The 113,455-nt window shown below is 64.7% G+C and carries 97 protein-coding genes and 4 pseudogenes (2 of these 101 cut by a window edge); 62 read left to right on the plus strand and 39 right to left on the minus strand.

Features of this window, described 5'->3' with window-relative positions:
• The 4 genes from leuA to xseA all read right to left on the minus strand — a co-directional run.
• Nucleotides 1-1,549, minus strand: the 5' portion of a protein-coding gene (gene leuA / locus ACUTAF_RS02355) for a 2-isopropylmalate synthase (protein WP_445578460.1). 122 nt of this gene lie to the left of the window's left edge; 1,549 of the gene's 1,671 nt are visible here — the first part of the coding sequence; it begins with the start codon at nt 1,547-1,549; its stop codon lies beyond the left edge, outside the window.
• A gap of 505 nt (nt 1,550-2,054) precedes the next feature.
• Nucleotides 2,055-3,314 carry a mechanosensitive ion channel family protein gene (locus ACUTAF_RS02360; RefSeq protein WP_445578461.1) on the minus strand — a complete coding sequence of 420 codons (1,260 nt, stop codon included), beginning with the start codon at nt 3,312-3,314 and terminating at the stop codon, nt 2,055-2,057.
• A gap of 92 nt (nt 3,315-3,406) precedes the next feature.
• On the minus strand, nt 3,407-4,228 hold the full coding sequence (locus tag ACUTAF_RS02365; RefSeq protein WP_445578462.1) for a peptidoglycan DD-metalloendopeptidase family protein: 822 nt from the start codon (nt 4,226-4,228) through the stop codon (nt 3,407-3,409).
• Nucleotides 4,229-4,281: 53 nt separating this feature from the next.
• Nucleotides 4,282-5,661 (minus strand): exodeoxyribonuclease VII large subunit, encoded by a 1,380-nt coding sequence (xseA, locus tag ACUTAF_RS02370; protein WP_445578463.1) that lies wholly within the window; start codon nt 5,659-5,661, stop codon nt 4,282-4,284.
• Nucleotides 5,662-5,756: 95 nt separating this feature from the next.
• Between xseA and ACUTAF_RS02375 the strand changes: the two genes are divergently transcribed.
• Nucleotides 5,757-6,314, plus strand: coding sequence for a sugar ABC transporter ATPase (locus ACUTAF_RS02375; RefSeq protein WP_445578464.1), 558 nt, complete (start codon nt 5,757-5,759; stop codon nt 6,312-6,314).
• 11 nt (nt 6,315-6,325) lie between these two features.
• Here ACUTAF_RS02375 and ACUTAF_RS02380 read toward each other — a convergent pair whose 3' ends face one another.
• Complete coding sequence (locus tag ACUTAF_RS02380; RefSeq protein WP_445578465.1) at nt 6,326-8,443, minus strand: TonB-dependent siderophore receptor; 2,118 nt, start codon at nt 8,441-8,443, stop codon at nt 6,326-6,328.
• Nucleotides 8,444-8,610: 167 nt separating this feature from the next.
• Between ACUTAF_RS02380 and guaB the strand changes: the two genes are divergently transcribed.
• The 5 genes from guaB (at nt 8,611) to ACUTAF_RS02405 (ending at nt 14,156) form a co-directional block, all read left to right on the plus strand.
• Nucleotides 8,611-10,080, plus strand: coding sequence for an IMP dehydrogenase (gene guaB, locus ACUTAF_RS02385; RefSeq protein WP_445578466.1), 1,470 nt, complete (start codon nt 8,611-8,613; stop codon nt 10,078-10,080).
• Nucleotides 10,081-10,155: 75 nt separating this feature from the next.
• The gene (gene guaA, locus ACUTAF_RS02390; RefSeq protein ID WP_445578467.1) at nt 10,156-11,733 is read left to right on the plus strand and encodes a glutamine-hydrolyzing GMP synthase; all 1,578 of its coding nucleotides are present in this window, start codon (nt 10,156-10,158) and stop codon (nt 11,731-11,733) included.
• 301 nt (nt 11,734-12,034) lie between these two features.
• The gene (locus ACUTAF_RS02395) at nt 12,035-13,291 is read left to right on the plus strand and encodes a tyrosine-type recombinase/integrase (RefSeq protein ID WP_445578468.1); all 1,257 of its coding nucleotides are present in this window, start codon (nt 12,035-12,037) and stop codon (nt 13,289-13,291) included.
• A 60-nt stretch (nt 13,292-13,351) separates the two neighbouring features.
• Nucleotides 13,352-13,627, plus strand: coding sequence for a hypothetical protein (locus ACUTAF_RS02400; RefSeq protein WP_445578469.1), 276 nt, complete (start codon nt 13,352-13,354; stop codon nt 13,625-13,627).
• A 4-nt stretch (nt 13,628-13,631) separates the two neighbouring features.
• The gene (locus ACUTAF_RS02405; RefSeq protein ID WP_445578470.1) at nt 13,632-14,156 is read left to right on the plus strand and encodes a helix-turn-helix transcriptional regulator; all 525 of its coding nucleotides are present in this window, start codon (nt 13,632-13,634) and stop codon (nt 14,154-14,156) included.
• Nucleotides 14,157-14,170: 14 nt separating this feature from the next.
• Here the strand turns inward: ACUTAF_RS02405 and ACUTAF_RS02410 are convergent, their stop codons facing one another.
• From ACUTAF_RS02410 to parA, 9 genes and pseudogenes are all read right to left on the minus strand, one after another.
• Entirely contained in the window at nt 14,171-14,554 is a 384-nt protein-coding gene (locus ACUTAF_RS02410) for a helix-turn-helix transcriptional regulator (protein ID WP_445578471.1), read from the minus strand.
• Between the two features lie 83 nt (nt 14,555-14,637).
• Nucleotides 14,638-14,769 (minus strand): hypothetical protein, encoded by a 132-nt coding sequence (locus ACUTAF_RS02415; protein ID WP_445578472.1) that lies wholly within the window; start codon nt 14,767-14,769, stop codon nt 14,638-14,640.
• Nucleotides 14,762-15,967 (minus strand): DUF6708 domain-containing protein, encoded by a 1,206-nt coding sequence (locus ACUTAF_RS02420; protein ID WP_445578473.1) that lies wholly within the window; start codon nt 15,965-15,967, stop codon nt 14,762-14,764. Before ACUTAF_RS02420 ends, ACUTAF_RS02415 begins: the two co-directional genes overlap by 8 nt.
• Complete coding sequence (locus ACUTAF_RS02425) at nt 15,960-19,391, minus strand: toxin VasX (RefSeq protein ID WP_445578474.1); 3,432 nt, start codon at nt 19,389-19,391, stop codon at nt 15,960-15,962. Before ACUTAF_RS02425 ends, ACUTAF_RS02420 begins: the two co-directional genes overlap by 8 nt.
• A complete protein-coding gene (locus ACUTAF_RS02430) occupies nt 19,391-20,278 on the minus strand; it encodes a DUF4123 domain-containing protein (protein ID WP_445578475.1) in 888 nt (295 codons plus the stop codon). The genes ACUTAF_RS02425 and ACUTAF_RS02430 overlap by 1 nt, the downstream gene beginning before the upstream one ends.
• On the minus strand, nt 20,265-22,310 hold the full coding sequence (locus tag ACUTAF_RS02435; protein ID WP_445578476.1) for a type VI secretion system Vgr family protein: 2,046 nt from the start codon (nt 22,308-22,310) through the stop codon (nt 20,265-20,267). The genes ACUTAF_RS02430 and ACUTAF_RS02435 overlap by 14 nt, the downstream gene beginning before the upstream one ends.
• Before the next feature lie 188 nt (nt 22,311-22,498).
• On the minus strand, nt 22,499-23,017 hold the full coding sequence (locus tag ACUTAF_RS02440; RefSeq protein ID WP_003241180.1) for an Hcp family type VI secretion system effector: 519 nt from the start codon (nt 23,015-23,017) through the stop codon (nt 22,499-22,501).
• A 1,176-nt stretch (nt 23,018-24,193) separates the two neighbouring features.
• Nucleotides 24,194-24,400 carry a hypothetical protein gene (locus tag ACUTAF_RS02445; protein WP_445582388.1) on the minus strand — a complete coding sequence of 69 codons (207 nt, stop codon included), beginning with the start codon at nt 24,398-24,400 and terminating at the stop codon, nt 24,194-24,196.
• Nucleotides 24,397-25,034: pseudogene (gene parA / locus ACUTAF_RS02450) on the minus strand (ParA family partition ATPase). The gene ACUTAF_RS02445 and the pseudogene parA overlap by 4 nt, the downstream one beginning before the upstream one ends.
• A 161-nt stretch (nt 25,035-25,195) precedes the next feature.
• Here parA and ACUTAF_RS02455 point away from each other — a divergent pair.
• The gene (locus ACUTAF_RS02455; RefSeq protein WP_445578477.1) at nt 25,196-26,755 is read left to right on the plus strand and encodes an IS1182 family transposase; all 1,560 of its coding nucleotides are present in this window, start codon (nt 25,196-25,198) and stop codon (nt 26,753-26,755) included.
• 1,316 nt (nt 26,756-28,071) lie between these two features.
• The gene (locus tag ACUTAF_RS02460) at nt 28,072-30,546 is read left to right on the plus strand and encodes a TIR domain-containing protein (protein WP_445578478.1); all 2,475 of its coding nucleotides are present in this window, start codon (nt 28,072-28,074) and stop codon (nt 30,544-30,546) included.
• Between the two features lie 471 nt (nt 30,547-31,017).
• On the opposite strand, the gene ACUTAF_RS02465 is transcribed toward ACUTAF_RS02460, so the two are convergent.
• Both ACUTAF_RS02465 and ACUTAF_RS02470 read right to left on the minus strand, forming a co-directional pair.
• On the minus strand, nt 31,018-31,314 hold the full coding sequence (locus tag ACUTAF_RS02465) for a LasR-specific antiactivator QslA (protein ID WP_445578479.1): 297 nt from the start codon (nt 31,312-31,314) through the stop codon (nt 31,018-31,020).
• A complete protein-coding gene (locus ACUTAF_RS02470; protein ID WP_279916156.1) occupies nt 31,311-31,580 on the minus strand; it encodes a hypothetical protein in 270 nt (89 codons plus the stop codon). Before ACUTAF_RS02470 ends, ACUTAF_RS02465 begins: the two co-directional genes overlap by 4 nt.
• 897 nt (nt 31,581-32,477) lie before the next feature.
• Between ACUTAF_RS02470 and ACUTAF_RS02475 the strand changes: the two genes are divergently transcribed.
• Complete coding sequence (locus tag ACUTAF_RS02475; RefSeq protein WP_445578480.1) at nt 32,478-33,074, plus strand: hypothetical protein; 597 nt, start codon at nt 32,478-32,480, stop codon at nt 33,072-33,074.
• 132 nt (nt 33,075-33,206) lie between these two features.
• Here ACUTAF_RS02475 and ACUTAF_RS02480 read toward each other — a convergent pair whose 3' ends face one another.
• Nucleotides 33,207-33,977 carry a 3-hydroxybutyrate dehydrogenase gene (locus ACUTAF_RS02480; RefSeq protein ID WP_445578481.1) on the minus strand — a complete coding sequence of 257 codons (771 nt, stop codon included), beginning with the start codon at nt 33,975-33,977 and terminating at the stop codon, nt 33,207-33,209.
• 224 nt (nt 33,978-34,201) lie between these two features.
• Nucleotides 34,202-34,777 (minus strand): annotated as a pseudogene (locus ACUTAF_RS02485) (OprD family outer membrane porin); the annotation flags it as partial.
• Between the two features lie 101 nt (nt 34,778-34,878).
• Between ACUTAF_RS02485 and tnpA the strand changes: the two are divergent.
• The 3 genes from tnpA (at nt 34,879) to tnpC (ending at nt 37,137) form a co-directional block, all read left to right on the plus strand.
• Nucleotides 34,879-35,196: an IS66-like element accessory protein TnpA gene (tnpA, locus tag ACUTAF_RS02490; RefSeq protein WP_003284819.1), complete on the plus strand. Its 318-nt coding sequence runs from the start codon at nt 34,879-34,881 to the stop codon at nt 35,194-35,196.
• On the plus strand, nt 35,193-35,528 hold the full coding sequence (tnpB, locus tag ACUTAF_RS02495) for an IS66 family insertion sequence element accessory protein TnpB (RefSeq protein WP_010562499.1): 336 nt from the start codon (nt 35,193-35,195) through the stop codon (nt 35,526-35,528). Before tnpA ends, tnpB begins: the two co-directional genes overlap by 4 nt.
• Nucleotides 35,529-35,589: 61 nt before the next feature.
• Complete coding sequence (gene tnpC, locus ACUTAF_RS02500) at nt 35,590-37,137, plus strand: IS66 family transposase (protein ID WP_445578482.1); 1,548 nt, start codon at nt 35,590-35,592, stop codon at nt 37,135-37,137.
• Between the two features lie 29 nt (nt 37,138-37,166).
• Here tnpC and ACUTAF_RS02505 read toward each other — a convergent pair.
• From ACUTAF_RS02505 to ACUTAF_RS02530, 6 genes and pseudogenes are all read right to left on the minus strand, one after another.
• Nucleotides 37,167-37,865 (minus strand): annotated as a pseudogene (locus ACUTAF_RS02505) (OprD family outer membrane porin); the annotation flags it as partial.
• A gap of 246 nt (nt 37,866-38,111) precedes the next feature.
• Nucleotides 38,112-38,735, minus strand: a pseudogene (locus ACUTAF_RS02510) (tannase/feruloyl esterase family alpha/beta hydrolase); the annotation flags it as partial.
• A 64-nt stretch (nt 38,736-38,799) separates the two neighbouring features.
• The gene (locus ACUTAF_RS02515) at nt 38,800-40,281 is read right to left on the minus strand and encodes a sigma-54 interaction domain-containing protein (protein ID WP_445578483.1); all 1,482 of its coding nucleotides are present in this window, start codon (nt 40,279-40,281) and stop codon (nt 38,800-38,802) included.
• Between the two features lie 85 nt (nt 40,282-40,366).
• Nucleotides 40,367-41,737 (minus strand): TRAP transporter large permease, encoded by a 1,371-nt coding sequence (locus tag ACUTAF_RS02520; RefSeq protein ID WP_445578484.1) that lies wholly within the window; start codon nt 41,735-41,737, stop codon nt 40,367-40,369.
• A gap of 16 nt (nt 41,738-41,753) precedes the next feature.
• Complete coding sequence (locus tag ACUTAF_RS02525) at nt 41,754-42,353, minus strand: TRAP transporter small permease subunit (RefSeq protein ID WP_445578485.1); 600 nt, start codon at nt 42,351-42,353, stop codon at nt 41,754-41,756.
• Nucleotides 42,354-42,433: 80 nt separating this feature from the next.
• Complete coding sequence (locus ACUTAF_RS02530) at nt 42,434-43,504, minus strand: TRAP transporter substrate-binding protein (protein WP_445578486.1); 1,071 nt, start codon at nt 43,502-43,504, stop codon at nt 42,434-42,436.
• 483 nt (nt 43,505-43,987) lie between these two features.
• Here ACUTAF_RS02530 and ACUTAF_RS02535 point away from each other — a divergent pair, with 483 nt between their 5' ends.
• The 5 genes from ACUTAF_RS02535 (at nt 43,988) to ACUTAF_RS02555 (ending at nt 47,887) form a co-directional block, all read left to right on the plus strand.
• On the plus strand, nt 43,988-44,626 hold the full coding sequence (locus tag ACUTAF_RS02535; RefSeq protein ID WP_445578487.1) for a DUF1326 domain-containing protein: 639 nt from the start codon (nt 43,988-43,990) through the stop codon (nt 44,624-44,626).
• The gene (locus ACUTAF_RS02540) at nt 44,607-45,365 is read left to right on the plus strand and encodes a DUF2182 domain-containing protein (RefSeq protein ID WP_445578488.1); all 759 of its coding nucleotides are present in this window, start codon (nt 44,607-44,609) and stop codon (nt 45,363-45,365) included. The genes ACUTAF_RS02535 and ACUTAF_RS02540 overlap by 20 nt, the downstream gene beginning before the upstream one ends.
• A 126-nt stretch (nt 45,366-45,491) precedes the next feature.
• On the plus strand, nt 45,492-46,862 hold the full coding sequence (locus tag ACUTAF_RS02545; RefSeq protein WP_445578489.1) for a multicopper oxidase family protein: 1,371 nt from the start codon (nt 45,492-45,494) through the stop codon (nt 46,860-46,862).
• A 57-nt stretch (nt 46,863-46,919) separates the two neighbouring features.
• Complete coding sequence (gene tadA / locus ACUTAF_RS02550) at nt 46,920-47,396, plus strand: tRNA adenosine(34) deaminase TadA (protein WP_445578490.1); 477 nt, start codon at nt 46,920-46,922, stop codon at nt 47,394-47,396.
• A gap of 32 nt (nt 47,397-47,428) precedes the next feature.
• On the plus strand, nt 47,429-47,887 hold the full coding sequence (locus ACUTAF_RS02555; RefSeq protein WP_445582389.1) for a hypothetical protein: 459 nt from the start codon (nt 47,429-47,431) through the stop codon (nt 47,885-47,887).
• Here ACUTAF_RS02555 and mltF read toward each other — a convergent pair whose 3' ends face one another.
• On the minus strand, nt 47,888-49,354 hold the full coding sequence (mltF, locus tag ACUTAF_RS02560; protein ID WP_445578491.1) for a membrane-bound lytic murein transglycosylase MltF: 1,467 nt from the start codon (nt 49,352-49,354) through the stop codon (nt 47,888-47,890). It abuts the gene before it with no gap.
• 168 nt (nt 49,355-49,522) lie between these two features.
• On the opposite strand from mltF, the gene purL reads away from it, so the two are divergent.
• From purL to ACUTAF_RS02575, 3 genes are all read left to right on the plus strand, one after another.
• Nucleotides 49,523-53,419, plus strand: coding sequence for a phosphoribosylformylglycinamidine synthase (gene purL / locus ACUTAF_RS02565; RefSeq protein ID WP_445578492.1), 3,897 nt, complete (start codon nt 49,523-49,525; stop codon nt 53,417-53,419).
• Between the two features lie 218 nt (nt 53,420-53,637).
• A complete protein-coding gene (locus tag ACUTAF_RS02570; protein ID WP_445578493.1) occupies nt 53,638-53,907 on the plus strand; it encodes a CDGSH iron-sulfur domain-containing protein in 270 nt (89 codons plus the stop codon).
• A 152-nt stretch (nt 53,908-54,059) separates the two neighbouring features.
• On the plus strand, nt 54,060-54,377 hold the full coding sequence (locus ACUTAF_RS02575) for a YqfO family protein (protein ID WP_445578494.1): 318 nt from the start codon (nt 54,060-54,062) through the stop codon (nt 54,375-54,377).
• Nucleotides 54,378-54,428: 51 nt separating this feature from the next.
• Here the strand turns inward: ACUTAF_RS02575 and ACUTAF_RS02580 are convergent, their stop codons facing one another.
• Entirely contained in the window at nt 54,429-54,932 is a 504-nt protein-coding gene (locus ACUTAF_RS02580) for a L,D-transpeptidase family protein (RefSeq protein WP_445578495.1), read from the minus strand.
• Between the two features lie 21 nt (nt 54,933-54,953).
• Nucleotides 54,954-55,508, minus strand: a complete 555-nt coding sequence (locus ACUTAF_RS02585) for an NUDIX hydrolase (RefSeq protein ID WP_445578496.1) — start codon at nt 55,506-55,508, stop codon at nt 54,954-54,956.
• A 136-nt stretch (nt 55,509-55,644) separates the two neighbouring features.
• Between ACUTAF_RS02585 and ACUTAF_RS02590 the strand changes: the two genes are divergently transcribed.
• The 5 genes from ACUTAF_RS02590 to ACUTAF_RS02610 are packed head-to-tail and all read left to right on the plus strand — an operon-like array spanning nt 55,645 to nt 58,912.
• On the plus strand, nt 55,645-56,250 hold the full coding sequence (locus ACUTAF_RS02590; RefSeq protein ID WP_445578497.1) for a CoA pyrophosphatase: 606 nt from the start codon (nt 55,645-55,647) through the stop codon (nt 56,248-56,250).
• 10 nt (nt 56,251-56,260) lie between these two features.
• A complete protein-coding gene (locus ACUTAF_RS02595; protein ID WP_445578498.1) occupies nt 56,261-56,785 on the plus strand; it encodes a gamma carbonic anhydrase family protein in 525 nt (174 codons plus the stop codon).
• Nucleotides 56,778-56,978, plus strand: coding sequence for a DUF1289 domain-containing protein (locus ACUTAF_RS02600; RefSeq protein ID WP_445578499.1), 201 nt, complete (start codon nt 56,778-56,780; stop codon nt 56,976-56,978). The genes ACUTAF_RS02595 and ACUTAF_RS02600 overlap by 8 nt, the downstream gene beginning before the upstream one ends.
• Before the next feature lie 21 nt (nt 56,979-56,999).
• Nucleotides 57,000-58,181: a formate-dependent phosphoribosylglycinamide formyltransferase gene (gene purT, locus ACUTAF_RS02605; RefSeq protein WP_445578500.1), complete on the plus strand. Its 1,182-nt coding sequence runs from the start codon at nt 57,000-57,002 to the stop codon at nt 58,179-58,181.
• Nucleotides 58,178-58,912, plus strand: coding sequence for an SGNH/GDSL hydrolase family protein (locus ACUTAF_RS02610; RefSeq protein WP_445578501.1), 735 nt, complete (start codon nt 58,178-58,180; stop codon nt 58,910-58,912). Before purT ends, ACUTAF_RS02610 begins: the two co-directional genes overlap by 4 nt.
• Here the strand turns inward: ACUTAF_RS02610 and ACUTAF_RS02615 are convergent.
• Nucleotides 58,884-60,170 carry an HlyC/CorC family transporter gene (locus tag ACUTAF_RS02615; RefSeq protein ID WP_445578502.1) on the minus strand — a complete coding sequence of 429 codons (1,287 nt, stop codon included), beginning with the start codon at nt 60,168-60,170 and terminating at the stop codon, nt 58,884-58,886. The genes ACUTAF_RS02610 and ACUTAF_RS02615 overlap by 29 nt on opposite strands.
• Before the next feature lie 10 nt (nt 60,171-60,180).
• Complete coding sequence (locus ACUTAF_RS02620) at nt 60,181-60,981, minus strand: cytochrome C assembly family protein (RefSeq protein ID WP_445578503.1); 801 nt, start codon at nt 60,979-60,981, stop codon at nt 60,181-60,183.
• 155 nt (nt 60,982-61,136) lie between these two features.
• Between ACUTAF_RS02620 and ffh the strand changes: the two genes are divergently transcribed.
• The 5 genes from ffh to rplS all read left to right on the plus strand — a co-directional run bounded on the left by ffh (nt 61,137) and on the right by rplS (nt 64,595).
• Nucleotides 61,137-62,513 carry a signal recognition particle protein gene (gene ffh / locus ACUTAF_RS02625; RefSeq protein ID WP_445578504.1) on the plus strand — a complete coding sequence of 459 codons (1,377 nt, stop codon included), beginning with the start codon at nt 61,137-61,139 and terminating at the stop codon, nt 62,511-62,513.
• 143 nt (nt 62,514-62,656) lie between these two features.
• A complete protein-coding gene (gene rpsP / locus ACUTAF_RS02630; protein WP_003246162.1) occupies nt 62,657-62,908 on the plus strand; it encodes a 30S ribosomal protein S16 in 252 nt (83 codons plus the stop codon).
• An 8-nt stretch (nt 62,909-62,916) separates the two neighbouring features.
• Nucleotides 62,917-63,453 carry a ribosome maturation factor RimM gene (gene rimM, locus ACUTAF_RS02635; protein ID WP_445578505.1) on the plus strand — a complete coding sequence of 179 codons (537 nt, stop codon included), beginning with the start codon at nt 62,917-62,919 and terminating at the stop codon, nt 63,451-63,453.
• Between the two features lie 5 nt (nt 63,454-63,458).
• Nucleotides 63,459-64,202 carry a tRNA (guanosine(37)-N1)-methyltransferase TrmD gene (gene trmD, locus ACUTAF_RS02640; RefSeq protein ID WP_445578506.1) on the plus strand — a complete coding sequence of 248 codons (744 nt, stop codon included), beginning with the start codon at nt 63,459-63,461 and terminating at the stop codon, nt 64,200-64,202.
• 42 nt (nt 64,203-64,244) lie between these two features.
• Nucleotides 64,245-64,595 (plus strand): 50S ribosomal protein L19, encoded by a 351-nt coding sequence (gene rplS / locus ACUTAF_RS02645; protein WP_045734872.1) that lies wholly within the window; start codon nt 64,245-64,247, stop codon nt 64,593-64,595.
• Nucleotides 64,596-64,795: 200 nt separating this feature from the next.
• Here the strand turns inward: rplS and ACUTAF_RS02650 are convergent, their stop codons facing one another.
• On the minus strand, nt 64,796-65,479 hold the full coding sequence (locus ACUTAF_RS02650) for a hypothetical protein (protein WP_445578507.1): 684 nt from the start codon (nt 65,477-65,479) through the stop codon (nt 64,796-64,798).
• A 229-nt stretch (nt 65,480-65,708) separates the two neighbouring features.
• Between ACUTAF_RS02650 and xerD the strand changes: the two genes are divergently transcribed.
• The 4 genes from xerD to thrC all read left to right on the plus strand — a co-directional run bounded on the left by xerD (nt 65,709) and on the right by thrC (nt 70,296).
• On the plus strand, nt 65,709-66,605 hold the full coding sequence (gene xerD / locus ACUTAF_RS02655) for a site-specific tyrosine recombinase XerD (protein ID WP_445578508.1): 897 nt from the start codon (nt 65,709-65,711) through the stop codon (nt 66,603-66,605).
• 91 nt (nt 66,606-66,696) lie between these two features.
• A complete protein-coding gene (dsbC, locus tag ACUTAF_RS02660) occupies nt 66,697-67,422 on the plus strand; it encodes a bifunctional protein-disulfide isomerase/oxidoreductase DsbC (protein ID WP_445578509.1) in 726 nt (241 codons plus the stop codon).
• Nucleotides 67,423-67,523: 101 nt separating this feature from the next.
• Entirely contained in the window at nt 67,524-68,828 is a 1,305-nt protein-coding gene (locus ACUTAF_RS02665; RefSeq protein ID WP_445578510.1) for a homoserine dehydrogenase, read from the plus strand.
• A 58-nt stretch (nt 68,829-68,886) separates the two neighbouring features.
• Nucleotides 68,887-70,296, plus strand: coding sequence for a threonine synthase (gene thrC, locus ACUTAF_RS02670; protein ID WP_445578511.1), 1,410 nt, complete (start codon nt 68,887-68,889; stop codon nt 70,294-70,296).
• A 50-nt stretch (nt 70,297-70,346) separates the two neighbouring features.
• Here thrC and ACUTAF_RS02675 read toward each other — a convergent pair whose 3' ends face one another.
• Nucleotides 70,347-70,598, minus strand: coding sequence for a hypothetical protein (locus ACUTAF_RS02675; RefSeq protein WP_445578512.1), 252 nt, complete (start codon nt 70,596-70,598; stop codon nt 70,347-70,349).
• Nucleotides 70,599-70,601: 3 nt separating this feature from the next.
• A complete protein-coding gene (locus ACUTAF_RS02680; RefSeq protein ID WP_445578513.1) occupies nt 70,602-71,801 on the minus strand; it encodes a CaiB/BaiF CoA transferase family protein in 1,200 nt (399 codons plus the stop codon).
• Nucleotides 71,802-72,133: 332 nt separating this feature from the next.
• Here ACUTAF_RS02680 and bacA point away from each other — a divergent pair, with 332 nt between their 5' ends.
• The 10 genes from bacA (at nt 72,134) to ACUTAF_RS02730 (ending at nt 86,307) form a co-directional block, all read left to right on the plus strand.
• Nucleotides 72,134-72,754, plus strand: coding sequence for a biofilm formation regulator BacA (gene bacA / locus ACUTAF_RS02685; RefSeq protein WP_445578514.1), 621 nt, complete (start codon nt 72,134-72,136; stop codon nt 72,752-72,754).
• A gap of 14 nt (nt 72,755-72,768) precedes the next feature.
• Nucleotides 72,769-73,464 (plus strand): PspA/IM30 family protein, encoded by a 696-nt coding sequence (locus ACUTAF_RS02690; protein ID WP_445578515.1) that lies wholly within the window; start codon nt 72,769-72,771, stop codon nt 73,462-73,464.
• 50 nt (nt 73,465-73,514) lie between these two features.
• Nucleotides 73,515-74,153, plus strand: coding sequence for a hypothetical protein (locus tag ACUTAF_RS02695; protein ID WP_445578516.1), 639 nt, complete (start codon nt 73,515-73,517; stop codon nt 74,151-74,153).
• A gap of 84 nt (nt 74,154-74,237) precedes the next feature.
• Nucleotides 74,238-76,283 (plus strand): hypothetical protein, encoded by a 2,046-nt coding sequence (locus tag ACUTAF_RS02700; protein ID WP_445578517.1) that lies wholly within the window; start codon nt 74,238-74,240, stop codon nt 76,281-76,283.
• 199 nt (nt 76,284-76,482) lie between these two features.
• Nucleotides 76,483-81,714, plus strand: a complete 5,232-nt coding sequence (locus ACUTAF_RS02705; RefSeq protein WP_445578518.1) for a DNA repair ATPase — start codon at nt 76,483-76,485, stop codon at nt 81,712-81,714.
• Nucleotides 81,711-82,259 (plus strand): rhomboid family intramembrane serine protease, encoded by a 549-nt coding sequence (locus tag ACUTAF_RS02710; protein ID WP_445578519.1) that lies wholly within the window; start codon nt 81,711-81,713, stop codon nt 82,257-82,259. The genes ACUTAF_RS02705 and ACUTAF_RS02710 overlap by 4 nt, the downstream gene beginning before the upstream one ends.
• Before the next feature lie 18 nt (nt 82,260-82,277).
• Nucleotides 82,278-82,967 carry a phospholipase D-like domain-containing protein gene (locus ACUTAF_RS02715; protein WP_445578520.1) on the plus strand — a complete coding sequence of 230 codons (690 nt, stop codon included), beginning with the start codon at nt 82,278-82,280 and terminating at the stop codon, nt 82,965-82,967.
• Nucleotides 82,968-83,067: 100 nt separating this feature from the next.
• Entirely contained in the window at nt 83,068-83,607 is a 540-nt protein-coding gene (locus ACUTAF_RS02720; RefSeq protein WP_445578521.1) for a YaeQ family protein, read from the plus strand.
• Nucleotides 83,608-83,680: 73 nt separating this feature from the next.
• Complete coding sequence (gene recJ, locus ACUTAF_RS02725) at nt 83,681-85,390, plus strand: single-stranded-DNA-specific exonuclease RecJ (RefSeq protein ID WP_445578522.1); 1,710 nt, start codon at nt 83,681-83,683, stop codon at nt 85,388-85,390.
• Between the two features lie 164 nt (nt 85,391-85,554).
• Nucleotides 85,555-86,307, plus strand: coding sequence for a tellurite resistance TerB family protein (locus tag ACUTAF_RS02730; protein WP_445578523.1), 753 nt, complete (start codon nt 85,555-85,557; stop codon nt 86,305-86,307).
• Here ACUTAF_RS02730 and ACUTAF_RS02735 read toward each other — a convergent pair.
• Nucleotides 86,278-88,053, minus strand: a complete 1,776-nt coding sequence (locus tag ACUTAF_RS02735) for a SulP family inorganic anion transporter (RefSeq protein WP_445578524.1) — start codon at nt 88,051-88,053, stop codon at nt 86,278-86,280. The two genes, ACUTAF_RS02730 and ACUTAF_RS02735, sit on opposite strands and share 30 nt — an antisense overlap.
• A 183-nt stretch (nt 88,054-88,236) precedes the next feature.
• Here ACUTAF_RS02735 and prfB point away from each other — a divergent pair.
• From prfB to ACUTAF_RS02775, 8 genes are all read left to right on the plus strand, one after another.
• A protein-coding gene (prfB, locus tag ACUTAF_RS02740) for a peptide chain release factor 2 (protein WP_445578525.1) occupies nt 88,237-89,332 on the plus strand; the annotation gives its coding sequence in 2 pieces (ribosomal slippage) (nt 88,237-88,308 and nt 88,310-89,332; 1,095 coding nt in all).
• 108 nt (nt 89,333-89,440) lie between these two features.
• Complete coding sequence (gene lysS / locus ACUTAF_RS02745) at nt 89,441-90,958, plus strand: lysine--tRNA ligase (RefSeq protein WP_445578526.1); 1,518 nt, start codon at nt 89,441-89,443, stop codon at nt 90,956-90,958.
• A 163-nt stretch (nt 90,959-91,121) separates the two neighbouring features.
• Nucleotides 91,122-91,835 carry a TetR/AcrR family transcriptional regulator gene (locus ACUTAF_RS02750; RefSeq protein ID WP_445578527.1) on the plus strand — a complete coding sequence of 238 codons (714 nt, stop codon included), beginning with the start codon at nt 91,122-91,124 and terminating at the stop codon, nt 91,833-91,835.
• A 41-nt stretch (nt 91,836-91,876) separates the two neighbouring features.
• Nucleotides 91,877-92,428 (plus strand): hypothetical protein, encoded by a 552-nt coding sequence (locus ACUTAF_RS02755; protein WP_445578528.1) that lies wholly within the window; start codon nt 91,877-91,879, stop codon nt 92,426-92,428.
• A gap of 132 nt (nt 92,429-92,560) precedes the next feature.
• Nucleotides 92,561-93,850 (plus strand): flavohemoglobin expression-modulating QEGLA motif protein, encoded by a 1,290-nt coding sequence (locus ACUTAF_RS02760; protein ID WP_445578529.1) that lies wholly within the window; start codon nt 92,561-92,563, stop codon nt 93,848-93,850.
• Nucleotides 93,851-93,968: 118 nt separating this feature from the next.
• Entirely contained in the window at nt 93,969-94,715 is a 747-nt protein-coding gene (locus ACUTAF_RS02765) for a TIGR00266 family protein (protein ID WP_445578530.1), read from the plus strand.
• Nucleotides 94,705-95,580, plus strand: a complete 876-nt coding sequence (locus tag ACUTAF_RS02770) for an alpha/beta hydrolase (RefSeq protein ID WP_445578531.1) — start codon at nt 94,705-94,707, stop codon at nt 95,578-95,580. Before ACUTAF_RS02765 ends, ACUTAF_RS02770 begins: the two co-directional genes overlap by 11 nt.
• Complete coding sequence (locus ACUTAF_RS02775; protein WP_445578532.1) at nt 95,580-95,903, plus strand: hypothetical protein; 324 nt, start codon at nt 95,580-95,582, stop codon at nt 95,901-95,903. The genes ACUTAF_RS02770 and ACUTAF_RS02775 overlap by 1 nt, the downstream gene beginning before the upstream one ends.
• A 136-nt stretch (nt 95,904-96,039) precedes the next feature.
• Here the strand turns inward: ACUTAF_RS02775 and ACUTAF_RS02780 are convergent, their stop codons facing one another.
• The 3 genes from ACUTAF_RS02780 to ACUTAF_RS02790 form a co-directional block, all read right to left on the minus strand.
• The gene (locus tag ACUTAF_RS02780) at nt 96,040-96,813 is read right to left on the minus strand and encodes an OmpA family protein (RefSeq protein WP_445578533.1); all 774 of its coding nucleotides are present in this window, start codon (nt 96,811-96,813) and stop codon (nt 96,040-96,042) included.
• Between the two features lie 50 nt (nt 96,814-96,863).
• Nucleotides 96,864-97,277, minus strand: a complete 414-nt coding sequence (locus ACUTAF_RS02785; protein WP_445578534.1) for a DUF4398 domain-containing protein — start codon at nt 97,275-97,277, stop codon at nt 96,864-96,866.
• A 320-nt stretch (nt 97,278-97,597) separates the two neighbouring features.
• On the minus strand, nt 97,598-97,942 hold the full coding sequence (locus ACUTAF_RS02790) for a pilin assembly protein (RefSeq protein ID WP_445578535.1): 345 nt from the start codon (nt 97,940-97,942) through the stop codon (nt 97,598-97,600).
• A 179-nt stretch (nt 97,943-98,121) separates the two neighbouring features.
• On the opposite strand from ACUTAF_RS02790, the gene ppc reads away from it, so the two are divergent.
• The 8 genes from ppc to ACUTAF_RS02830 all read left to right on the plus strand — a co-directional run bounded on the left by ppc (nt 98,122) and on the right by ACUTAF_RS02830 (nt 106,463).
• On the plus strand, nt 98,122-100,758 hold the full coding sequence (gene ppc / locus ACUTAF_RS02795) for a phosphoenolpyruvate carboxylase (protein WP_445578536.1): 2,637 nt from the start codon (nt 98,122-98,124) through the stop codon (nt 100,756-100,758).
• A gap of 367 nt (nt 100,759-101,125) precedes the next feature.
• Entirely contained in the window at nt 101,126-101,773 is a 648-nt protein-coding gene (gene adk, locus ACUTAF_RS02800; protein WP_445578537.1) for an adenylate kinase, read from the plus strand.
• Nucleotides 101,774-101,965: 192 nt separating this feature from the next.
• On the plus strand, nt 101,966-102,751 hold the full coding sequence (locus ACUTAF_RS02805) for a 5'-nucleotidase, lipoprotein e(P4) family (protein ID WP_445578538.1): 786 nt from the start codon (nt 101,966-101,968) through the stop codon (nt 102,749-102,751).
• 108 nt (nt 102,752-102,859) lie between these two features.
• The gene (gene tsaB, locus ACUTAF_RS02810) at nt 102,860-103,543 is read left to right on the plus strand and encodes a tRNA (adenosine(37)-N6)-threonylcarbamoyltransferase complex dimerization subunit type 1 TsaB (protein ID WP_445578539.1); all 684 of its coding nucleotides are present in this window, start codon (nt 102,860-102,862) and stop codon (nt 103,541-103,543) included.
• Nucleotides 103,544-103,656: 113 nt separating this feature from the next.
• The gene (locus ACUTAF_RS02815) at nt 103,657-104,001 is read left to right on the plus strand and encodes a hypothetical protein (RefSeq protein ID WP_445578540.1); all 345 of its coding nucleotides are present in this window, start codon (nt 103,657-103,659) and stop codon (nt 103,999-104,001) included.
• On the plus strand, nt 104,001-104,861 hold the full coding sequence (locus ACUTAF_RS02820) for a DUF72 domain-containing protein (protein ID WP_445578541.1): 861 nt from the start codon (nt 104,001-104,003) through the stop codon (nt 104,859-104,861). The genes ACUTAF_RS02815 and ACUTAF_RS02820 overlap by 1 nt, the downstream gene beginning before the upstream one ends.
• A 12-nt stretch (nt 104,862-104,873) precedes the next feature.
• Nucleotides 104,874-105,563 (plus strand): extensin-like domain-containing protein, encoded by a 690-nt coding sequence (locus ACUTAF_RS02825; protein ID WP_445578542.1) that lies wholly within the window; start codon nt 104,874-104,876, stop codon nt 105,561-105,563.
• A 120-nt stretch (nt 105,564-105,683) separates the two neighbouring features.
• Nucleotides 105,684-106,463: a class I SAM-dependent methyltransferase gene (locus ACUTAF_RS02830; protein WP_445578543.1), complete on the plus strand. Its 780-nt coding sequence runs from the start codon at nt 105,684-105,686 to the stop codon at nt 106,461-106,463.
• 24 nt (nt 106,464-106,487) lie between these two features.
• On the opposite strand, the gene ACUTAF_RS02835 is transcribed toward ACUTAF_RS02830, so the two are convergent.
• Nucleotides 106,488-107,123, minus strand: a complete 636-nt coding sequence (locus ACUTAF_RS02835) for a TetR/AcrR family transcriptional regulator (RefSeq protein ID WP_445578544.1) — start codon at nt 107,121-107,123, stop codon at nt 106,488-106,490.
• A 95-nt stretch (nt 107,124-107,218) separates the two neighbouring features.
• On the opposite strand from ACUTAF_RS02835, the gene ACUTAF_RS02840 reads away from it, so the two are divergent.
• Together ACUTAF_RS02840 and ACUTAF_RS02845 are read left to right on the plus strand one after the other, a co-directional pair.
• Nucleotides 107,219-108,322 (plus strand): efflux RND transporter periplasmic adaptor subunit, encoded by a 1,104-nt coding sequence (locus ACUTAF_RS02840; RefSeq protein ID WP_445578545.1) that lies wholly within the window; start codon nt 107,219-107,221, stop codon nt 108,320-108,322.
• Nucleotides 108,323-108,328: 6 nt separating this feature from the next.
• Nucleotides 108,329-111,400, plus strand: a complete 3,072-nt coding sequence (locus ACUTAF_RS02845) for an efflux RND transporter permease subunit (RefSeq protein WP_445578546.1) — start codon at nt 108,329-108,331, stop codon at nt 111,398-111,400.
• A gap of 118 nt (nt 111,401-111,518) precedes the next feature.
• Here ACUTAF_RS02845 and bfr read toward each other — a convergent pair whose 3' ends face one another.
• Both bfr and glpD read right to left on the minus strand, forming a co-directional pair.
• On the minus strand, nt 111,519-111,989 hold the full coding sequence (gene bfr, locus ACUTAF_RS02850; RefSeq protein ID WP_445578547.1) for a bacterioferritin: 471 nt from the start codon (nt 111,987-111,989) through the stop codon (nt 111,519-111,521).
• A 271-nt stretch (nt 111,990-112,260) separates the two neighbouring features.
• Nucleotides 112,261-113,455: the 3' portion of a glycerol-3-phosphate dehydrogenase gene (gene glpD / locus ACUTAF_RS02855; RefSeq protein WP_445578548.1), read on the minus strand. 326 nt of this gene lie beyond the right edge of the window; the window shows 1,195 of its 1,521 coding nt (coding positions 327-1,521); the start codon falls outside the window, past its right edge; the stop codon is at nt 112,261-112,263.

The following is a 113,455-nucleotide window of genomic DNA, read 5'->3' on the forward strand; positions in this document are numbered from 1 at the left end:
CGCGCAGCTCGATATAGGCCGCCGCCTTGGCATTGGTGCCGGCACCGATGGCGTGTTCGCTGTAGTCCATGACTTCCACGGCCACCGGCAGGCCGGCCACCAGGGCTTCCAGCGGGCCCTTGCCGATGCCGCGCCAGTGCCGGCTTTCCCCGGCCTCGATGACTTCCACGTCCACCGCGCTGGTGCCGTTCTCTTCCTGCAGGCGATGGCCCTTCAGGGCGTAGGGCGCGCTGGCCTGCAGATACTCACTTTCCAGCAACTGATAGATCTGCGCGGCGGTCATTTCCAGGCCCAGGCGGTCGGTCTCGCGCTGTACCACCTGGCTGAACTCGATCTGCATGCGCCGCGGCAGGCTGATGCCGTACTCCTGCTCGAGCAGGAAGGCGATGCCGCCCTTGCCGGACTGGCTGTTGACGCGGATCACCGCCTCGTAGTCGCGGCCGATGTCGGCCGGGTCGATCGGCAGGTAGGGCACCTCCCAGACGGCATCGGCCTGCTGCTGGGCGAAGCCCTTGCGGATCGCGTCCTGGTGCGAGCCGGAGAAGGCGGTATGGACCAGATCGCCGGCATAGGGATGGCGTGGGTGCACCGGAATCTGGTTGCAGTCCTCGACCACCTTGCGCACCGCGTCGATGTCGGAGAAATCCAGCTGCGGATCGACGCCCTGGGTGTAGAGGTTCAGCGCCAGGGTCACCAGGCAGACGTTGCCGGTGCGCTCGCCGTTGCCGAACAGGCAGCCCTCGACGCGATCGGCGCCGGCCATCACCGCCAGCTCCGAGGCAGCCACCCCGGTGCCGCGATCATTGTGGGTATGCACGCTGATCAGCACGCTGTCGCGGCGGTCGATATGGCGACCGAACCATTCGATCTGGTCGGCGTAGTTGTTCGGCGTGGCGCACTCGACGGTGGCCGGCAGGTTGAGGATCAGCTTGCTGGCCGGGGTCGGCTGGAACACCGCGATCACCGCGTTGCACACCTCGACGGCGAAATCGGTCTCGGTCGAGCTGAACACCTCGGGCGAATACTCGAAGCCCCACTGGGTGTCCGGCTGCGCGGCGGCCAGGCGCTTGATGGTCTGGCCGGCGGCCACGGCGATGGCCTTGACCCCGGCCTGGTCCTGGTTGAAAACGATCTTGCGGAAGCTCGGTGCGCAGGCGTTGTAGTAGTGGACGATGGCGCGCTTGGCGCCCTTGAGCGACTCGAAGGTGCGCTCGATCAGGTCGTCACGGGCCTGGGTCAGCACCTGGATGGTCACGTCATCGGGAATATGGCCGCCCTCAATGAGTTCCCGCACGAAGTCGAAGTCGGTCTGCGAGGCGGATGGGAAGCCCACTTCGATTTCCTTCAGGCCCACGGCCACCAGGCACTTGAAGAAGCGCATCTTCTTCTCGGCGTCCATCGGCTCGATCAGCGACTGGTTGCCGTCGCGCAGGTCGGTGGACAGCCAGATCGGCGCCTTGTCGATGATCCGGTCCGGCCAGGTGCGGTCGGGCAGGGCGATAGGGGTGAAAGGGCGATATTTCTGCGATGGGTCTTTGAGCATGGTCATCGAACAAATCCTTGGGTTCGGCGGCGGGCCGGGACAACTGCTTCGGGGCGAGGAGAGGGTTCAGCCACGCAGTCGCGGGCTGACCAGGCGCTGGCAGGCATGTTGTCGAAGGAGGATGAGGGTGTGGGGGCTATTCATGCCGACAACCCTAATGGCGCTAGGTAAATATGGCAACGGTTCTCGGAAAAACGCCGATTAGTAGCGGATTGAGCTTTAGGTTGGAAATAAATTGCGCTCATATGCGGATGTTTTGAGCCAAATTGCGCAGTGCAGGGGACAGCGGGCTGTGTACCGCCAGCGGTCGCTGGTTGGCCTGCTCCAGTGCGCATTGGACGGCCTGCCGGAGGCTCTCGATGCTCGCCTGCAGACTGCTCTGTAGCGCGCCCCTATGGGCGCGCTGGCGCTCGACATAGGCCAGGTGGACATCGAACACCTGAGACCACTCGGCGCTTTCGCCGGGCGGTACCTCGGAGTCACCCGCTGCAGCGGCGCGACGTCCGGCTACTCAAGGCAGTTCCGGCTCGAGGCGGCGAACGCTTGTCGCGTGCTCTCTCAGCGCGCGGAAGTCCGCCCCGCTGGGGTTCTGGAACACGCGCAGGTCGAAGGCCGGCAGGATGGCCAGCAGGTGATCGAAGATGTCGGCCTGGATGCCCTCGTAAACCAGCCAGGTGGTGGTATTGGTGAAGCAGTAGATCTCCAGCGGCAGGCCTGCGGCGGTCGGTTGCAACTGGCGCGTCATCAGGGTCATCTGCTGGTGGATGCCGGGATGCTGGCGCAGGTAGCGCTCGACGTAGGCGCGAAAGGTGCCGAGGTTGGTCAGCCGGCGTGTGTTGCGCGGATCGTTGCGGCCGCTGTTGCTGGCCAGCAGTTCGGCCTGTTTCTGCTCCAGGTAGTCGCTCAGCAGATCGAAACCGCGCAGTTCGTCCTGCTGTTCGGCGTTGAGGAAGTGCACGCTGTTCTGGTCCAGGTAGAGACAGCGCTTGATCCGTCGGCCGCCGCTTTCCTCCATGCCGCGCCAGTTCTTGAAGGCATCGGTGATGAAGCGCTTGGTCGGGATGGTACTGATGGTCTTGTCCCAGTTCTGCACCTTGACCGTGTGCAGGGCGATATCGATGACGTCGCCGTCGGCATTGAGCTGCGGCATCTCCACCCAGTCGCCGACGCGGATGATGTCGTTGGAACTGATCTGCACGCTGGCCACCAGCGACAGCAGGGTGTCCTGGAAGATCAGCAGGAGGACGGCGGCCATGGCGCCCAGCCCGGACAGCAGGATCAGCGGCGAGCGGTCGATCAGGCTGGCGACGATGAGGATGGTGGCGATGGCGAAAACGGCGATCTTCACCACCTGCAGATAGCCCTTGATCGGCCGCATATGGGCATCGCGGCGCAGCTGGTAAAGGGTGTTGATGATGTCCAGCAGCGCGCTCAGGGCCAGCGCCAGGGTCAGCACGATGAAGGCCGAGGCGACATTGACCACCACGACGACCACGGATGGCGGCAGGTTCGGCAGCAGGTGCACGCCGCTGATCAGGATCAATGCCGGCACCACATGGGACAGGCGCTTGATCAAGCCACTGTCATGGATATTGCTGGTGCGCCCCAGTTGGGTGGCGCCCATGGCCCTGTTCAGGCCGCGTACCAGGATACGCTTGACCAGCCAGTTGGCCGTCCAGGCAACGAGCAACAGCAGGCAGAGCGCGAGGACGGTGTGCAGTTGCGGATGGCGACTCAGCCAGTCCAGGGCTTGTTGCAGTTGGGCGGGCATGACGGGGCCTCATGATGCTGCGGATCAAGCTGCAGGACCTTAGCAAAGCCCGCGCTTGAGCCCAACCTGCAACTGTAAGCCCGGTTGTCCGCTCAGGGCTTGAAGGCGCCGATGAAGATCGCCGGATCGACCCGCGCGTCGTTGAGGCTGACGTTCCAGTGCAGGTGTGGCCCGGTGGCGCGGCCGGTGGCGCCGACCTTGCCGATAGGGCCGCCGCGAGGAATCTCCTCGCCGAGCTTCACGTCGATCGCCGACAAATGGCAGAACATGCTGATCAGGCCCTGGCCGTGGTCGAGGAACACCGTCTTGCCGTTGAAGAAGTAGTCGCCGATCAGGATTACCTCACCGGCGGCCGGCGCCTTGATCGGCGTGCCGCGGTTGGCGGCGAAGTCCAGGCCCGAGTGCGGGTTGCGTTCCTCGCCGTTGAAGAAGCGGCGCAGGCCGAAGGGGCTGGACAGCGGGCCGGCCACCGGTCGGTCGAACAGCAGGTTGCTCGGCTGGCGTGCGCTGAAGCGCTGGTAGGCGCGGGTCTGCTCGGCCAGTTCGCGCTCGATGCGCTTGAGGTTCTCGGCGTTGGGCGTGACCTGCTGCTGGTCCTTGATGCGAATGCGCTGCTCGGTGTAGTGCTTGGCGCCGACCTGGAAGCTGCGCTGCTGGCCGTCGACCTGCAACTGCTGGCTGCCGGGCTTCACCGTCAGCGGAATGCCGACGATGGCGATCCAGCGCCGGCCGTCCTCGCGGATGGTCAGCACCGGTTTGTCCTGATAGCGCACCTTGGGCACCTGCGTCGGATTGCCTAGGTCGAGCACGGCGACGCCACCGGGTACCGGCTTGTTCAGCAGGCGGGTGATAAAGCCTTCGGCCTGGGCGGGTAGGGCGAGGGCGGTCAACAACAGGAGGGCGATCAGGCGCATGCGGCTGTTCCTGGGGTGGATCGGCGCGCGTCGCTTATCCACCTGGCAAAAGGTCAATCGAGCAGCGACAGCGTCGCCGGTTGTATGTGGTTGTCTTCGACCCGCACATCCAGTTCGCCTTCGCCCAGGCGCGCCTTGAGCCGCTGGCCGGGCCGGGTCTGGGCGGCGCTGCGCACGGCCTGGCCGCGTTCGTCGAGGAGGATGCTGTAGCCGCGGCCGAGGGTGGCCAGCGGGCTGACGATCTGCAGTTGCGCGGCCAACGCGCCCAGTTGCTGGCGCTGGCTGCGCAGCTGGCCGTGCATGGCGCGCGGCAGGCGCGCGGCCAGGTCGTCCAGGCGCTGGCGCAGCAGCGCCAGGTTGCGCCCCGGATGCTGGGCGGCGAGCCGGGCATCGAGGCGCGCCAGGCGTTCACGCTGGTTGATGAGCTGTTGATTGAAGGCACGGCGCAGGCGCATATCCAGATCGTCCAGGCGCTGTGCCTGCTGGCGCAGGCGTTCGCCCGGGTGGCGCAGGCGCCGGCTCACGCCTTCCAGGCGCAGCCGCTCGCGGGCCAGGCGCCCCTGCATGTGCAGCACCAGGCGCCGTTGCAGGTTGCGCAGGCGCTGCACCAGCTCGCTGCTGTCCGGCGCCAGCAGCTCGGCGGCGGCCGACGGCGTCGGTGCGCGGACGTCGGCGACGAAGTCGGCGATGGAAACGTCCGTCTCATGGCCCACCGCACTGACGATGGGCGTCACGCAGGCGGCCACGGCGCGGGCCACGGCTTCCTCGTTGAAGCACCACAGGTCTTCCAGCGAGCCGCCGCCGCGGGCCAGGATCAGCGCGTCGAAGCCGCGGGCATCGGCCAGCTGCAGGGCGCGGACGATCTGCGTCGTCGCCTCGCGCCCCTGCACCGCGGTGGGAATCAGGGTCAGCTGCACCTGCGGCGCGCGGCGGCGGAACACGCTGATGATGTCGCGAATCACCGCACCGGTCGGCGAGGTGACGATGCCGATACGCTTGGGATGGGCGGGCAGGGCGAGCTTGCGTTCGGTGGAGAACAGTCCCTCGGCGCCGAGTTTCTCCTTCAGCGCTTCGAAGGCCAGGCGCAGGGCGCCGTCGCCGGCCGGCTCGACGGCATCGAGAATCAGCTGGTAGTCGCCGCGGCCCTCGAACAGCGAGACCTTGCCGCGCACCTTCACCGCCAGGCCGTCGCGCAGCGCCTGGCGTACCCGTGCGGCGTTCTGCCGGAACAGCGCGCAGCGCACCTGGGCCTGGCTATCCTTGAGGGTGAAGTAGATGTGCCCGGACGCCGGCCGCGCCAGGTTAGAGATTTCCCCCTCGACCCAGATGCTGGCGAACACGTCCTCCAGCAGCAGGCGGGCGCGATTGTTCAGTTGGCTGACGCTGAGCACCTCGCGGTCGAGGTTCAGGCGGGCAAAGGGATCGTTGATCATGGGGCGGCATGATAAAGGCTTTGCCGCGCCGGCCATAGTTGACCCGTGCGTTGCCGCCGCTAAGCTGCGCGACTTTTCTTCGTATGGAGCACGCCATGGGCGAGAACCAGGCCATCATCGTGCCGCAGATCTCCAGCCTGCCGGGCAACGAGGCGCAGGCGGCGCGTCTGCTGCGCTGGCTGGCGCAGCGCGAGATCGTCCAGGCGTACGTCAGCACCTGCGGACGCAGCGGCAATCGCATGGCCTTCGCCATCGCCGCGGGGGCGCGACGGGTGGTCGAGCGCCCGGAGCTGCTGCCGTTCGGCCGGCCGATCAACGGCCTGGAGTTGGTCACCAAACGCTGCATCTATACCCCGACCCAGGGTTTTCGCGAAGAAACCGGCTGCCCCGAGTGCCGCCAGGAGATCGGCCCGCCGTTGTTCGACAGCCTGGAGCGCTGGTGGCCGGGCGAGACCGACAATTTCGTCTGCCCCGAATGCGGCTTCGAGGACGACATCAACGGCTTCCTGTTCCTGCAGCCCTGCGGCTTCTCCGACCTGGGCCTGGTGTTCAACAACTGGGCGCAGGCCGGCTTTCGCCAGACTTTCCTCGACGAGCTGGCCGAGCGCATCGGCTTCGCCGTGCGCCTGGTGGTCGTCGAGGACCCGGCCTGAGCCCGTGCCCCTCAGAACTCGACGCTGGCCGACAGCCGTGCGCTGCGCGGCGCACCGACGCTGACATTGAGCGGGCTGCCGGTGGTCGAAGGGTAGTAGTGCTTGTCGAACAGGTTGTCGACATTCAGCTGCAGCGAGGTCTTGCGCCCCAGTAGCGGGTAGTCCCAGCGCACGAAGGCGTCGGCCACCGTATAACCGCTCAGGCGGAAGCTGTCGGCGTTATCGGCGGTGCGCTCGCCGACGTGGCGGGCGCCGCCGCCGATGCGCCAGGTGCCCAGTTCGCTAGGCGCCGCCAGCTCATGGGTCAGGTACAGGCTGCCGCTGTGGCGCGGCGCCTGGGCCAGGCGATTGCCCTCGTTGGCCGGGTCGTCGAGGATTTCCGTGTCGGTGTAGGCGTAGGTGGCGATCAGCTCCCAGCGCTCGGCGATCCGTCCGCTCAGGTCCAGCTCCACTCCGCGCGAGCCGACCTTGCCGGCGGCTTCCATGTCGTCGCCGGAACCGACCACCACGTTTCCCTTGACGATGTCGAACAGCGCCAGGTTGAGATTCAGGCCGGGGGCGAGGTCGTACTTGGCGCCCAGCTCGTAGCTGCGGCCCTCTTCCGGATCGAAGGTCTGTCCGGCATCGCTGACGCTGGTGTTGGGCACGAACGAGCGGCTGTAGTTGCCGTACAGCGACAGAGGGTCGCTGACCTTGTACACCAGGCCGGCGAAGGGGATCAGGGTCTGGTCGTTGCGGTCGTACAGCGTCTTGCGGCTCGCCCCCAGGCCCTGGGCGATGTACTGGTCATAGTGCTGGTAGCGGCCACCGAGCACCAGGATCCAGCGCTCGTCCAGGTGCCAGTTGTCCTTGAAATAGACCGAGGTCGAGGTCAGTTCGTTGCGCCGGTTGCTCTGCGTGGCGCTGATCACGCTCGGCTCGGCCAGCCCGCCGTAGACCGGGTGGTAGATGTCGATATCGCCGCGCATGCCGGCGGTGTTGCGGTAGGTCTTGCCGCGATACTGGTCGTTGAGTTCGTGATCGACGCCGAGCAGCAGTTCGTGGCGCTGGCCGAACAACATCTGCTGGCCGAGCAGATCCAGGCTGGAGTAACGCGTTTCGTCGTCGTAGTGGGCGCCGTTGCCCACTCGGCGAAAGGCGCCGGTGCTCGCATCCAGCGAAACCGGCTGGGCGATGGAGAGGCCGTAGGTGTCATTGTTCCAGCCATGGGTCAGGCGGCTCTTCCAGTCATCGTTCAGCTGGTACTCGAATACCGCGCGGGCGCTTTCAGCGATGCCGCGGGTCTCCGCCCAGTGCTCGTCCAGGCGCCTGGCGTAATCGACGCTGGCCGGATGGCCGCCGATGAATACCGTGCCGCGGTCGAAGGGCGCGGCGTAGTCGTTGTACTCGTAAGCCAGGGTCAGGCTGGCGCGCTCGCCGGTCCAGCTCAGCGACGGCGCGAGCAGCACCTGCTCGCTGCTGCCGTAGTTGCGCCAGTAGTCCTCGTGCTGGCGCTCGGCGATCAGCCGGTAGGCCAGGCCGCTGTCGGCCAGCGGGCCGGTCGCGTCGAGGCTCAGCGTACCGCCGCCTTCGCTGTAGGCCGAGCCGCTCACGACCGTGCGCTGCCGGTATTGCGGCAGCTTGCTGATGACATTGATCAGTCCGCCAGGCTCCATCGCGCCGTAAAGCAGGGCGGCCGGGCCCTTGAGCACCTCGACCCGCTCGCTGCTGGCGGTGAAGTTACGAGACAGGTTCGAGCGGATGCCGTCGCGCAGGATCGAGCCATCGGAGTTGGTGCCGAAGCCGCGCTTGATGAAGGCGTCCTTGGTGCCGCCGAGGCTGTTGCTCTGGCTGACGCCGCTGACGAACCTCATGGCGTCGTCCAGCGACTGGACCTGGTAATCCTCGAGGGTCTGCGGGGTCACCACCTGCAGCGACTGCGCCTCGTCCTTGATGTCCACCGACGACTTGCTCGCCGTGCTGGCGCGTTTGGCCCGGTAGCCATCTGCTTCGGCAGCGCTGGCGCCTACGACCTCCTGGCTGGGCAGTTGCAGTTCGTTGGCCAGGCCGTGGCTGGCGGGGATCAGGGTGAGGGCGAGCAGGCCGGCGCGCCAGTGCGGCGGGGCGGAAGCGGGGCGGTAGAAGGGCATTTGGCACTCGCGTGCGGATGTTTATGAGAATCGTTATTGTATGCGCGCCCTGTACCTGCCGACCAGTCGGTCGTTTTGCCGCAGCACCTGTCACACTTTGCATTGAGCGGGCGGGGGTGGCTGGGTATAATGCCGCGCTTCTTATTTTTCCCGCCCGGGAGCCCGCCATGCTGCGCATCAGCCAAGAAGCACTGACCTTCGACGACGTTCTGCTCATCCCCGGTTATTCCGAGGTGCTGCCCAAGGACGTCAGCCTCAAGACCCGCCTGACCCGCGGCATCGAACTGAATATCCCGCTGCTGTCCGCCGCCATGGACACCGTCACCGAGGCACGCCTGGCCATCGCCATGGCCCAGGAAGGCGGCATCGGCATCATCCACAAGAACATGACCATCGAGCAGCAGGCTGCCGAGGTGCGCAAGGTCAAGAAGTTCGAGGCCGGCGTGGTCAAGGACCCGATCACCATCGAGGCCGAGGCCACCGTGCGCGATCTGTTCGAGCTGACCCGGCAGAACAACATCTCCGGTGTGCCGGTGCTGAGCAATGGCGATCTGGTGGGCATCGTCACCTCCCGCGACGTGCGCTTCGAGAATCGCCTGGACGCCCTGGTGCGTGACGTGATGACGCCGAAGGAGCGCCTGGTCACCGTCAAGGAAGGCGCCGACAAGGAAACCGTGCGCGAGCTGCTGCACAAGCACCGCATCGAGAAGGTGCTGATCGTCGACGACGCCTTCACCCTCAAGGGCATGATGACCGTCAAGGACATCGAGAAGGCCAAGGCCTACCCGCTGGCCAGCAAGGACGACCAGGGCCGCCTGCGCGTCGGCGCCGCCGTCGGCACTGGTGCCGATACCGGCGACCGCGTCGCCGCGCTGGCCAATGCCGGCGTCGACGTGATCATCGTCGACACCGCCCACGGCCACTCCAGGGGCGTGATCGACCGCGTGCGCTGGGTGAAGGAGAACTTCCCCGAGGTGCAGGTGATCGGCGGCAATATCGCCACCGGCGACGCCGCCAAGGCGCTGGTCGAAGCCGGCGCCGACGGCGTCAAGGTCGGCATCGGTCCGGGCTCGATCTGCACCACCCGTATCGTCGCCGGCGTCGGCGTGCCGCAGATCAGCGCCGTGGCCAACGTCGCCGCGGCCCTGGCCGGCAGCGGCGTGCCGCTGATCGCCGACGGCGGCATCCGCTTCTCCGGCGACCTGTCCAAGGCCATCGTCGCCGGTGCCTCCGCGGTGATGATCGGCTCCATGCTGGCCGGTACCGAAGAGGCGCCGGGCGAGGTCGAGCTGTTCCAGGGGCGTTCCTACAAGGCCTACCGCGGCATGGGCTCGCTGGGCGCGATGGCCCAGGCGCAGGGCTCCTCCGACCGCTACTTCCAGGATTCGTCGGCCGGCGCCGAGAAGCTGGTGCCGGAAGGCATCGAAGGCCGCGTGCCATACAAGGGCGCGATGGCCGCCATCGTCCACCAGCTGATGGGCGGCCTGCGTGCCTCCATGGGCTATACCGGCTGCGCCACCATCGAAGAGATGCGCACCAAGCCGGAGTTCGTGCGCATCACCGGCGCCGGCATGGCCGAGTCGCACGTGCACGACGTGCAGATCACCAAGGAAGCCCCGAACTATCGCGTGGGCTGAGGTCCATTGCATTGACTGGATACGGGGCTGGCTTAACAGCCCCGTGTCATTTGTGAATACCTACGAGAGACGGCCATGGCCCACGACATTCACGCCCACCGCATCCTGATTCTGGACTTCGGTTCCCAGTACACCCAACTGATCGCCCGCCGCGTGCGCGAGATCGGCGTCTATTGCGAGCTGCACCCCTGGGACATGAGCGACGAGGACATCCGCGCCTTCGCCCCGCGCGGCATCATCCTCGCCGGCGGCCCGGAGTCGGTGCACGAGGCCGATAGCCCGCGCGCGCGCCAGGCCGTGTTCGACCTCGGCGTACCGCTGCTGGGCATCTGCTACGGCATGCAGACCATGGCCGAGCAGCTCGGCGGCAAGGTGCAGGGCTCGGATCTGCGCGAATTCGGCTACGCCCGCGTCGACGTGGTCGGCAAGAGCCGCCTGCTCGACGGCATCGAGGATCATGTGGACGCCGACGGCGTGTTCGGCCTCGACGTGTGGATGAGCCATGGCGACAAGGTCACCGAGATCCCCGCCGGCTTCCATATCCTGGCCAGCACCCCGAGCTGCCCGATCGCCGCGATGGCCGACGACGGCCGCGGCTACTACGGCGTGCAGTTTCACCCCGAGGTGACCCACACCAAGCAGGGCGGGCGCATCCTGTCGCGCTTCATCCTCGAGATCTGCGGCTGCGAGGCGCTGTGGACGCCGTCGAACATCGTCGAGGACGCCATCGCCCAGGTGCGCGCCCAGGTCGGCGACGCCAACGTGCTGCTGGGGCTGTCCGGCGGCGTGGATTCCTCGGTGGTCGCGGCCCTGCTGCACAAGGCCATCGGCGATCAGCTGACCTGCGTGTTCGTCGACAACGGCCTGCTGCGCCTGCACGAGGGCGACCAGGTGATGGCCATGTTCGCCGAGAACATGGGCGTCAAGGTGATCCGCGCCAACGCCGAGGAGCAGTTCCTCTCCAACCTGGCCGGCGAGGCCGACCCGGAGAAGAAGCGCAAGATCATCGGCCGCACCTTCATCGACGTGTTCGATGCCGAGGCCAGCAAGCTGGACAACATCCAGTTCCTCGCCCAGGGTACCATCTACCCTGACGTGATCGAGTCGGCCGGTGCCAAGACCGGCAAGGCCCACGTGATCAAGAGCCACCACAACGTCGGCGGCCTGCCGGAGGAGATGAACCTCAAGCTGGTCGAGCCGCTGCGCGAGCTGTTCAAGGACGAGGTGCGCAAGATCGGCCTGGAGCTGGGCCTGCCCTACGACATGGTCTACCGCCACCCCTTCCCGGGCCCGGGCCTGGGTGTGCGCATCCTCGGCGAAGTAAAGAAGGAATACGCCGACCTGTTGCGCCGTGCCGACCATATCTTCATCGAGGAGCTGCGCAACTTCGACTGGTACCACAAGACCAGCCAGGCGTTCGTAGTGTTCCAGCCGGTGAAATCGGTCGGCGTGGTCGGCGACGGCCGTCGCTACGCCTGGGTCGTCGCCCTGCGCGCGGTGGAAACCATCGACTTCATGACCGCGCGCTGGGCTCATCTCCCGTATGAGCTGCTGGAGAAGGTCTCCAACCGCATCATCAACGAGATCGAAGGCATCTCCCGGGTCACCTACGACGTGTCGAGCAAGCCGCCGGCGACCATCGAGTGGGAGTGAAGTCGGGTCCTTCCGGGCTCATTGAGATGTATCGATAGCCAATTGTAACGTGTTGATTTAAAAGAAAATTAGTTGCAATGGTTATCGAGGCCTATCGTCGATTAGCAGAACGAATTGGCGGTAGCGGTGACGGTAGTAAACAGCGGTCGGATTGAGACCGTTCTGTTTACTATCCGGTCAAAACCGGTCTTTGACGGTAAATCGCTCCTTGGGAAAGCTTGCCCCGTGCGGCTTTCCCGGCATCAACAGGTCTCCTGACCCTTGACGGTAAAAGCCGTCATGAACAGGAGTAAAAACCTCGATGCTTACTGATACCAAACTGCGCAATCTCAAGCCCAAGTCCAAGCTGTACAAGGCTTCCGACCGCGATGGTATGTACGTGACGGTATCGCCTACCGGTACCGTCACCTTTCGCTACGACTACCGTCTCAATGGACGCAGAGAAACGCTGACCATCGGACGCTATGGTCCGACTGGCATATCCCTGGCCATGGCTCGCGAGAAGCTGCTCGATGCCAAGCGCATGGTCGCCCTGGGCAAGTCTCCCTCCCTGGAAAAGCAGCGCGCGAAGCGGCGCCTGAACGCAGCCAAGAATTTCGGTGAAACGCTGACTAAGTGGTTGGCCGGTGCGCGCATGGCCGACAGCACGCGTGCGATGCGCAAAAGCATCATCGACCGCGACATCCTGCCGGTCTTCGACAATCGGTTGCTGACCGAAATCACCCCTGACGATCTGCGAGCTCTGTGTGCCAAGGTGAAGGCTCGAGGGGCACCGGCAACTGCGGTCCATATTCGCGACATCGTGAAACAGGTCTATGCGTTCGCGATCCTGCATGGCGAGAAGGTCGAGAATCCGGCTGACGACGTTAAATCGTCTTCCATCGCCACTTTCGTGCCGAAGGACCGGGCGCTGAGCCCGACCGAAATTCGGCTGGCCTTCCATCAACTGGAGACTATCGCCGCGTATCCCACGATCAAGCTGGCTTTGCGGCTGGTGCTGCTGACCTTGGTACGCAAGAGCGAGCTGATCGAGGCGACCTGGGATGAGGTGGACTTCGAGAACGCCACCTGGACGATCTCCAAGGAGCGGATGAAGGGGCGTAACCCGCACGTTGTCTACCTGTCGCGCCAGGCCTTGGACATCTTCGTGGCCCTGCACACCTGTGCGGCCGGTTCCCGGTATGTGTTGCCCTCGCGCTATGACATCTACCGCTGCATGTCGCACGCCACCCTGAATCGCATCACCCAGCTCATCGCCGCCCGTGCGAAGGAAGCAGGTCTGCCGTTGGAGCCGTTCACCGTCCACGACCTACGCAGGACCGGTTCCACGCTGCTCAACGAGGTGGGCTTCAACGGCGACTGGATCGAGAAATGCCTGGCGCACGAGGATGGTCGCTCCTCGCGCTCGGTCTACAACAAGGCCGAGTACGCGGAGCAGCGCCGGCACATGCTGCAGGAGTGGGCGGACATGATCGACGCTTGGATCGATGGCCGCGCTCATGTTCCCCAACTGCTGCCGGACAGCGTCGTAGTGCCGGTTTTGAGTGCCACGGTTTAAGGAAAGTGAAAAGTTGTCAGTTGACAACCTTGCCGGTCATGCGAATACTGGAGATCACTGATGACCCGTCCTTCTCACTCGAAGAAAGAGGTCGAAGAAGCACTCAGGCATGCCGAAGAGCAGGGCTGGCGCATAGAGCTGGGTGGTAGCCACGCTTGGGGACGAATCTACTGTCCCTACAACGATGAAGAATGTCGCTGCGGCGAATTCTGCATCACCAGCGTGTGGAGCACACCGAAGAACCCTGGCAACCATGCGCGTGCCCTTCGGCGTGTCGTCGACAACTGCACCACGCACCGTAAGCAGCGGCAGACCACCGAGGGTGCAGAGGAGTAGCGCTATGGAATACATCTTCACACTGAAATACCAACTGGCCGACGATGACCGTGACCCGGAAGCGTTGGTCGAGCGCCTCGGCGAGGCCGGCTGCGACGATGCCTTGATCGGCATTGGCCAGCCAGGTCGTCTGGCGCTGGAGTTCACCCGTGAAGCGGAGAGCGCTGAGGCGGCTGTGCGCAGTGCCCTTGCCGACGTGCGCAGTGCCGTACCGTCGGCCAGGCTGATCGAGGTGGCACCGGATCTGGTCGGTCTCACCGATGTGGCGGAGATCGTCGGCGTGTCGCGCCAGAACATGCGCAAACTGATGTTGGCTTATCCGAGCAGCTTCCCTACGCCGGTGCATGAGGGCAGTGCATCGATCTGGCACCTAGCGGACGTGCTGACCTGGCTGCAGGCCAAAGGCAGCTATCTGCTGCCTGGCGGTGTCTTGGACGTGGCTCAGGTGGCCCTGCAGGTCAATCTAGCCAAGGAAGAACGACGGCTAACGCGTCCCGCCTCCAAGGAGCTGCAGGCCCTTGTCGGATGATGACGGCGCCGACATCATGCTTGGTTTGAGCCCGCCCGGACAGGGCGGGTTTTCCTCAGGTAGACATCCGGCTTGCTGATATTGACCCGAGGCGCCTGCTTGCGCTCCTCGATCCAGGCTTCTACCTCGGCCAGGTCCCAGACCACGCAACGTGGTGTCAGGTTGAAGCGCCTGGGGAACTCGCCACGACGCTCCATTTCGTAGATCGTTGATTCAGCCAGGGGGACGATCTGTCTCAGCTCATGCTTGCGAATTGTTCGCCGGAAGGGCAGAGGATTGCCCTTGGGGAACTGCGGAAGCGACTCGTAGGCTTCCGTACCCGGTAAGGGAAGGGACTGGTCAGAGTCTGTATCGAGAACCTCGGTAGTACGCGAAGAAGTATCCATCTCTATCTCCATGATTACGCTCCATGGGGAGATGGTGGAGGCGGGCATTTATCGCAGCAACATGCTGTGGCGTACTCCAGGGCATGCGTATGTTTTTACTTAATGGGATCGCTGCTGGGTGCCAGATACAGGGTTTCAAAGCCCAGTTGCTGTTCGCTGCCGCCTGCTCTGGGCAGGCGTTCGTACTTGTCCTCAGCCATCATGTAGACGCTCGGCACTTTAGTCATTTGGAAAACTAGAATCCGACAGCGATATCAGTGGGTCGGTAGAGGGCTCATCGTTGCCGTTCTGGTCACGTTTGTTCGGGGAGAGCTGTTGACGCTTTGCCCTGGCCTCGGCAGCCGCACGGCTGCGGGCTCTCTTGCCCTTGCCTTTGGTTTTTACTGGTGCGGCATCTGCCGGGCTCTGGAACGCCGCCAACGGACTCTTGAAATACTCGGGGAAGCTCAAGCCTGTGGCTAACGCCGCTTCGATCTCGGTGCTTTGGGTCAGCAGTTCGGCACTGGGCTTGGCCCATTGTTCGGGCGGTAATGGTTTGGACCATTCACGCACGGTTTGGGGAAAGCCGGCCTTGGGCAGGCGCTCGAACCATTCGCCGATATGGCAGGGAAGGGTCCAGCCGGTGAAGAGCTGCAACAGCCACCAGCCGCTGTAGCTGATAAAGCCATGGCACTCCTTGTAGGTGTCGCGCGCGAAGTAGAAGTATTCCAGCGTGCCTTCTTCATGTTCCCGTGGTGGTGCTGGAGGCAATGCGGCAGGGCCTTGCTCCATATAAACGCGCAGTGCTTCCCACTCGCTGACGGCGAGCATCAGGCTGGCATGAGCGTGTGTGACCCAGTGCATCTGCTCGTTGGTCGTGTCATGGAAACCCAGGCGCAAACTGAACTGTTGGGTGGCCGAATACTGGGTAATGACCTGCTCGACGGCCACGCAGGCAATCACTTCTTCCCAGGGGATGAAGACTGGCTTGCCCTTGGCGGGCGCATAGCAGACTTCGCGGCGTTGGCGGTTGAAGCGGATGGGGGGAGTGCGCGTTTCTTTATAGGCCGCGTAGGCGATGATGCTGCCAAACATGGCAAAAAAAAACGATAGGGTTAGTAACGAGTAAGCCAGATACTGCCCTGCATAGTTCCAGAAGCGCGAGCTTACTCCAACTTGCAACCATGCTCCGAATAGGGCGCTGAATATGAGAATTAACGAGAACAGGATCAATGTTCCGATTGTTACCCTGGCAGCAAATTCTCTGGTTCCGCCGCCCATTGCAAAGTCCAGATAGCAGTCATTGACCTCACGGTGCATCTGCTGGGCGCTAAAAGGCGCCTGGCCAGTTGGTAAAGGCTTGGGCGCCAGATACAGGGTTTCAAAACCCAGTTGCTGTTCGCTGTCGCCTGCTCTGGGCAGGCGTTCGTACTTGTCCTCAGCCATGTAGATACTCCGGGGTAATGGGCGTCCAGCTCAATCGGGTAGCGCTGGGCGCCGGGCTGGGATGCGTGGCGGTGATGGGTTTGCTGCGCATGGCGATGTCCAGCGGGACGCGGTAATGCAGGTAGCCGGTGGCTGCATCGAGCGGTTGACTGGCCATTTCCGGCTGATAGGCCAGGCGCAGTCGCACCAGGCTTTGCCCATCCAGCCAGTCTTCCGGCAGGCGCAGGTCCAGTGCCAGCGGCTCGGTTGCCGCCAGGCGGATACCGTCTCGCAGTTGCACGCCAGCATCCTCGGCGGGGGCATTGCCTTGTTGCAGTTCGACTGCCCAATGCAGCGGGTGGTTCTGCAAGCTGGCCAGACGACTGCCTGGCAAGCTCAGGCGCAGGGTACGCCAGCTATCGCCCGTGCTGGCATCCTTGATCATGCCCAGGTCTTGTATCACTGGTTGCAACGTGGCTTCGGCCAGTAACTGGTAATGGCGCTCAAGGTCCCACTGCGGGCTCTCCTTCACTCCCCAGCAACAGTGCAACATCCAGCGTTGCAGGGCGTCGAGGTGGTGATAGTTGTAGACCGTCTCACCTACGATCTGTAAAGCAGTAGCCGCTAACCCCCAGGGGCTCAAGCGTGCCATGTACGTCATGAAGCGCGGGCCGCGCGTGGCCCAGGCCGCAGCGCGGGCGGCTTTGTAGGTCATGCCTGGCGTTTGCCGCATGATGCCCGTGGCTTCCTGGCGCAGCAGCCAGAGGTCTTTCAGGCCGCGTGCGGTCTGCAGGCCACTGGTGGTCGTCACGCCGATGTCGCCGTAGAACGCCATCACCGCTCCTGTACGCTCCCCGGCAGTGCCCGTGCGAAATGCCTCGTTCCATTTGCCCCAGTTATTCAGGGTGGTGCCCAGTGCGCCCAGTGCCGTAAGACCAACGATGGGCGTACCTAACGCCAGGCCGAGCTTGCCCAAACGGACGGCAAACAAGGCTCCCGAACGGGTCTGGCTACCGGTATTGAGCCCCTTGAGTACCTCGTTGATCATGACGATATGGGCGCTCTGGTAAATAGATAGACCGGCAGACATTGCTCCAGATATTGCACCCGACAGAACTAACCATTCTTTTAAAGAGGCCGGGCCAGAGATTTCCTTAAATGTCTCGACTGCCGCCATCGCATTCCTAACCTGCATATACAGCAACAAGCTTGGCAGCCAGGCACTTTTGAACGCCGCCTTGTAGGTGCCCTGAGTGGCATAGCCGCCGAGCTGGCCACTGCGCATAAGGCGGATTTCATTCTCCAGCAATTGCTGCTGGCTGGTGTCCAGCCCGCGAATGCGCGGGCCAGTACGGCCGCTTTGCAGCGTGCTGGTTGGACTAATACCTTGTTCCAGCTGCGCCAACAGCGCGTTACGCTCAGCAGCTAGCGCTTGAAGCTGTTGATTGTATAGCCGCTTTTGCGCCTTGGAACGTTCGCGCTCAGCAGCGGTGCGCGTACGTTTTCGGCTATCGCGTTGCGCCTGGTCGCGCTGCCTGACCAGCTCGTCTTCGCTATCGAGCAAGGCAATGAAACGCTGCATATCACCTTTGTAGCGCTGGAACTGCTCGTCGGTGGGATCGTCCAGCCAGGCGCCTTGCTGCCTTAGCGCCAGCAAATGGCCGAGGCGCTGACCCCTGTTGCTGCGGTTGTCCAACTCGTCGAGCAGATCCTGCATTTGCCCATGCTGCTGCTTGGCGTTCTGTAGCCATTTGTCACTGCGAGAAGACAGCGCGGGAATGTAGGTGGTGCTTACCAGCAAGCTGAGTTGTTGCGCCTGCGGAGCCAGATTCAGGCTTTTCGTCCAATGCACGCCCAGAATTTCATCGATATCGTCCTGGCGCTGCAAGGCATTGGCCAGGCTCTTCTGGTAGCCCTTGACCTTCTCCAGCCATTTGATCAGCTTCTGGGCCTGCTTTGCCAGAAAAGCACTGGTCAACTGCGTCTGGAATGCCGGCAGTACGTAATAGGGGTAGGTATGGAAATACTCACCCACCGCGACCAGGCTTTCCTCGGTACGGCAGATGTCGCGCGTGCAGTTCTGCTCCACCGCCAAGGCTTCGCGCAGCTGATCGGGCTGATCGAAATCGTAGTACCAGGCACTCAGGTGGAATTCCTGACTGGTGAACAGCTTGACGCGATCTTCGGTGATCAGGTCCAGGCGGGCCAGCCAGCGCTTCATATGGCTGCGCTCTTCGGCCAGGTATTGTTTCATTTCTTCATGGCGAACCAGATCGTGCAGCCCACGGGCCCCCAGCCCCTGACCTTCCAAGGTGGCATGGCTCTGGCCTTCGAGGTTCTCGATATCGTCTGCGAGTTCTTCGTACAGTTCTTCGCCTAGCGCGTCGATCATGACGCGTTTCTTGGTCGCAACGTTATTGCGCGCGGCCAATACGTTGGGTGTGTATCCGCGGCCGGGATAGTGGGCCTTCTCTGGATTTTTGCGCAGCTCCCAGGTCAGCTCGTTACGTGCATTGACGTAGTCGTAGACTTTCTCGCGTTGATCCGGGGTGGTTTTATCGAAGAATTGGCTGCTGACTCCCGCCTGCTTGGCAGTGCTCTCACTTACCACCATCAGGGTTTCGATGTAGCTGCCGATGACGTACTTGAGCTCCTGGCGCTGCTGGCCGCTCCACTCTTCGAGCCAGTTGACGACCGTGTCCTGCTCTTCAGCCAGGTCGCGCATGACGCCTATGCTGTCTTTGAACACCAGAAAAAAATGGTCATTTTCGTACGCCGGGCTTAGCGATTTCTTCAACGCCCCCAGCTGCGCGGCTTGGAAGAGCGGGGCGTACTCCCAGCAATAGTCTTGGGTTTCCTGCGGATTAGCGCCGGCTGGGACTGCTGTACTGCCTGGAGGCTCGGCAATTTCAGCAAGCCACTTTTCGGTCTGGGTATCCGTCAGCAGATGAGCACCGCCGTTGGCACAGTCTGCACTTGCGAGATCGATTCGCTGCATGAACAGGTCCCGATCTTCACGACTTTTGATCATTTGCGAGCATTTGAACGCTGACCACTGCGCTTCTGAAAAACTGACATGCAGTGTGCTGTTACGCGGGAAAACCAAATAAGGCTCAGCGATCGTGCCGCTGCGTTGACCCTGAGCCGCTTCCTTGCCCTTCCAGACGAATTTGCTCACGACGCCTTTTTCGACACGGTACTCGTGCAGGTAGCCGGTTTCGTTGTCGATCACGTACAACCAGCCATCACGAATCAGCCGAATACCCAGCGGTCGCGATTTGAGTCGATATGGCAGGCTCAGGGCCGCCGACGGGTCGAGACGCTCGACCAGGCCATAACGCAGGGGCAATAGCTGCACCTTGTTCTTCATCAACGGGCAGGCGCCGATGGGGCTTTTGGCGTCGCTCTTGGCCTTGTCGGCCTGGTTGGGGTTCTTTGCAGTCATCAGGAAGTCCTTTCCGCTGACGAGGCGCGGGCATAGGCCAGGTCCGCTGCCTGTTCGATACGTTGGGTGGGTGTGAGTGATGAAGGGTGGTTCACCAGTGTGGCGATGTCCGGGTGCCTATCCAGGGCGTCGGCGCCGAGCAGGCCGAAGATATTGGCGTAGAGGGTGATGTCGTATTCACTGCTGAACCCCAGGCTATAGGCACGTTCCGCCAGGGCGCGCACATGCTGCCAACGCTGGCTTGGGTTCAGTGTGGATTGGTAATGGGGGAAATAGTCGCGCATGTGCGCGTCGAGACTGATCAGAATGCTGCGAAAAGCCACGTCACCTAGGCTGTCCAATTGCTTATCGGACAGTTGATAGGGGCGATCCTGTTGGGTGATGAACGTTGAACTGGGGCGTTGATGCCGATGCCAGGCGTTTTCGATGCGATCGGCGGCGGCGATCTGCTCGATCGGGCCAAACAATGTTGCGTCGTCATCTTGCGTGGCTTGCTTCAGTAGCGCATGCATGACGGCTGGATCGGCCAAGCGCAGCAGCACCTTTTCCCCCGACGGATGACTGACGCAGACCAACCAGCGCAGGTGCTTGAGTAGAGCCTCCCGACTGGCATGGCTGAACAACAGGTAGCCCCATTCGTCGTGGGAGTTTTGTACAAAGGCTGCCAGCGCTGTGTCGTGCTGCCCATCAATGCGCACCAGGCAGGGCGACACATCACTCAACTCAGCCCAAGGCGTTTCCAGATAGAGCACGTCGAAGTCCGGCGATTCGGCCCATTCGTAAAGCCGCTTGGGCAGTGTTTCTACGCTGATGCCATCCAGCAGCAGATATGCCGGTATGTCCCAAGGCAAGTCCTGGGGCAGATGATGTAGATCAGGAGTCGGCACGGGCGGCCTCCTGCTTGGCTGCTTCGCAGATCGCGCAGAGTGGTTGCTTACGCATTAGTGCTTGTTTTTGCGCCTGAATCAGCAACTCACCCGCCTTGTCGGCATCTGCCGGCTTCGCCGCGCCCGGCAACACTGGCGCCGCCCCCGAACCACTGCCCGGCGCGCCGCCGGAGTTGATCTTGATCACCGGCCCCACCAGGGTCACGCCGCCGCCATCGAGTTTGATGAAGCTGCCGCCGCCCTTGAGGGTCAGTTCGCTGCCGGCTTCGAGCACGACCTTGAGGCCGCTGGATAGATGAATCTCGCTGCCGGCCTGGATAAATTGGCCGTTGCCGAGCTTGATGTGCTGGCTGTCGCCAACGGTGAGGTGGTCGTTGGCCTTGATCTCGGTCTTGCGGTCGGCGTGGGTGGTGCGGTGTTCTTCGGCCTTGAAGTGGCTGTAGGCATTGGCCTCGACCGTGTCGTGGCGTTCATTGCCGACGCGGATCTTCTGGTCGTGCTCGATGTTTTCGTCCCAGTCGCGCTGGGCGTGGACGTAGATTTGCTCGGCGCCCTTACGATCCTCGATGCGCAGTTCGTTGTAGCCGCCACCGCCGGGGCTGCTCAGGGTCTTGAAGACGCTGCGAGTCTTGTTCGCCGGCAGGTCGTAGGGCACGACGTGTTCGGCGTGATAGAGGCAGCCGGTCAGCAGTGGCTGGTCGGGGTCGCCTTCGAGGAAGGTGATCAACACTTCCATGCCGATGCGCGGGATGGTGATGGCGCCGTAGCGATCACCGGCCCAGCTGGAGCTGACGCGTAGCCAGCAGCTGGTTTTCTCGTCAGCCTGACCTTCGCGATCCCAGAAGAATTGCACCTTCACCCGGCCATATTCGTCGCAGTGGATTTCCTCGCCGGCCGGGCCGGTGACCACGGCGCTCTGGCTGCCGAGGATGCGCGGTTTGGGGTGCTTTAGTGGCGGGCGATAAGGCACGTCCCACGGCGTGGCGGTAAAGCGGTTGCGGTAGCCCTGAGTAAAACCGTCGGCAGGCTGGGTGTCGCTGGTGACGGACTCTTCCAGCACCTGCGGCTGTTTGCCTTCGTGCTGCACTTCAGTAAGCAGCCAGAGCTGGTTCCACTCGCTGCGCGGGTGCTCGGTCAGGTCGAGGAAGTGGCCGCTGACCAGAGTCGGCGAGTCGCCGTCGCCCTCGGCCAGTTCGAAGTCGTGGCGGTGGCGTTCCAGCGCGCGTTTGGCCAGGTGCTTGCCACGCTCGCGGTCGGTGTAGCGGCCGGGGTAGTCGTAGTCTTCCAGCTTGGGCTGAGCATCGCCTTCGGCTTTGGCTTCCAGTTGCAGGCGCGGCTTCTCGAAGTCGTAGTCGCGGCGGGTGACCTGGCTGGTGCGGGTTTCCAGGCGGGCGCCGAAGTGCTTGATCACCGGGTCGTCGGCGACCAGGCCGGTATCCTGCTGGTAGGCCAGTGGCGCCAGGCGTGGGAACGGGGTCTGGTCGTCGCCGAAGGTGAGGATGTGGCCATCGGCGCTGTGCTGGAAGTGGTAGTGGATGCCTTCCTCTTCACACAGACGCTGGACGAAGTGCAGATCAGTCTCGTCGTACTGCACGCAATACTCGCGCTCGGGGTAGATCGAGCCGAGTTGGAATTGGTAGGCGTCGGCTTGGATGCCATGCTCTTCGAGCACCTGGCTGATGATCTTCTCCACCGTCAGGTGCTGGAAGATGCGCTGGTTGGTGCGGTGCGCCAGGTAGGCCAGTTCTGGCACCAGGGTCAGGCGGTAGCGGGTGATGCGCTGGCCGGATTCGCCCTGGGCGATACGGTGGATGATGCCGTGGATACCGGCGCCGTTCTGGTCGAAGGCGAGGAAGGCGCGCTGATGCAGCAGGCTTTCCAGGTCGAGGTCAGGCCGTTCGCTGATCAGTTCCACCGCGAAGGCGTAAGGCTGACTGATCGCCTCACGTCCGCTGAATTCGAGCACCTGCAGGTCGTGTTCGACGCCTTCGATGCTCAAGCTGAAATGGGTCTGGTTGGCCTGGGCGAACATTCGTTGTTCCTCTCGATCATTCCATGATGGGCGCGGGGCGCGCTCCAGGTTGTAACCGAATCGGCCGCGCCGTGCTGGCAACGGTCGAGGTTTTCGGCAACTGGCCGGCGCAAGCCATGCGCGGTTTGCCGAAACGCAACGGCCAGGACGATGCCTGGCCGCTGTGGTGACGCGGAGGCGATCCCGGCTTACGCGGAGATCGGGGTACGCCAGTCGTCGGAGCCGGAAGTACCGGAGACTTCGTGGGTCCAGACGATTTTGCGGTAGGTGAAGTAGACGTCTTCCAGGTGAGTGAAGTGCGCCATGTTCGGATCCTGGCAGTTCGGCATGCGCGACTGAACGTCGACGATCACGGCGTCTTCCAGCTCGATGGTGAAGTAGTGCTCCTGGGTACCGGTAGAGGAGGTGCGGTACCACTCCAGACGGCACTTGTTCAGACGCTCACCGGAGGTCAGGGCGTTGAAGATCAGCGGCGAGGACTTGTCGAAGACCTTGGTGATCATCAGCGGCTTGTGCACGCGCTGGCCGGTCGGTTGGCCGGACTGCGGGTCGCGCGGGATGATGACCTGGTGGTTGTAGGCTTGAACCAGAATCTGGTCTTCATGACCTTCCTGGAAAATGTTGCCGACCGAGTCCTCGGTGAAGGTGCCAGCGGTGATCAGACCTTGTTTGGTGCCTTCGAGGGACAGATACGCGGGTGTTGGCATGAGTGCTCTCCTTGCCTGGGTCATGGATCGTGATCGATCCGGGGGCCAGGCTTATAGCGAGCGGCGTGCCAGGTATTTAAATTACAATAGAATCAGTAGCTTGTCGTGACCAGGAAAGCGTGTATGGTCATATTGAGCGGCGTCGCACAGATTGTTGCGCAACAAATTGCGCACTGCTGTGCAAGTTTTTGCGCAAAGACCTATAGCCTAGAAAAGACGCCGCTTACAGGGATTTAAGTCGCTGAAAGTCACCGTACTGGTGAGCAAAAAGCTGCGCAGCTGGGGCAGCACATCCTGCTCGCAGCGCTATTGCTCAAGCAGCTCTCTAAGTGGATCGTAGTGCAGCGCATTAGGCACGCTACAGCGCCAGCGATGACGCTGCTATGGGGCATATACGGCACGCTGATGCGATCAATGGGTGCCGTCTCCAACCCCCGTGCAGACTGCTTTCCGGGCCAACGAAGTGCCGCCCCCTTTTATCTTGCCCTCCGCTTTTTCCGTGCCTTTGTACGCCTGAGCAGGCTAATCAGGTTGGGGGATACTAAGGACCTCGACGTCGCTGGGCGGCAGCCGAGGGCAGACGTATCTGCAGCTCCGCGCTGCTTGAATGCGCAGGCTGAGCATACGCTATCGACATCATGATCGACGCGATAATGGACAGCTCATCGACATGAGCCCGGTCAGAAGAGCTGCACCCGAACGATCATCCCTTCGACAGACACTGTGCCGAAGTAGCGACTGTTGAATCACTTCGGGTTTGTGCTGCTGAGCAGGAGCCGTTCCTCTCCAACTAGGCGCCGGCAGGAGTGCCAGGCTGGCAACGCGCGACCCTGTCGATCTCTGCGCAAGAGCCTGGCAACAAGGACGCCATTGATGCGTATCACCTCTGACGACCTTGTATGCACACGTGCTGCGGCACCATCGCCGCCACGGCCTTCAAAAGCGGTGTGTTCGCCAGCAGGTAGCCGTGCTGCGCAGCCATTGGTAGGTGAACCAGCATCAGATTGCCAAGCGCCAGTTAGTTGGCCGGCGAAGTGCGATACCAGCCGACGGGCACGCTGTCGGACGCGTTGTAGACCAACTGCGGTGGCGACGTTGTGAGCGCCGCCCAACCCAGGGCAAATATGCTGCCTGAGGTCAGTGTCAGCGGTCGCCATGCCTGATGAGTCCCCGGCGTCATGACGTGGCCTGCTGCTTCAGCACCTCGCGCAGCATCTCCGCCATTGTCACGCCGCGCTCGAAGGCCGCCAGCTTGACATGCGTATGCAGCGACGATGTCACGTTCAGCGTCAGCCGAGCGCTGTCGAGGGCGGCGCCCTGGTGTATCCAGGATTCGGCTTGTGGATCGGTCAGCGGACGTGCGCCGATGCGCTTGCCGCTTATGGCGACCACCTCAGCAACTCGTCGACCAGGCTGCTGACCTCGCGCGCAGCGGCGCTGTCCGGTGCCAGTTCGCGGGCCAGGCGACCGGCCGCCACACTCTCGGCGAAGACGATGCGCTGGCGTACTTCCGTCTGCAGTGCCGGCAGCGGTTGGTCGGCCAAGGCGCCGCGCGCTTCGTGGTCAATCACCTTGGTGCTGACGCGACGATTGATAGCGAACGCCGCGCGCAGTGTGGGCCTGAACACCTGCGCCTCGCGGATCAGGTTGACCATCTCCGCGCTGGCCCACAGGTGGTAGGGGCTTGGCTGCACCGGGATCAACACGCGATCTGCCGCCAGCAACGCTGAGCGGGCGAGGGCGGCGATGCGCGGTGGCCCGTCGATGATCACGTGATCGGCACGACGAGCCAGCTCCGGGGCTTCCTGGTGCAGTGTCTCACGCGTCAGGCCGACGGCGCTGAACAGCCTGGATAAGCCCTGCTGGCTGCGCAGTTGCGTCCAGTCTAGTGCCGAGCCCTGCGGGTCGGCATCGAGCAGGATGACGTTCTGTCCGCTCAGGGCCAGTTCGCCAGCGATATGGGTGGCCAGGGTGGTCTTGCTCACCCGCCATTCTGGTTGAGCAGAGCGACGATCATGGCCAGATTTCCCCGGCCAAACCGCCCAAATCAGCAGTTGTCCACAAACGGGCGCTGCCCCAATAACAAGTTAGAGCTTTTAAGTTGAGGCTGTAAAAAAACGTCGTCCACGGCCGTTCTCCAACGGTAAATTCAACAGGTCGATGCAACCGGGATTGCCCATGCCGCGCTACAAACCCCAAGAACGCAATGGCCTGTTTCTGCCGGTGGTGCTGTCCGAGCAGATCGTGCCAGGCAGCTTCGTTTTCGCCCTGGACTACCTGGTCGATCACGAATTGGATCTGAGTGAGTTGGATGCGCGGTTTCGCAATGGCGAAGTCGGCGCGAGTGCCTACGATCCGCGAGTGATGCTCAAGATTGTGCTGTTCGCCTACAGTCAGGGGCTGCTGTCCAGCCGCGCCATTGAACGTGCCTGCCTGCACAATGTGCAGTTCATCGCCTTGAGCGGATACAGCCAACCTAGCCATGCGCACATCGCCAAGTTCGTCAGCCAGTTGGGAGAACAGGTCAAGGCGCTGTTCGCCCAGGTACTGGTTACCTGCGATGCACAAGGCCTGATTGGTGGCGAGTTGTTTGCCATCGACGGCGTAAAGCTGCCGAGCAACGCCAGCAAGGAGTGCAGTGGCACGCACGAGGAGCTGCGCCAGCGCGCCATGCGGCTGGAGCGCGCTGCCGAACGGATCGTGTCGATGCACCAAGGGCAAGATCGTACCGGCGGTGACGGCAGCAACCTCGACGAACGTCGCCAGAAGCGCGTGGAGGCACTGCGGCGCGAGGTGGTCCGCACGCGCGAGTTTCTGAGCAAGGCACCAAAGCGCCTCAACAACCAGGGCCAGGAAATCAAGACCAATGTGACCGACCCGGACAGCGGCAAGATGGCCACCGGCAAGGGCGTGATCCAAGGCTACGCCGCACAGGCCGCCGTCGATGGCCAGCACCAGATTATTGTGGCCGCCGATGTTGTGGGTTCGGTGGCAGAGCACGGCATGCTGCTGCCGATGGTGGAGCAGGCCGAGGCTTATCGGCAAGATCACACGCTGATACTCGCCGATGCGGGCTACCACACCAAGGACAACGTCGAGCAATTGGAGGCGCGTGGCATTCCTGCGCTGATTGCCGACAAGCAGATGCGTAAGCGCGACGAGCGTTTGGTCAATCAGGATCGCTTCAAGCCCAAGGGCGACGTGCTCCACGACAAGACACCGAAGGCACGCAAGCCTACTGGCAAAGAGCGCTTCCGACCGCGTGATTTCGAGTTTCTCGATGATGGTACCTGTCTCTGCCCGGCGGGTAAGACCCTGGTGAGCAACGGCAGTACTTACTTGGTGGACAAGGGGTTGCACCGCCGGGACTACAAGGCGAGCCCCGATGACTGTGGGCCTTGTGAGCTGCGCGCCAAATGCTTGCGCTATCCGGATCGGACGTCTGCGCGCAGCGTCTACCTGTTCGGTGGGCGCAGTCCCGACTGGGTTGAGCCCAAGGAGGTCGTCGAACGTGACGATGCGATCACGCGCATGCGTACAGCCATCGACTCGCCAGAGGGTCGTAGGCGCTATGGATGTCGCATCGGCACGGTTGAGCCGGTGTTCGGCAATCTGCGGCACAACAAGCGGCTGGCACGCTTCAATCTGCGTGGACGTAGCAAGGTCAACACGCAGTGGCACCTGTACTGCATGGTGCACAACATCGAGAAGTTGGCAGGCAGCGGATGGCGTGCATGAGGGGCTGCAGCAGCTCCATTGCATACGCATCGTGCCCAAGTTGGGGCCGGTGTTCGCGACGGCAGCCAATTGAGACTCAAGTGGTGCGTTCGTAGCACGTGCGCTGTGAATCCACAGGAATGGCGCCTTTAAAGTTAGTTTTTTTACAACCTCGTTAGTTAAGTTAAGGGAGGCCGGAAGCCACGCCAGCCGTGGCCTGTAGAGAAGTTTGTGCGCCTGATAGCACGAGAGTGATGCGCCTGATAGCACGTGCCGTCGTGCGCCTGATAGCACGACTGCATTCACAGCTTTTCCCGAAGTTATCCCCGTGCCGTCTACGGCACGCGCCGGAGATCCGTTCGCCTGGAGGGCAAGCGCTGAGATGTTTCAGCGGTTTTCTAGGCATGGGCTGGCGCCGATCCCGGAGCAGGGTGCGGGCAGGCTCGAGATAACTGCGCTCAGGATAGGTGTCACGATCTGCTGTGCATCGTCCTTGTGCTGGCGTTAGCGCCGATGGCTGCCCTCCGGGCCTGTGCGCGTTTGCCGGAAACGGTCTAGGAGCGCGTTGAAACGCTTCAGATGTCTTGGGAATGGGTCAGGATGGGGTAATGCGGTTGGAGCGTTCTAAGGGGCTCTGGCGGCGTTTCTGGCCGCTGTCGTTGAGCATTGGCTCAAGGGTGAACAGACGGGCCTAACTGGTAGACCCTGGCCTGTTCGTGTGCGAGCTCGCGTCTCGCAGCTTCGCCCAACGGGCGGCATATGGCGTGTGCGGCTGCAGTCTCCGAAGGTGCGGTTCTACGGCTTTCTGCAAAACCGGACAACCGCATCGGTGGACTTCCGTAAATACGTAAAAGCGTAAATCCGTTTCCCCACCAATCCGTAAATCCGTGAATACGGATCGACGGATTTGGGCAAAACCGTAAGACCGCAACGGTCTCAATCAACTGATAGCACAACGCGGTTGCTCCAGGCTGATATGCGCTTGCGCTACGCATGAACCCCTGCCGACTACGGCGACTAAGGCGGTCGTGAAAAAATCAGGAAAAATCGCGGAGGCTCCACCCAGCGCAGCGGCCGGGTGGAAACCGTCTATTTTTCTTGAGTTTGAGGGGGCAAGAACCCCTGCTCTTGGATAGGGGAGAGTGTCACCAGCGGTGGCAACCTAGCGTTTCGTCTGTCGGTAACTGGCCGGAGTCGGCCAAGAGCCGCTAGTCGTGGGGGACGGAGCGATCTGAGCAGGTCTTCGGCTTTCACCGCCAAATGCCAGTACTCTTCGAATGGGGTAGACTCGTTTTTGCTACCTCCCCGCGAACAGCAATAATTCTCGAGGTCACCGAATGAGTAAAGCTTTCTTATCCCATAATAGCTTTGATAAGGACTTCGTGGGCGAGGTTTTTGACAAACTTGGCGCGCTGCGCGCAGTTTACGACAAAGAGACATTTCGTCGTAATTGTGATCTAACAGAGCAAATAAGAAGCGGGCTTAATGATTGTCAGGTCTATGTGCTTTTCCTTTCTAAAGCGGCGCTAGAGTCAGGCTGGGTCAGCAATGAACTCGATATTGCTCACGAGCTTAAGACAAGGTGGAGTATTAATAAATTTCTGATATTTCAGCTTGATGAAGCTAATTGGGCAAGCCTCCCTGCTTGGGCGTCGCGTTATGTAACATCTTGCCCGCCATCGCCAGAACAGGTAGCACTAAGAATCAGGGATGAGCTAGAAAAAGATATGGCTCCCCCACAGACCCCCTATGGTAGAGATGAGGATATCCGGGCGCTCAACGAGGCCGTTCTGGAATTGGAGAATCCTCCAAAGTTTATATTTCTTTCTGGACCAACAGGAATTGGACGCCGCACTATTGTGCAGGCGCTATACAACACCTTTTATCGTGAGATTGGATCGCACAAGATAACTGTTGCACTGGGCGCGCATGACGATATAACTGCGCTGTACAGAAATCTGCTTGGTTTCAGTGCCAACTGGCGGGCGCGCGAGCTATTTCTGGAGACTGAAAGATTCACTGGGCTCTCTGAGCCTGAGAGGATAGTTGAACTTTCAAAGCTAATTCACCTGATTACAGTTAGTTTTCAGCAGGTTCTGGTTCTCGATGTAGGCGGGTTCGCATTTGGTATTGATCAAAAGCCTCTTGGCTGGCTGACGGCACTGCTTGAAACGCTTGACGATAGTCCTTATCCATATCTTGTCGTATTGTCTAGTCGATATATCGACACCAGTATAGATGGTGGTATCTTCTATCATGTCAGACCCATAAATGAAGAGAATTCTAGATATCTATTCAAAATACTCGCCAATCAATATGGAGTAAGATTTCCGAATAAACAAGAAAAGGACATCATTGAGGGAAGTGTAATTGGGCATCCTGGATTAATTTGCTCCGTTGTCAATTACTTGAGGCACAATCCTCACTACCGACCAAACAGAACTCACAACAGCATCATTCAATTAATAAGAGCTCAAATTGAAAGCATGCTTCTTGATTTTATCAAAGGGCGCCCGGGCATAGAGCAAGCGGTTGCTTTTTTTGGTGAGGCATTTATTTTGTCATATGCGGAAATAGCAGCTGTTTCCGCGAAATGGCCGGATTTCGATGAGGCTGTTTCACAGCTGTTAGATGCAGGTTTCTTGGTGCAGCAGAATTCTAACTATCAGCTTGCTCCTTACATTCAGCGCTACGCAACCAACCTAGTTGAACGGCATTTTTCAGAGCTTACCAATGCAAGGAAGGCTCTTTTTGAATTTTCTGACATTGAAGATGAAAGTGCATTCGTTTCCACTCAACTCCTTGACGCTAGAATAGTAGAGCATTTTACGTCGGGGACAGTTCTTCCTGGATACATGTCTAACTTGGTCATGCCTGCTCAGCAACTGAAGGCCGCTAGGCGCGAGTATGATGCCAGTCATTACAAACAATCTCTTCAGCTTTCGAAGGAAGCTTATGAGCAAACATCAAAGCTGAGCGCTAATGGGCTTATTGAGTCTTGGCGCCTAATAGGGCTTTCTGCAATCCGAATACCTAGCGATGATGATTTCGAGTTCTTCTCACGCGAGTACGATAAAATCCCAAAAACCGAGCGAAGAGATGCAATTTTCTTTTTTGCTAAAGGATTAAAGGCAAGATTGCAGGGCGATCTCCGCGAAGCACTTCCAAATTTTGAGCGAATTGTAGATGCAGGAATGGCTGACGCTCACTGCCTGCGAGAAGTGGCATATATTTACGCTTTTGACGGTCGATATGAGCTCGCATCTCAACGGATAGTTGAGGCAAGAAGGCTGGCCCCCTCCAATCCCTTTATCATAGATATCGAAGCCTTTATTCTTTTAGAAAAGTTCAGAAAAAGCAGGGATACAGCTTTGCTTTCGAATTTAGAGCTTTGCATTGAACGCCTCGAGAGCGCTGACAAAAGAGAGCGCACCAATTTTTCTAGAATTAGAAAAAGCATGATGGATGTATTTGCTTATAATCACCTCGACGAGCTTAGGGCTATTTATGGTGATCGCTTTAGCCTTCCAATTCATGCCAAGCTGTCCCTATTAGATACTCTATCATCTAAGGGGAAGAATGATCAGTATGAACAGCTGAGGGATGAAGTTGATAAGGCCATTATGTCCTCGAAAAATAAGCTTGCTGAAATTGAATTCGCCAGAATCCAGATATCGCACCTTGCGTATGCCTGCCAACCTAAAGAAGCAGAAGGAATTCTAAACAGATTTCGACGCAAATTTACGGAGCAGTGTGTTGAGTCGCTTACTCGCTTGATTGATAGTGCTAAAGCACAGTCGTCAACTGAGTAGTGCTGGCACACTATTGGCTCAATTCGTTAACTATAACTAATCCCCCCCTTCCCGCCGGGAGGGGATCGCGGGGGGGTAAGGGCAACACAGCCTGCAAAGGCCGCGTAGATAAACGAATTAACTTGGCAGGCCACTAACTCGGCTTATGACAGTGCCGTCCTTAGAATGATTCGCCGCTTGCGTGACTCTGCCAGTCGTTACCAGCCGCTTTTGGAAAAACGCTCGCTCAATTTCTAAGTCCACGCTGCTGCGCGAAATCTGCGCAGGTTTTCTCACCTGGCCGATTTGGAATTCGTCAGAAAGCGCGAAGTTTGCTCGTTTCCTGAGCAGCACTTATCCTCGAAAGTTTTTTACACAGCCTGGGCCGTTCTCGGCCTGTACTAGGGCGCTCGCGTTATGAGAGAGTCCCCAATATTTGACGGCACATTACGGTTAGAGCGAGCCGACAAAGCCGGCTCGCGAACATCAACTTTACAGCTCCAAGGAAAGGGGTTTAGCCGACTGGCCGCAGCACTTGGGTGAGCATATGCGCTGGTGGATGCGGCTGAGGAAGCCTACTTCGAAGGCTCTCCGTTCTATCGCGCATGGCAGTAAGTCGCGCTCGGCGATCATTACCGCCCAGAGCCAGCCGCTACGGGCGTTGTCGAGCCAAGTTTGGGCCAGCTTTACGCCCTGGTTGAACGCTTCCCTGCAGTCGGCAGCCCAGATGATTTCGGCTCCTGGATGGCCATCATGAGGTGGTAGGCATGTCATAACACCCTTGCTCATCTGGCACCTCCTCGCACTTCGGAGAGAGCGCGGCGATAAAGCACGACCATCTCATCGAGCAGATCCAGAGCTGAATAAGCAGCGATCCGCACGCGCAGATCTTCCGGCTGTAGCCCATCTGGTTCAGCCAGTTGATCCAGCAGATTACCGAGCATTACGCCGCGCAGTTCAGCCGCAGCTTCGGAGGCTAGGGGAGAGCGTTCAGATTCATGCAGCGGGCTTCGCTGCAGCGGAAAAGGTACAACGCAGGATTCGAACTCAGCCATGGCACACCTCCAGATCAGAGGTGGACAGCAGGACCAGCAGCCCAAGGCGGAGCTCTCGGGTAAAAAGGGGGTAGCGCATTTTCCTTATGCTCCTCAGACGATTAAGGAGCCGCCTACCGCCGTTGCTACACGGTAATGGAGGCGGACCGTGCGGGGGTAGCAAACCGGCGTCCGAGGGAACCGGCCAGGCAAAAGCCTGCCCCACACGGCCCACCATAGAAGTTAAGCAACCAAGCACATGAAATGTTGGCCGCCTAAGCTATGGCGCTACCGCGCCTCGAACGATTCAGGTTGCTACACCCGGCCGTGGGATTGACCACGACGGGCGCACTCTAGCCCGAGGGTTTCACGATGGCAACCTACTGTGGCGTAGGTGAGATTGAAGACGGGTAACGCCTCGGCCTCTGATTCGGCGGCGGCATGTTCGGGCTCGTCTCGGGGGCAGGGTACGGATAATATGAGGGTTGATTGATGATGGTGTCGTCAGAGTCGTCGCCCCGCAAATCGATCTATCTCTCGCGTCAGCAAAAGCTCTGCGCGATTGACGGTAGAAGTGACGGTAAGGCACATGTCAATTTCAGCCAATCCCTTTAGCCAAGCGGGCTCGGGCGGCTTGTTGATGATCGAGTGGGAGTGAACCCGCAGCTCCGAACGAAGTAACCGGCTTAGGCCGGTTTTTTCATGCCGATAGCATTGCAAGCTGGCGAGCTGCCGTTGGGCGGGGGCTTTGCAGTGATAGGCCACTTTCCTCGACACCTAAAGTGAACGCTGCTAGCGTCCAAGTGCAATGGGCATAACTACGGCTTCGGGGCGAGTTTTGATGTTGGGTATTTAGATGTCTCGTCGTGTGGCCTACGACAAGCTGCCGTAAGTGGCGCTGTAATTAAGGAGCGGCAAATGGGACAGACTTCTGAGTACGCCGAAGGATTACTGGGCAGTTTTTCCTACGATTACGATATGAGTTGTCAGCTTGCAGTCCAGTACGCGGAAGGCAAGTTTAAAACGGCTAGGTTCACCTATGGCAGCGGGCCTCTGGTGCATGTAGAGGATATGTTGCTGCATCAGCTCGATGAGTGGTGGGGGTACGCAAATATTCCGCCTGGCTCGAAAATCATATTTTATGCAAACTGGAGTCCTTGCAAGCATTGCATTCAAAACACGATTCCCAATGCACTAAATAAAATGAATGTGGTGGATAATAACCTTAGAATACGTTTCAGGTTTAACGAGTATTACACTGCTCAGGCTTGGAATGGACGTGGGAAGAATGTAAGGAAAGAGAGCGGCGGACACTATTTCTGGGAAAGTCAGGAGTCGGCCGAATCTGCATATGAAGCACTGGCTTCGATCTACGGGCGCTGTGGCTTGAAAGATCTATCGACACCCACTCAAGTCAAAACGAGCGTAAGCCCGAGGGTGGCATTCATTCGCGGTCAAAGCCGCAGTCGAACGCTCACTACCTGGCATGAGAGTTGGCGCGGCAAGATTTCCTAGAATGTTTGGCTTGTTCGCGACGCCTTCAGCCATCCATAAGCCGCCGAGTGTAGGCCGCGGTGGCTGCCGGAGTCGCTGTGTATTACTACTGCCAAGGGCTTGCCGGAACTGAGCTGTCCGGCACGTCCGCTCTCACTGCGCCAGCCAGCCGCCGTCGATGTTCCAGGCGGCGCCCCTGACCTGCTCGGCCGCCGGGCTGCAGAGAAACAGGGTCAGCTCGCCCAGCTGTTGCGGAGTGACGAAGGCCTGGGAGGGCTGCTTTTCCGCCAGCAGCGCCGCGCGCGCGGCCTCCGGCGATTCGCCGGTGGCGACGCGCGCGTCGATCTGCTGCTGCACCAGCGGGGTGAGCACCCAGCCGGGGCAGACGGCGTTGCAGGTCACGCCGCTCTGCGCGGTTTCCAGCGCCACCACTTTGGTCAGGCCGAGTACGCCGTGCTTGGCCGCCACATAGGCCGCCTTGCCGGTGGAGCCGACGCTGCCGTGCACCGAGGCGATGTTGATGATGCGCCCCCAGTCCTGCGCGCGCATGTCCGGCAGGGCCAGGCGGGTGCAGTGAAACACCGCACTGAGGTTGAGCGCGAGGATGGCGTCCCAGCGTTCGGCCGGAAAGTCCTGCAGCTGCGCGACATGCTGGATGCCGGCATTGTTGACCAGGATATCGACCCGGCCGAACTCGCGGCGGGCGTAGTCGAACAGCGCCTCGATCTGCGCCGGCTCAGCCAAGTCGGCCGGATGGTAGCCCACGCGCCCACCGTGGCGCGACAGCTGTTCGGCCGCCATCTGCCAGTCGCCGAAGCCGTTGAGAATAACGTCTGCGCCGGTGCGGGCGAGTGCGTCGGCAATGCCCAGGCCGATGCCGCTGGTCGAGCCTGTTATCAGGGCGGTTGTTCCTCTGAGCGCCATAGGGCCTCCTTGTTTCATACATCCGGTAAGGGTGAGCGGGTCATGCAGGCCTGTGGCGCCTGCTGCGGAATGCCTTGCCTGGCGCTTTCGGGCGATTGATGGACTCGGCCATGACGAGTCGCCGGTCTGTCACCTGCTGCTCGTACCCTCGGCATCGAAAAAGGCCGGGCCAGAAGGCCCGGCAAGGCTTCCACGAGGAGTAGTCGCAATGCGCGGGCGCGGCCCTACCAGAGCGGCAGGCTGTAGCTGACGATGAAACGGTTCTCGTCCAGGTCCGGGCCGAAGTTGCTGCGCGTGGTGGCGTTGCGCAGCTTCAGGCCGAGGTTCTTCAGCGGGCCGCCCTGTACCACGTAGGCCAGGTCGGTGTTGCGTTCCCAGGTCTTGCCTTCGCTCTGTCCGGCGCCGCGGTCGACGTTGTCGCCGGACAGGTAACGGGTCATCAGGCTCAGGCCGGGCACGCCGACGCTGGCGAAGTCGAAGTCGTAGCGCAGCTGCCAGGAGCGCTCGTCCTGGTTGCCGAAGTCGTTGATCTGCACCAGGTTGACCAGCGCGTTGTCGGAGCCGGCGATATAGGCGAAGCCGGTGTCGCCGGACAGGTGCTGGTAGCCGGCGGTGAAGCCGTGGCCGCCGAGGCGGTAGGTGAACAGCGCGCCGAAGGCGTCGTTGTCGACGTTGCTGCCGCCGTCGTCGCTGGAGCGCGCGTAGCGGATGTCCGACTTGAAGCTGCGCCCCTCGCCCAGCGGCAGCTGGTGCACCAGGTTGACCAGGTGCTGCTTATAAATACCGTCGAGGCCGCCGTAGGTAAGCGTCCAGCCAAGTCACCTTCCGAACTCCAGCATTAAGGGCGATGGTGTCCGCGTATTTTTAAGCGGACGCGTTCGTCCTTAACGTTAGGATTTCCATGCGCCAACGAAGCTCTTACCCCAAACCGTTCAAGGTCCAGGTCGTTCAGGAATGCCTACAACCGGGTGCGACCGTCTCCAGCGTTGCCATCCGCCATGGCATCAACGCCAACGTCATTCGAAAATGGCTACCGCTTTACCGAGATCAGCTACCCGCGGTGTTGCCGGCGTTCGTTCCATTGAGGGCTACGCCCAAACGGCCGACTGCAGCATCGGTGATTATTGAGCTATCGCTTGGCGAGCAGTCAGTCACAGTGAAATGGCCAGTGTCCGATCCTGACGGCTGCGCCCGCTTTGTCCGGGGGCTTGCCCCGTGATCCGCATCGATAGCATCTGGCTTGCCACTGAGCCGATGGACATGCGCGCCGGCACCGAGACCGCATTGGCCCGTGTAGTGGAGGTATTCGGTGCGGCGAAGCCGCACTGTGCTTATCTGTTCGCCAACCGCCGCGCCAACCGCATGAAAGTGTTGGTGCATGACGGTGTAGGGATCTGGCTGGCCGCGCGGCGATTGAACCAGGGCAAGTTTCACTGGCCAGGCATCCACCGCGGCTCGGAAGTTGAACTCGACACCGAGCAGCTTCAGGCTTTGGTGCTCGGTTTACCTTGGCAGCGGGTTGGTGCAGCCGGTGCGATCACAGTGCTGTAGCGACGGCCATTAGCCCATCGCTTTATCTGCGCTGATCGCCTGCTCTGGCACAATCAGCGGCATGACTTCCTTGCCCAATCTCGACCAACTGACACCTGAGCAACTGCGCGCACTCGCTGCGCAGTTGCTGTCGCAAGTCGACACGTTGGGTAAGACGGTTGAAACGATGGGCAAGAAGATCGACCGCGATCAAACCGTCATCGAGCAGCTCACCCATGAAATCGCCTGGTTCAAGCGACACAAGTTCGCCAAGCGTAGCGAGCAACTAAGCCCTGACCAGGGCAGCCTACTGGATGATTTGCTCGACACGGACATTGCCGCTATCGAGGCGGAACTGAAAACCCTCAATCCTCCGGCGGCTCCGGCTGAACCCCGCCAACAGCCCAAGCGCGCACCGCTGCCAGCCCAGTTTCCGCGTACTGTGATCCGTCACGAGCCGCAGAACACTCAATGCGCCTGCGGCTGCCAGCTGCAACGCATCGGCGAAGACATCAGCGAAAAGCTGGATTACACGCCGGGCGTGTTCACCGTCGAACAGCACGTGCGTGGCAAATGGGCCTGCCGTCAGTGCGAAACACTGATCCAGGCGCCGGTACCAGCCCAGGTGATCGACAAGGGCATCCCCACTGCCGGCCTGCTGGCTCACGTGATGGTGGCCAAATTTGCCGACCACCTGCCGCTGTATAGGCAAGAAAAGATTTTTGGGCGCGCTGGCCTGGCCATCGCCCGCTCGACGCTGGCGCAGTGGGTCGGACAAACCGGCGTACAGCTCCAACCATTGGTCGACGCCCTGCGCGAGGCGGTACTGGCGCAAGGCGTGATCCACGCCGACGAAACCCCCGTGCAAATGCTGGCCCCTGGCGAGAAGAAAACCCACCGGGCTTACGTCTGGGCATACTGCACCACACCCTTCGCCGACCTGAAGGCCGTGGTGTATGACTTCAGCCCCAGCCGGGCTGGTGAGCATGCGCGCAATTTTCTGGGTCAGTGGAGTGGCAAGCTGGTCTGCGACGACTTCGCCGGCTACAAGGCCAGCTTCGAGCAGGGCATCACCGAAATTGGCTGCATGGCCCACGCCCGCCGCAAATTTTTCGATCTGCACGCAGCGAACAAAAGCCAGTTAGCCGAACAGGCGCTGCACTCCATTGCCGGGCTGTATGAAATCGAGCGGCAAGCACGGCACATGAGCGATGAAGAACGCTGGCGAATACGCCAGGACAAGTCTTCACCGATCCTCGATGCGCTGCATGAATGGATGCTGGCCCAGCGTGATCGAGTGCCCAACGGATCAGCCACGGCGAAAGCCTTGGATTACAGCCTCAAACGCTGGCTGGCTCTGACTCGCTATGTCGAAGATGGCTCTGTGCCCATCGACAACAATCAGGTCGAGAACCAGATTCGACCATGGGCCCTTGGACGCTCGAACTGGCTGTTTGCCGGGTCGCTGCGCAGCGGCAAACGGGCGGCGGCGATCATGAGCCTGATCCAGTCGGCGCGCATGAATGGGCATGATCCGTACGCCTACCTGAAGGATGTGCTGATGCGGCTGCCGACACAGCGGGCCAGCGAGATTGGCCAACTACTGCCGCATCAATGGGCACCCGCCTGAATTACGCAAGGTGAGTTCGGCAGACGCTTACCGCCGTAGTAGTAGCTGGTGGCAAGCTCCGGGGTCCACTGGTAGCGGCCGCCGGCGAAGAGGAACTCGTCGCTGGTCGTATCCTTGCCCAGCACGATGTTGCGCTTGCCGAGGTTGAACACGGTCATCTCCTGGTTATCCGAGGAGTCGCGCTGGTTGACCCGGTCGATATAGCCGAGGTCGAGGCTCAGGCCTTCCACCTCGTTGCTATTGAGCCAGGCGCCGCGGAAGGTCTGCGGCAGCAGGCGGCTGTCGTTGCGCATCAGCGCCGGCAGCACCGGCTGCAAGGTGCCGAGCTTGAGGGTGCTGTTGGAGGCGCGCAGCTTGGCGGTCAGGCCGGCCTCGCCGTATTCGTCCTGGGCGCGCTTGGGCGCATCGCGGTCGCTCTTGAGGATGCCGGTGCCGACCCGGTCCGGGCTGGAGTCGAGCTTGATGCCGAGCAGGCCGATGGCGTCGATGCCGAAGCCGACGGGGCCCTCGGTGTAGCCGGACTCGAAGCGCAGCATGAAGCCCTGCGCCCACTCCTCGGCCTTGGCTTGCGCGGCGCCGCTCTGGCGGAAGTCGCGGTTCATGTAGAAGTTGCGCATATCGAGCGCGGCCTTGCTGTCGTCGACGAAGGCGGCGCTGGCGGAGTTGCCGGCGAGCAGTACGGCGCCGCCGCAAAGCAGCTGGCGGAGGGAGCTGTGGTGCAGTCGCATGGTGTTTCCTCTTGTTGTTATGGACCGCGTTGCGCGGCCGCAAGGGCTAGAGCGAGAAGCGTGCCAGTGTCGTTCGAAGCCTGTCCTGGCGGCGCAATGCCGCGTGCCAGAGCCTTTGGTCAAGGGGAAGGGCGCTCGAGGAGGATGCCGCGTGCTGTCTGCTGGGCTGGACATGTCGGCTGACCCCGGCATTGGGTGTCCAGCCCGATGGACGGCGCCGACCCGATCGGGCCCGGCGCCTTGCGCTTACAGGCTGCCCTGGCGACAGCGGACGCAGACGAAGCTGGTGGCGGCGTCGACGTCGCCCTTGCCGAGGTATTTCGGCCAGCCGGGGTACTCGCACAGCGGACGGCTGCGGCCCGGTACGCCGACGCTGTCGGTGACCATCTGCTGGCGCGGCACGCGGCCGCGTTCGACCCAGTCTTCCAGTGCGCTGAGCGAGTCCCAGGCGGCGTTGAACAGGGTGCTGGCGGCATGGCCGTAGCCGGGAATCTCGTAGTAACGCAAGAAGCGCCGGGTCTTGCCGTGGCCCATGTCGCGACGGATGCGCTCGTAGTACTCGGCGCTGGCACGGCTGCTCACCAGTTGGTCGGCGGTGCCGTGGGCGATAAGCAGCTTGCCGCCGTTATCGGCGAAGGCCGACAGGTCGGTCCGGTTGACGTCCTGGCGCAGCGACAGCTCGCTGATGCGCGGCAGCCAGGGGCTGGGCGCCTCGGGGTCGAGGCCGAGCGAGTCGACGGTCGGGTTGCGCGTCACGAAGTGGCGCACCCATTCGTCCCAGAAACCGGAATGGTAGGGCGCGCCATCGGCGAAGCCGGTGCCGTGGACGGGCATCGGGTAGGTCGGCTGCAGGGTATTGAGGCCGAGCCGTGTGCACCGTCCGGGCGGCCCCGCGACACCCTACCGAGCGCGCCGATCATTTCGAGATGGCAGGCTAGCGCTGGTTCAGTCCGTGCTGCTGCAGCTTGCTGTAGAGGCTGGCGCGGGAGATGCCCAGCTCGATGGCGGCGCGGCGGCGGTTGCCCTTGCAGGCGAGCAGGGTGCTCTGCAGGGCGCGGCGCTCGGCCTGGGCGATGGTCTGCGCCAGCGGCTGCAGGGGTTCGTCGGCGCTGGGCAGGCCCGGCTCGGCGGCGCCGGCCGCTGGCGCGAGCGCACCGGCGACGCCGGGTGCGGCCAGCAGCGCCTGCAGATGCGCGACGTCCAGCAGCGGGCCGTCGGCATCGAGCTGGGCGCGCTCGAGCAGGTTGCGCAATTCGCGCACGTTGCCCTTCCAGGCCTGCCGGCCGAGCAGGGCGAGCGCCTTGTCGCTGAGCTCCATGGGCGCCTGAGCGGAGCGGTTGGCGATGTCGTCGAGCAGGTGCTCGACCAGCGAGGGAATGTCCTCACGCCGCTCGCGCAGCGGCGGTACGCGCAGGGCGAGGACGTTGAGGCGGTAGTAGAGGTCGTCGCGAAACTCGCCGGCGGCGACCTTGGCTTCCAGATCGATATGGGTGGCGGCAATCACCCGCACGTTGAGCGGCTTGACCTGGTTGGAACCGAGCGGCTCGATCTCCTGTTCCTGCAGCACACGCAGCAGCTTGGCCTGCAGCGGCAGCGGCAGGTCGCCGATCTCGTCGAGGAACAGGGTGCCGCCGTTGGCCACCTCGAACTTGCCGATGCGCGCCTTGCGATCGGCGCCGGTGAAGGCGCCGGGGGCGGTGCCGAACAGTTCGGCTTCGACCAGGGTCTCCGGAATGGCGGCGACATTGACCGCGACGAAGGGGCCGTTGGCCCGTGGCGACAGGTTATGAATGCCCTGGGCCAGCAGCTCCTTGCCGGTGCCGGTTTCGCCGCGGATCAGCACCGTGGCGTCCAACTGGGCGGCGCGGCGGGCCTGGCGTTTCACTTCGCTGGCCGCCGCACTGGCGCCGACGAAGCCGGCGATGGTGTAGCGGGCGCGGCGGGCCTTGGCCAGTTCATTCTGGGTCGCCAGCAACTGGCTCTGCAGCTGGTTGTACTTGGCCATCAGGGGTTTGAGGTGGCGGGCGCGGTCGAACAGGACGAAGCCCAGGGCGCCGACCAGGGTGCCGTCCTCGTCGCGCAGCGGGATGCGGGTGACCACGAAGTGCTCGTCGCCGAAGGCCATCAGATCGAGCATGCTTGGCTGGCCGCTTTCCACTACCTCGCGCAGACGGCTGGCCGGCAGCACTTCCTCGATCTGCTTGCCGAGCACGCTGCGCGGGTCGCGGATGCCGACCTTCTGCGCGTACTTGTCGTTGATCCAGACGATGCGCGCCTGGCGGTTGACCGCGATGGTGCCTTCGCACTGGGCTTCGAGGTGGTCGAACAGCAGCGGCATGGCCACGGCGCGAAAGCGCTCGGGCGACACGCCGATGATCAGGCCGTGCTGGTCGAGGTCGTCGCGGGAAATGGCCATGGCACTGGGTTCCGTCGGGTGGTCGGGGGATTATGGGATTCGCCCAGCCACAGGGGCAAGGCGATCCCCGGTCTTGATCGAGCCGCTACGGGCCTCCATACACCTCGTTGGGCAGCCAGGTGGCCAGCGCCTCGAAATGGAACACCAGAGCCAGGCCGAGCAGCTGCAGCGCGATGAACGGCAGCACCCCCAGGTAGACATCGCGGGTGGTGATGCCCGGCGGGCACACGCCCTTGATGTAGAACAGGGCGAAGCCCACCGGCGGGGTGAGGAAGGAGGTCTGCAGGCACAGGGCGAAGAGGATGGCGAACCACAGCGGGTCCACGCCCAGGGAGAACAGCACCGGCGCCACCAGCGGCAGGACGATCAGGGTGATCTCCACCCAGTCGAGGAAGAAGCCCAGCAGGAAGGTGATCAGCAGCACGGTGAGCAGCACGCCGGTCTGGCCGAACGGCAGGCCGCTCAGCGCCTCGCGCACCACGTCGTCGCCGCCGAGGCCGCGCAGCACCGCGGCGAACACCGTGGCGCCGATGAAGATGCCGAAGATGAAGGCGGCGGTGCGGCTGGTCTGGTACAGCGACTCCTTGAGCACGGCCAAGTTCAGCCGGCCGCTGGCGTAGGCCATCAGCACGGCGCCGGCGGCGCCCACCGCCGAGGCCTCGGTGGTGGTGGCGATGCCGAAGAAGATCGAGCCGAGCACGGCGAGGATCAGCGCCAGCGGCGGCACCACGGCGAGGAACACGTCGAGCAGGGCGCGGGCGTCCAGCGGCTGGCGGTTCTTCGGCGCCGGGGCGAAGTCCTTGTTCAGCCAGGCGGCGATCAGGATGTACAGCACATACAGGACGCCGAGCATCATCCCCGGAATCAGCGCGCCCATGAACAGCTTGCCCACCGAGGCCTCCGGGGTACCGAGGCGGTCGGCCATCAACACCAGCATGATGCTCGGCGGAATCAGGATGCCCAGGGTGCCCACCGAGCAGGCGGTGCCCACGGCCAGGCGCTTGTTGTAGTTGGCCTGCAGCATCGGCCCCAGCGACAGCAGGCCGAGCAGCACCACCGAGGCGCCGACGATGCCGGTGGAGGCGGCCAGCAGCACGCCGACTATCACCACGGTGACCGCGTAGCCGCCGCGCAGCGGGCCGAGCACGCGCACCAGGCTGTGCATCAGGCGCTCGGCGATGCCGGAGCGGTCGAGCATGATGCCCATGAAGATGAACAGCGGCAACGCCACCATCAGCTCGTTGGCGACTATGCCGTAGATGCGCGCATCGAGTACGCCGATGGTGCCGCCCCAGGTGAACCAGAGGTTGGCGTCGAAATACTCCACCAGCGCATGGCCGGCGACGGCGAATACCAGACCGACGCCGGCCAGCGACCAAACCACCGGAAAGCCGAGCAGCAGCAGGCCCATGAAGGCGGCGAACATGGCGATGACCAGAATTTGTTCCAGACCCATCTTTTCAGCCTCGTGATCAGGGATGCGCCGGACCGCCATCGCGGTCGGCGTCAGGCGCAGGGATGGCCCGGGGGAAATTCAGCAGCAGGGTGCTGCAGCGGGTGGCGCGGGCGAACAGGGCGATGGCGGTCAGGGCCAGACCCAGCGGCAGCACGCTCTTGAACAGGAAGCGATAGGGCAGGCCGCTGGGCGCCTGCGAGTGCTCCATGTAGACGAAGGCGGTGTGGGCATAGGCGAGCAGGCTGTCGATCATCAGGACGATCACCGGCAGGGCCAGCAGGACGATGCCCAGCAGCTCGATCCAGGCCTGGGTGCGCAGCGCGAACTTCTCGCGCAGCACGTCGACGCGCACGTGGTCGTCGCGCACCACAGCGTAGGCCAGGGCCAGCATCGTGGCGGCGCCGAACAGGTGCCAGGACAGCTCCTCCAGGGCGATCGAGCCGCGCGCCAGGACGAAGCGGCTGAACACGTTGCACAGCACCACCAGCAGCACGGCGATCCACAACCAGGCGCTGGCCTGGCCGATGGCGACGATGAAGCGTTCCAGCAGATGGGACAGGCGGTTGTGCGGCAGCTCGGCGCCGGGCGCATGAGCGGCGGATGCGGGTTGTTGCATCGGGGAACCTCGAACGAATCAGGCAGACAGGTGCAGCGGGCCGCGGCGATGCCGGGCCCGTGCGGGTTCGCGCTGGGCGATCAGTTCTGCTGGTCGAAGTCGCGCGGCAGGTAACCCATGCGGTTCCAGCCGGCGTACTGCGCCATGAACTCGCGCTGGCTGGTCAGCACGCGCTTGAACATGGGGTCCTGGCCGGCCATCTCGTCCAGTACCTCGTTGGTCACCTTCTGCAGCTCCTGCAGCACCGGTGCGGGCAGCACCTGGGGCTTGACCCCTTCCTGCTGGTAGGCGGCGAGGGCGAACGGCTGCGCCCACTCGCTCTCGGCGAAGCCCTTAAGGGTGGCCGACTCGCAGCCCATCTCGATCAGCGCGCGGCTCTGCGGCTCCAGCTTGTCCCACACGTCCTGGTTGACCAGCAGGTGCGAGGTGGTCAGGGTCTGGTGCCAGCCCGGCATGATGTAGTTCTTGATGATCTGGTCGAGGCCGAGCATCTTGTCGATCGCCGGCTGGGAGAACTCGGTGGCGTCGATGGTCTTGCGCTCCAGCGCCTGGTAGATCTCGCCGCCGGGGATCATGGTGACCGAGGCGCCGAGCTTCTCCAGCACCTTGCCGCCGATGCCGGCGAAGCGGATGCGCAGGCCGTCGAAGTCCTTCATCTGCTCGATCGGCTTGGCGAACCAGCCAGCGCCCTCCGGGCCGATGATGCTGCACAGCATCGGGTGGATCTTGTGCGGCGCGTAGATCTCCTCCAGCAGCTGCTTGCCGTCGCCCTGGTAGTACCAGGCCAGGTAGGCCGGCGGCTCCATGTTGAAGGGCGCGCCGGAATACAGCGGCAGGGCCGGGATGCTGCCCTGGTCGTAGCCGATCCAGGTGTAGCCGGCCGGGTACTTGCCGCTGCTCACGGAATTCATGATCTCGAACGGCGGCACCAGCTCGCCCGGCTCGTAGTAGCGCAGCTGGATGTCGCCGCCGGAGATGGCCTTGAGCGATTCGGAGAGGTGCTTGACCGGCGTGGTCAGGCCGACCAGGTGGGAGGGGAAGGCCAACGGCACCTGCCAGCGGATCTTCTCGCTGGCCATGGCCGGGCTGGCGAGCAGGGTGGCGGCGGCAAGGCCCAGGGTCAGGCGGGAAAGCTGTTGCTTGATGGACATGCTGGAGTTCCTTCTTGTTGTAGTTGTACGAAACCTGGGTCGCGCTCGCGGCGATGAGGCGCTGCACGGCGCTAGCAGTAAGCGCCGTGAGCAATGCGATCTCTGTGCCATTTATAAATTTCTTTATAAATCAATTAGTTAATTTTATTCCTATGGCCTCGCCGGCATGTATGCCTGGAATTCTGGACACAAAAGGTGGGTCCCTGCGCGACATGTCCAGAAATCTGGATGTCGTTGCCTGGTTTGCTGGATAGGGGCGCGTCGCATGGCGACCGGGATGGTCATCGGTCGATACGGCAGAGGGCTACCGAGGCGTCGGCCAGGCGCTGATGGGGCGCAGGGCTGAACCGCATTCCTGCGGCCGCTGGCAGGGTTATGCGCCCGGCCGCTTAGCGTTGCGCTTGAAAGGCCAATTGCGTCTAGGTTCTGGCGACTGGCCATCTACGCTCAGACTGTGGTGGCTGCATACGTGAGGTGAGAACGATGGCCAAGCATATCGACTGGCGCCTGCGCGGCGCCGGGGTGGATTTGTGCAACTGCGAGTACGGCTGCCCCTGCCAGTTCAATGCGCTGCCCAGCCACGGCACCTGCGAGGCGGCGGTGGGCTTCCACATCGAGGAGGGGCACTTCGGCGATGTGCCGTTGGCGGGCCTCAATGTAGCCTGCACCTTCGCCTGGCCGGGGCCTATCCACGAGGGGCGCGGTCAGTGTCAGGCCTTTATCGACGAGCGCGCCAGCGAGGCCCAGCGCCAGGCACTGCTGACCATCCTCAGTGGTCAGGAGCAGGAACCGACGGCGTTCTTCGCGATCTTCGCCAGCACCGTGGAGACCATGCACGAGCCGCAGTTCGTGCCGGTCGAGGTGAGCACCGATCGCGGCGCGTTGACCGCCAGCATTCGCGTGCCGGGGGTGCTGGAGGGCCAAGCCGAGCCGATCCGCAACCCGATTGACGGCACGGTGCACCGGGCCCGCGTGGTGTTGCCCGAGGGCTTCGAGTTCGGCGAGACCGACTGCGCCAGTGCCACCTTCAACTGCTCCGGGGCGGTGAAGCTGGACTATGCCGGACGCAATGCGATGCTCTACGAGCTGCACATGGGGCCCAATGGCATCATTCGCGGCTAGTCGGCTGGCGAATCGCGGCGCGCTGCTGACCAGCGCGGTCATCCTGTCGCTCGGCGCGCTGGCCTGGTGGTGGCAGGTCGAGCAGGCGGCGCTGATGGCGGCTATGGGCGACATGCAGATGCCGCCCACCGATTGGTGGTCGCGCCAGGGCGCCCTGACCCTGCTGATGTGGGTGGTGATGATGCAGGCGATGATGCTGCCTGCCGCACTGCCGGTGTTTCTGCTCTACCGGCGCTGCTTGCAGCGCGATACTGCGCGCACGCTCAAGTTGACCCTGTTCTGCGCCGCTTATGGGGTGCTGTGGAGCGTTTTTGCCCTGCTGATGACCCTGCTGCAGGCGGCTGGTGAATGGTTGGGTTGGCTCGATCCTATGACCTTGCGCCTGCCGCCGTTGCTGGGGGCGCTGGTATTGCTGCTGGCCGGCGGATACCAGATGAGCCAGGCCAAGGCAGTCTGCCTGGAGCACTGCCAGAACCCGCTGAACTTCCTGCAGCACCATGTGCGACCGGGACTCTGCGGTGCCTGGGGCCTGGGCCTGCATCACGGCCTCTACTGCCTCGGCTGCTGCTGGGCGCTGATGCTGGTGCTGCTGGTGGTCGGCGCCATGAGCCTGTGGGGCATGGCGCTGCTGGCGCTGCTGGTGCTGGCGGAGAAGTGGTTGCCGCTGGGGACGCGCTGGCGGCGTCTCAGCGGCGTCCTGTTGATTTTCTGCGCGGTGGCGCTCGCCACCTGGGGCTGAAGGCGGGTGCGACTATCGGTCGTTCGACTTTGCCGGGAGCGGGCGCATAGAATGCGACTCTCTCTCGTTTGGCCTCGCGGGTGTTGCTCGCGAGGGTAGGGCCGGCAGGCCGAACACAGGTGGTGAATGAAGTTTAAGCGCAGGCAGGTGCTGGCCGGTTTGGTGGGGCTCGGTGTGGTCGGTCTTGGCGGCGCCGGCGTGCGTTACTGGCTGGGGCGACCGGAAAGCGTGGCGACGCACGATTACCAGCTGATCGCCGCGCCGCTGGACATGGAGCTGATGCCCGGTCGGCAGACGCCGGCCTGGGCCTACGGCGGGCAGGCGCCGGGCGTCGAGTTGCGTTGTCGCCAGGGTGAGCGCCTGCGGGTGCGCTTCATCAACCAGCTGGACGTGCAGAGCACCATCCACTGGCACGGCATCCGTCTGCCGCTGGCGATGGATGGCGTGCCCTACGTGTCGCAGGCGCCGGTGCTGCCGGGCGAATACTTCGACTACGACTTCATCTGCCCCGACGCCGGCAGCTTCTGGTACCACCCGCATACCGCCAGCGCCGAGCAGCTGGGGCGCGGCCTGGTCGGTCCGCTGATCGTGGAGGAGCGCGAGCCGAGCGGCTTCAGTCACGAGCGCACGCTCTGCCTGAAGACCTGGCACATCGACGAGCAGGGCGCCTTCACCGAGTTCCTGGTGCCGCGTCAGGCGGCGCGTGAAGGCACGCGCGGGCGCCTGAGCACGATCAACGGCGCGCCGAACCCAACGCTCGAACTGCCGGAAGGGCAGATCGTGCGACTGCGCCTGATCAATGTCGACAACACCATCACTTATCGCCTCAACCTGCCGGGCGCCGAGGCGCGCATCTATGCCCTCGACGGCAATCCGGTAGAGCCGCGGCCGCTGGGCAAGGACTACTGGCTGGGGCCTGGGATGCGCCTCGATCTGGCGCTCAAGGTGCCGGCCGCCGGGCAAGAGTTGCCCCTGCGCAACGGCCCGTTGCGCCTGGCCACCCTCAGGAGTGTCATCAGTACGCAGGCGCCGGGCGACTGGCCGCCAGCGCTGCCCGCCAATCCGATTGCCGAGCCGGATCTGGCCCGTGCCGAGACCCTGCGCTTCAACTTCGAATGGGCGGCGGCGCTCTCCGGTGACGTCGAGCGTGGCGGCAGCTACAGGTATTGGCAGATCAACGGCCAGGCCTGGGACAGCGCCGACAAGGGCTGCGCCGAACGCCCCATCGCCACGCTGAAGCAGGGCGGCCACTACGTCTTCGTGCTGCGCAATATGGCGCAGTACCAGCACCCGATCCATCTGCACGGCATGACCTTCAAGGTGCTGGGCTCGGATCGGCGCAAGATCGTCCCCTATTTCACCGACACCTATCTGCTGGGCAAGAACGAGACGGCACGCATCGCCTTCGTCGCCGATAACCCCGGCATCTGGATGTTCCATTGCCACGTCGTCGACCATATGGAGACCGGGCTGATGGCGGCCATCGAGGTGGTGTAGCATCCACCGGCTTTACGGGGGAACGCTGCGCGGTGTGCCGGCGTACGGATCGACTCAATGAAAAGACCGCAGATCATCGACCGCTCGCGCGACGAGCATTTCATGCGCGAGGCGCTGGCGCAGGCGCGCCTGGGCGCGGAGCGGGGCGAGGTGCCGGTGGGCGCGGTGCTGGTGCAGGACGGCGAGATCGTCGGGCGCGGCTTCAACTGCCCGATCTCGCGCAGTGACCCCAGCGCCCACGCCGAGATGGTGGCGATCCGCGCGGCGGCAGAAATGGCGCGCAATTACCGGCTGCCGGGCAGCACGCTCTACGTCACGCTGGAGCCCTGCAGCATGTGCGCCGGGCTGATCGTCCATGCGCGCATCGCCCGTGTGGTCTATGCCGCCAGCGAACCGCGGGCCGGCGCGGCGGTCAGCCAGGGGCGCTTCTTCGAGCAGGGCTTTCTCAACCATCGGGTGCTGGTGGAAGGCGGGCTGCTGGCCGAGGAGAGCGGGGCGCTGCTCAAGGAGTTCTTCAAGGCACGGCGCGGCTGAGCCTCACGACAAGGAGTGGAACGATGAAACGGATGCTGGCTCTGCTGGCGCTGCTGAGCGCACCGGCACTGGCCGAAACGCGCGAGGTCTACCTGGTGGCCACCGTGCAACTGGGCGGCTCGAACCTGGCGCAGAGCATTTTCCTCCACGAGCCGCAGATCACCACGCTGGAAGGCTGTCAGGAGGCGGTGCGCGTGGGCCAGCGCGACCGTGACTGGTTGCGCTATCACCACATCTTCATGCGCGACAGGTTCCAGGGCTTCACCGGCCAGCTGGACTATCGCTGCGTGTTCAGCGAGCAGGTCTTCAGTGGCTGGGACGACCGGGCCCGCTATGCGCAGCCCTACCTGATCGGCATCGACGAACAGGCCAATCTGCGCATCGAACGGGTGGCCAGCCTGGCCCAGTGCAGCACAAAGCTGGCGGCCCTGCCGGCGGCCCGGCGGGCACAGAGCCGCTGCGCCATGGGCAACCAGCGCTTGCGCTCCTGATCAGAGCGGCGGGGTTTCGTCTTCGGGACGGCGCTCGTCGATGCCGGGCAGGTGCACGCCGCTTTCGGCGACCTGGGTGCCTTCCAGCTGCGGTTGGGTCACCCAGGTGAGGATGTCGTAATAGCGGCGGATGTTGCGCACGAAGTGCACCGGTTCACCGCCGCGGGCGTAGCCGTAGCGGGTCTTGCTGTACCACTGCTTCTGCGCCAGGCGCGGCAGGATCTTCTGTACGTCGAGCCACTTGTTCGGATCCAGGCCCTCGGCCTCGGTCAGCCTGCGCGCGTCCTCCAGGTGGCCGCCGCCGATGTTGTAGGCGGCCAGGGCGAACCAGGTACGGTCCGGTTCCCGGATGCTTTCCGGCAGCTGGCTGTGCACCTGGATGAAATAGCGCGCACCGCCCTCGATGCTCTGCTTGGGGTCCAGGCGGTTGGACACGCCGACCGACTGCGCGGTGCGCTGGGTCAGCATCATCAGGCCGCGTACGCCGGTCTTGGAGGTCGCCGTGGGCTGCCACAGCGACTCCTGGTAGCCCATGGCGGCGAGCAGGCGCCAGTCCACCTGGTGGCTGCGGCCGGCCTGGCGGAACATCTGCTCGTAGCGCGGCAGGCGCTTTTGCAGGTGCTGGGCGAAGGTGTAGGCGCCGACGTAGCCGAGCACGTCGACGTGGCCGTAGTAGCGCTCCTTCAGGCGTTGCAGGGTGCCGTTGGCCTCGGCGCGCTGGAGGAAGGCATTGGCTTCCTGCAACAGGCTGTCGTCATCGCCCGGGGCGACAGCCCAGCGCATGCGATTGGCATCGCCGAGGTCGAAGGCGACGCGTACGTTGGGGAAGTACACCTGGTTCATCGCCAGCTCGTTGGAGTCCACCAGGGTCAGGTCGATCTGGCCTTCGTCGACCATGCGCAGCAGGTCGACCACCTCCACCGCGTCGGATTCCTCGAAGCTCAGCTCCGGCACTTCCAGCTTGAGGGCGGCCAGCTGCTCGGCGTGGCTGCTGCCGGCCAGCACCAGGATGCGCTTGCCGACCAGGTCGGCGGCCTTGGTCGGGCGCGGCTGGCCCTGGCGATAGACGACCTGCGGGGTGACTTCCAGGTAGGGAACGGAGAAGCGCGCCTGGCTTTGCCGCGCCGGGGTCTCCACCAGGCCGGCGGCGGCCAGCACCGGGCCGTTGGGCCGGCCCAGGCCGGCGAACAGGCTGCCGAGGTTGTCGGCGGTCTCGATCTTCAGCTCCAGGCCCAGATCGGTGGCGAAGCGCTTGGCCAGCTCGTACTCGAAGCCGGTGTCGCCATTGCGGTCCTGGAAGTAGGTGGCGGGGCTGTTGCGAGTGATCACGCGCAACTCGCCCTCCGCCTTTACCTGCTCGAGTACGCTGGGCTTGAGTTCTTCGCCACAGCCGCCGAGCATCAGGAGGATTCCAATCGCCAACAGCCCTGTGGCGCAACGCATGCGTATCGCAGGTCGTGCAAACATCGCCGCAGTATACGCAAAGCGCTGGCGGCGCCATATCTCGACAGCGCTTCGCTTCTCTGCTAGCGCGCATCCGTCTCGAAAGCGCCGGCCACGGGTGCCGCAGACGTTGCTTTAGGCTAGAATGCACGGCCTCTAAGCACACCCCCTTCCCCAGAGGCTGTCCCGACGATGTTGATTCTGCGCGGCGCTCCCGCTCTTTCCGCTTTCCGCCATGGCAAATTGCTTGAGCAACTGACCAGCAAGATGCCGGCCGTGACCGGGCTGTACGCCGAGTTCGCGCATTTCGCCGATGTCAGTGGCGAGCTCGACGCCGACGAGCAGCAGGTGCTGGCCCGTCTGCTCAAGTACGGCCCGAGCGTGCCGGTGCAGGAGCCCAGCGGCAAACTGTTTCTGACCATTCCGCGCTTCGGCACCATCTCGCCCTGGTCGAGCAAGGCCAGCGACATCGCCCGCAACTGTGGCCTGGCCAAGATCCAGCGCTTGGAGCGCGGTATCGCCTATTACGTCAGCGGCGAGCTGAGCGAGGCCGATAGCGCCGCTGTCGCCGCCCTGCTGCACGACCGCATGACTCAGTTGGTGCTGAACGCCCTGGAAGACGCCGCGGCGTTGTTCAGCCATGCCCAGCCCAAGCCGCTGACCGCGGTGGACATCCTCGGCGGCGGTCGCGCCGCGCTGGAACAGGCCAACCAGGACCTGGGCCTGGCCCTGGCCGAGGACGAGATCGACTACCTGGTCAAGAGCTTCGTCGAGCTGGGACGCAATCCGCACGATATCGAACTGATGATGTTCGCCCAGGCCAACTCCGAGCACTGCCGGCACAAGATCTTCAACGCCAGCTGGGACATCGACGGACAGGCGCAGGACAAGTCGCTGTTCGGCATGATCAAGAACACCTACCAGATGCACAGCGAAGGCGTGTTGAGCGCCTACAAGGACAACGCCTCGGTCATCGAAGGCTTCACCGCCGGGCGCTTCTTCCCCAATCCGGAGACCCGCGAGTACGGCGCGAGCGTCGAGCCGGTGCATATCCTGATGAAGGTGGAGACGCACAACCACCCGACCGCCATCGCGCCATTCCCCGGCGCCTCCACCGGCTCCGGCGGCGAGATCCGCGACGAGGGCGCGACCGGTCGTGGCGCCAAGCCGAAGGCCGGCCTGACCGGTTTCTCGGTCTCCAACCTGAACATCCCCGGCTTCCTGCAGCCCTGGGAGAAGCCCTACGGCAAGCCCGAGCGCATCGTCAGCGCGCTGGACATCATGATCGAGGGCCCGCTGGGCGGCGCCGCGTTCAACAACGAGTTCGGTCGCCCGGCACTCAACGGCTACTTCCGTACCTTCGAGCAGGCTGTGAGCAGCCCGCGCGGCGAAGAAGTGCGCGGCTACCACAAGCCGATCATGCTCGCCGGCGGCCTCGGCAACATTCGCGAGAACCACGTGCAGAAGGGCGAGATCTCGGTCGGCGCCAAGCTGATTGTGCTCGGCGGCCCGGCCATGCTTATCGGTCTCGGCGGCGGCGCCGCTTCGTCGATGGCCACCGGTGCCAGCTCGGCCGACCTGGACTTCGCCTCGGTGCAGCGCGAGAACCCGGAAATGGAACGCCGCTGCCAGGAGGTCATCGACCGCTGCTGGCAGCTGGGCGAGGCCAATCCGATCAAGTTCATCCACGACGTCGGCGCCGGCGGTATCTCCAACGCCCTGCCGGAGCTGATCAACGACGGTGGCCGTGGCGGTCGCTTCGAGCTGCGCAAGGTACCCAACGACGAGCCGGGCATGGCCCCGCACGAGATCTGGTGCAACGAGTCGCAGGAGCGCTACGTGCTCTCCGTGGATGCGGCCGACTTCGAGCGCTTCCAGGCGATCTGCGAACGCGAGCGCTGCCCCTTCGCCGTGGTCGGCGAGGCCACCGCCGAGCCGCACCTGACCGTCACCGACAGCCACTTCGGCAACACCCCGGTGGAAATGCCGCTGGAAGTGCTGCTCGGCAAGCCGCCGCGCATGCACCGCAGCGTGGCCCGCGAAGCGGAGCAGGGCGATGACTTCAGCGCCGCCAGCGTCGATATCGAAGAGGCCCTGGGCCGTGTGCTGCGCCACCCGGCCGTGGCCAGCAAGAGCTTTTTGATCACCATCGGTGACCGCAGCATCACCGGCCTGGTGGCGCGCGATCAGATGGTCGGCCCCTGGCAGGTGCCGGTGGCCGACTGCGCCGTGACCGCCACTAGCTTCGACGTCTACACCGGCGAAGCCATGGCCATGGGCGAGCGCACCCCGCTGGCGCTGCTCGATGCCCCGGCATCCGGGCGCATGGCCGTCGGCGAGACCATCACCAACCTGGCTGCGGCGCGCATCGGCAAGCTGTCCGACATCAAACTGTCGGCCAACTGGATGGCAGCCGCCGGCCACCCGGGTGAAGACGCCCGCCTGTATGACACCGTCAAGGCCGTCGGCATGGAGCTGTGCCCGGCGCTGGGTATCACCATCCCGGTGGGCAAGGACTCCATGTCGATGAAGACCCGTTGGCAGGAGGAGGGTGTCGACAAGAGCGTGACCGCGCCGCTGTCGCTGGTGATCTCCGGCTTCGCCCCGGTGCAGGACATCCGCCAGACCCTGACCCCGCAACTGCGCATGGACAAGGGCGAGACCGACCTGATCCTGATCGATCTCGGCCGCGGCCAGAACCGCATGGGCGCCTCGATCCTGGCGCAGGTCTACGCGCAGATCGGCCAGCAGGTGCCGGATCTCGACGACGCCGAAGACCTCAAGGCCTTCTTCGCCGTGATCCAGGGCCTCAACGCCGACGGTCACCTGCTGGCCTACCACGACCGCTCCGACGGCGGCCTGCTGACCACCGTGCTGGAAATGGCCTTCGCCGGTCACTGCGGCCTGTCGCTGAACCTCGACGCGCTGGCTGATGACAGCTCCGAGCTGCCGGCCGTGCTGTTCAACGAAGAGCTGGGCGCGGTGATCCAGGTGCGCCAGGACGCCACCCCGGAGGTGCTGGCGCAGTTCAGCGCCGCCGGCCTGGACGACTGCGTGGCGGTGATCGGCCAGGCGGTGAACAACAGCGAAGTCAGCATCAGCTTCAATGGCGAGCCGGTATTCGCCGGCGAGCGTCGTCTGCTGCAGCGTCAGTGGGCCGAGACCAGCTACCGTATCCAGCGTCTGCGCGACAACGCCCAGGGCGCCGACCAGGAATTCGACCTGCTGCTGGAAGAGGACAACCCCGGCCTGTCGGTCAAGCTCGGTTTCGACGTCAACCAGGACATCGCCGCGCCCTATATCAAGAAGGGCGTGCGTCCGCAGGTGGCGATCCTGCGCGAGCAGGGCGTCAACGGCCAGGTGGAGATGGCCGCGGCTTTCGACCGCGCCGGTTTCTCCGCCATCGACGTGCATATGAGCGACATCCTCGCCGGCCGCGTCAGCCTGGAAGAGTTCAAGGGCCTGGTCGCCTGTGGCGGCTTCTCCTACGGTGATGTGCTCGGCGCGGGCGAGGGCTGGGCCAAGTCGGTGCTGTTCAACGCCCGTGCGCGCGATGCCTTCGCCGGCTTCTTCGAGCGCAAGGACAGCTTCGCCCTCGGCGTGTGCAACGGCTGCCAGATGATGAGCAACCTGCACGAGCTGATCCCGGGCACCGAGTTCTGGCCGCACTTCGTGCGCAACCGCTCCGAGCAGTTCGAGGCGCGCGTGGCCATGGTGCAGATCCAGGAATCGGCGTCGATCTTCCTGCAGGGCATGGCCGGTTCGCGCCTGCCGATCGCCATCGCCCACGGCGAGGGGCATGCCGAATTCGAAAGCGAAGAGGCGCTGCTGGAGGCCGACCTGTCCGGCACCGTGGCCCTGCGCTACGTCGACAACCACGGCAAGGTCACCGAGAGCTACCCGGCCAACCCCAACGGTTCGCCGCGCGGCATCACCGGCCTGACCAGCCGCGACGGCCGCGTGACCATCATGATGCCGCACCCGGAGCGGGTGTTCCGCGCCGTGCAGAACTCCTGGCGCCCTGACGAGTGGCAGGAAGACGGCGGCTGGATGCGCATGTTCCGCAACGCCCGCGTCTGGGTGAACTAACAGCGGCGGCGCAGCGGGCTTCTGATGACCCTCTCCAATTGGGAGAGGGGGCCCGAAGGGCGGGAGAGGGTGTTGTAGCCAGCATCCAGCCCTCTCCCCACCCCTCTCCCGCAGATGGGAAGGGGGCTGATCGTTGACTGCATGTAGCCTGGATGCAATCCGGGAAGGTCGTTGCGATATTCCTACCCGGATTTCATCCGGGTTACTTAGGCCCAGCCATGGTCGATGATCCCCTGCCGATTCTCCCCGAAGCCCGCCTGGTCAAACCCGGTGAAACCCATCGGCTGTGTCGCTGCGGACGTTCCTCGACCTTGCCCGACTGCAACCGCGCCTGCGCCGACGCGTTGCGGCTGACCCCTGTGCGAGAGCAGCGCCTGCTGCTCTGTCGCTGCGGTCGTTCGGCCGACTTGCCCTATTGCGATGGCCGCCACAGCCCGCCGGCGCCTGGCCTGCGAGACAAGTGGCGACGATTTCGCTCGGGCGATTGAACGCGGCGCGCGGCTATCAGTCGAAAGTGGATGAACCAGCCGACGGAATGCGCTTTTTCGAAGCCGTTCTCTATGCTGTTTTGAGGCAAAATGCCATCATTCTATGCCTCGTGGCTTGTCTGTGGTTCGGTTGCCCATCTGCGGAGAACTTGATGTACAAACTGTGTTTCTATGTGCCGGAAAGCCATCTGGAATCGGTGAAGCAGGCGGTTTTCGCTGCCGGCGGCGGTCGTGTCGGCCGCTATGACAGCTGCTGCTGGCAGGCGCTCGGGCAGGGCCAGTTCCGTGCGCTGGGGGGTAGCCAGCCGTTCCTCGGCCAGATCGGCAGCGTCGAGCAGGTGAGCGAATGGAAGGTCGAGTTGGTGGTCGCCGACGAGCTGATCCACGACGCGGTCAAGGCGCTGAAGAGGGCCCATCCCTACGAGACGCCGGCATTCGACGTCTGGCGGTTGTCGGATCTGCAGTTCTGAAGCGAAATGAAAAAGGCGCCAATGGCGCCTTTTTCATGTGCGATTTGCGTCTTATGGGCGAATCTCGATCAGCGTGCCGTCCTTGACCAGCTCCCACACTTCGCGCATGTCGGCGTTCCTCATGGCGATGCAGCCCTCGGTCCAGTCCAGGGTATGGAAGAACCATTCGGGGTACTCCTCGTCCAGCGGCGTGCCGTGGATCATGATCATGCTGCCCGGCGACACGCCGGCCTGGCGTGCGTTGGCCAGGTCGCGGGCGTTGGGGTAGGAGATGTGCAGCGACAGCTGGTATTTGTCGCTGGCCTTGCGCCAGTCGATCCAGTAGAAGCCTTCCGGCGTACGCAGGTCGCCCTCGCGCTGCTTGGCGCCGCTGGGCTGCTTGCCGAGGGAGATGCGGTAGCTCTTGATGGTCTCGCCGCGCTGCAGCAGGTGCAGCTTGCGCTCGGATTTGAGCACCAGCACCTTGTCCACCTGACGCGTGGCATCGATCGGGGTGGCGTTGGCCTGCACGTTCAGGCTGAGGGTCAGGCACAACAGGGGCAACAGCCAGCGCATCGGAAACTTCTCGGCAAAGGGTCAACGGGGGCGGTAATGAGCGCGCAGAGCTTCGAGCGCCTCGTTGCGCACCGGAAACAGGTTCTGCCGACGATCGGCGAAGAAGCATTCTAAGGTACGGCCTATGGTCGGAAAAGCCAGCTCCGACCAGGGGATTTCCTCCTCCGCGAACAGGCGTACCTCGAGGCTCTCCTCACCCACGGCGAAGTCCAGATCGACCAGTTCGGCGCGGAACATCATGTACACCTGGCTGATATGCGGCAGATCGAACAGCGTGTAAAGGTTGAGATCGCGCACCCGCGCGCAGGCTTCCTCAAGGGTTTCCCGCGCCGCCGCCTGCTCGATGGTCTCGCCGTTCTCCATGAAGCCGGCCGGCAGCGTCCAGTAGCCGCGCCGCGGCTCGATGGCGCGGCGGCACAGCAGCACCTGTTCGCCCCACACCGGCAGGCAGCCGGCGACGATCCGCGGGTTCTGATAGTGCACCCTGTGACAGTGGCTGCAGACGTGGCGCAGGCGGTTGTCCCCGGCGGGAATCGTCTGCATGAGCGGTTGACCGCATTGATTGCAGAATTTCATGTCGGCTCCTGAGACTGTCACGGTTATCTTGGCGCGCCGGCGGCATGACCGGCAAGCCCGCGTAACCGGCGGTGGGCTTGGGCGTGGCGCCCCGTTCATGTCATGATGCCGGGCATAACTACACCCGAGTGTGCCCATGCTGGACGAGTTGCTCCTTCGCGTGCGCGGCTACCGGCCGCGCGCCCTGGAGACCGAGCGCAGCTTCCCCGAGGCGGCGGTGCTGGTCCCCATCACCCGCAGCGACGAACCTGAACTGGTGCTGACCCTGCGTGCCAGCGGTTTGTCGACCCATGGCGGCGAGGTCGCCTTCCCCGGTGGCCGGCGCGATCCGGACGATCGCGATCTGGTGCATACCGCCCTGCGCGAGGCCGAGGAGGAGATCGGCCTGCCGCCGGGGCTGGTCGAGGTGATCGGTCCGCTCAGCGGCCTGGTCTCGCGCCACGGTATCCAGGTCACGCCCTATGTCGGGCTGGTGCCGGACTACGTGGAGTACAAGGCCAACGATGCCGAGATCGCCTCGGTGTTCTCCGTGCCGCTGGAGTTCTTCCGTAGCGACCCGCGCGAGCTGACGCACCGTATCGATTACCTCGGGCGCAGCTGGTACGTGCCGTCCTACACCTATGGCGAGTACCGCATCTGGGGGCTGACGGCGATCATGGTGGTGGAGTTGGTCAACCTGCTCTACGACGATGCGCGGATCGCCCTGCACCAGCCGCCCGAACACTTCATCCACCTGCGTTGAGAGCCGTGCCATGAAATACCGTCTGGGAAGCTGCCGTGTCGAAGCCCATCCCGACAGCTGGATCGCGCCTAGCGCCGAGCTGATCGGCAAGGTGCGCCTGGAGGCCGGCGCCAGCGTCTGGTTCGGCGCCGTGCTGCGCGGCGACAACGAGCTGATCCATATCGGCGAGCACAGCAACGTGCAGGACGGCAGCGTGCTGCACACCGACATGGGCTTTCCGCTGACCCTGGGCAAGGGCGTCACCGTTGGCCACAAGGTGATGATGCACGGCTGCACGGTGGACGATTACAGCCTGATCGGCATCAACGCGGTGATCCTCAACGGCGCCAGGATCGGCAAGTACTGCATCATCGGCGCCAACAGCCTGATCCCCGAGGGCAAGGTGATCCCAGACGGCAGCCTGGTGATGGGCAGCCCGGGCAAGGTGGTGCGCGAGCTGACCGAGCAGCAGAAGAAGATGCTCGAGGCCAGCGCCGCCCATTACGTGCACAACGCCCAGCGCTATGCCCGCGAACTGGTCCCTGACGATGAATGATGCAGAAAAGCCGCTGCGCTCGCCCTGCGTGCAGGTCTGTGCGCTGGACGAGCAGGACATCTGCATCGGCTGCCAGCGCACCGCCGGCGAAATCACCCGCTGGGGCCGCATGGACAATGCCGAGCGCCGCTTGGTGCTGCAACGTTGCCTGGAACGCGCCCGTGCTTCCGGCCATCTGCTGACGCCTTCCTGATTCTCTGTTCGAGGAAAATTCATGCCCCGTATTGGAACCCCCCTGTCGCCTTCCGCGACCCGTGTGCTGCTGTGCGGCTGTGGCGAACTCGGCAAGGAAGTGGTGATCGAGCTGCAGCGCCTGGGCTGCGAGGTGATCGGCGTGGACCGTTACGCCAACGCCCCGGCCATGCAGGTGGCGCACCGCAGCCACGTGATCGATATGCTCGACGGCGCCGCCCTGCGCGCGGTGATCGAGGCCGAGCAGCCGCATTTCATCGTGCCGGAGATCGAGGCCATCGCCACCGCCACCCTGGTCGAGCTGGAGGCCGAAGGCTTCAACGTGGTGCCCACCGCGCGTGCCGCGCAGCTGACCATGAACCGCGAGGGCATTCGCCGCCTGGCCGCCGAGGAGCTGGGGCTGCCCACCTCGCCCTACCATTTCGCCGATACCTTCGAGGATTACGCCGCGGCGGTCAGAGCCGTCGGCTACCCCTGCGTGGTCAAGCCGATCATGAGCTCCTCCGGCAAGGGCCAGAGCGTGCTGAAAGGCGATGCCGACCTGCAGCGCGCCTGGGACCATGCCCAGGAGGGCGGGCGCGCCGGCAAGGGGCGGGTGATAGTCGAGGGTTTCATCGACTTCGACTACGAGATCACCCTGCTCACCGTGCGCCACGCCGGCGGCACCAGCTTCTGCGCGCCCATAGGCCATCGCCAGGAGCACGGCGACTACCAGGAATCCTGGCAGCCGCAAGCGATGAGTCCGCAGGCGCTGGCCGAATCCGAGCGCGTGGCGCTGGCGGTCACCGAGGCCCTCGGTGGGCGCGGGCTGTTCGGCGTCGAACTGTTCGTCAAGGGCGACCAGGTGTGGTTCAGCGAGGTGTCGCCGCGGCCGCACGACACCGGCCTGGTGACGCTGATTTCCCAGGAGCTGTCCGAATTCGCCCTGCATGCGCGTGCAATTCTCGGCCTGCCGATTCCGGCGATCCGGCAGATGGGCCCCTCGGCTTCGGCGGTGATTCTGGTCGAAGGCGACTCGCGGCAGGCCAGCTTCGCCAATCTGGGCGCGGCGCTGAGCGAGGCGGACACCGCCCTGCGTCTGTTCGGCAAGCCCGAGGTCAGGGGTCAGCGGCGCATGGGGGTGGCCCTGGCGCGCGATGAGTCGATCGAGGCGGCGCAGGCCAAGGCGCTGCGCAGCGCCCGCGCGGTACGCGTACAGCTGTGAGCCGGCGCGCGCTGTGGTGGCTGGCGACGCTGTCGCTGCTGCCATTGGCGCTGCCGCTGGCGTTGCACACCCGGCGTACTGCCTTGCGCTTGCCGGTCGCCCAGGGCGAGCCTGCCGGCATGGCCGCAGCGCATTTGCCGGGGGAGCCGCTACGCCTGCTGCTGATCGGTGAGTCCACCGTGGCGGGCGTCGGAGTGAGAAGCTTCGATCAAGCCCTGGCGAGCTGCCTGGCGGCTGCGCTGGCCGAACGCCTGGGGCGCCCGGTGCGCTGGCGAGCCTGTGGCGAGAATGGCATCACCGCGGCCCAGGCCCACGAGCGCCTGTTGCCACAGGGGCTGGCCGAACCTGCCGACCTGGCGCTGCTGGTCTTCGGCGTCAACGACACCACTCATCTCACTTCGGGTGCGCGCTGGATGCAGGCGCTTGCCGGCATGGCCGATGCGCTGAACACGCGGGGTTGCCGCGTGGCGTTCAGTGCCGTGCCGCCGCTGCAGCATTTCAGCGGCCTGCCCTGGTTGTTGCGGTTATTGATGGGGTGGCGCGCCAGCCTGCTGGATCGCGAGCTGCGAGTTCTGGCCTTAGGGCTGGGGGCGCAGCATTGCGCGCTGGATCTGCCGTTCGAGCCGCACTACCTGGCCGAGGATGGCTATCACCCCTCGGCGCTGGGGTATCGGCAATGGGCTGCTGGCCTGGCCGAGCGCCTTATTCCATCGCTGCAGCGTCCTGCTTGACCTTCTCCATTTGCCAGACCCGAACGCTTTTCACCCGATTCTCCGCGGCCTGGAGGATTTCCAGGCGGTAAGGACCGATCTTCAGGCACACGGCGCTGTCGGGAATGCTTTCCAGCGCCTCGGTGATCAAGCCGTTGAGTGTCTTGGGGCCGTCGCTGGGCAGGTGCCAGCCGAGGGTCTTGTTCACCTCGCGGATATAGGCGGCGCCGTCGATCACCAGGGTGCCGTCGTCCTGCGGATGAATATCGGGGCTGCGCAGGCTGTCCTGGTTGCTGAAGTCGCCGACGATCTCCTCGAGGATGTCTTCCAGGGTGACGATGCCGATCACTTCGCCGTACTCGTCGACGACGATGCCGATGCGCCGCTTCTGCTTCTGGAAGTTGATCAGCTGGGTCGACAGCGGGGTGTTTTCCGGCACGAAGTAGGGTTCGTGGCAGGCCGCCTGCAGGGCTTCCTTGGTCAACTGGTTGTGGCTCAGCAGGCGGGCGATCTGGCGCATGTGCACCACGCCCTCGATCTGGTTGATGTCGCCGCGGAACACCGGCAGGCGTGTGTGCGGGGTGGTGCGCAACTGGCCGATGATGCTCTCCAGGTCATCGTTCAGGTCGATGCCGGCTACCTCGTTGCGCGGAATCATGATGTCGTCCACCGTCACCCGCTCCAGGTCGAGGATGCCGAGGAGCATGTCCTGGCGGTTCTTCGGCAGCTCCGAGCCCGACTCGCGCACCACGCTGCGCAGTTCCTCGGTGGACAGGCTATCACTGGCGCGCTGTGCCGGGTCGACGCCAAACAGGCGCAGCAGGCCGTTGCTGATCGCGCTGGTCAGCCACACCACCGGGTAGAGCAGGCGCTGCAGCAGGTTGAGCAGGTGGCTGGCGGGGAAGGCCACCAGCTCCGGGCGCAGCGCGGCCAGGGTCTTGGGGGTGATCTCGCCGAAGATCAGCACGACGATGGTCAGCCCGGCGGTGGCGATGGCGATGCCGGCCTCGCCCCACAGATCGACCGCCAGCACGGTGGCGATGGAGGCGGCGAGGATGTTGACCACGTTGTTGCCGACCAGGATGGTGCCGAGCAGGCGGTCCGGACGGTCGAGCAGGCGGGTTACGCGGCGGGCACCTTTGTGGCCTTCCTTGTCCAGGTGCTTGAGGCGGTAGCGATTGAGGCTGAGCATGCCGGTCTCGGAGCTGGAGAAGAACGCCGAGCAGAGGATGAGAAAGATCAGCAGGCCGAGCAGATAGCTCGAATGAAGGTCGTCCAAGTAAGGCGCCTCAGATATGCAGGATGAATTCGCGCACCAGCTTGCTGCCGAAATAGGCCAGCATCAGCAGGCAGAAGCCGGCCAGGGTCCAGCGAATGGCCTTGTGCCCGCGCCAGCCGAGTTGGTGGCGGCCCCACAACAGTACGGCGAACACCACCCAGGCGAAGCAGGAGAGGATGGTCTTGTGCACCAGGTGCTGGGCGAACAGGTCATCGAGAAACAGCGCGCCGGACAGCAGTGACAGCGACAGCAGCAGCCAGCCGGCCCAGAGGAAGCCGAACAGCAGGCTTTCCATGGTCTGCAGCGGCGGGAAGTTCTTGATCAGCCCCGAGGGGTGCTTGTGTTTGAGCTGATGATCCTGCAGCAGCAACAGGATCGACTGGAACACGGCGATGGTGAGCATGCCGTAGGCCAGTATCGAGAACAGGATGTGGGCGAGGATGCCGGGGTGCTCGTCGATCGGGCGAATGGTGCCCGACGGCAGGAACTCCGCGGCCAGCACCGTCAGACCACCCAGGGGAAACAGCAGCAGCAGTAGGTTTTCTGCCGGAATGCGCAGGCAGGCCAGCAGGGTCAGGGCGATCACCGCGTAGGCGATCAGGCTGGCGGCGTTGAAGAAATCCAGGGTCAGTCCCTGGACGTTGTGCAACTGCAGGAACAGGCTGCCGCCATGGAAGAGCAGGGCGAGCACGCCGAGCAGCGCCAGCAGGCGCTTGTCGGGTGTGCTGCGCTGAGTCAGGCGCAGGCCCTGATAGGTGGCAGCGCCGGCATACAGGCAGACGGCGGCGAGGCTGGGCAGCAGAGGGTGCATAAATCCGTGTAAGGCGAGCCCGAAAGGCGCTGAGTGTGGCACAGATGGCCGCTGCCACGAAAGACCGCCGGCGGTGTCGGCGGCGCGGCGACTTGGCTATAATCCGCCGCCTGTCGCATGCCCGGTACGCCGGGTCGGACCTCAAAGGAACGCGCATGTTCGAAAATCTTACCGATCGCCTCTCCCAGACCCTGCGTAACGTTACGGGCAAGGCCAAGCTGAGCGAAGACAACATCAAGGACACCCTGCGCGAGGTGCGCATGGCCCTGCTCGAGGCCGACGTGGCCCTGCCGGTGGTCAAGGACTTCGTCGCCAAGGTCAAGGAGCGTGCGGTCGGCACCGAGGTGTCCAAGAGCCTGACCCCGGGCCAGGCTTTCGTGAAGATCGTCCGCGCCGAACTGGAAGAGCTGATGGGCGCGGCCAACGAGGATCTGGCGCTGAATGCCGCGCCGCCCGCGGTGGTGCTGATGGCCGGTCTGCAGGGCGCGGGCAAGACCACCACCGCCGGCAAGCTGGCCAAGTTCCTCAAGGAGCGCAAGAAAAAGTCGGTGTTGCTGGTGTCAGCCGACGTTTACCGTCCGGCGGCGATCAAGCAGCTGGAAACCCTGGCCGGTGATCTCGGGGTGACCTTCTTTCCCTCCGACGCCAGCCAGAAGCCGGTGGACATCGCCAATGCGGCGATCCGCGAGGCCAAGCTGAAGTTCATCGACGTGGTCATCCTCGATACCGCCGGCCGTCTGGCCATCGATGCCGAGATGATGGCCGAGATCCAGGCCCTGCACGCCGCGGTCAAGCCGGTCGAGACCCTGTTCGTGGTCGACGCCATGACCGGCCAGGACGCCGCCAACACCGCCAAGGCCTTCAGCGACGCGCTGCCGCTGACTGGCGTGGTGCTGACCAAGGTCGACGGCGACGCCCGCGGCGGTGCCGCGCTGTCGGTGCGCCACATCACCGGCAAGCCGATCAAGTTCATCGGTATGGGCGAGAAGAGCGACGCGCTCGAGCCCTTCCACCCGGACCGTATCGCCTCGCGCATCCTCGGCATGGGCGACGTGCTCAGCCTGATTGAGCAGGCCGAGCAGACCCTCGACCGCGAGAAGGCCGAGAAGCTCACCAAGAAGCTGAAGAAGGGCAAGGGCTTCGACCTCGAGGACTTTCGCGACCAGCTGCAGCAGATGAAGAACATGGGCGGCCTCGGCGGCCTGATGGACAAGCTGCCGTCCATCGGCGGGGTCAACTTGGCGCAGATGGGCAACGCCCAGGGCGCGGCCGAGAAGCAGTTCAAACAGATGGAAGCGATCATCAACTCCATGACCCCGGCCGAGCGCCGCGATCCGGAGATCATCAGCGGCTCGCGCAAACGTCGTATCGCCCTGGGTTCCGGTACCCAGGTGCAAGACATCGGCAGGTTGATCAAGCAGCATAAGCAGATGCAGAAGATGATGAAGAAATTCACCGCCAAGGGCGGCATGGCTAAGATGATGCGCGGCATGGGCGGTATGTTACCCGGCGGCGGCATGCCAAAATTCTGAAGACCCGCGCGCCCGGCCGATGGCCGGGCGGAAAAAGAGATTTGCAAACCGCCGCATAATCCTTAAAATGTGCGGCCTTTCGGGCCTAGGCCCATTTTTAATGTGTGCCTCAAGTTAGCACCGACTACAGGAACGATGTTCACATGGTAACCATCCGTCTTGCTCGTGGCGGCTCCAAAAAGCGCCCCTTCTACCACCTGACCGTGACCAACAGCCGCAACGCGCGCGATGGTCGTTTCGTTGAGCGTATCGGTTTCTTCAACCCGATCGCTGCCGGTGGCGAAGTGCGTCTGTCCGTCGACCAGGAGCGTGCGACCTACTGGCTGGGCCAGGGCGCGCAGCCGTCTGAGCGCGTTGCTCAGCTGCTCAAGGAAGCTGCCAAGGCTGCTGCCTAAGCATCTTTATGAGTACGACGCCGGCCGTCGCCGAGGATCTGATCGTCCTCGGCAAGATCGTTTCGGTGCACGGCGTCCGGGGTGAAGTGAAGGTCTACTCCTTTACCGATCCCATCGATAACGTGCTCGATTACCAGCGCTGGACGCTCAGGCGTGACGGCGAGGTAAAGCAAGTGGAGCTGGCCAGCGGCCGCCTGCAAGGTAAGGTGCTGGTCGCCAAGCTGAAGGGGCTGGATGATCGCGAAATCGCGCGTACCTACGCCGGCTTCGAGATCTGCGTGCCGCGCAGCGAGTTGCCGGACCTGGATGACGGCGAGTTCTACTGGTACCAGTTGCAGGGCTTGAAGGTCATCGATCAGGCAGGGCAGTTGCTCGGCGTGATCGACCACTTGTTCGAGACCGGTGCCAACGATGTGATGGTGGTCAAGCCCAGTGCGGGCAGTCTGGATGATCGCGAGCGTCTGCTGCCCTATACGGATCAGTGCGTGCTTTCGATCGATCTGGCAGCCGGCGAGATGCGGGTCGACTGGGATGCGGATTTCTAAGGCCCATGCGCGTAGAAGTCATCACCCTGTTCCCGGAGATGTTCGCCGCCATCGGCGAGTACGGCATCACCAGTCGTGCGGTCAGGCAGGGGCTGCTCAAGCTCAGTTGCTGGAATCCGCGGGACTACACGACGGATCGCCACCATACGGTGGATGACCGCCCCTTCGGCGGTGGTCCGGGCATGGTGATGAAGATCAAGCCTCTCGAGGATGCCCTGGCCGCGGCCAGGCAGGCCGCGGGGGAGGCGGCGAAGGTGATCTACCTGTCGCCGCAGGGGCGTCGTCTGAACCAGGCGGCGGTCCGCGAGCTGGCGCGGGAGCAGGCACTGATCCTGATTGCTGGTCGTTATGAAGGCATCGACGAGCGTTTCATCGAGGCGCATGTCGATGAGGAATGGTCGATTGGCGACTACGTCCTGTCCGGCGGTGAGCTGCCGGCCATGGTGCTGATCGACGCGGTGACGCGCCTTTTGCCCGGTGCATTGGGTCATGCCGATTCGGCCGAGGAGGACTCCTTTACGGATGGCCTGCTCGACTGCCCGCACTACACCCGCCCGGAGGTGTATGCGGATAAACGTGTTCCCGAGGTGTTGCTTAGTGGCAACCACGAACACATCCGGCGCTGGCGTTTGCAGCAGTCCCTTGGTCGGACCTGGGAACGTCGCGCCGATCTTCTGGATAGCCGCTCGCTTTCTGGAGAAGAGAAGAAGCTGCTGGAGGAATACATCCGCCAGCGGGACGATAGTTAACGTATCGATGGCAGGCCTGGAGGCTTGTCTTAGGAGCGCAGCATGACCAACAAGATTATCCAGATGCTCGAAGCCGAGCAGATGAACAAAGAAATCCCGACTTTCGCCCCGGGCGACACCGTTGTCGTGCAAGTGAAAGTGAAGGAAGGCGACCGTCAGCGTCTGCAGGCCTTCGAAGGCGTTGTTATCGCCAAGCGTAACCGCGGCCTGAACAGCGCCTTCACCGTGCGCAAGATCTCCAGCGGTGTGGGCGTCGAGCGTACCTTCCAGACCTACTCGCCGCTGGTCGACAGCCTGGCAGTCAAGCGTCGCGGCGACGTGCGCAAGGCCAAACTGTACTACCTGCGCGACCTGTCCGGCAAAGCCGCGCGCATCAAGGAAAAGCTGTCCTAAGTTCGGACACTTCTCGAAAAAAGCAGCCTGCGGGCTGCTTTTTTTATGTTCGCGCATTCATGTGCTCAGCCGGGGCTTGCGCGCAACGCGCCCCGGCGTTTTGGCGGCCAGTCTCTCTGGCGGGCCACGCCGCGCGGCGTCGCTGCGCGGCGTCAGAAATGGCTCCCGGTTTTCTCGTTTCTGCGATCCGTGTCGAGGATTCAGGGGCGCAGGCTGATCCTCAGGCTGGCTCGCGACAGGTCGATGTCATGCAGGCTGAGGTTGCCGAAGCTCTTCTCGGCGGGGGCGCCCTTGACGCGGATGTTGTCGAAGCGCAACTCGCCGATGGAGCTGGGCAGGTTGACGTTGAACGAACCATCGCCGTTCAGGGTCGAGCGTAGCTTACTGGTGTCGTAGCGCAGGTCGTGCAGGCCGGTGTCGCTTTCCAGGCTGTCCAGTACCGGCATCACCAGTTTCGCCAGCTGCTTGAGCGCGCCCGGGCCGTCACCGTTCTCGGCGCGCAGCAGCAGTGCTTGCAAGACATCGTCCAGGCCCTGCGCGCTGACCGCGCTCATTTCCTTGTCGCTCAACGACTGCATGCCGGGCGGCGTCTGCAGTCGGCTGGTGCTGCTGAGTGGCGGTTGCAAGCGCTGGATATCGGCGCTGGCCAACTGGAACGGGCTCATCAGCGCCGCCACCAGAGTGGCGGCCAGACGCAGGCTGCTCTGCTTCTTCAGCGCCTTGCTCAGTTGCTTCTGGGTCAGCAGCCCTTGCTCGATCAGCACTTCGCCCAGGCGTTTGCGGTTGACGAACTGCGCCGCGATCGCGGCATCGAGCTGGGTGGCGCTGATCAGGCCCTTGGCGATGAGGATCTGGCCGAGGCGGGAGTGGGCGTGATTGGGCATGCTGGTTCTACCGCTCTGGTAATGGCACTGTGAGATCATGGCGCCGCGAGCCCGGATTGTCACCAAACCAAGGATAGGCTTGTCCGACCGTTTGTCCTGTGGGCTGCGGTGCCGAGCGGCAGGCGCCGGTCGTGGTGTTTCGATCGGTGTCAGTGGCAACCGCCGGGCGGCTGGAGTTGCCGGTCTCGGCTATGGAACACTAGGCGCCCGTCGGCCGTGAACTTGCCTCATGCCCACTCTGTCCCATCCGTTGATCGAGCGATTTCTCGAGACGCTCTGGCTCGAAAAGGGCCTGTCTGCCCATACCCGTGCCGCCTATCGCAGCGACCTGGAGCACTTCAATGCCTGGCTCGACGAGCGCAGGCTGGCGCTTGCTCATATCGGTCGCGACGCCATCCTCGATCATCTGGCCTGGCGTCTCGAGCAGGGCTATCAGGCGCGCTCGACCGCGCGCTTTCTCTCCGGCGTGCGCGGCTTCTATCGCTTTCTCCTGCGCGAAGGGGTGATCGAAGAAGACCCCTGCCTGCAGGTGGAGCTGCCGCAAATCGGCCGGCCGCTGCCTAAGTCGCTGTCCGAGGCGGATGTCGAGGCGCTGCTGCAGGCGCCGGATCTGGACGATCCCATCGGCTTGCGCGACCGCGCCATGCTGGAGGTGCTCTACGCCTGCGGCCTGCGCGTCAGCGAGCTGGTCGGGCTGAGCCTGGAGCAGGTCAACCTGCGCCAGGGTGTGCTGCGGGTGCTGGGCAAGGGCAGCAAGGAGCGCCTGGTGCCGCTGGGCGAGGAGGCCATCGCCTGGATCGAGCGCTACAGCCGCGAGGCGCGCTCGTTGCTGCTCGGCGGCAAGCCCAGTGATGTGCTGTTTCCCAGCCTGCGCGGTGAGCAGATGACCCGGCAGACCTTCTGGCACCGGATCAAGCACCAGGCCAGGGTGGCCGGCATCGCCAAGCCGCTGTCGCCGCACACCCTGCGCCACGCCTTCGCCACCCATCTGCTCAACCATGGCGCCGATTTGCGCGTGGTGCAGATGCTGCTGGGTCATAGCGATCTGTCGACCACGCAGATCTACACCCATATCGCCCGGGCGCGCCTGCAGGAACTGCATGCCAGGCACCACCCGCGCGGTTGACGCTACCGTCTGGTAGCCGGGCGGCCGTCTGCGGGGCATCTGTGGTAGGCTGTGCCCATCTTCGCCCGTCCTTCGCTCGACAGGAGTGTCCATGTCCCTGACCCGAATTTCCGCTGCGCTGGCGCTGCTGCTGGGCAGCAGCCTCGGCCTGGCCGCCGACCCCGATCAGGCCATCCGCCAGAGCCTGACCTCGCTGGATGCGCGTCTGCCGATCGAGGCCATCGCCGAAAGCCCCATGCCGGGCATCTACCAGGTCCAGCTCAAGGGTGGCCGCCAGCTCTATACCAGCGCCGACGGCCAGTTCCTCCTGCAGGGCTACCTGTTCCAGGTCAAGGACGGCAAGGCGGTGAACCTTACCGAGATCGAGGAAAGCCGTGCGGTGGCCAAGCAGATCAACGCCATCCCGGCCGAGGAGATGGTGGTGTTCGCGGCCAAGGAGCCGAAGACCCATATCACCGTGTTCACCGACACCGACTGCGGCTATTGCCAGAAGCTGCACAGCGAGGTGCCGGAGCTCAACCGGCTGGGCGTGGAAGTGCGCTACGTCGCCTTCCCGCGCCAGGGGCTGAACAGCCCGGCGGCCAAGGAGCTGGTCAGCGTCTGGTGCGCCAAGGACCCGCAGGAGGCGATGAACCTGGCCAAGACCCGCCAGCCGGTGCCCGAGGCGAGCTGCGACAACCCGGTGGCCAAGCAGTACCAGCTGGGCCAGATGATCGGCGTCAACGGCACCCCGGCCATCGTGCTGGCCAACGGCAAGATGATCCCGGGCTACCAGCCGGCGCCGCAGCTGGCGAAGATTGCGCTGGAGTCGAACTGAGCGCGGATTGACTAACAAACAGCCGCTTCGTAATGTGCGGCTCTTTCGGCGGCCGGAGCATGCTCCGGCCGTTTTACGCAGTGCTGATGGGGATATTGAGTGTGAAGCCGGTCAAAGTGGGCATCTGTGGGCTGGGTACCGTCGGTGGCGGTACCTTGAATGTACTCAAGCGCAACGCCGAGGAAATTACCCGGCGCGCCGGTCGCGGCATCGAGATTGCCCAGATCGCCATTCGCTCGCCCAAGCCGCAGTACGACATTACCGGCATCACCACCACCGATGATGTGTTCGTCGTCGCGAGCAACCCCGAGATCGATATCGTCGTCGAGCTGATCGGCGGCTACACCCTGGCCCGCGAACTGGTGCTCAAGGCCATCGACAACGGCAAGCACGTGGTCACCGCGAACAAGGCGCTGATCGCCGTGCACGGTAACGAGATCTTCGCCCGCGCCCGCGAGAAGGGCGTGATCGTCGCCTTCGAGGCCGCCGTGGCCGGCGGCATTCCGGTGATCAAGGCGATCCGCGAAGGCCTGGCCGCCAACCGCATCAACTGGCTGGCCGGCATCATCAACGGCACCGGCAACTTCATCCTGTCCGAGATGCGCGAGAAGGGCCGTGCTTTCGCCGACGTGCTCAAGGAAGCCCAGGCGCTGGGCTATGCCGAGGCCGACCCGACCTTCGACGTCGAGGGCATCGACGCCGCGCACAAGCTGACCATCCTCGCCTCCATCGCCTTCGGCATCCCGCTGCAGTTCGCCAAGGCCTACACCGAAGGCATCACCCGCCTGACCACGGCGGACGTCAACTACGCCGAGGCCCTCGGCTACCGCATCAAGCACCTGGGCGTGGCCCGCCGTACCGAGGCCGGCTTCGAGCTGCGCGTGCACCCGACGCTGATCCCGGCCGACCGCCTGATCGCCAACGTCAACGGCGTGATGAACGCGGTGATGGTCAACGGCGACGCCGTCGGCAGCACGCTGTTCTACGGAGCCGGCGCCGGCATGGAGCCGACCGCCTCGGCGGTGGTGGCCGACCTGGTGGACGTGGTTCGTGCGCTGACCACCGACCCGACCAACCGCGTGCCGCACCTGGCCTTCCAGCCGGACTCGCTGTCCGACCACCCGATCCTGCCCATCGAGCAGTGCGAGAGCGCCTACTACCTGCGCATCCAGGCCAAGGATCACCCGGGCGTGCTGGCTCAGGTGGCGAGCATCCTCTCCGAGCGGGGCATCAATATCGAGTCGATCATGCAGAAGGAAGCCGAGGAGCAGGACGGCCTGGTGCCGATGATCCTCGTCACCCACCGCGTGGTGGAGGCGCGTATCCTCGATGCCATCGCCGCCATGGAGGTGCTGGACGGCGTGACCGCGCCCATCGTTCGTATCCGCGTCGAGCAGCTCAACTAAACCCTTTCGCGGCCGCGGGCCTAGCCTGCGGCCGACAGCAGAACCGAAGGTCTTTCCCATGCGTTATATCAGTACCCGCGGCCAGGCGCCGGCCCTGAACTTCGAAGACGTGCTGCTGGCTGGCCTGGCCAGCGACGGCGGCCTCTACGTGCCGGAAAATCTACCGCGCTTCACCGTCGAGGAGATCGCCTCCTGGGCCGGCCTGCCATACCACGAGCTGGCCTTCCGGGTGATGCGCCCGTTCGTCGCCGGCAGCATCTCCGACGCCGACTTCAAGAAGATTCTCGAGGAAACCTACGGGGTTTTCGCCCACAACGCCGTGGCGCCGCTGCGCCAGCTGAACGGCAACGAGTGGGTGCTGGAGCTGTTCCACGGCCCGACCCTGGCATTCAAGGACTTCGCCCTGCAGCTACTCGGTCGTCTGCTCGACCACGTGCTGAGCAAGCGCGGCGAGCGCGTGGTGATCATGGGCGCCACCTCGGGCGATACCGGCTCGGCGGCCATCGAAGGCTGCAAGGCCTGCGACAACGTCGACATCTTCATCATGCACCCGCACAACCGCGTGTCCGAGGTGCAGCGCCGGCAAATGACCACCATCCTCGGCGACAACATCCACAACATCGCCATCGAAGGCAATTTCGACGACTGCCAGGAAATGGTCAAGGCCAGCTTCGCCGACCAGGGCTTCCTCAAGGGTACCCGCCTGGTGGCGGTCAACTCGATCAACTGGGCGCGGATCATGGCCCAGATCGTCTACTACTTCCACGCCGCCATTCAGCTCGGCGCGCCGGCTCGCTCGGTGGCCTTCTCGGTACCGACCGGCAATTTCGGCGACATCTTCGCCGGTTACCTGGCGCGCAACATGGGCCTGCCGGTCAGCCAGCTGATCGTGGCCACCAACCGCAACGACATCCTGCATCGCTTTATGAGCGGCAACCGTTACGACAAGGACACCCTGCACCCGTCGCTGTCGCCGTCGATGGACATCATGGTCTCGTCCAACTTCGAGCGTCTGCTGTTCGATCTGCACGGCCGCAATGGCCTGGCGGTGGCGGCGCTGATGGACGGCTTCCGCGCCAGCGGCAAGCTGTCGGTGGAAGAGGATCGCTGGACCGAGGCACGCAAGCTGTTCGATTCGCTGGCGGTGGACGATGCGCAGACCTGTGAGACCATCGCCGAGGTCTATGCCGAGTGTGGCGAGCTGCTCGACCCGCACACCGCCATCGGCGTGCGCGCTGCCCGCGAATGCCGGCGCAGCCTGGCCACACCCATGGTGGTGCTGGGCACCGCGCATCCGGTCAAGTTCCCCGAGGCGGTGGAGAAGGCCGGTATCGATGCGGTTCCGGCGTTGCCGGCGCATCTGGCCGATCTGTTCCAGCGCGAGGAGCGTTGCACGGTGTTGGCCAACGACCTGGGCGCCGTGCAGCAGTTCGTCGCCGCCCATGGCAATCGCGGCAAGCCGCTGTAAGGGGCATCCCTTGCCACGCAAACCGGCGCCCTCGTGGCGCCGGTTTCGTTTCAGCGGCTTAGAAGCAGCGCGATCACCACCATTAGGCCGATCAGGATCGCCCAGATCAGCGCGTTGAGCTTGCTGGCCAGCAATACCGCGGGCCCGCGCGGACGCAGTGTCGGTCGGTCTTCCAGGTGCAGGTCGACGCGCCGGGTCGCTTCCTCCTGGCTCAGCCCTTGATGCAGGCACAGCAGTTCGATGGCGGCCTGGCGCTGGCCTTGCTGCAGCAGGCGGCGCACCTCCTGCGGTAGTTCGTTCATGCTTCAGATCGCTCCCTGGTTGCGCAGCTCGTCAATCTGCCTGGCGTTGTAGCCCAGGCCGGCGAGCACTTCGGCGTTGTGCTCGCCCAGTGCCGGTCCGGTCCATTGCACCGAGCCGGGCGTCTCGGACAGCTTGGGCACTATGCCTGGCATCTTGAACGCCTTGCCGTCGGGGAGCTTGGCCGAAAGGAACATCTCGCGGGCGAGAAACTGCGGATCAATGAGCATGTCCGCCGCCGAGTAGATGCGGCTGGCCGGCACCTCGGCGCGCTTGAGCAGTGCTTCCACCTCGCTCAGCGGCAGGCTCGCGGCCCAGCGGTCGATCACCCCGTACAGCTCGTCGCGCCGCGCATCGCGCCCGGCGTTATCGGCGAGCGCAGGATCCTCGGCCAGATCCGCGCGGCCGATGGCGCGCATAAAGCGCTGGAAGATCGCATCGCCGTTGGCGCCGATCTGGATATGCCGGCCGTCGGCGCAGGTGTGGATGGAGGAGGGGGTGATGCCGGGCATGATATTGCCGCTGCGCTCGCGGACGAAGCCGAACACGTCGAACTCCGGCACCATCGACTCCATCATGGCGAACACCGCCTCGTACAGCGCCACGTCCACCACCTGGCCGCTGCCGCCGTTGACTTCGCGCTGACGCAGCGCCATCAGCGCGCCGATCACGCCCCACAGGGCGGCGATGGAGTCGCCGATGCTGATGCCGGTGCGTACCGGCGGGCGATCCTCGAAGCCGGTGATATAGCGCAACCCACCCATGGATTCGCCGACCGCGCCGAAGCCTGGCTGATCCTTCATCGGCCCGCTCTGGCCGAAGCCGGACAGGCGCACCATCACCAGCCTGGGGTTCAATGCGTGCAGCGCGTCCCAGGCCAGGCCGAGCTTCTCCAGCACGCCGGGGCGGAAGTTCTCGATCAGGATGTCGGCGTCCGCCAGCAGCTTTCTCAGCACTTCCAGGCCCTGCGGATGCTTGAGGTTGAGGGTGATCGAGCGCTTGTTGCGCGCCTGCACGAACCACCACAGCGAGGTGCCCTCGTAGAGCTTGCGCCATTTGCGCAGCGGGTCGCCGCCGTCGGGCGATTCCACCTTGATCACTTCGGCGCCGAACTCGGCGCAGATGCGCGCGGCGAAGGGGCCGGCGATCAGGCTGCCGAGTTCGATCACTTTCAGGCCTGCGAGGGGTTGGCTGGGGGCGCTCATGGTGGCTCCTGTGGCTGCGAATGCCTGCAAGCCTATTGCATTGACGGTGCGGGAGCCATGCTCGGTGACTGCTGGCAAATTGCCCGGCTGCGATGCGGTTGGCGCTTTTGCGCGTGCATCGTCGGGTGGCCTGCGGTTTAATTCGTCTCCGGCGAACGGAAGCGCTGAGGTCAGATAGCCCGGATGGCTCCCCTCCTGTTTTTCTCCTCGAAGCCCCCTCTCGTCGGTCGCCCTGGTGGCGGGCGGTGCCTGTTCGTGCGTCCGTCGGGTGCTGTGTAGTTATTTACATGTGATGACTTGCTGTATCACATGTAAGGACCTACGCTGCCTTCATGGACCACAAATCATCAGCCCATTACCAGCGGCTTTACCGTCAGCGCCTGCGCGAGCAGGGCCTGGTGAAGAAGGAAGTCTGGATACTGCCCGAGCACGCGCCGCTGCTGGTCGCGTTCGAACGCAAACTGCGCCAGCCTCAGTCGACGCTGGCTTCGATGGAGAAGGAGGAAGGTATGAGCATGCCGCAGGTTTGGACCGCCCAGGCGCTGTATGACGCGCTGGCGGCGACGGAGCTGTACCACAGCGGGCAGGCCGGCATTGAGCTGATCCAGGGCGCCGACGCCAGCCTGCACGTGACCATGCGCGAATACGGCGACCTGCCGCTGTTCATCGCCGTGTTCGGTGAGCAGATCGTCGTCGAGGCGTTGCTGTGGCCGGCAAGCGATGTGCGCGATGCCGCCGCCTTCAACGAGGAAGTGCTGCGCACCCACAAGCTGTTCCCGCTGTCGTCCATCGGCCTGGAGAAAATGGTAGACGGACGCGATTGCTACACCATGTTCGGCGCACTCAGCTCGTCCTCGACCCTGTCCGACGTGGTGTTCGAGATCGAGCTGCTGGCGGACAACGTGATCAAGGCCACCGAAGCCTACGAAGGCTTCCTCGCGGCCAGTGCCTGAAAGGAGATAGGACGATGAACGTCTGGAGCAAATTGCTGACGGCGCTGCGCGGCGGCGCCAATGAAATGGGCGAGGCCGTGGTGGACAGCCAGGCCCTGCGCATTCTCGACCAGGAAATCCGCGACGCTGATACCGAGCTGCGCAGGTCCAAGGAAGCGCTGGCCGAGATCATGGCCAGGCACAAGCTGACCAGCGACAAGGTGACCAAGAGCGCGGCGAGCATCGCCGAGTACGAGCAGTACGCGCTCAAGGCGCTGGAAGCCGGCAACGATACCCTGGCCAAGGAAGTGGCGCAGAAGATCGCCAACCTGGAGATCGAGCTGGCCAGCGAGCGTGAGCAGGCCGAGGGCTTCGCCGTCAGCGTGGCCCAGCTACGCAAGGCGGTGAGCCAGGCCGAGGGCAACATCAAGCGTCTCAAGCAGCAGGTGGATACGGTCAAGGCCACCGAGAGCGTACAGAAGGCGCAGATGGCCGTGGCTCAGCGCTACGGCGGCTCGCAGGCCAAGCTGCAGACCGCGGTCGAGTCGCTCGAGCGGATCAAGCAGAAGCAGGCCGAGCGCGCGGCGAAGATGGAAGCCTCGGCCGAGCTGGCCGCCACCAGCGCGCCGGACGATTCGCTGGAAGCCAAGCTGCGCGCCGCCGGGATCAAGGCCGACAGTGCCAGTGCCGATAGCGTGCTGGCCAGGCTGAAGGACAAGGCCAAGGCATGAAAGATGCGGGGCGTTCGCGCCCCGTTTCCCTAGCTCAGGGAAAGGAAAAAATGGAACTCTTCCTGCAGACCGCGCTGTCGTTTCCCACCGCCCTCTACAGCTTTCTGCTGTGCGTGGCGGTCATCTATTGGCTGGTCGTCGCCGCCGGCTTGCTCGAGGTCGACCTGCTCGACGTCGAGGCCGATTCGGTGATGGAAGGCGGCCAGACCGAAGGCCTCGCCGGCCTGCTGTACAAGCTCAAGGTCGATGGCGTGCCGGTCACCCTGGTGCTGACCCTGCTGTTTTTCTTCGCCTGGTTCGTCAGCTATTTCGTCGAGCTGTGGCTGCTGCGCCATCTGCCGCTGGGGCTGCTGCGCTATCCGCTGGGGCTGCTGGTGATCGTCGGCGCCTTGTTCCCGGCCGCGCCGCTCTGTGCGGCGATCTGCCGGCCGCTGCGGCCGCTGTTTCGCAAGGCCGAGGCGGCCAGCAGCAAGTCAGTGCTGGGCCAGGTAGCGGTGGTGCGCAGCGGCCGGGTCACCGCCCGTCATGGCGAAGCGGTGCTGGAAGACGGCGGCGCCGGGCTGATCCTGCGTGTGCGCGCCGACGAGGCGCTGGGCTTCAAGCGCGGCGACCGGGTGGTGTTGCTGGAATACCTGGCGGCCGAGCATGCCTACCGGGTGATCACCGAAGAAGAATTTCGAGGCGTCTAGATTTTGCCAACAACCTAACAGATGGCTGGCGGGGTAGGGCATCGCCGAACCGGCCTGCACAATTAGCAAAGGAGTACAGCTGTAATGGAAAACCTCATCCCCTTCATCGTCGGGGCAGGGCTGGTCGTCCTCTTCGTGATCGCCATGATCGCCCTGTTCAAGGCCTTCTATATCAAGGTTCCGCAGGGTACCGCGCTGATCGTCAACGACATGAGCTCGACACCCAAGGTGCACTTCACCGGCTCCCTGGTGTACCCGGTGATCCACCTCAAGGAGTTCATGAAGATCTCCCTGATCACCCTGGAAGTCGACCGCCGCGGCAAGGACGGCCTGATCTGCCGCGACAACCTGCGTGCCGACATCACCGTGGCCTTCTACCTGCGCGTCAACGAGACCCAGGAAGACGTGCTCAAGGTGGCCAAGGCCATTGGCGTGGATCGTGCCTCCGACCGCGCCGCCGTCAACGAGCTGTTCAACGCCAAGTTCTCCGAGGCGCTGAAGACCGTCGGCAAGCAGTTCGACTTCGTCCAGCTGTTCGAGAACCGCCAGGAATTCCGCGACCGTATCGTCGAGGTGATCGGCAACGACCTCAACGGCTACGTGCTCGAAGACGTGGCCATCGACTACCTGGAGCAGACCTCCAAGGTCTCGCTGGACCCGAGCAACATCCTCGACGCCGAGGGTATCCGCAAGATCACCGAGCTGACCGCCGCGCAGAACGTCATCACCAACGAGCTGGAGCGCAACGAAGAGCTGGCGATCAAGAAGAAGAACGTCGAGACCCGTGAGGCCACCCTGGCTCTGGAACGCCAGCAGGCCGATGCCGAGGCGCGGCAGAAGCGCGAGATCGAGACCATCCGCGCCCGCGAGGAAGCGGAAACCCTGAAAGTGCGCGAGGAAGAGCGGCTGAAGGCCGAGCAGGCGCGCATCCAGACCCAGCAGGAGCTGGACATCCGCGCCGAGAACCACCAGCGCGAAGTGGAAGTGGCGCAGCAGAACCGCCAGCGTGCCGTGGTCATCGAGGTGGAGAAGGTCACTCGCGCCAAGGACCTGGAAGTGGTCGCCCGCGAGCGCGAGGTCGAGCTGCAGCGCATCGAGAAGGAAAAGGCGCTGGAAGAAGAGCGCAAGAACATCGCCGGGGTGATCCGCGAGCGCGTGGCGGTGGAGAAGACCGTGGCCCAGGAAGAAGAGCGCATCAAGGAAGTGCGCGAGGTGTCCGAGGCCGAGCGTCTCAAGCAGGTCGCCGTGCTCAACGCCCAGGCCGAGGCCGAGCAGGAGCTGGTGCGCCAGGTCAAGCAGGCCGAAGCTGACGAAGCCCGTTCCAAGCACAAGGCGGTGGAAATCAACACCCTGGCCCAGGCCGAGCTGGAAGCGGCGGCCAAGAGCGCCGAGGCCAAGAAGAAGCTGGCCGAAGGGATCGAAGCCGAGCGCGCCGCGCCCGGTCTGGCCGACGCCAAGGTGCGTGAAGTCACCGCCGCGGCGAAGGAGAAGGAAGGTCTGGCCGAGGCCCATGTGGAAGCCGAGCGTCTGATCGCCGAAGCCAAGGGCGAGCAGGAGAAAGGCCTGGCCGAAGCCCGCGTGCTGGAAGCCCAGGCAGCCGCCAAGGAGAAGGACGGCCTGGCCGAAGCCAAGGTGCTGGAAGAAAAACTCACCGCCCAGGCGCGCGGCGAGGAGCAGCTTGGCCTGGCCAAGGCTAAGGCCACCAAGGAACAGGGTTCTGCCGAGGCCTCGATCCTGCTGGAGCGCCTGAGCGCCGAAGCCGAGGGTCTGGGCAAGAAGTTCGGCGCGCTGGATTCGCTCAGCGACGCGGCGCGCGCCCACGAAGAGTTCCGCATGCAGCTGGAGAAGAGCTTCGAGGAGGCCATGGCGGCCATCGCGGCGAACAAGGACATCGCCAAGGACCAGGCCGAGGTATTGGCCGCGGCCATGGCCAAGGCGAAGATCGAGATCGTCGGCGGCGAGGGCGACTTCTTCAACTCCTTCGCCAAGTCGCTGTCGGTGGGCAAGGCCATCGAGGGCGTGGTGGGTAAGAGCCCGGTGGTGCAGGACGTGCTGTCGCGCCTGCTCAGCGGCAAGGCGGCGCCGGTCGCGCCAGTGACCGCGTCTAACGCCAGCGCGGAGCAGGTCTAAGCCCGCTCTGTGGGAGGGGCTTCAGCCGCGACCGGGGCCGCTGAGCTTGTAGGGTGGGCTTCAGCCCACCAGGTTGGCCTTGAATGGGGGGCTAAAGCGGAGCGCCGCCCGGCCCACCCTGCGCGGATGCCTCCCGGCCCAACCTGCCAGCCCCTCCTCGGAGGGGCGTTTTAGACGCAGCAGATTCAGGATGACTACGATGTCGGACGCACAAACACAGGACGTATTGGACCAGGCCGTCGCCGAGGGCGGCGCCTACGAGGTGCTGCACAAGCGCCTGCAGGAGCATGGCCAGCGCCTGCGCGCTCTGACCGAGGCGCTCAACGGCCAGCGTCTGGCCGAATTCGGCAGCAGCGCGATGGAGGCCATCGGCCGGGTGCGCATCCGCACCGAGCACAACTGCATCGCCCGCGACATCGTCCAGGTCGGCGAGTGCCTGCTGTTCGGCTACAACGTGTTCATCGGCCTGAAGAAGGAAACCAGCGTCGCCGACGTGTTCTCCCTCTACCGCCTGGTGGAAACCCCGGACGGTTACGACGCCGAACCGGTGCCGCTGGACGGCAGCTTCCTCGCCCAGGCCAGCTTCGTCGCCGATTTCAACGAGCTGTACACCTACTACAAGAACACCCGCCTGCTGCAGCTGGCCATTCGCGACGGCAAGCTGCTGGCGAGCTTCCAGATCGGCGAGCGGGTCAGCGACATCCGCGTGTTCCGCTGGTCGATCTCGGTCGATGGGCGCGAAGTGCGCTATATCGACAACCGCGGCGAGCGCGATATCGCGCTGCCGGCGCCGTTCGACTTCGAATGGCAGAAGACTTCCCGCGAGATGGTGGTCATGGGCCGCCATCCGCATCTGAACATTCTCGACACCCTGTTCGTCGAAACCGTCGGCGGCGACCTGACCATCAAGGTCGAGGACAACACCCAGGACGGCCAAGGCATCTATCGCGAAGCGGTGGTGGACAAGACCCAGTCGCTGGACGATGCCCAGATCGAATTTGCCCGCCTCGGCAGCCTGATCCTGCTCAAGGTGCTGCCGTACCGCGAGGAGCAGTGGCGCTACCTGGTGTTCAACAGCCTGACCAACAAGGTCGAGCGCATCGACGCCATCGGCCTGGCCTGCGTGCAGCTGCCGGAAGACCACGGAATCATCTTCCCCGGCGGCTACTACCTGCAGAACGGCGAGTCTAAGGCGTTTGAGCAGCCCATGGCCGGTATGCGCTTCAAGCGCTCGGTGCGCTCGCCCAACGGCGAGGACGTGCAGTACATCTTCTACCACCCCGAGGAAGGTCGCTCGGCGCTGTTCACCTACAACATGATCAACCGCCAGCTGCACAACCCGATCTTCGGCCACGGCTACGCGCGCCTGGAGGACGGGCGCATGGTGATCTTCGCCGCCGAGGGCAGCGAGCCGACGCGCATCCACCCGATGCAGATCTGGCAGACTCCGTTCGAGAGCGACGACCATGCCGCCCGCCAGCCGGCGCGCAGCGGCTTCTTTGGCCGTATCGGCAATGCCGAGCTGGTGCGCGGCGTGTCCGACCTGCTCAATCTGAGCCGCGAGATCGACAGCCGCGAAGTGTCGGTGGCGCGCTACACCCAGCTGTGCCAGAACACCCGCCGTCTGTTCGACCTCTATCACTGGCTGGGCGATGCCCAGTGCGCCGAGCTGGCGCCGCTGCTGCGCGAGATCGCCGCCACGGGCGAGCTGGTGCTCGACGAGTTCGAGAAGGTCGAAAGCATCCGCCAGCAGTCGGCCCGTGCCATGGCCGAGGCCGAGACCCGGCAGAAGGGGCTGCTGTCGAGCCTGCTGGTGGACAGCTGGGACGAAGTGCGTCTGTTCGTCGACGCGCTCAATGCCATCACCGCCCAGCGCGGCCAGCTGCTGACTATCCGCGACTACCGTTACATCGACGTGGCGCGCATCGACGCCATGGAGACCGAGCTGCTCGAGGCGCAGGAACGCGTGGCGGCCGCCACCTCCGCCTTCCTCGCCAGCGACGCCGCGCTGCAGCCCTACGTGCAGCGCCTGGGCGAGCTGGACGGCCTGGCGCAGAAGGCCGAGACCGTCACCCAGTTGAACGAGCCGCTGGTCGAGATGCAGGACATGGCCGGCAACCTCGACATGCTCTCCAGCCTGATGGCCTCGCTGGCCATCGACGACGCCACCCAGCGCACCCGTATCGTCGAGTCGATCTCCGAGGTCTATGCCCGCCTCAACCAGGCCAAGGCCCGTGCCGAGCAGCGGCGCAAGGGCCTGGGCTCGGCCGAGACCGTGGCGCAATTCGGCGCCCGGTTCAAACTGTTCAGCCAGGGCATCACCAACGCCCTGGCGCTGGCGCAGGACCCGGAGCGCTGCGACGAGCAGCTGTCGCGCCTGCTGGTGCAGCTCGAGGAGCTGGAAAGCCAGTTCGGCGATCACGAAGCATTTCTCGGGGACATCCTGAGCAAGCGCGAGGAGCTGCTGGAGACCTTCGAGGCGCACAAGCAGAGCCTGCTCGACGAGCGCCAGCGCCGCGCCCAGGGCCTGTTCGATGCCGCCCTGCGCATTCTCGAAAGTCTGGGCCGGCGCACCGCGCGGCTGAACCAGATGGAGGAGCTCAACGCCTTCTTCGCCGCCGACCCGCTGATCCTCAAGCTGCGCGAGATGGCCGAGCGCCTGCGTGAGCTCAAGGACAGCGTCAAGGCCGACGACATCGAAGCGCGTCTGAAGGGCGCCCGTGATCAGGCGGTGCGTGCCCAGCGCGACAAGAGCGAGCTGTTCGAAGAGGGCGGCAACGTCATCAAGCTCGGCCCGCGCCATCGCTTCAGCGTCAACACCCAGGAGCTGGATCTGACCCTGCTGCCGCGCGGCGATCAGCTCTACCTGCACCTGACCGGCACCGATTTCCTCGAACCGCTGGTGAGTGCCGAGCTGGAAAGCCTGCGCGACTACTGGCAGGTGTCGCTGGAGTCGGAGTCTGCGCAGCTCTACCGCGCCGAATACCTGGCCGGTGAGGTGCTGGCGGCAGCCGAAGCCGGTCGCGACGAACTGAGCCTGGATGGGCTCAAGCAACTGCTGACCGACCCCGAGGCGCTGACCCGGCGCATTCGCGATTTCGCCGCGCCGCGCTACAAGGAGGGTTACGAAAAGGGCATCCACGACCATGACGCCGCGCTGATCCTCGCCCGCCTGCTGCCCCTGCGCGCAAGTGCCGGCCTGCTTTACCACCGCCCGCAGGCGCGTGGCTTCGCCTGCTTCTTCTGGGGCCAGGTGCACGCCTTGGATTCGGCCGCGCAGTGGCCGCAGCGCGCGCGTACCAGCCTGCATATCCAGCAGCTGTTCGGCCGCCGCGATGGCCTGGAGCAGCTACAGGCGGAGATCGCCGCGGCCATGGCCACCTTCGCCGAGGCCCAGCAGCTGGCGCAGCAGGGCGACACCCTGAACGAGGCCGCCGAGTACCTGGTGCAGGAACTGGCCGCCGAGCGCATCGAATTCACCTTCAGCAAGTACGCCCGTGAGCTGCTCGCGGCCTTGCAGACGCGTCTGGAAACGGCGCGGGTGTGGGACGGCTACCAGCAGACCCTGGCGCGTCTGCAGGATCGCCCCGCGGCGCAGTGGGCGCTGGTGGACAACTGGCTGCAGGGCCTGTGCAGCCAGGGCGAGCAGGCCGAACTGAACGGCTACATCGCCGAGGCCGTGGCCCTGGCACTGCTGCCCGAAGCGGTGAAGCACCGCGTCACCGAGGTCGACCTGCGCTTTGCCGTCGAGGGGCTGATGGGCGATCACCCGCGCATCGCCGAGCAGCGTCTGCAATTGGCGCTGGACGACTACTTCGCCCGCCTCGAGCAGCATCGCCGGCACTTCCTGCCGAACCTGGCCCGCTACCAGAGCCTGCGTCAGGAGGTGATCAATAGTGAGCGCGAGGCGCTGCGCCTGGCCGAGTTCAAGCCGCGGCCGCTGTCGTCTTTCGTGCGCAACAAGCTGATCAACGACGTGTACCTGGGTTTTATCGGCGACAACCTGGCCAAGCAGATGGGCACCGCCGGGGAGAACAAGCGTACCGACCTGATGGGCCTGCTGATGCTCATCTCGCCGCCCGGCTACGGCAAGACCACGCTGATGGAGTATGTCGCCCACCGCCTGGGGCTGATCTTCATGAAGATCAACGGCCCGGCGCTGGGCCACGAGGTGCGTTCCGTGGACCCGGCGCAGGCCCCCGACGCCACCTCGCGCCAGGAGCTGGAAAAGCTCAACCTGGCGCTGGAGATGGGCAACAACGTGATGCTCTATGTCGACGACATCCAGCACACCCACCCGGAGTTCCTGCAGAAGTTCATCTCGCTCTGCGACGGCACACGACGTATCGAGGGCGTGTGGAAGGGCCGCACCAAGACCTACGACATGCGCGGCAAGAAGTTCTGCGTGATCATGTCCGGCAACCCCTATACCGAGTCCGGCGAGCTGTTCAAGATCCCCGACATGCTGGCCAACCGCGCCGACATCTACAACCTCGGCGATACCCTCGGCGGCATGCAGGAGGCCTTCGCCCTGTCCTATATCGAGAACGCCCTGACCTCCAACCCGGTGCTGGCGCCGCTGGCCACCCGCGACATGGCCGATGTCTACCGCTTCGTCGCCAAGGCCGAGGGTAAGCCGTTCTCGGCCAATGAGTTGAGCCACACCTACAGCGCCGCGGAAATCAACGAGATCACCGCGACCCTGCAGCGCCTGATGCAGATTCGCGACGTGGTCGGGCGGGTCAACCAGCAGTACATCCACAGCGCCGCGCAGGCCGACCAGTACCGCAGCGAGCCGCCGTTCAAGCTGCAGGGCAGCTATCGCAACATGAACAAGATGGCGGAGAAGATCAGTTCGGTGATGAACGACGCCGAGCTGATGCAGCTGATCGCCGACCATTACCAGGGCGAGTCGCAGTTGCTTACCAGCGGTGCCGAGGAAAACCTGCTCAAGCTCGCCGAACTGCGCTGCAATATGACCGAAGAGCAGCGTGCCCGCTGGCAGCAGATCAAGCGTGACTTCATGCGCAACAAGGCCATGGGCGGCAGCGACAGCGATGTCGGCGGTCGCGTGGTGGCCCAGCTCAACGACCTGGTGGAGAGCGTGCGCGGCCTGGCCACCGGCAAGCCGGCAGCCGAGGCGCCGAGCGTGCCCTGGGAGCAGTTGCTGGCCGGCCTGGACAATCTCGGCAAGCTGCGCCCGCAGGTGGAGGTGGTCGCGCCGCCGCAGCCGGGTACGCAGAAACTGCTGGAAAGCCTGGCCGACAGCCTGGAGAACAGCTTCCTGCCACTGATCAAGGCGATGGACAAGAAGATCGACATCGACCTGCGCACCCACAATCGCATGCTGGAGATCTCCACCCAGCTGCGCGACCTGGGTGAGCACCTGGGCCGGCAGCGCGCCAGCACCGCGGACGACGAGGCGCCGTGAGGCGAGGTCGGCTGGCGGAACTGCTCCCGCTGGCGCTGGTCGCCGGCGGCATGCTGCTGGTGCAGCTGCTCAACGGCGCCTTCGGCGGGGCCTTGAACGCCTGGGGCCTGCTGCCCCGACACGCCGAGGCGCTGCCCGGCATTCTCCTCGCGCCCTGGCTGCATGGCAGCTGGGCGCATCTGCTGAGCAACCTCAGCGGCCTGCTGGTGCTCGGCAGCCTGGTGTTGCTGCGCTCGCGCCGCGACTTCTTCCTTGCCAGCGCCTTCATCATCCTCGGCAGCGGGGCGCTGGTCTGGCTGCTGGGCCGCACCGGCCTGCATGTCGGCGCCAGCGGCTGGCTGTTCGGCTTCTGGGGCCTGCTCCTGGCGCGCGCCTGGTTCGAGCGCAGCCTGCTCGATCTGCTGCTGGCAGCGCTGGTGTTCCTGCTCTACGGCGGCTGGTTCTTTGGCCTGCTGCCGCGCGCCGGGGTGTCCTTCGAATACCATCTGGCCGGCGCCTTTTGCGGTGTGCTGTATGCCGCGCTGTGGCGTAACCGGCGTGTCTGACGAAAAAAGGAGTTTTCCGTGGATTTCAATCGCCTCGACCAGCAACTGCGCGACAGCCTGGCCGACCTGAGCCTGAGCAACGAGGAGCGCGACGAGCTGCGCCAACTGGGCAGCGAACTGAGCAGCGATCAGGTGCGCTTCATGCGCAACCGCGCCTTCGGCCTTGCCCGCGAACTGATGCAGAAACCGGCCAATGTCGAGCCGGCGCTGAAGTGGCTGGAGCAGGTGGTCAAGACCCTCGACAGCGTCGGCAGCGCACCGCGCGTGGAGCATGCCAGCGCCCATTTCAGCCCGGGCGAGAGCTGCCGGCGCAAGATCCGCGAACTGTGCCGCCAGGCGCGCAGGAGCCTGGACATCTGCGTCTACACCATCTCCGACGATCAGCTCAGTGAGGAAATCCTCGCCTGCCACCAGCGCGGCATCACCGTGCGGGTGATCAGCGACAACGAAAAGCAGTTCGACGAGGGCAGCGACATCCAGTGGTTGCGTGACAAGGGCGTGCCGCTGCGGATCGACGCCGGCCCGTTCCACATGCACCACAAGTTCGCCCTGTTCGACGGCCGGCTGCTGCTCAACGGCAGCTTCAACTGGACGCGTAGCGCCACCACCAGCAACGAGGAAAACCTGCTGGTGATCGACCATCCGCATCTGGTGGCCGCCTATCTGCGCGAGTTCGACCAGCTCTGGGCACGCTACGCGGGCAACTGACGAGGTCAGCCGCCGCTGCCCGGTGGCGCGCCGCTGTTCGGGACGCGGCGCGACGGATCAGGGTAGACTTGCCGCCTTCCCGTCCAGCCAAGAAGCTCCCATGGCCCAGCCATCGACCACCTACAAGATCGAACTGAACCTCACCGATCTGGATCGCAGCGTCTACGAGAACCTGCGCTTCACCGTCGCCCGTCACCCATCGGAGACCGAGGAGCGCCTGGCCGCGCGGCTGATCGCCTACGCGCTGTTCTACCATGAGCAGCTGGCGTTCGGCCGCGGCCTGTCGGACGTCGACGAGCCGGCGCTGTGGGAGAAGAGCCTGGACGACCGCGTGCTGCACTGGATCGAGGTCGGCCAGCCGGACAGCGAGCGCATCACCTGGTGTTCGCGGCGTACCGAGAAGTTCAGCCTGGTGGCCTACGGCAATCTGCGCGTGTGGCAGGGCAAGTGCCTCGACCCGGTGCGCAGCCTGAAGAACATCAACGTGGTCGCCCTCGGCCAGGAAGCGCTGGCCGACCTGGCGCAGGATCTGCCGCGCTCGCTGTCCTGGAGCGTGATGATCAGCGATGGCGAGCTGTTCGTCACCGACGAGCGCGGCCAGCACGAAATTCCCCTGGAGTGGCTGGTCGGCCAGCGTTGAGCTCCGTAGGACGGGTGCAACCCGTCGGATCACCAGCGGCGGGTTGTGCCCGCCCTAGATGAAAAGAATCAAGATGCGTATCGAAGCCCGTCCCTTGCCCGCCCAGCTGCCCGATCTGGGCAACCTGCCGCCTCTGCTGACCCGCCTCTACGCCGCCCGCGGCGTGCAATCCGCCGAGGAACTGGACAAGGGCTTGGCGCGACTGCTCCCCTACCAGCGGCTCAAGGGCATCGATGCGGCCGTCGAGCTGCTGGTCGAGGCGCTGGCGCAGCGTCAGCGCATTCTGATCGTCGGCGACTTCGATGCCGACGGTGCCACCGCCAGCTCGGTCGGCGTGCTCGGCCTGCGCCTGCTCGGCGCCGCGCATGTCGATTACCTGGTGCCGAACCGCTTCGAATACGGCTACGGCCTGACCCCGGAGATCGTCGCGGTGGCGCTGCAGCGCCAGCCCGACCTGCTGCTGACGGTGGACAACGGCATCTCCAGCGTCGACGGCGTGGCCGCGGCCAAGGCGGCGGGGCTGAAGGTGCTGGTCACCGACCACCACCTGCCGGGCCCGGAACTGCCGGCGGCCGATGCCATCGTCAATCCCAACCAGCCGGGTTGCGAGTTTCCCAGCAAGGCCATGGCTGGCGTCGGCGTGATGTTCTACGTGCTGCTGGCGCTGCGCGCGCGCCTGCGCGAGAGCGGCTGGTTCGCCAGCCGTCAGGAGCCGAACCTCGGCGAGCTGCTCGACCTGGTGGCCCTCGGCAGCGTCGCCGACGTGGTGCCGCTGGATGCCAACAACCGCATCCTGGTGCATCAGGGCCTGGCGCGGATTCGTGCCGGCCGGGCGCGGCCGGGGCTGCGGGCGATCCTAGAAGTGGCCGGGCGCGACCACCGGCGCATCACCTCCACCGACCTCGGCTTCATCCTCGGCCCACGGTTGAACGCGGCCGGGCGTCTGGACGACATGAGCCTGGGTATCGAATGCCTGCTGTGCGACGACGAGGCGCTGGCGCGCGACATGGCGGTGCAGCTCGACCAGCTCAACCAGGACCGCAAGGCCATCGAGCAGGGCATGCAGCGCGAGGCGCTGGCCCAGCTCAAGGACTTGCCGCTGGAGGACATGCCGTTCGGCCTGTGCCTGTTCGAGGCCGACTGGCACCAGGGGGTGATCGGCATCCTCGCCTCGCGCCTGAAGGAGCGCTACCACCGCCCGGCCATCGCCTTCGCCGATGCCGGCGACGGCATGCTCAAGGGGTCGGCGCGCTCGGTGCCGGGACTGCATATCCGCGATGCGCTGGATGCCGTGGCGGCCAAGCATCCGGGGCTGATCAGCAAGTTCGGCGGGCATGCCATGGCCGCCGGGCTGTCGCTGCCGCAGGCGAATTTCGGCGCCTTCGCCGCGGCCTTCGACGCCGAGGTGCGCCGCCAGCTGTGCGAGGACGACCTGACCGGGCGCCTGCTTTCCGATGGCCAGCTCGATGCCACCGAATTCCACCTGGAGCTGGCCCTCGCCCTGCGCAACGCCGGACCCTGGGGCCAGCATTTCCCCGAGCCGCTGTTCCATGGCGTGTTCCAGATCGTCAATCAGCGCATCGTCGGCGAGCGTCACTTGAAGCTGGTGCTCAAGACCGAATGCGGCAGCGTGCAACTGGACGGGATCGCCTTCAATATCGACCGCGAGGTCTGGCCAAACCCGACGCTGCGCTGGGCCGAGGTGGCCTACAAGCTCGACCTCAACGAGTTTCGCGGCAACGAGACGGTGCAGTTGATGGTGGCGCATATCGCGCCGCGCTGAAGCCTGAGTGGATGAAATCCGGCGTTACGAAACACGCCGGATCGGGCCAGTCGAATTCTGCTAGAAACGCCTGGTGCCTCGGTCGATCCGGCCGCCGCGCATGCAGAATTTCCCGGCGCCGTCAGGGTCGGATGCTGCGATGCCCACCTTCAGGAGAATGGCTCATGAACACCAGCAATCTGCTCGATCAATTGCTCAAGGCCGGCCAGCAGGCCATGCACAAGCCCGCCGGCAACAGCGGCCAGGGGCAGCAAGAAGGCGGCCTCGGCGGGCTGCTGTCCGGCGGCGGGCTCGGTAGCCTGCTCTCCGGCGCGAGCGGTGGCGCGTTGGCCGCCGGCGCGGTCGGCCTGCTGCTGGGCAGCAAGAAGGCGCGCAAGTATGGCGGCAAGGCACTGACCTATGGCGGCCTAGCCGCCCTCGGCGTGATGGCCTACAAGGCCTATGGCAACTGGCAGGCGCAACAGGCGGCCCAAGGCGGCGCGCAGCCGGTCGAGCCGCAGACTCTGGATCGCCTGCCGGCGCCGCAGGTCGAGCAGCACAGCCGTGCCATCCTCAAGGCGCTGGTGGCAGCGGCCAAGGCCGACGGCCATGTCGATGCCCGCGAGCGTCAGCTGATCGAGGAAGAACTGGGCAAGCTGGCGCAGGACGCCGAGTTGCAGGTCTGGCTGCACACCGAGCTGAACAAGCCGCTGGACCCGGCCGATGTGGCGCGTGCCGCGGCGACGCCGGAGATGGCCGCGGAGATGTACCTGGCCAGCGTGCTGATGGTGGACCAGGAGCATTTCATGGAGCGCGCCTATCTCGAGGAGCTGGCCCGGCAACTGGGGCTGGCGCCGGCGCTGAAGGTCGAGCTGGAGGCCCAGGTGCGCCAGGAGTCGGGGCGTACCTCAGTCGGCATGCCGGGTGCGGCCGGCTAGCGTCTCCTCGGCCCCCCAGTCGATCCCGTTATCGCTCAGATAGGCATCGACGGCGGCGCCCACGGTCGGCTGGATACGCTGCTCGCGACCGTCCTGCAGCAGGCCGAAACGGCGCAGTTTGTCCTTGACCGGCCCCTTGACCTCGGCGAAGTGCAGCTCGATGCCGGCGTCGCTGAGCATCTGCTCCAGTTCGCCGAGCATGTCGGCCGAAGTCACGTCGATGCTGGTCACCGGCTCGGCGGCCACCACCAGCCGGCGCACCTTCGTAGGCGACTGGGCGATGGCCTGCAGCACGCATTGCTGGAACAGTTCGGCGTTGGCGAAGAACAGCGGCGCGTCCCAGCGAAACAGCACCAGGCCGGGCACCAGGCGCGCCTCCGGGTGCCGTTCGATATCGTGGAAGCCGCGCACGCCGTCGACCTGGCCGAGCACGGCATAGTACGGACGCCAGCCGTCCCAGAGGAACTCGAGAACCGCCAGCACCACGGCGATGCCGATCCCGGGGATGGCGCCGAAGCTGGCCACGCCGGCGAAGCAGGCCATCGACAGCCAGAACTCCCACTGTTGCACGCGGAAGATGCGCTTGAGATCGGCAATCTCGAACAGTCCGATCACCGCGGCGATCACCACCGCCGCCAGGGCGCTGGCGGGCAGATGCTGCATCAGGTCCGGCGCGGCGATCAGCAGCCCGGCTACCGTCAGGGCCCCGACCACGCCGGTCAGTTGCGTCTGCGCGCCGGCAGCCTCGGCCACCGGCGTACGCGAGGCGCTGCTGCTGATGGGAAAACCCTGGAAGAACCCGCCGATCAGGTTGGCCGCGCCCAAGCCGAGCATTTCCTGATTGGGATCGACGTAACGCCCGCTGCGCGCGGCATAGGTGCGCGACAGCACGCTGGTATCGGCGAAGGCCACCAGTGCCGCGGCCACGCCGCCGAGCACTACGCTGACCAGGTCGACGCCGCTGAGCCAGGGCAGGACGAAGTTCGGCAGCCCCTGCGGCAGTTCGCCCAGTACCCCGACGCCCAGTTGGCCCAGGTCCAGCAGATGGACCGCCAGGGTCGCCAGGGTGACCGCGATGAGGATGCCCGGTAGCCGCTGGAAGCGCTTGAGGGCGAGGATCAGCGCCAGGGTGCCGGCGCCGACGATGAAGCTCGGCCAGTTGGCCAGTCCCTCGAACAGCGCGTTGGCGATGGCCCAGATGTCCTGCACCGGTCCCTGGCTGTCGATGGAGAAGCCGAACAGCTTGGGCGTCTGGCTGATCACCACGCTCAGGGCGATGCCATTCATATAGCCGTAGCGGATCGGCTTGGACAGCAGCTCGGTGATGAAGCCCAGGCGCAGCAGGCCGGCGATGATGCAAGTCAGTCCGGCCACCACCGCCATCATGCTGGCCAGGGTCACCGCGCGCATGGGATCGCCGCCCGACAGTGGCAGCACCACGGCGAGAATCAGCGCAGTCAGCGCCGAGTCCGGGCCGAGCACCAGGATGCGGCTGGGACCGAACAGGGCGTAGGCCAGCAGCGGCACTATGGTCGCGTACAGGCCGTAGATGCCCGGCACCCCCGAGGCTTCGGCATAGGCGATGCCCACCGGTACCAGCATGGCGGTCAGCACCAGGCCCGCGGCGATATCCTTGGGCAGCCAGGCTGGCTGGTACTGCCGCAGCAGTTGCAGGCCGGGTAGCCAACGCTGCCAGCCACGCTGTTGACGGGCGACGGGGAGGGGTTTCGGAGGAGTCGATGGCATCGCGGGGCGCTCTGTAGGTATGGGTGTAGTAAAGCGCAGAGCGATGGCCCTTCACCATAGCCTGCGGCAGGCGCCGTTGATCCAGTGGCGGACGACCGATCGCCGATCATGGGCTGCCAGGGCGCGTGCGCTCGGGTATAATCGCCGGCTTTTCCGTCCGATTTGCCGCGAGCGCCGACCACCATGGAAATCAATCCGATCCTCAACGCCATCAAGGACCTGTCCGAGCGGACCCAGTCGATTCGGGGGTATCTTTGACTACGATCACAAGCATGATCGTCTGGTCGAAGTAAACCGCGAGCTGGAAGACGCCGGCGTCTGGAACAACCCCGAGTACGCGCAGAACCTGGGCCGTGAGCGCGCCATGCTGGCGCAGATCGTCGAGACCATCGACGACCTCACCGGCAGTCTGGCCGACTCGCGCGACCTGCTGGAAATGGCTGCCGAAGAAAACGACGAAGGGGCGGTGAAGGATATCGTCGCCGAAGTCGAACGCCTGCGCGAAATCCTCGAGAAGCTGGAGTTCCGCCGCATGTTCAGCGGCGAGATGGACCCGAACAACTGCTACCTGGACATCCAGGCCGGCTCCGGCGGTACGGAAGCGCAGGACTGGGCCAACATCCTGCTGCGCATGTACCTGCGCTGGGCCGACAAACGCGGCTTCGACGCCACCATCATCGAGCTGTCCGAGGGCGAAGTCGCCGGCATCAAGGGCGCCACCGTGCACATCAAGGGCGAGTACGCCTTCGGCTGGCTGCGCACCGAGATCGGCGTGCACCGCCTGGTGCGCAAGAGTCCGTTCGACTCCGGCGCCCGTCGCCACACCTCGTTCTCGGCGGTGTTCGTGTCGCCCGAGATCGACGACAAGGTCGAGATCGAGATCAATCCGGCCGACCTGCGCATCGACACCTACCGCTCCTCCGGCGCCGGCGGTCAGCACGTCAACACCACCGACTCGGCGGTGCGTATCACCCACGTGCCGACCAACACCGTGGTGGCCTGCCAGAACGAACGCTCCCAGCACGCCAACAAGGACACCGCGATGAAGATGCTGCGGGCCAAGTTGTACGAGCTGGAGATGATGAAGCGCAACGCCGCGTCCCAGGCCCTGGAGGACTCCAAGTCGGATATCGGCTGGGGCCACCAGATCCGCTCCTACGTGCTCGACGATTCGCGCATCAAGGATCTGCGCACCGGCGTCGAGCGTAGCGACTGCCAGAAGGTCCTCGACGGCGACCTCGACCAGTACCTCGAGGCCAGCCTGAAACAGGGCCTGTAACCCTTACCCTGTAGGAGCCAGCTGGCTGGCGATGCTCTTCGGGAGCGTGATCGCCAGCCGGCTTCTACCAAACCCCATTTGCATTTACGCGTCAGGCAGATAACGACCATGAGCGACCAACAACTCGACCCGCAAAGCCTCTCCCACGAAGAACGGCAGCACGAAGAAAACAAGCTGATCGCCCAGCGCAAGGAAAAGCTGGCCGCCGTCCGTGAGCAGGGCAATGCCTTCCCCAACGATTTCCGCCGCGACCGCCTGTGTGCCGACCTGCAGAAAGAGTTCGCCGAGAAGACCAAGGAAGAGCTGGAAGCCGCCGCCATCCCGGTCAAGGTCGCCGGACGCATCATGCTCAACCGCGGTGCCTTCATGGTCATCCAGGACACCTCCGGGCGCCTGCAGGTCTACGTCAACCGCAAGACCCTGCCGGCCGAGCAGCTGGAGGCGGTCAAGCACTTCGACCTGGGCGACATCATCGCCGCCGAGGGCACCCTGGCCCGCTCCGGCAAGGGCGACCTGTACGTCGACATGCAGAGCGTACGCCTGCTGACCAAGTCGCTGCGCCCGCTGCCGGACAAGCACCACGGCCTGACCGACACCGAGCAGCGCTACCGCCAGCGCTACGTCGACCTGATGGTCAACGAGGAAACCCGCCACACCTTCCGTGTGCGCTCGCAGGTGATCGCCCACATCCGCAAGTTCCTCGCCGAGCGTGACTTCCTCGAAGTGGAAACGCCGATGCTGCAGACCATTCCCGGCGGCGCCGCGGCCAAACCGTTCGAGACCCACCACAACGCCCTGGACATGCAGATGTTCCTGCGTATCGCCCCGGAGCTGTACCTCAAGCGCCTGGTGGTCGGCGGCTTCGAGAAGGTCTTCGAGATCAACCGCAACTTCCGTAACGAAGGCGTGTCGACCCGGCACAACCCCGAGTTCACCATGCTCGAGTTCTACCAGGCCTACGCCGACTACGAAGACAACATGGACCTGACCGAGGAGCTGTTCCGCGAGCTGGCCCTGGCGGTGCTCGGCAGCACCGACGTGCCCTACGGAGACAAGGTGTTCCACTTCGGCGAGCCGTTCGCACGCCTGTCGGTGTTCGACTCGATCCTCAAGTACAACCCGGAAATCTCGGCCTCCGACCTCAATGACGTGGAGAAGGCCCGTGCCATCGCCAAGCAGGCCGGCGCCAAGCTGCTCGGCCACGAAGGCCTGGGCAAGCTGCAGGTAATGATTTTCGAGGAGCTGGTCGAGCACAAGCTGGAGCAGCCGCACTTCATCACCGAGTACCCTTTCGAGGTCTCGCCGCTGGCCCGTCGCAACGACAAGAACCCCAACGTCACCGATCGTTTCGAGCTGTTTATCGGCGGCCGCGAGATCGCCAACGCCTATTCCGAGCTCAACGACGCCGAGGACCAGGCTGCGCGCTTCCATGCCCAGGTGGCGGAGAAGGACGCCGGCGACGACGAGGCCATGCATTTCGACGCCGACTTCGTCCGCGCGCTGGAGTACGGCATGCCGCCGACCGCCGGCGAAGGCATCGGCATCGACCGCCTGGTGATGCTGCTGACCAACTCGCCGTCGATCCGCGACGTGATCCTCTTCCCGCACATGCGTCCGCAGGCCTGATGGTTCAGCCAAAGCCGCCTTCGGGCGGCTTTTTGCTGGCTGCGCACCCTGCCAGGGCATAGGCTGCTCGTTGCCTGATCTTCTGCGGCCGCGGAACCTTTTGGTTGTTCGGCGAACCCATTACCCTGCTTTTCACTAACCGGAATCTAGAGGTCGATCTGCCGTGAGCCGTGCGCCTGCTCTCCCGAGTGCCACCCAGGCGGCCAACGCCGTCGCCGAAAGCGTCCAGTACCAGGGCCGCAAGGCCAGCCGGCAGGGCAGCGAGCAACGCCGCCAGGCGATTCTCGACGCCGCCATGCGCATCATCGTGCGCGAGGGCGTGCGCGCCGTACGCCATCGGGCGGTAGCCGCCGAGGCGCAGGTGCCGCTGTCGGCCACCACCTATTACTTCAAGGATATCGACGACCTGATCACCGATACCTTCGCCCAGTTCGTCGAGCGTAGCGCGGCGCATATGGCGGCGTTCTGGGACGGCACCCAGGACCTGCTGGCGGAGCTGGTCGGGCGTCTGGACGGCAGCGCGGCGGCGCGGCGGCAACTGGCCGACGAGATCGCCGCACTGGCGGTGCAGTACGTGCAGCGCCAACTGCGCGAGCGTCGCGACCACCTGGTAGTGGAGCAGGCGTTTCATCAGGAGGCGCTGCTCAACCCGCGCCTGCGCGAGCTGGTGCGCGCCCACCGGCAGATACTCCAGCAGGGTGTCGCCCAGTTCTTCGAGGTGCTCGGTTCGCGTCAGCCGGAGCAGGACGCCGTGCTGTTGACGGCAACCATCGAGCGGATGGAGTATCAGGGCCTGCTGGACGGCCTCGAACAGCTGGACAGCGAGGGAATGCTGGCCATCCTTAAACGCTACATGAACCTGGTTCTGGGGCTGTAACCGCCAGCCGAGGGGCGAGCGGTCTTCACAAGGAGAGCTAAATGAGAGCATGGCGTGCGCTGGTCGCCCTGTCCTTCCTGTTGTTGGGCGGCTGCCTGGTCACCTTCAAGGATCCGATTCCGGCCAACGAGGCGGCGCCCATACCGCTGCTGGGCGAATGGACCCGGCAGGACGAGTGGGGCGAGCAGCTCTATCTGGAGGTCAGCCGGGCCGGTTCCAACCTGTACAAGGCGCGCATCTACGAGGGCAGCCCGGACAACCTCGACAGCCTCGAGGAGTTCGGCTTCACCGTCGCTCATCACGGCCGACGCTGGTATCTTTCGGCCGGCCTGCCGAAGAGCCTGGGCGCCAACTTCGCCATCGCCGGCTTCGAGCTGACCAAGAACAACGAGCTGGTGGTGTACAACCTGGACGCCGAGCGCATCGCCCAGGACATGGCCAAGGGCCTGCTGGAGGGCGAGACGGTGAGCCTGCCCGAAGGCGAGGGTGTGCTGATCAGCAGCCCGCTGGACCAGGTGTTCGCCTACCTGGACGACCCGGCCAACGCCGACCTGTTCGTCGAGGTGGCGCGCTACCAGCGCACTGCAGAATGATGTCGCCGGCATGAGCTATCAAAGCGGTGCAGGAGCCGGCTTGCGGGCGATCGCTAGAACGCCGGCAGCGCCGGCAAGCCGGCTCCTGCGAAGAGGCGCAATATCAGGCGTGATGCAGCGCCAGGAACGAGCATGAACAGCCAGCAGAAACTGGACGATTACCAACTGTGCATCCGCGCCTTGAGCGACCGCATCGTCGAGGCGCAGACGCCGATCCGCGTGCTCGATGCGGTGAAGTGGGACGAAGGCGTCCGCGAGGCCTTCCTCAAGGCCAAGGGCAAGGCCCTGCCGGCGGTTGACCGCGACTACTACCTGGGCCGCCCGCTGGCCTTCGACGCCGCGGCGAAGAAGCTGGAGTTCCAGAACATCGAGCGCGACATCACCCGCCAGCTCGGCCAGTTCAATCCGGTCGGGCAGATCATGCGGCGCATGTGTAAGGAATACCGCATGGTTATCCGCATGCTCGAGGCGCGCGGCACCGAGGACTTCGGCCTGATCAGTCAGGAGCTCTACGGCGCCGCCTCCGATGCCTTCCATGCCGGCGACCCGACGCTGGCCGACCTCGGCCTGATGCTCTCGGACTACCTCAACAACATCGCCGCGCGCGGCGATCTGGAGGACGAGCCCAAGCTGCTCGGCGCCGCCGATGCGGTAAGCATCCTGCAGCAGCGCCTGGCCGGGGTGTTCGGCGACGACACCATCCGCGTGTTCGAGTCCGACGGCATCCTCGCCGACGCCGCGGCCGGCGCCGACTACATCAAGATCCGCAGCGACGCGCGCTTCAACGAGCGCGACGTCAAGGCGCTGGAGGTGCACGAGGGGTTGGTGCACGTCGGCACCACGCTCAACGGGCTGGCTCAGCCGATCTGCACCTTCCTGGCCAAGGGCCCGCCGTCGTCGACCGTGACCCAGGAAGGCCTGGCGATCCTGATGGAGGTGATCGCCTTCGCCTCCTACCCGACCCGCCTGCGCAAGCTGACCAACCGCACCCGCGCCATCCACATGGCCGAGGAGGGCGCGGATTTCCTCGAGGTGTTCGAGTTCTTCCGCGAGCAGGGTTACGGCCTGGAGAGCGGCTACAGCAACGCCAGCCGGGTGTTCCGCGGCTCGCTGCCGGGCGGCCTGCCGTTCACCAAGGACCTGTCCTATCTCAAGGGCTTCATCCTGATCTACAACTACATCCAGCTGGCGGTACGCAAGGGCAAGCTGGAGCAGATCCCGCTGCTGTTCTGCGGCAAGACCACCCTGGAAGACATGCGCACCCTGCGCAAGCTGGTGGACGAAGGCCTGGTGCTGCCGCCCAGGTACCTGCCGCCGCAGTTCCAGGACATGAACGCACTGTCGGCCTGGATGTGCTTCTCCAACTTCCTCAACCACCTGAGCCTGGACCGCATCGAAGCCGACTACGCCAATATCCTCTGATCACGCCACACGCAGGGTGTGCGCCGCGCGCACTACCGCTCAGGCGCGCCTAGGGCGGATGTCGCTTTCTACATCCACCAGAGCGATGGATCGATACCAACTATCCGAAGGTGCTCTCATGCCCAGCCATCAACTCGACTACGAAATCCTCGGCAGCTCGGCGCAATCGGTGGAGATCGTCCTCGACCCCGGCGAGACGGTGATCGCCGAGGCCGGGGCGATGAACTACATGACCGACGGCGTGCGCTTCGAGACGCGCATGGGCGACGGCTCCTCCAGCGGCATGCTGGGCAAGCTGTGGGGCGCCGGCAAGCGCCTGCTCACCGGCGAATCGCTGTTCATGACGCACTTCAGCAATGCCGGCAAAACACCGGCGCGGGTCGCCTTCGCCGCGCCCTATCCGGGCACCGTGGTGCCGATCGACCTGGGCCGGATCGGCGGCCGGCTGATCTGCCAGAAGGACGCCTTTCTCTGCGCCGCCCACGGCACCCGTATCGGCATCCGCTTCAACAAGCGCATCGGCGCCGGTTTCTTCGGTGGCGAGGGCTTCATCCTGCAGCAGCTCGAAGGCGACGGCCTGGCCTTCGTGCATGCCGGCGGCACGGTGATCCGCAAGGAGTTGAACGATGAAACGCTGCGCCTGGACACCGGCTGCCTGGTGGCCTTCAGCGCCGGCATCGACTACGACATCGCCCTGGCCGGCGGCCTGAAGAGCATGCTGTTCGGTGGCGAGGGGATCCTGCTGGCCACGCTCAAGGGCAGCGGTACCGTGTGGATCCAGAGCCTGCCGTTCTCGCGTCTGGCCGAGCGCGTCTATGCGGCGACCTTCCAGGCCCGCGAGGAGGTGCGCGGCGGTGGCAAGTAGCCTGTGCGCACTGGTGCTGCTCGCCTGCCTATCGTTGGTCGGTTGCAGCGGCCTGCTGTTCTATCCCGAACCGGGATTGCCCTTCACCCCCGAGCGGGCCGGGCTTAACTACCGCGACATTCACCTGCAGGCTACCGACGGTACGCGCCTGCACGGCTGGTGGCTGCCGGCCAAGCCGGGCGTGGAGGTGAAAGGCACGGTGCTGCATCTGCACGGCAATGGCGGCAACCTGGCCTGGCACCTTGGCGGCACCTACTGGCTGCCGGAGCAGGGTTACCAGGTGCTGATGCTGGACTATCGCGGCTACGGCCTGTCCGAAGGCAAGCCCAGCCTGCCGGCGGTGTACCAGGATATCGACGCCGCATTCGGCTGGCTGGAGCAGGCGCCCGAGGTGCAGGGCAAGCCGCTGATCCTGCTCGGCCAGAGCCTGGGCGGCGCGCTGGCCGTGCACTACCTGAGCGAGCGCCCGCAGCGCCGCGCGGCGCTGCACGCCCTGGTGCTCGACGGCGTGCCGGCCAGCTACCGCGATTCCGCCCAGCATGCGCTGAGCACTGCCTGGCTGACCTGGCCGTTGCAGGTGCCGCTGTCCTGGCTGATCCCCGACGACGACAGCGCCATCCACGCTATCGCCGCCCTCGAAGGCCTGCCGCTGCTGATCCTGCACAGCCCTGACGACGAGGTGCTGCCATTTGCCAACGGCCGCCTGTTGTATCAAGCTGCGCGCCCGCCGCGCGCCTTCCAGGCGACCCGCGGCGGCCATGTCCAGACCTTCGCCGAGCCGGCCTGGCGCCAGTTGGTACTGGCATTCGCCGGCGCACCGCACACCTTCATCGAGTCAGCAGAATCCGCAAGCGAGAGCCCGTAATGACCGAACGCGACCCCATTTCCCTGATCCTCACCGGCATCGTCAGCATCGTCGGCACCATCGGCGTGCTCTGGTACTACGGCTACCTGCACTTCGCCAAACCCGAAGACGCGCTGCTGCTGTCGGATTTCACCATGCTCAAGACCGTTCCTGGCGAGGACTACAAGGTCTCGCTGAAACCGGCCGATCAGGTGGCGCAGTGCATCGATGGCGTGCTGGTGCTGTTCGACATCCAGCAGAAGGGCCTGACCGGCGTGCTGGTGGACAACAAGAAACGCGCCGTGCGCTGCGTGGGCCAGGAGACCCCGCAGCTCAGCGAGTAGGGCGCGCCGCAGGCATCGAGGTTGAGCCGAACATCGCCGGTTTGGCGGGTTGCGCCTGGCCTACGCGATCGAACGTAGGGTGCGCTGTGCGCACCGATGGCGCGCGGCGACACCCTTGCCTGGATCGGGCGGCTGTTTATGAGCGCGGGGTGACCGGCTGGTTGTCGTGGGAGATGGTCACCTCCACCCGACGGTTCTGCGCCCGGCCCGAGTCGCTGGCGTTATCCGCCACCGGATGCTCCTTGCCGTAGCCCTGGGCGACGATGCGCGAAGGCTCCACGCCGGCGCGTACCAGGGCGGCGCGCACCGCGTTGGCACGCCGCTCGGACAGGCTCTGGTTGTAGCTGGCGGAACCGACGTTGTCGGTGTAGCCCTCGACTATCACCTGGCGATCCGGGTTTTCCTGGAGAAACTGCGCCAGCTTGGTGATGCCAGGGTAGGCGCCGCTCCTGAGTTCCGCCTTGTTGAAGTCGAACAGCAGGTCGCCGAAGGTCACCAGGGTGCCACGTTCGGTCTGCCTGGCGTCGAGGCTTTCCTGCAGCTTGCGGATCTGGGCGTCACGCGCATCGAGGCGGGCCTGGGCGCGTAGGGTCGACACGTCCTCCAGGTTGGCCTCGGCGGAGCGCAAGGCGATGGTCTGCCTGGCGACGTCGATGCGCCGGTTGGTCAGGTAGGCCAGCTGATCGACCTTCTTCTCGTCTTCCTCGTCCAGATAGGCCTGCTCGGCCTTGTCCAGCCATTCCTGGGCCTCCTTGGTTTCCAGCGCGGCTACCTTGCTTGCCAGCGGGTCGCTCTGCAGGGCGGAAAAATTGCTACGGGCCGATTCCAGGTTGGCGTTGGGCTGGTGCGAGCAGGCGGCGAGGCCGACGCACAGCGCCAGGAGTGCGGGGATCATCACGTGTTTACGCATGGCGATTCATCCTTTGATCTGTCAGCGAACTTACGAGGTGGCGGGCTAGCTCAACGGGCGTGACGCAGGCCTTCCTCGCGCAGGTCCTGAACACCCTGGCGGGCGTCCTGCAAGGCGCGCTCGGCCTTCGCGGCCTGGGCCTTGCGCTCGGCGAGGCGGGCGTCCCATTCGGCCTGTTCGGCCAGGCGGCGGGCCTCGTCATAGTTCTCTTCGTGCATGGCCAACTCGGCCTGCTTGAGCTTGTCCTGGGCCGATTTCATCTCCACCGCGGCGAATTCGGTCCCGCCGGCACTGATCGCCGCGTTCACGGCCGATTGCGTCACGGCGTACTGTTCACTGGGCGGATTGCCGGCGCAGCCGGCCAGTACCAGGCTGCCGCACAGCGCCAGGGCGGCCAGTTTCTGCCCGTGGAGGCGGGCGTGCGGGTCTTTCGCGGTATGGGTCTTCATGGTGGCGAACTCCATTTGAAACATTCCTATGAATGACGATATCCGTGATTACCGAGACATCGCCGCGCCGCTGCCTCGGGGCAGCCGATTGCCGCGATGGCTTACTGGTTGGGACCGGAAGGTTTTTTCAATGGTTCAGGAAAAAACGCACGCAGCGTTGCTGACTGACCGGTTGGATAGCTTCGGCCGCGGGCGAGAGCCGGGCGAGCCAGCACGACCCGCCGGGAGGAGGGATGAAAAGGGAACCCAGGGCGGCGCCCGCCGCGGCCCCGGCGCAGTCGCTGCGCGCAGGGTGGCGGGCCGCCATGCCCCGGTGGATCGAGCGGCTGCGCGCCTTAGTGGGCCTGGCCGCTGGCCTGTTCGTTCAGCTCGCGCAAGTACTTGCGCGACAGTGCGAGAAAACGCGGGGTGGGGCCGATGTCCTCGTACAGCGGGTCGCCCTGTTCGTCCTGCGCCACCACCTGGCTGCCCTTAACATAGGGCAGGCTGGCCTCCAGTTCCTCCAGCGCCGCGCCGATCAGCTCGCCGAGCAGCTCCTCGGGATGATGCTTGGGATACATCTCGGTCAGCGCCGCAAGGCGCGCGGCGGATTCGATGTCCAGGTGGATGTGGTAACGACTCGGAGTCAGGCGGCCCCGTGCGTTCTGTTCCCAATGGTTTACCAGCTCTCGAATTCTCATGACGATCTCGTCCATTCCTCTCGATGGCGGCGCTTTCGTTGGCCGGCAGGCGGACACCGAGAACGCCTATCTGCAAGCCTAGACCCTGTCCGCGCGCCTGCTGCGCCGCGCGTCGCGCCCTTGTAAGAAGTTGGCGCGCTGGGCACTCTGTTGACCTTGGTCAGGAGAAGGAGTGCGACATGGCGGAAATCGATGCGCGCCTGCGTGAAGAGGTGCACCTGCTCGGCGAACTGCTCGGACAAACCATCAGCTCCCAGCTGGGCGCCGAGTTTCTCGACAAGATCGAGCGCATTCGCAAGGCTGCCAAGGCCGGCCGGCGTGGCTCGGCGGCCGGCGCCGAGCAGCTGACCAGCACCCTGGGCGACCTCGGCGACGACGAGTTGCTGCCCGTGGCGCGGGCCTTCAACCAGTTCCTCAATCTGGCCAATATCGCCGAGCAGCAGCACCGTGTGCGCCGCCGTCGCCCGGGAGAGCCCGAGCCGTTCGAGGACGGTGTGCTGGACGAACTGCTGGCGCGCCTGCTCGTCGCCGGCAAGGGGGGCGACGAACTGGCGCGCCAGCTTGGTCGCCTGGACATCGAACTGGTGCTCACCGCCCACCCCACCGAAGTGGCGCGGCGCACGCTGATCCAGAAATACGACGCCATCGCCGCACAGTTGAGTGCCCTGGATCACAGCGATCTGCTACCGGCCGAGCGCGAGCGCAGCGTCCAGCGCCTGCAGCGGCTGATCGCCGAAGCCTGGCATACCGAGGAGATCCGCCGCAGCCGGCCGACCCCGGTGGACGAAGCCAAGTGGGGCTTCGCGGTGATCGAGCACTCGCTGTGGCAGGCCGTGCCGCAGTTCCTGCGCAAGGCCGACCGCAGCCTGCAGTTGGCCACCGGCTTGCGCCTACCGCTGGACGCGGCGCCGATCCGCTTCGCCTCCTGGATGGGCGGCGACCGCGACGGCAACCCCAACGTCACCGCCCGGGTCACCCGCGAGGTGCTGCTGCTGGCGCGCTGGATGGCCGCCGACCTGTACCTACGCGATATCGACCAGCTCGCCGCCGAGCTGTCCATGCAGCAGGCCAGCGCCGAACTGCGTGCGCGGGTCGGCGACAGCGCCGAGCCCTACCGGGCGCTGCTCAAGCAGCTGCGCGAACGCCTGCGCGAGACCCGCAGCTGGGCGCAGCAGGCGTTGTCCGCGGACGTCGCGCCAAGCGCCGCGGTACTGCAGGACAACCACGACCTGCTGGGGCCGCTGCAGCTGTGCTACCAGTCGCTGCACGACTGCGGCATGGGCGTGATCGCCGACGGCCCGCTACTCGACTGCCTGCGCCGGGGCGCCACCTTCGGCCTGTTCCTGGTGCGCCTGGACGTGCGCCAGGACTCCGCTCGCCACGCCGCGGCGCTCACGGAAATCACCGACTACCTGGGCCTGGGGCGCTACGCCGAGTGGGACGAAGCGGCGCGCCTGGTTTTTTTGCAGCGCGAACTGGACAACCGTCGGCCGCTGTTGCCGAGCGATTATCGTCCGTCGGCCGACACCGCCGAGGTGCTCGCCACCTGCCGCGAAGTGGCCGCCGCGCCCGCGGCCTCGCTGGGTTCCTACGTGATCTCGATGGCCGGCGCCGCTTCCGACGTGCTGGCGGTGCAACTGCTGTTGAAGGAGGCCGGGTTGCGCCGGCCGATGCGCGTGGTGCCACTGTTCGAAACCCTGGCCGATCTGGACAACGCCGGCCCGGTGCTCCAGCGCCTGCTCGGCCTGCCCGGCTACCGCGCACGCCTGCACGGGCCGCAGGAGGTGATGATCGGTTACTCCGATTCGGCCAAGGACGCCGGCACCACCGCCGCGGCCTGGGCGCAGTACCGCGCCCAGGAGGAGCTGGTGCGCCTGTGCCGCGAGCACCAGGTCGAGCTCCTGCTGTTCCACGGCCGCGGCGGCACCGTCGGTCGCGGTGGTGGTCCGGCCCACGCGGCGATCCTGTCGCAGCCGCCGGGGTCGGTGGCGGGGCGCTTCCGCACGACCGAACAGGGCGAGATGATCCGTTTCAAGTTCGGCCTGCCGGATATCGCCGAGCAGAATCTCAACCTCTACCTGGCCGCCGTTCTGGAGGCCACCCTGCTGCCGCCGCCGGCTCCCGAACCGAGCTGGCGGGCGATGATGGATCGCCTGGCCGCCGCGGGGGTGAATGCCTACCGCGGAGTGGTGCGCGAGCATCCGCAGTTCGTCGAGTATTTCCGCCAGGCCACCCCGGAGCAGGAGCTGGGCCGCCTGCCACTGGGCAGTCGCCCGGCCAAGCGCCGCGAGGGCGGGGTGGAGAGTCTGCGGGCGATTCCGTGGATCTTCGCCTGGACCCAGACGCGCCTGATGCTGCCGGCCTGGCTCGGCTGGGAGCAGGCCCTCGGCCAGGCGCTGGCCGGCGGCGAGGGCGAGCTGCTGAAAAGCATGCGCGAGCGCTGGCCGTTCTTCCGCACGCGCATCGACATGCTGGAGATGGTGCTGGCCAAGGCCGACGCCAGCATCGCCGCGCTGTACGACGAGCGTCTGGTCGAGCCGGCGCTGCGTCCGCTGGGTGCGCAGTTACGCGACCTATTGTCGCAGGCGTGCGCCGCGGTGCTGGCGTTGACCGGGCAGTCGCGACTGCTGGGGCACAGCCCCGAGACGCTGGAATCGATCAGCGTGCGCAATACCTACCTCGACCCGCTGCACCTGCTGCAGGCCGAGCTGCTGGCACGCTGCCGGCTGCGCCAGCAGGCGCCGGAGAGCCCTTTGGAGCAGGCCCTGCTGGTCAGCGTGGCGGGTATCGCCGCCGGTTTGCGCAATACCGGTTGAGCCGCCGCGCGGGTGCGAGGGCACCCGGGCAGCGCGCGTTCGCAGCGGCGTCCGGGCCGTCGGGAGGAGGGCTTTTATCCGACTTTCGGCGGCTTGTGTGCCCGGGGGGCGCTGTGTATCTTGATCAGCCTTTTGGCCGCTACAGGGCGCCTCTAAAAACCTAGGCGAGGCAGTCAGCGCAAGGCAAAAACAGGCGAAGAAGCGCAGTTTACGAGCTGTAAATGAGCATTCTGCGCCTGTTGTTAACGCTGCGATGACAACGCAGGTAGTTTCTAGAGGCGCCCTGCGGCGGCTGCACAACATTCAAGAGACTGGCCCTTTGAGCCGAGTCCGACCGATTTCTACACAAATCTTGAGGAGCACATCGATGCGCGTGATTCTGCTGGGGGCGCCCGGTGCCGGCAAAGGTACCCAGGCTCGCTACATCACCGAGAAATTCGGTATTCCGCAAATCTCCACCGGCGACATGCTGCGCGCGGCGGTCAAGGCGGGCACCGAACTGGGCCTGCAGGCCAAGAGCGTGATGGACGCCGGCGGCCTGGTCTCCGATGACCTGATCATCAACCTGGTCAAGGAGCGCATCGCTCAGCCCGATTGCGCCAAGGGCTTCCTGTTCGACGGCTTCCCGCGCACCATCCCGCAGGCCGAGGCCATGCGTGACGCCGGGGTGGACATCGACAACGTGGTGGAGATCGCCGTGGACGACGAGGAAATCGTCCAGCGCATTGCCGGCCGCCGCGTGCACGAGGCCAGCGGCCGCGTCTACCACGTCGTCTACAACCCGCCGAAGGTCGAAGGCAAGGACGATGTGACCGGCGAAGAGCTGGTCCAGCGCAAGGACGACACCGAAGAAACCGTGCGTCATCGCCTGTCCGTCTACCACGCGCAGACCAAACCGCTGGTGGACTTCTACCAGAAGCTTGCCACCGCCGACGGCACACCGAAGTACAGCGCCGTTGCCGGCGTCGGTTCGGTGGAGGAGATCACCGCCAAGGTGTTTGAAGCCCTCAGCTGAATACCTGCCAGCAACCACGACAACGGCCCGCTTTTGCGGGCCGTTGTCGTTTCTGCCGTTGGCGCGTAGGGGCAGCTGAAGGTCGTTCACAGAATGGTAACCCTGCTTTCCTACCCTAGCATCTGTTCCTGGTCTAGACCATTTCGAGATGGTCCTGGGCTTTAATTCATTCTAAGGAAGAGAGCGCATCCAATGATCGACAAGACGGGAAAGAGTGCTATCTGGCTGGGCCTGGCGGTATCGCTGCTGGCCGCCCCCTCAGCTTTTGCCGATACCTCCGCGAAGCCCAAGGCGGACTGCGCTGTCGCCGAGTTCGCCATGGGCCTGCGTTTCCAGCAGCAGTCGGCGGAAATCCAGGCGCTGCAGCTGCAGGCATACAATATCGCCACGCAGAAGCTGGATGCGGCCGTGGCGGCGGCGAAGGACCCATCCAGGCTGGCCATCGTCACCGACCTGGACGAAACCGTGATCGACAACAGCGCGCTGCTGGCGCGCGACCTGGCCAACTGTCATCAGTACGATGCCTGGGACACCTGGCTGCCCTGGGAACGCGACGGCACGCCCGCGCTGATCCCCGGCGCCAAGCAGTTCCTGCAGCATGCCGACCAGCTCGGCGTGACCATCCGCTATATCTCCGATCGCGCCGACGAGCAGAAGAAGCACACCCTGGCCACCCTGAGCAAACTCGGCCTGCCCCAGGTGTCCGAGGACAGCGTGCTGCTGCTGGGGCCGCCCAAGGTCGAGCGGCGCGCCATCGTCAGCGCCGATCACCAGATCGTGCTACTGCTCGGCGACACCCTGCACGACTTCGACGCGCGTTTTCGCAAGACGCCGCTGGATCAGCAACGCAGCACCGTGGCCAGCGAGGCGGGCAAGTGGGGCAGCGAGTGGATAGTTTTCCCCAACGCGACCTATGGCACCTGGTCGAAGGCGCCGCTGCAGGCCTGGGAGGCCGAGCCGATGGTCGAACCCTGGTAAGCGCGTCCGCCGATCGGGGCGGCGGCGCGAGGCGCCGTCACGGAGCTGGAAAAAAAATTCTCGAGCCGGTCTAATGCCGGCTCTTTTTTCTTCAGCCGTGCGAACCCGATGACCACTCTCCTGGCCCTGGATACCGCCACCGAAGCCTGTTCCGTCGCCCTGCTGCACGATGGCCGCGTGCTCAGCCACTACGAGGTGGCGCCGCGCCTGCATGCCCAGCGCCTGCTGCCGATGATCCAGCAGCTGCTGGCCGAAGCCGGCATCGCCGCCGCGCAGCTGGATGCCATTGCCTTCGGCCGTGGCCCTGGCGCCTTCACCGGCGTGCGCATCGCCATCGGCGTGGTCCAGGGCCTGGCCTTCGCCCTGCAGCGCCCGGTGCTGCCGGTGTCCAACCTGGCGGCTCTGGCCCAGCGCGCGCTGCGCGAACGGGGCGCGATCCAGGTGGCGGCCGCCATCGATGCGCGCATGGACGAGGTGTACTGGGGCTGCTACCGCGCCGAGGGCGGCGAGATGCGCCTGCTCGGCCAGGAGGCGGTGCTGCCACCGGAGCAGGCCGAGGCGCCCCGCGGCGCCAGCGGCGACTGGTTCGGCGCCGGCACCGGCTGGGGTACTCATGCCGCGCGCATCGCGCTGAAACCTGTGGCCATGGACGGCAGCCTGCTGCCCCACGCCGAGGACGTGCTGAGCCTGGCGCAATTCGCCTGGGCGCGCGGCGAGGCGCTGGAGGCCGACCAGGCCCAGCCGGTGTACCTGCGCGACCAGGTGGCGACGCCCAAGGCGCCGCCGGCCTGAAAGCTGGTCGCCAGTCGGCAGGCACTGGTCGCCTGGCATTTGCCAAGGCCTGGCCTCGTCGCTACATTGCCAGCACTGGCCATTCTTTAACCGAGCCCACCGAGCAGTTGTAGATGCGGATCGACGGTTACCTACCTTCCTACTCGCCGGATCGCGGCCCCCGTTCGGGGACTGCGGTTACGCCCTATCGCGAGGCGCAGCGCGAGGTCGAGGTACAACGCGAGCAGCCGGCGGCCCCGGCCAGCAGCCAGGGCCTGGAACAGGTCCCGCAGATCCGCCGGGTGCAGGCCAGCAGCGACAACGGCGACAGCCTGCCAGCGCGGGCCCGCGACCTCGGCTTCCAGCAGCCCGCACTGAGCAGCCGCGCCGCCCAGGCGCTGGCCAGCTACAGCACCACCGCCAGCTACGCCCGCGAGTCCGACGCCCAGGAAGTGCTGGGTCTCGACCTCTACGCCTGATGTCCGCTTATTTCCTCGGCTGCCCTTCCTGGAGCGAGCCGGCCTGGCGCGGCAGCCTCTATCCATCCGCCACCCGCAGCGGCGACTTCCTCGGCCAGTACGCCCAGGTATTCAACGCCGTCGAGGGCAATACCACCTTCTATGCGCGGCCTTCGCCGCAGACCGTGGCGCGCTGGGCCGAGCAGATGCCCGTGCGCTTTCGTTTCTGCGCCAAGCTGCCGCGCGACATCAGCCATGGCGGCGACCTGCGCGAGCAGTTGGACGCGGCCGAGGACTTCCGCCGCCTGCTGGCGCCGCTCGGCCAGCGAGTCGCGCCCTACTGGCTGCAGCTGCCGGCCAGCTTCGGTCCGGCGCGGCTGGAGGAGCTGGCGGCATTCATCCGGCAATGGGGCGACTCGGCGCTGGCCATCGAGGTGCGCCATCCGGAGTTCTTCGCCAAGGGCGAGGCCGAGCGCGCCCTGAATCGGCTACTGCTCGGGCATGCGGTCGAGCGTGTCTGTCTGGACTCGCGCGCGCTGTTCAGCTGCCAGTCGGGCGAGCCGGCGGTGCTGCATGCCCAGGCCAAGAAGCCGCGCCTGCTGACCCGGCCGACCGCCTTCAGCCAGAGCCCGCAGCTGCGTTTCGTCGGCCATCCCGAGCTGCTCGCCAATGACCCGTTCATGACCCCCTGGCTGGATCAGGTCGCCGCCTGGATCGAGCAAGGACGACGGCCCTACGTGTTCCTGCACACCGCTGACAACCGCCTGGCGCCGGACCTGGCGCGACGCTTCCATGCGGGCTTGCGCGTGCGGCTGCCGGGGCTGCCCGAGTTGCCCGTGTTGTGGCAGGAGCCGGAACTGCAGCAACTCGGCCTGCTCTGATAGGAAATGGACATGCCGATACGAGCGATCGGCCGCCTGCTGTTGCTGAGCGGGCTGCTGGCCGTGGCCGCGCTGGTCGCCCTGTGGCGCGGCTGGCTCGAGGTGGCGCCGCGTTTCGATCCCTGGGCGCCGCTGGACGTGCGCGAGGCGCCGAACCTGCTCACCGGCTTCAAGTTGTGGCGTCTGCGCGACGACCGGGAGCTGTGCGAGCAGGTGCTGGCGACCTCGCAGCTGCGTTTCGACCGCCTGGCCGACAGTACTCCGCATCCCGGCTGTCCGCTGCACAACGCCCTGCGCGTGCACGGTGCCCCCCTTGGCCTGAGCAACAGCTTCACGGCTACCTGTTCGCTGGCGCTGAGCTTCGCCCTGTTCGAGCGTCACGGCCTGCAGCCGGCGGCACAGGCGGTATTCGGCCAACCGGTGAAGCGCCTCGAGCATGTCGGCAGCTTCGCCTGCCGCAGCATCGCCGGCAGCCAGCATTCCTATGCCAACGCGCTGGATATCGTCGGCTTCCGCCTGGCCGACGGGCGGCGCATCAGCGTGCTGCGCGACAGGTCGGGGGAGGGCGACGAGGCGCGCTTTCTGCGCCTGGTGCGGGAGGCGGCCTGCGACAGCTTCAACGTGACCCTGGGGCCGGACTACAACGCCGCGCACCGCGATCATTTTCATGTCGATATGGGGCTGTGGCGCATGTGTAGTTGACGGCGACACCGCGCAGGCGTCCGCCACCCTGTCCGGTGTTTCGCGCAACCTTCCTCCGGAAGCACTGGCCGGGCTCTGGCACAATGCGCGGCCGTACCCCCGCTTTTGAGTCAATAGCCGATGAACGACGAATTGCACCCTGTCCGTGTCGATGCCCTGGAGCCCTTTTACGCCGAGGCCGCGGACCGCTGGGCGAGTCGCCTGGGCCTGCCGCGCGCCGGCGAGGCCGCTTTCGCCCTGCAGTTGGGCGGCGCCGGTTTGCAACTGGTCGAGCTGGGCGACAAGGCACCGGGCCCGGTGCGGGTCGATTTCGTCGAGGGCGCCATGGCCCATCGCCGTCAGTTCGGCGGCGGCAGCGGGCAGATGATCGCCAAGGCGGTCGGCGTGCAGCCTGGCATTCGCCCGCGGGTGCTGGACGCTACCGCCGGACTCGGTCGCGATGCCTTCGTCCTCGCCAGCCTGGGTTGTGAGATGACCCTGATCGAGCGCCAGCCGCTGATCGCCGCACTGCTCGAGGACGGCCTGGCACGCGCCGCGCTGAGCCTGGAGGTAGCGCCGATCGTCGCGCACATGCACCTGCTGACGGGCAATGCCATCGAGCTGATGCGCCAGTGGCAGGGCGAGCCGCCGCAGGTGATCTACCTCGACCCGATGTTCCCGCATCGCGACAAGAGCGCGCTGGTGAAGAAGGAGATGCGCCTGTTCCGCCCGCTGGTGGGCGACGACCTGGACGCACCGGCGCTGCTCGCGGCGGCGCTGGCTCTGGCCAGCCACCGGGTGGTGGTCAAGCGCCCGCGCAAGGCGCCGGCCATCGACGGGGTGAAGCCCGGCTACGTGCTGGAGGGCAAATCCAGCCGCTACGACGTCTATCCGAAGAAGAAGCTGGAAGCCGGAGCCTAGGGAGCGCCGTGCGCCCCGCGAAACTCAGCGCCGATAGGCGCGCAGGAACAGCCCCACCGCCTCGCGCACATGCCGCTCGGCGGCCTCGCCCTCGAGCGGGGCGCAGCAACCGATCAGCAGGCGAAAATGCGCGCCGCCCTTGACCAGGCTGAAGAACTGGTCGGCCGCCCCCAGCGGGTCGGCGATCTGCAGCAGGCCGCCCTGGTCGGCCTTGCGCAGCAGCGCCGCCATCTCCTGCAGCACGCGCTGCGGCCCGGCCTGGTAGAACATCAGCGCCAACTTCGGATCCTGACTGGCCAGGCTGACCATCATGCGGTGCAGCTCCACCGATTCGCGGCTGCTGACCAGCGCATGGAAGCCGCGGCCGATGCCCAGCAGCACCGTCTCGATCGGCACCCCAGTCGGCAGCTCGAACAGCAGCTCGGGCAGCTGCTCCTCGCACTTGGCCTTCACCGCGGCGGAAAACAGCCTCTCCTTGTCGGTGAAATGGCTGTACACCGTGAGCTTGGACACCCCGGCTTCCGCGGCGATGGCGTCCATGCTGCTGCCATCGTAGCCGTGGCGCAGGAACAGGGTCTTGGCCGCTTCGAGAATGGCCTGGCGTTTGGCTGGATCCTTGGGGCGACCAGGACCGGGGGGCGGTAACAACTTGTTAGGCATCGGCGGATTTTAATACTGGACTGGCGAGTTTGCTATTTTTACTATACCCGGCAGTACAAATATTCCAAACCCTTCTTCGGCAAAGGTCATCCGCCATGTTCCGCCCTGCCATGACTTTCGTAGCGTCCCTCGCAATCGCCCTGCTGCTGTCCGCCTGCGGTAACGGCGAGCCGGTCGAGCAGCCCATCCGCCCGGCCATGGTGGTGCAGCCGCAACCGGCCGGCGCCCTGGTCGACAGCTACCCCGGCGAGGTGCGCGCGCGCTTCGAGCCGGAGCTGGCCTTTCGCATCGGCGGCAAGGTGGCCAAGCGCCTGGTGGACGTCGGCGCGCGGGTGAAGAAGGACCAGCCGCTGGCCGAGCTCGACCCGCAGGACGTGCGCCTGCAGCTGGAAGCCATTCGCGCCCAGGTGGCCGCCGCCCAGGCCAACCTGCAGACCGTGCGCGCCGAACGCGAGCGCTACAAGGCGCTGCTGGCGCGCAATCTGGTCAGCCGCTCGCAGTTCGACAATGCCGAGAACCTCTATCGCGCCGGCGAGGCGCGCCTCAAGCAGATCGAGGCCGAGTACGACGTGGCCCGCAATCAGGCCGGCTACGCCGTGCTGCGGGCCTCCCAGGATGGCGTGATCGCCCGTCGCGCGGTAGAGGTGGGGCAGGTGGTGGCCGCAGGGCAGACCGTGTTCACCCTGGCCGCCGACGGTGAGCGCGAGGTGTCGATCAGCCTGCCGGAGCAGGGTTTCGACCGTTTCCAGATCGGCCAGGTGGTCGAGGTGGAACTCTGGTCGCAGCCGGATCAGCGTTTCCCCGGGCGCATCCGCGAGATGGCGCCGGCTGCCGATCCGCAGTCGCGTACCTTCGCCGCCCGCGTCGCCTTCACCGAGGGCAAGGTGCCGGCCGAACTGGGGCAGAGCGCACGGGTGTTCATCTCCAGCAACGGCGAGGTGCCGCTGGCGGTGCCGCTGTCGGCGCTCAGCGCGGAGAAGGGGCAGCCGTTCGTCTGGGTGGTCGAGCCCGAGGGACACAAGCTGCAGCGCCGCCCGGTGCGTGTCGGCGCCTATGGCGACGGCCGCGTACCGGTGCTCGAAGGCCTGTCGGCGAGCGATTGGGTGGTCGCCGCCGGCGTGCAGGTGTTGCGCGAGGGCCAGCAGGTGCGCCCGGTGGATCGCGACAACCGCAACGTCGAACTGGTCGTCAAGGAGTAAGCCCGGATGAGCTTCAACCTGTCCGCCTGGGCGCTGCGCCATCGCCAGATCGTCCTCTACATCATGCTGCTGCTGGCGGTGGTCGGCGCACTGTCCTACACCAAGCTGGGACAGAGCGAGGACCCGCCCTTCACCTTCAAGGCCATGGTGATCCGCACCAACTGGCCGGGCGCCAGCGCCGAAGAGGTGGCGCGCCAGGTCACCGAGCGCATCGAGAAGAAGCTGATGGAGACCGGCGAGTACGACCGCATCACCAGCTTCTCGCGGCCCGGCGAGTCGCAGGTGACCTTCATGGCGCGCGACTCCATGCGCAGCTCGGACATCCCCGAGCTGTGGTACCAGGTACGCAAGAAGGTCGGCGACATCCGCCACACCCTGCCGGCGGGCATCCAGGGGCCGTTCTTCAACGACGAGTTCGGCACCACCTTCGGCAACATCTATGCGCTGACCGGCAACGGCTTCGACTACGCGGTGCTCAAGGACTACGCCGACCGCGTCCAGCTGCAGCTGCAGCGGGTCAAGGACGTCGGCAAGGTGGAGCTGATCGGCCTGCAGGACGAGAAGATCTGGATCGAGCTGTCCAATACCAAGCTGGCCACCCTCGGTCTGCCCCTGGCGGCGGTGCAGCAGGCCCTGGAGGCGCAGAACACGGTGGCCGCCGCCGGTTTCTTCGAGACCGCCAGCGACCGCATCCAGCTGCGCGTGACCGGTCGCTTCGAGTCGGTGGAGGAGATTCGCGATTTCCCCATTCGCGTCGCCGAGCGCACCTTCCGCATCGGCGACGTCGCCGAGGTCAGGCGCGGCTTCAACGATCCGCCCGCGCCGCGCATGCGCTTCATGGGCGAGGACGCCATCGGCCTGGCGGTGTCGATGAAGGCCGGCGGCGACATCCTGGTACTGGGCAAGGCACTGGAGGGCGAGTTCGCCCGCCTGCAGCAGACCCTGCCGCTGGGCATGGAGTTGCGCAAGGTGTCGGACCAGCCGGCGGCGGTGAAGACCGGGGTCGGCGAGTTCGTTCGTGTGCTGGTCGAGGCGCTGGTGATCGTGCTGCTGGTCAGCTTTTTCTCCCTCGGCCTGCGTACCGGTCTGGTGGTGGCGCTGGTGATCCCGCTGGTGCTGGCGATGACCTTCGCCAGCATGTACTACCTGGGGATCGGCCTGCACAAGATATCCCTCGGCGCCCTGGTGCTCGGCCTCGGCCTGCTGGTGGACGACGCGATCATCGCGGTGGAGATGATGGCGATCAAGATGGAGCAGGGCTACGACCGCCTCAAGGCAGCCAGCTACGCCTGGACCAGCACAGCCTTCCCCATGCTCACCGGCACCCTGATCACCGCCGCCGGCTTCCTGCCGATCGCCACCGCGCAGTCCGGTACCGGCGAATACACCCGTTCGATCTTCCAAGTGGTGGTGATCGCCCTGGTCGCCTCATGGATCGCCGCGGTGATGTTCGTGCCCTACCTGGGCGACAAGCTGCTGCCCGACCTGGCCAAGCTGCACGCGGCCAAGCACGGCGGCAGCGACGCCGGCCACGACCCTTACTCGACGCCGTTCTACCGGCGCGTGCGGGCTACGGTGCAGTGGTGCGTGCGTAGGCGGCGGACGGTGATACTGCTGACCATCGGCGCCTTCGTCGCCGCCGTGCTGCTGTTTCGCTTCGTGCCGCAGCAGTTCTTTCCCGCCTCGGGACGCCTGGAGCTGATGGTCGATATCAAGCTGGAGGAGGGCGCCTCGCTCGCCGCCACCGAGGCCCAGGTCAAGCGCCTGGAGGCACTGCTCAAGAAGCAGCCGGGTATCGACAACTACGTGGCCTACGTCGGCACCGGCTCGCCGCGCTTCTACCTGCCGCTGGACCAGCAGCTGCCGGCGGCCAGTTTCGCCCAGCTCGTGGTGCTGGCCAAGAGCATCGAGGAGCGCGAGCAGCTGCGCAGCTGGCTGATCCAGACCATGAACGAAGACTTCCCCGCCCTGCGCAGCCGCATCAGCCGCCTGGAGAACGGTCCGCCGGTGGGCTACCCGGTGCAGTTCCGGGTCAGCGGCGAGCATATCGACGAGGTGCGCGTGCTGGCCCGCGAGGTGGCGGCCAAGGTGCGCGAGAATCCCCATGTGGCCAACGTGCATTTGGACTGGGAGGAGCCGAGCAAGGTCATCTACCTCAACGTCGATCAGGATCGTGCGCGCGCCCTGGGGGTCAACACCGCCGAGCTGTCGCGCTTTTTGCAGGGCTCGCTGTCGGGCACCAGCGTCAGCCAGTACCGCGAGGACAACGAGCTGATCGAAATCCTCCTGCGCGGCACCGTGCAGGAGCGCCAGTCGCTGAGCCTGCTGCCGAGCCTGGCGGTGCCCACCGACAGCGGCCGCAGCGTGGCCCTGTCGCAGGTGGCGACCCTGGAGTACGGTTTCGAGGAAGGCGTCATCTGGCACCGCAACCGCCTGCCCAACGTCACCGTGCGCGCCGATATCTACGGCAAGGAGCAGCCGGCCAGCCTGGTGGCGCAGATACTGCCGACCCTGGAGCCGATCCGCGCCGAGCTGCCCGATGGCTACCTGCTGGAGGTGGGCGGCACGGTGGAGGACTCGACGCGCGGGCAGAAATCGGTGAATGCCGGGGTGCCGCTGTTCATCGTGGTGGTGCTGACCTTGCTGATGCTGCAGCTCAAGAGCTTCTCGCGCTCGGCCATGGTGTTTCTCACCGCGCCGCTGGGGCTGATCGGCGTAACCCTGTTCCTGCTGATCTTCCGCCAGCCGTTCGGCTTCGTCGCCATGCTCGGCACCATCGCTCTGGCCGGCATGATCATGCGCAACTCGGTGATCCTGGTCGACCAGATCGAGCAGGACATCGAGGCCGGCCTGGACCGCTGGCACGCCATCATCGAGGCCACGGTGCGGCGCTTTCGGCCCATCGTGCTGACCGCCCTGGCCTCGGTGCTGGCGATGATCCCGCTGTCGCGCAGCGTGTTCTTCGGACCGATGGCGGTGGCCATCATGGGCGGCCTGGTGGTGGCCACGGCGCTCACCCTGCTGTTCCTGCCGGCGCTCTACGCCGCCTGGTTCCGGGTCAAGGAGGACGAGGCGTAGGGTGCGCCATGCGCACCGCCTTTGGATTGGTGCGCACGGCGCACTACGCAGTCGGACTGCTGGGCAGCGGCATAAAAAACGGGAGCCACTGGCTCCCGTCTTTTATGGCGAAAAGGGCTTACTCGTCCATCTGCGACTGCAGGTAGTTCTGCAGGCCGACCGCCTCGATCAGCCCCAGCTGGGTTTCCAGCCAGTCGATATGGTCTTCTTCCGAGCAGAGGATGTCTTCCATCAGCTCGCGGCTGGCGTAGTCGCCGATGCTCTCGCAGTAGGCGATGCCGGCCTTGAGGTCGGCGTGGGCCTTGTGTTCGAGCTTCAGGTCGCACTCGAGCATTTCCTTGGTGTTCTCGCCGATCAGCAGCTTGCCGAGGTCCTGCACATTGGGGATGCCCTCGAGGAACAGGATGCGCTTGATCAGCCTGTCGGCGTGCTTCATCTCGTCGATGGACTCGTGATACTCGTGCTCGCCGAGCTTCTTCAGCCCCCAGTCCTCATACATGCGCGCGTGCAGGAAGTACTGGTTGATGGCGACCAGTTCGTTGCCGAGGATCTTGTTCAGGTGTTGGATGACCTTCTTGTCGCCTTTCATGATCGCTCCTGCCGTGTTGCGCTGAGATTGGTAACACCAAAGTTTCTGCCCCAATCCGCGCGCTGTCAAACCTAAGTGGTTGATACATAAGAAAAAATAAAACTGAATACGAACGCTTTGGTTCTGCATCCTGGTGCTAAGTACTTGAATTGACGTGATAAAAATTACGGCGCTTGTCGAGAAGTGGATGGCCAGCCGTAATGACGACTCGGATCATCGCGAAATTGGTCCATCCCGTGTCGGCGCAGCGGGGCAGGTGGTACGCAGGGGGTCAGGCGGCGTGGGCCGAATGGGGATGCAGGTATTGCTCCAGGCGGGCCTGCTGCGCCGGGGTCATGAACAGCCCCAGTTTGCTGCGCCGCCAGAGGATGTCGGCGCTGCTGCGTGCCCATTCCTCGCGGCGCAGGTAATCCACCTCGCGGGCATGGAGCCCGGCGCCGAGGTGTTCGCCGAGGTCGGTGAGGTCGTGCACGCCGTCGAGCAGGCGCCAGCTGCGGTTGCCGTAGCTGCCTGCCCAGCGCCGCGCCAGGCTGGTCGGCAACCAGTCATGGCGGGCGCAGAGCGCCTCGATCAGCGCGCTCTGGCTGTCGAAGTCCTCGCCGCCGGGCAGCGGGGCGTTGGCGGTCCAGCTTGGGCCCAGTTTGGGGAAGAACGGCGCCAGTTGCTTCATCGCGGCTTCCGCCAGCTTGCGGTAGGTGGTCAGCTTGCCGCCGAACACCGACAGCAGTGGTGCCTCGCCGGCCGAGCCGGCTAGCGCCAGGGTGTAGTCGCGGGTGATCGCCGAGGGTTCGTCCGACTCGTCGTCGCACAGGGGGCGCACGCCGGAGAAGCTGTGCAGCACGTCGGCGCGGCTCAGTTGCTGCTTGAAGTGGGCATTGACCACCTCGAGCAGGTAGTCGGTCTCCTCGCTACTGATCGCCACCTGGGCCGGGTCGCCTTGATACTCGCGGTCGGTGGTGCCGATCAGGGTGAAGCGCTCCAGATAGGGGATGGCGAAGACGATGCGACGGTCCTCGTTCTGCAGGATATAGGCTTGTTCGCCGTCATACAGGCGCGGCACCACGATATGGCTGCCCTGGATCAGACGGATGCCGTAGGGCGAGCGCTGCTTGAGGTCCTCGCCGATGAAGCGCGCGACCCAGGGGCCGGCGGCGTTGACCAGGGCGCGGCTGCGGATGGAGAGCAGGCTGCCGTCGGCGCGCTCGAGGTGGATATGCCAGAGGCCCTTGCTGCGCCGTGCGCTGACGCAGCGGGTGCGGGTATGGATGTGCGCACCTTTCTCGCGCGCCGCGATGGCGTTGAGCACCACCAGGCGGGCGTCGTCGACCCAGCAGTCGGAGTACTCGAAACCGCGGCCGATCCCGGCCTTGAGCGGGCTGCCGGCGCCGAAACGCACGCCGCGCGAGGCGGCCAGGCGCTCGCGCTTGCCCAGATGGTCGTAGAGGAACAGGCCGGCGCGAATCATC

This window comes from Pseudomonas sp. SP16.1 (assembly GCF_052682975.1).

What these genes read in the sequence shown, in the direction of transcription:
- ACUTAF_RS02360 (WP_445578461.1), bottom strand. Translation starts at nt 3,314, where the DNA reads ATGCCCGCCCAACTGCAACAAGCCCTGGACTGGCTGAGTCGCCATCCG.
- ACUTAF_RS02365 (WP_445578462.1), bottom strand. Translation starts at nt 4,228, where the DNA reads ATGCGCCTGATCGCCCTCCTGTTGTTGACCGCCCTCGCCCTACCCGCC.
- xseA (WP_445578463.1), bottom strand. Translation starts at nt 5,661, where the DNA reads ATGATCAACGATCCCTTTGCCCGCCTGAACCTCGACCGCGAGGTGCTC.
- ACUTAF_RS02375 (WP_445578464.1), top strand. Translation starts at nt 5,757, where the DNA reads ATGGGCGAGAACCAGGCCATCATCGTGCCGCAGATCTCCAGCCTGCCG.
- ACUTAF_RS02380 (WP_445578465.1), bottom strand. Translation starts at nt 8,443, where the DNA reads ATGCCCTTCTACCGCCCCGCTTCCGCCCCGCCGCACTGGCGCGCCGGC.
- guaB (WP_445578466.1), top strand. Translation starts at nt 8,611, where the DNA reads ATGCTGCGCATCAGCCAAGAAGCACTGACCTTCGACGACGTTCTGCTC.
- guaA (WP_445578467.1), top strand. Translation starts at nt 10,156, where the DNA reads ATGGCCCACGACATTCACGCCCACCGCATCCTGATTCTGGACTTCGGT.
- ACUTAF_RS02395 (WP_445578468.1), top strand. Translation starts at nt 12,035, where the DNA reads ATGCTTACTGATACCAAACTGCGCAATCTCAAGCCCAAGTCCAAGCTG.
- ACUTAF_RS02400 (WP_445578469.1), top strand. Translation starts at nt 13,352, where the DNA reads ATGACCCGTCCTTCTCACTCGAAGAAAGAGGTCGAAGAAGCACTCAGG.
- ACUTAF_RS02405 (WP_445578470.1), top strand. Translation starts at nt 13,632, where the DNA reads ATGGAATACATCTTCACACTGAAATACCAACTGGCCGACGATGACCGT.
- ACUTAF_RS02410 (WP_445578471.1), bottom strand. Translation starts at nt 14,554, where the DNA reads ATGGAGATAGAGATGGATACTTCTTCGCGTACTACCGAGGTTCTCGAT.
- ACUTAF_RS02415 (WP_445578472.1), bottom strand. Translation starts at nt 14,769, where the DNA reads ATGACTAAAGTGCCGAGCGTCTACATGATGGCTGAGGACAAGTACGAA.
- ACUTAF_RS02420 (WP_445578473.1), bottom strand. Translation starts at nt 15,967, where the DNA reads ATGGCTGAGGACAAGTACGAACGCCTGCCCAGAGCAGGCGACAGCGAA.
- ACUTAF_RS02425 (WP_445578474.1), bottom strand. Translation starts at nt 19,391, where the DNA reads ATGACTGCAAAGAACCCCAACCAGGCCGACAAGGCCAAGAGCGACGCC.
- ACUTAF_RS02435 (WP_445578476.1), bottom strand. Translation starts at nt 22,310, where the DNA reads ATGTTCGCCCAGGCCAACCAGACCCATTTCAGCTTGAGCATCGAAGGC.
- ACUTAF_RS02440 (WP_003241180.1), bottom strand. Translation starts at nt 23,017, where the DNA reads ATGCCAACACCCGCGTATCTGTCCCTCGAAGGCACCAAACAAGGTCTG.
- ACUTAF_RS02455 (WP_445578477.1), top strand. Translation starts at nt 25,196, where the DNA reads ATGCCGCGCTACAAACCCCAAGAACGCAATGGCCTGTTTCTGCCGGTG.
- ACUTAF_RS02460 (WP_445578478.1), top strand. Translation starts at nt 28,072, where the DNA reads ATGAGTAAAGCTTTCTTATCCCATAATAGCTTTGATAAGGACTTCGTG.
- ACUTAF_RS02465 (WP_445578479.1), bottom strand. Translation starts at nt 31,314, where the DNA reads ATGAGCAAGGGTGTTATGACATGCCTACCACCTCATGATGGCCATCCA.
- ACUTAF_RS02470 (WP_279916156.1), bottom strand. Translation starts at nt 31,580, where the DNA reads ATGGCTGAGTTCGAATCCTGCGTTGTACCTTTTCCGCTGCAGCGAAGC.
- ACUTAF_RS02475 (WP_445578480.1), top strand. Translation starts at nt 32,478, where the DNA reads ATGGGACAGACTTCTGAGTACGCCGAAGGATTACTGGGCAGTTTTTCC.
- ACUTAF_RS02480 (WP_445578481.1), bottom strand. Translation starts at nt 33,977, where the DNA reads ATGGCGCTCAGAGGAACAACCGCCCTGATAACAGGCTCGACCAGCGGC.
- tnpA (WP_003284819.1), top strand. Translation starts at nt 34,879, where the DNA reads ATGCGCCAACGAAGCTCTTACCCCAAACCGTTCAAGGTCCAGGTCGTT.
- tnpC (WP_445578482.1), top strand. Translation starts at nt 35,590, where the DNA reads ATGACTTCCTTGCCCAATCTCGACCAACTGACACCTGAGCAACTGCGC.
- ACUTAF_RS02515 (WP_445578483.1), bottom strand. Translation starts at nt 40,281, where the DNA reads ATGGCCATTTCCCGCGACGACCTCGACCAGCACGGCCTGATCATCGGC.
- ACUTAF_RS02520 (WP_445578484.1), bottom strand. Translation starts at nt 41,737, where the DNA reads ATGGGTCTGGAACAAATTCTGGTCATCGCCATGTTCGCCGCCTTCATG.
- ACUTAF_RS02525 (WP_445578485.1), bottom strand. Translation starts at nt 42,353, where the DNA reads ATGCAACAACCCGCATCCGCCGCTCATGCGCCCGGCGCCGAGCTGCCG.
- ACUTAF_RS02530 (WP_445578486.1), bottom strand. Translation starts at nt 43,504, where the DNA reads ATGTCCATCAAGCAACAGCTTTCCCGCCTGACCCTGGGCCTTGCCGCC.
- ACUTAF_RS02535 (WP_445578487.1), top strand. Translation starts at nt 43,988, where the DNA reads ATGGCCAAGCATATCGACTGGCGCCTGCGCGGCGCCGGGGTGGATTTG.
- ACUTAF_RS02540 (WP_445578488.1), top strand. Translation starts at nt 44,607, where the DNA reads ATGGCATCATTCGCGGCTAGTCGGCTGGCGAATCGCGGCGCGCTGCTG.
- ACUTAF_RS02545 (WP_445578489.1), top strand. Translation starts at nt 45,492, where the DNA reads ATGAAGTTTAAGCGCAGGCAGGTGCTGGCCGGTTTGGTGGGGCTCGGT.
- tadA (WP_445578490.1), top strand. Translation starts at nt 46,920, where the DNA reads ATGAAAAGACCGCAGATCATCGACCGCTCGCGCGACGAGCATTTCATG.
- ACUTAF_RS02555 (WP_445582389.1), top strand. Translation starts at nt 47,429, where the DNA reads ATGCTGGCTCTGCTGGCGCTGCTGAGCGCACCGGCACTGGCCGAAACG.
- mltF (WP_445578491.1), bottom strand. Translation starts at nt 49,354, where the DNA reads ATGTTTGCACGACCTGCGATACGCATGCGTTGCGCCACAGGGCTGTTG.
- purL (WP_445578492.1), top strand. Translation starts at nt 49,523, where the DNA reads ATGTTGATTCTGCGCGGCGCTCCCGCTCTTTCCGCTTTCCGCCATGGC.
- ACUTAF_RS02570 (WP_445578493.1), top strand. Translation starts at nt 53,638, where the DNA reads ATGGTCGATGATCCCCTGCCGATTCTCCCCGAAGCCCGCCTGGTCAAA.
- ACUTAF_RS02575 (WP_445578494.1), top strand. Translation starts at nt 54,060, where the DNA reads ATGTACAAACTGTGTTTCTATGTGCCGGAAAGCCATCTGGAATCGGTG.
- ACUTAF_RS02580 (WP_445578495.1), bottom strand. Translation starts at nt 54,932, where the DNA reads ATGCGCTGGCTGTTGCCCCTGTTGTGCCTGACCCTCAGCCTGAACGTG.
- ACUTAF_RS02585 (WP_445578496.1), bottom strand. Translation starts at nt 55,508, where the DNA reads ATGAAATTCTGCAATCAATGCGGTCAACCGCTCATGCAGACGATTCCC.
- ACUTAF_RS02590 (WP_445578497.1), top strand. Translation starts at nt 55,645, where the DNA reads ATGCTGGACGAGTTGCTCCTTCGCGTGCGCGGCTACCGGCCGCGCGCC.
- ACUTAF_RS02595 (WP_445578498.1), top strand. Translation starts at nt 56,261, where the DNA reads ATGAAATACCGTCTGGGAAGCTGCCGTGTCGAAGCCCATCCCGACAGC.
- ACUTAF_RS02600 (WP_445578499.1), top strand. Translation starts at nt 56,778, where the DNA reads ATGAATGATGCAGAAAAGCCGCTGCGCTCGCCCTGCGTGCAGGTCTGT.
- purT (WP_445578500.1), top strand. Translation starts at nt 57,000, where the DNA reads ATGCCCCGTATTGGAACCCCCCTGTCGCCTTCCGCGACCCGTGTGCTG.
- ACUTAF_RS02620 (WP_445578503.1), bottom strand. Translation starts at nt 60,981, where the DNA reads ATGCACCCTCTGCTGCCCAGCCTCGCCGCCGTCTGCCTGTATGCCGGC.
- ffh (WP_445578504.1), top strand. Translation starts at nt 61,137, where the DNA reads ATGTTCGAAAATCTTACCGATCGCCTCTCCCAGACCCTGCGTAACGTT.
- rpsP (WP_003246162.1), top strand. Translation starts at nt 62,657, where the DNA reads ATGGTAACCATCCGTCTTGCTCGTGGCGGCTCCAAAAAGCGCCCCTTC.
- rimM (WP_445578505.1), top strand. Translation starts at nt 62,917, where the DNA reads ATGAGTACGACGCCGGCCGTCGCCGAGGATCTGATCGTCCTCGGCAAG.
- trmD (WP_445578506.1), top strand. Translation starts at nt 63,459, where the DNA reads ATGCGCGTAGAAGTCATCACCCTGTTCCCGGAGATGTTCGCCGCCATC.
- rplS (WP_045734872.1), top strand. Translation starts at nt 64,245, where the DNA reads ATGACCAACAAGATTATCCAGATGCTCGAAGCCGAGCAGATGAACAAA.
- ACUTAF_RS02650 (WP_445578507.1), bottom strand. Translation starts at nt 65,479, where the DNA reads ATGCCCAATCACGCCCACTCCCGCCTCGGCCAGATCCTCATCGCCAAG.
- xerD (WP_445578508.1), top strand. Translation starts at nt 65,709, where the DNA reads ATGCCCACTCTGTCCCATCCGTTGATCGAGCGATTTCTCGAGACGCTC.
- dsbC (WP_445578509.1), top strand. Translation starts at nt 66,697, where the DNA reads ATGTCCCTGACCCGAATTTCCGCTGCGCTGGCGCTGCTGCTGGGCAGC.
- thrC (WP_445578511.1), top strand. Translation starts at nt 68,887, where the DNA reads ATGCGTTATATCAGTACCCGCGGCCAGGCGCCGGCCCTGAACTTCGAA.
- ACUTAF_RS02675 (WP_445578512.1), bottom strand. Translation starts at nt 70,598, where the DNA reads ATGAACGAACTACCGCAGGAGGTGCGCCGCCTGCTGCAGCAAGGCCAG.
- ACUTAF_RS02680 (WP_445578513.1), bottom strand. Translation starts at nt 71,801, where the DNA reads ATGAGCGCCCCCAGCCAACCCCTCGCAGGCCTGAAAGTGATCGAACTC.
- bacA (WP_445578514.1), top strand. Translation starts at nt 72,134, where the DNA reads ATGGACCACAAATCATCAGCCCATTACCAGCGGCTTTACCGTCAGCGC.
- ACUTAF_RS02690 (WP_445578515.1), top strand. Translation starts at nt 72,769, where the DNA reads ATGAACGTCTGGAGCAAATTGCTGACGGCGCTGCGCGGCGGCGCCAAT.
- ACUTAF_RS02695 (WP_445578516.1), top strand. Translation starts at nt 73,515, where the DNA reads ATGGAACTCTTCCTGCAGACCGCGCTGTCGTTTCCCACCGCCCTCTAC.
- ACUTAF_RS02700 (WP_445578517.1), top strand. Translation starts at nt 74,238, where the DNA reads ATGGAAAACCTCATCCCCTTCATCGTCGGGGCAGGGCTGGTCGTCCTC.
- ACUTAF_RS02705 (WP_445578518.1), top strand. Translation starts at nt 76,483, where the DNA reads ATGTCGGACGCACAAACACAGGACGTATTGGACCAGGCCGTCGCCGAG.
- ACUTAF_RS02720 (WP_445578521.1), top strand. Translation starts at nt 83,068, where the DNA reads ATGGCCCAGCCATCGACCACCTACAAGATCGAACTGAACCTCACCGAT.
- recJ (WP_445578522.1), top strand. Translation starts at nt 83,681, where the DNA reads ATGCGTATCGAAGCCCGTCCCTTGCCCGCCCAGCTGCCCGATCTGGGC.
- ACUTAF_RS02730 (WP_445578523.1), top strand. Translation starts at nt 85,555, where the DNA reads ATGAACACCAGCAATCTGCTCGATCAATTGCTCAAGGCCGGCCAGCAG.
- ACUTAF_RS02735 (WP_445578524.1), bottom strand. Translation starts at nt 88,053, where the DNA reads ATGCCATCGACTCCTCCGAAACCCCTCCCCGTCGCCCGTCAACAGCGT.
- lysS (WP_445578526.1), top strand. Translation starts at nt 89,441, where the DNA reads ATGAGCGACCAACAACTCGACCCGCAAAGCCTCTCCCACGAAGAACGG.
- ACUTAF_RS02755 (WP_445578528.1), top strand. Translation starts at nt 91,877, where the DNA reads ATGAGAGCATGGCGTGCGCTGGTCGCCCTGTCCTTCCTGTTGTTGGGC.
- ACUTAF_RS02760 (WP_445578529.1), top strand. Translation starts at nt 92,561, where the DNA reads ATGAACAGCCAGCAGAAACTGGACGATTACCAACTGTGCATCCGCGCC.
- ACUTAF_RS02765 (WP_445578530.1), top strand. Translation starts at nt 93,969, where the DNA reads ATGCCCAGCCATCAACTCGACTACGAAATCCTCGGCAGCTCGGCGCAA.
- ACUTAF_RS02775 (WP_445578532.1), top strand. Translation starts at nt 95,580, where the DNA reads ATGACCGAACGCGACCCCATTTCCCTGATCCTCACCGGCATCGTCAGC.
- ACUTAF_RS02780 (WP_445578533.1), bottom strand. Translation starts at nt 96,813, where the DNA reads ATGCGTAAACACGTGATGATCCCCGCACTCCTGGCGCTGTGCGTCGGC.
- ACUTAF_RS02785 (WP_445578534.1), bottom strand. Translation starts at nt 97,277, where the DNA reads ATGGAGTTCGCCACCATGAAGACCCATACCGCGAAAGACCCGCACGCC.
- ACUTAF_RS02790 (WP_445578535.1), bottom strand. Translation starts at nt 97,942, where the DNA reads ATGAGAATTCGAGAGCTGGTAAACCATTGGGAACAGAACGCACGGGGC.
- ppc (WP_445578536.1), top strand. Translation starts at nt 98,122, where the DNA reads ATGGCGGAAATCGATGCGCGCCTGCGTGAAGAGGTGCACCTGCTCGGC.
- adk (WP_445578537.1), top strand. Translation starts at nt 101,126, where the DNA reads ATGCGCGTGATTCTGCTGGGGGCGCCCGGTGCCGGCAAAGGTACCCAG.
- ACUTAF_RS02805 (WP_445578538.1), top strand. Translation starts at nt 101,966, where the DNA reads ATGATCGACAAGACGGGAAAGAGTGCTATCTGGCTGGGCCTGGCGGTA.
- tsaB (WP_445578539.1), top strand. Translation starts at nt 102,860, where the DNA reads ATGACCACTCTCCTGGCCCTGGATACCGCCACCGAAGCCTGTTCCGTC.
- ACUTAF_RS02815 (WP_445578540.1), top strand. Translation starts at nt 103,657, where the DNA reads ATGCGGATCGACGGTTACCTACCTTCCTACTCGCCGGATCGCGGCCCC.
- ACUTAF_RS02820 (WP_445578541.1), top strand. Translation starts at nt 104,001, where the DNA reads ATGTCCGCTTATTTCCTCGGCTGCCCTTCCTGGAGCGAGCCGGCCTGG.
- ACUTAF_RS02825 (WP_445578542.1), top strand. Translation starts at nt 104,874, where the DNA reads ATGCCGATACGAGCGATCGGCCGCCTGCTGTTGCTGAGCGGGCTGCTG.
- ACUTAF_RS02830 (WP_445578543.1), top strand. Translation starts at nt 105,684, where the DNA reads ATGAACGACGAATTGCACCCTGTCCGTGTCGATGCCCTGGAGCCCTTT.
- ACUTAF_RS02835 (WP_445578544.1), bottom strand. Translation starts at nt 107,123, where the DNA reads ATGCCTAACAAGTTGTTACCGCCCCCCGGTCCTGGTCGCCCCAAGGAT.
- ACUTAF_RS02840 (WP_445578545.1), top strand. Translation starts at nt 107,219, where the DNA reads ATGTTCCGCCCTGCCATGACTTTCGTAGCGTCCCTCGCAATCGCCCTG.
- ACUTAF_RS02845 (WP_445578546.1), top strand. Translation starts at nt 108,329, where the DNA reads ATGAGCTTCAACCTGTCCGCCTGGGCGCTGCGCCATCGCCAGATCGTC.
- bfr (WP_445578547.1), bottom strand. Translation starts at nt 111,989, where the DNA reads ATGAAAGGCGACAAGAAGGTCATCCAACACCTGAACAAGATCCTCGGC.